The sequence below is a fragment of the Marinobacter confluentis genome, from assembly GCF_004785685.1.
Classification (GTDB): Bacteria; Pseudomonadota; Gammaproteobacteria; order Pseudomonadales; family Oleiphilaceae; genus Marinobacter; species Marinobacter confluentis.
In genome coordinates this window covers 1-115,343 of record NZ_SRPF01000002.1, presented here as the reverse complement: position 1 = coordinate 115,343, position 115,343 = coordinate 1, and the positions used below count along the sequence as shown (strand labels likewise).

The following is a 115,343-nucleotide window of genomic DNA, read 5'->3' as shown; positions in this document are numbered from 1 at the left end:
TACCAGTTCCTGCGCTTTCATGACGGCCTGGGTCCGGTTGGAGACCCTGAAATGCTCGTACAGTTTGGCGAGATGGTTCTTGATGGTATTGGCGGAAATATGAAGCGTATTCGCGATTTCCTTGTTCGACTTTCCCTGAGCCAGCAGTTCGAGAATCTGACGTTGTCGCGGGGTGACCGCTGACAGGGCCTGGTCTTCATTTTCGCGGAGGGGAGGCATGAACACACCTCCGGCCAGAACCATCTGTAATGCATGTTCCAGCACCCTGGTGCCCAGGGCTTTGTACACAAAGCCGGAGGCGCCGCACTCAATCGTCTTCAGGATAAGATGCCTGTCAGCCGATGCTGACAGAACCAGAACCGGCGCATCTGCCAGCAGTTCGCAAAGCTTCGACACCATTGGAAGGCCGCTGGTCCCCGGAAGCGAAAGATCAATAACCGCAAGATCCAGATCCTGATGTTCTGAGGCAATGGCAATGGCCTCATCACCGGTCGTCGCCAGCAAGATGTCTGCACCGGGCTCCAGCCTTCCCAGAAGGGCGGCGACGCCATCCCTAATCAACTCGTGATCGTCTGACACCAGTATTTTCAAAGTCTGAATCCATCCCTGTCGGCCTGCTAAACAGTATAGCGGAGCCAATACATGCAAAAACTACCCAAACGGACTATTACGGGTTTGTCATCATATTTCGCCACGACACTAGTCCATCTGGGCTACTGACGGCGGAAAGCCAATTACCTATGCTCATCCCAACGTTTCGAACATTAACGTTTCGTATTAATTTTCGCCTGACCTGTTGCCAATCATCATTGTGGTGAGCAGTGATAACCGGTTGCTCGGGTGATGATAACCAAACATACCGGGGGCACTATGGACAATCACAGGAAAGGCGGCCGTTGGCTGCAGATGTCGTCATTATGGTTTGCCACCCTGTTTCTCGCGGCCTGTGGCGGCGGTGGCAGTGGCGATGACAATCAAGGTACTGATGAATCGGTGCAAGTTTCTGCGGAACAGTTACCAAAGGTCAGTCGGGTAGAATCGCTGAGCCCGCGATTTGTCGAGCTCACTTTCGAGGAGAGTGCCGGGCAAGACCTGCTTGAGAAAGCAGAGCTTTTTACCTTTACCCTGTCGAACGGCAACAACGCCCCCGTTATGAATTCCTATCCCGCCCCCGATGGCAGGTCGGTCATCTTTGAACTCGATATCGCGTCAGAGGACGAACAACTGGTTCCGAATGGAACGTTAACGTTTGACGTTGCCGGTCTGGAAGATGAACCGATCATCTTCACCGGCAATGCCAGTGAAGAGCTGACGGTTCTCGACGTCAAACCCCTCAGTGATACTGTCACGCTTATCCGTTTCAGTGAGCCCGTGTCGGCTAATGCGGGATTCCTCGAAACCTATCGGATCAAGTCATCGGACGGCGCTACGCTGGCCGTGCAGGCCGCCACTCTGGGCGCCGATTCCGAGACCGTCGTGCTCAACACCGAACCACAGGCCGATGTCCGATATACCGTAGAGATGCCCGGGGTGGTATCCCTGATTAATGAAACGCCGCTTTATATTAACGGTGGCCCGCAGACCTTCGTGGGTCTATCCCGACAGTCTGCGGTGGCTGATCCGTTATCTGTAGTCAGTGCAGGATCCGTGGACAATACCCACGTTGTTGTCGCGTTCAGTAAACCAGTGACTGATAGCGCGCTGGATCCGGCCAGCTATGGCATTGTGCAGGCCAATGTGAATACCGAGGCGGGCTTTCTTCAGGTAGTGGACGTCGCATTTACCAGTCTGGATAGAACGGCCGTCAGGTTGACGACGCGATCCCAGAACGAGCTGACCTATCAGGTGTCGGTAGTCAATGTTACCGACCTGTACGGACAGCAGATCCAGGTCAGCCCCGGTACAACGGTGGTACTGACCGCCAACACAGCAGAGTTTGCAGGCACTCCACCTGGCAGCCTTGACCTGGTGGATACCGACGGCGACGGACTATACGACAATGAAGAGCAGGCGGGTTACACCGTGATTGTGGAACTGGCTAATGGCGATATCGTCACGCGCCAGATTACCAGTGATCCCGACAATGCAGACACCGACGGTGACGGACTTAACGATTCGATTGAGCTGCAGTACGGAATGAACCCGAGAGCCACCGATACCGACGGCGATGGGCTTGATGACAATTTTGAGCTCAATACCGTTTTCAGCAATCCGTTCGCCCAGGATTCGGATCAGGACGGCCTGCCGGATGGCTTCGAGCACTTTGACCTCAAGACATCGCCCTTGCTGGCCGATACCGACGGCGATCAGCTGTCTGATAATGCCGAGTTGTTTGAGTTAAATCGGGACCCACTGATTGCGGATCTGCCGGAGCTGCGCATTGACGTGGGCAACGTACGGCTGCAGATTGATGAGCGCTACAGTTTCACCGATGAGAACGGTGAAGTCATTTCCCAGGAGTCGAGTTCCAACACGACCCTGGCGACGGCGGAAAGTACCGCTTTTACGCGGTCAAACAGTGACACGACTGAATGGGGAGTGGAAGCATCACTCCGGGCTGGCATAGGAACCGGCACCTTTTTCGGTGCTGATAAACAAGCGCTTGGAGGTGGCGCTGAACTGACGGTCACTGGCGGCTACAGCGCATCCAACACCAAGGGAACGGAAGCTGAGTCGGCACGGGAAAGTCAGGAAGTTTACGAGAACTCCCTGACCAAAGGCGCAGAGCTGTCCACCACCAATACCGTCAACCGCGAGGTCATCGGTGCCCGGATTGACGTTGATCTTTCGATTCTCAATACCGGCAACGTACCCTTTAACGTCAGCGACATTGAAATTACCGTGCTTCAACAGGTCGGTGCCCGCAATAATTTTCTGCCGGTTGCAACCCTGGTTTCGAATTCCGAGCTGATTACCGGTACGCCGCTGAATGTCAGCCTCGGGGCCTTCAATGCGGAGCGTGGGCCCTTTCTTTTTGCCAGCCGGGAGGTGTTCCCGAACCTAGTTGAAGACATCATGCGCAAGCCTGCGGGCCTGGTCTTCCGGGTCGCCAATTACCGGGTGACTGACGAGCTGGGCCGGACCTATACCTTCATTAATCAGGTGGCCCGTGATCGCACGGCTCGTATTACTCTGGACTTTGGCGATGCCGACGCGGCGGAAGATTACCTGGTTGCCACCAGTGGCGTGCTGGATGATGGCGGGGTCGCCGGTGGCGGCTACCTTGGGGGCTTCGCATCCAACGGTGATCCGATCGGCTTGCCGGTGGGCTACGTTCTGTCCGAGATTATGGGCATTCCGCGACACGACACCTCGCTGGATTATATCGCTCCCGGCGTCAACGGTGTTCTGGACACCAGCAGCCTGGTAGCCCTGGGTGGTGACGACCGTGTCGCCGAAATTGATGGCGACACGGTTATTACTGCGGGCCCGAACGGTTGGCTGGACACCCGTCCCGCCGGCGATGATTTTATCACCAACCCTGACATTGCCAACGGCATTGTTGCGGGTTTGAACAAGCGTGCCGATAGCCTAGCAGAGGGGGATGATGTCCAGTTAGTGCCGAGAGGCACCACCGGGCTGAGTCTGGGAACCCTGGTTATTGGGCCTGGTGCAAACGGACGACTGGATACGGGCCGGTTTGATGATGATGCCGTTGAGTTTTTCAGTGGCTATGAAACCAGCCGCACCTGCTCGGTCACCTCTAATAAACCGGGCAATATTTGTAGGGTCGACAGCGACTGCGCCTGTGCGGTGGACGATTCCGACCTCCGGTGTCTGGTCCCGGCTGCTGAACCGGTCAATGCGTGTAGTGGCCCCGAGCAACTGGTGCGAATTAACACCTTGCGGGACGGTGATTTCAATCGTGGCTGGGTGGTTCTGAGTGCCGACAACCTGCCCGCAGCGGCCGACTTCAACGAGATTCTGGTTGAAGCGGGCAACGATCTGTTTCTGGCCTTCCTGCAGGATCTGGACGGTGACGGCCTGTTTGCCCGCAACGAGCTTCTGTCCGGGTCCACCGACAGCAGCGCTGACAACTACGTCAATACCAGTTTCGGGGAGAGTTTTGATCCAGATCTGGCCTCAGGCTGCACATTACCCGCACCCTTTTGCGACGGTATTCCGGATTCCCGGGACACCGACCGTGATGGACTCGGCGATTTTGCTGAAATCAACGTCGGCTGGCGGGTTGCGGTCGATGGCGGCAATCTGAGGCAGACGTTCTCCTCGCCCCGCTTCAGGGATACTGACGGCGATGGTTTGCTGGATCCGGTGGAGCAGGATCTGCGCCGCTACTGTGAACTGAACGACAGCCGCACCGACGCTCTCTGTGCGTTTTTACAGCGGGACGCTGTCGGTATTGATCAAGCCATCGGCATTATTGCCGGCCGGAACGGCATCGCTGAGAGCGAAGCCAGTGAAACCGACGAACAATTGGTACCACTTGGCACGGAGGTCGCCTATGGCACTGCGGTAGTGGGTCCCGGAGAGGATAATATTCTGTCGACCAGTCTGGCTGGGGACGATCTGTATGAATCGATCAACAGCATTCCGCCGGCGACGGACCCCACCCAGCGGGATACCGACAGGGACGGCGTTTCGGACTTTACCGAGCTTGACGGTTTCGAAGCCGGCCTGGCGATTGTGGATGGAGGCGCTTCGATCGTCACTGGATCGCCATCGATTTCTGGTAACGGGAACGTTGAGTCCGTCAAGAACGGCGATGATATTCAACGGGCGTTGATAGGCAGTCCCATTACACCCGGCGGTGTCATTATTCTTCCAGGCCCGAATGGCGTGATTGACAGCGTTCCCAATCAGGGTTTCCCCTCCATACCTTTAATCGATGTGGTTGATGGGCTAGCCGTTACTACTGGTTATTTGTTTGACGACGGGATTCGTCCTGCTACCCCGGGTCTGGTCAGTGACCCGCTGCGCCGGGATACCGACTCGGATACCTTCGCGGACGGTCAGGAGCTGAGAATAGGGTTAAATCCGACCGAGTTCGACGGTTCGGACTTCATCGACTCTGACCTTGATGGGTTGACCGACCGGGAGGAAGATTCCTTGGGATGGATGGTCAGTGTCAATGGAGCCGCGGGATATCCAGTCAAGTCCAGTCCGTCCCTGCCTGATACGGATTTCGACGGTCTGCCCGACGTGATTGAAAGGGACCTGCGAACCGATCCCAACAGACAGGACACGGATAATGACGGACTGTCAGATTTTGAGGAAGTCAACGACCTCAGGAAATACAGTGAATTGGCACAGCTTTATCCAGTACTGGATTTTCCGAGTTCGACTGGTGGCCTGGGAACCAACCCGCTGCTTTCTGATACCGATAATGACGACTTATCAGACAAAGACGAACAGGATGGTTTTCTCAGGCTGATCCCTGGCCGGTCGACGCCAGAAACCTTCTTTACCAACCCCTTGCTGGCCGACACTGATCTTGACGGAGTAAATGACGGTGACGAGGTAAATCGGCGTGGCGCGTTGAACCCGATGCCGACCGACCCGACTGATCCCGACACCGATGGCGATAATCGCAATGACCTCCAGGAGGAGACTGCCAACACGGATCCATTTGTTCCGGATGCGGCTGTCATCCTTCGCTATACCTATCTGCAACTGGATGGTGGAGCCGACAATGAATTTGACTGGACATTCAGGGCTCAGGGGCCGTCTGAGCGATATCCGGGTGACATTGTGGTGAATACCAGGGAGTTTGCCCAGAATAACCCTTCTTTCGATCTGGTTGAGGAAGCTTTCTGCGAATTCATAAGGCTTGCTAACTTTGCGACGCTTGCGTTCAATGGTAGCTATGCAGAGGAAAGGTTTGTGATGAAGGCAGGAGACGCCATCGTGTTAAGCGGGGAGGTGCGGGAGATCAATGGCCAAGGCGGGTTCTGTCCCACTGCTGCAGTAACGGTTGTTGATGAATTGGCAACGTTCGAGAAAGTCCTGACCTATGAAGATATCGTGGGTAGTGTTGCGGGCCGGACAGGAACGATTACTACCGTTCAGAGAGTTGGCGCCGCAACTCCGAGTGTCGGTTGGCAGGTCGTCGTTGAGTAACGGATAGGTTCCTGCAAAAAGGGCTGACCTGAAAAGTCAGCCCTTGATTCTCTTTGAGGGCAGAAGTCACTAAAAAGCCCGGGTCAGTGCGTTGACCAGACTGCGCTGGATGCTGCAGTATCGACGAGAAAAGGAGCAGGCGGATGGCGTTCAAGTACCGATTCAGTCTGGGCTCGCATACCTGGCATTTCAGCAGCCTGGCCGATCTCATGGCAAAGGCGACGCCCGCTCGGTCCGGTGACAGGCTTGCAGGCGTCATTGCCGAGTCGGCGGAACAGCGTGTCGTTGCCCAGATGTGTCTTGCAGAATTGCCACTGAGGGAATTTCTCTCAGAGGCACTGATTCCCTATGAGAGCGACGAGGTAACCCGCCTGATCCTGGACACTCATGATCAGAACGCATTTTCGCCCATTGCCCACCTTACAGTGGGCGACTTTCGAAACTGGCTGTTGAGCGACCTGGCCACCGCCCAAACCCTGGAGCAGATTCGCGCTGGCCTGACGCCCGAAATGGCGGCAGCGGTAAGCAAGCTGATGCGCAACCAGGATCTGATACTGGTGGCAAAGAAGTGCCAGGTTACCACCGCCTTCCGGAACACCATTGGCCTGCCTGGCCACCTTTCAACCCGTCTGCAGCCAAATCACCCTACGGACGACCCGTCAGGTATCGCCGCAAGCATTCTTGACGGCCTGCTATACGGCAGTGGTGATGCGGTCATCGGCATTAACCCCGGCTACGGACAACGTGAACCAGGCCATCAAGCTGATGAAGCTGATGGATGACGTGATCCAGAAATACGGGATTCCCACACAGTCCTGCGTGCTCACCCATGTAACCAACACGCTGGAAGCCATAGAGCAGGGTGCCCCGGTTGATCTGGTGTTTCAGTCCATCGGCGGTACCGAGGCGACCAACACCAGTTTCGGATTCACTCTGGCAACCCTGAAAGAGGCGCAGGATGCGCGGCCCTGTCCCTTAAGCGGGGCACGGTTGGCAATAACGTGATGTATTTCGAGACGGGGCAGGGGAGCTCGCTGTCCGCCAATGCCCACCACGGGCTCGATCAGCAGACCTGTGAAGCCCGTGCCTATGCAGTGGCCCGGCATTTTGACCCGTTGCTGGTTAACACGGTTGTCGGATTTATCGGGCCGGAGTATCTGTTTGATGGCAAGGAAATAACCCGGGCAGGGCTGGAAGATCACTTCTGCGGCAAGTTGCTTGGCCTGCCCATGGGTTGCGACATCTGCTACACCAACCACGCGGAAGCCGACCAGAACGACATGGACAACTTGCTTACTCTGTTAGGGGTGGCCGGCTGTAATTTCATCATGGGCATTCCGGGGTCGGACGACATCATGCTGAATTATCAGACCACCTCATTCCACGACGCCCTCTACGCCCGCCGTGTTCTGGACCTCAAGCCTGCGCCGGAATTTGCGGACTGGCTTGTCCGGATGAAGATCTTCGAGGATGCCCGGCGGTATGCGCCAAGCACGGAGCTACCGGATTCCTTTCGGTCACCGTTGAAAGGCCTCACCCGGGAGGCAGGCGATGAGTGAGAAAAAATCACTGGTTACCGAAAATGTCTGGCGGGTTCTCCGTCAGTTTACCGACGCCAGAATTGGTCTGGGCCGGGCGGGTGTCAGCCTGCCAACCCGGGAACTTCTGGAATTCCAGCTTGCCCACGCCAGGGCGATTGACGCTGTTCATTTCCCCCTCGATGTCCATCAGTTGACCCGGGACCTGCAGAATCTCCCGATGGCATTGCCGGATCAGTCGCCGGTTCGGCTGAAAAGCCAGGTCGAGGACCGCCTGAGCTACCTCCAACGCCCGGACTTGGGGCGCTGTCTGTCAGAGGACTCGCTGCAGAGTCTGAAACGTTTTGCCGAATCCAGTGGCAATAACGATTCGCACACTCTGGCTATGGTGATTGTGGATGGTCTGTCGTCTTCCGCTGTTCAGAACAATGCAGTGCCGATGGTTTCTCAGTTTCTGACGGACCTGGATCAGTCGCAGGAAGGCTGGAATTTGGCTCCGGTGACAATCGTAGAACAGGGCAGAGTGGCAATCGGTGACCAGATTGGCCAATGCCTGGGTGCTGACGTCGTGGTTGTGCTGATCGGCGAACGCCCCGGCCTCAGCTCGCCGGACAGCCTGGGGATCTATTTTACCTGGAAACCCGAAACCGGTCTGACCGATGCGCGCCGTAACTGTATTTCCAACGTGCGGCCAGATGGCCTGAGCTTTGCGCAGGCCAGTCAACGCCTGATCTATCTGATGGGGGAAGCAAAGCGGTTGGGAATATCAGGGGTGAGCCTTAAGGACCGAACGGACGAGGTTGCCATTGAAAAGTCCGCTGGCAGTAACTTCCTGACCGACTAGTCTGCGGCCTGAAAGCAAAACGGCCCGGGTCTTTCGACATCGAGCCGTTCTGTTCAAATCTGGTCGGGACGGTAGGATTTGAACCTACGACCCCTTGCACCCCATGCAAGTGCGCTACCAAGCTGCGCCACGCCCCGAAACGCTTTTCCAAAGAGAAACTTGAGAGAAATCTCAGTGGTTTAGCGGAAGCGAAGTCTACACCAGCCTTTGTGAAAAATAAACATCCGACGGCGATTTCAGCCAGTAAATCTAGTGCAGCTTTGTTTCCCTCAGCTTTCGAATAAAACCTGGTGGGTCAAAGCTGTCACTCCGGGCTTCTGGCCAGTAAAGATCGTAGGTGCGGTCCCCGGTTTCACCCTCTAGAAGTGCGCCCGGCTTCAGGAACGTGAACAGGTCCATATAGGAATGAATCTCGGTTTTCGAGGTTCTGCGAATGATGTGCTCCGGTCCAAGCTCGGATGGGTGTTGCAATCCAGATGCGGCTAGCAGGTTCCTCAATGCATCCAGAGTGTTTTTATGGAAGTTGTACACCCGATGGCTCTTGTCTTGCACATCCAGTTTGTTGCCGCGCCTGGGGTCCTGTGTCGCGACGCCGCTGGGGCATTTGCCGGTGTGGCAGTTCAGCGCCTGAATGCAGCCAAGCGCAAACATATAGCCCCGGGCGGCGTTACACCAGTCGGCACCTAGCGCCAGGGTGCGGGCAATATTGAACGCCGAGGTAATCTTGCCGGCTGCGCCAATGGCAATGTCTTCTCTCAGATTGGTGCTCACCAGGGTGTTGTGAACCAGCACCAGGGCCTCGGTCATGGGCATGCCAAGGCGATTGATAAACTCCAGGGGCGCTGCACCGGTGCCACCTTCGCCTCCGTCAACCACGATAAAATCAGGCTTTTTGCCGGTATCCAACATCGCCCTCACAAGGGCAAACCATTCCCAGGGGTGGCCGATGGCCAGCTTGAAGCCAACAGGCTTGCCGCCAGACAGTTCCCGCAGCCGCTCAATGAAATCCATCAGCTCAACCGGTGTGTCGAACGCAGAGTGGCTGGCCGGCGACACCACGTCTTCTCCGATTTGAACACCCCGGGCCTCAGCAATTTCCGGAGTCACTTTTTCACCGGGTAAAATTCCGCCATGGCCGGGTTTGGCGCCTTGTGACAGCTTGATCTCTATCATTTTGACCTGTTCGAGGCAGGCGTTTTTCTGAAACATCTCTTCACTAAAGGTGCCGTCCTGGTTGCGGCAGCCGAAGTATCCAGAGCCAATTTCCCAGACCAGGTCGCCGCCAGGCTTGCGATGGTATCGGGAAATCGAGCCTTCACCAGTATCGTGATAGAAATGACCGAGTCGTGCGCCTTCGTTGAGGCTGAGAATGGCATTGGCAGACAATGACCCGAAGCTCATGGCGGATATATTGAAAACACTTGCCTCATAGGGTTTGGCGCAGCCCTTCCCGATCTCGATCCGGAAGTCACTGTCGTTCAGAGCTCTCGGGCGCATGGAATGATTGATCCACTCAAAGCCCTCTTCATACATGCCCAACTGGGACCCGAACGGGCGTTTATCCAGAATATTCTTCGCCCGCTGATAGATAATGGTGCGCTGTTCCCGAGAAAAGGGCCTTTCTTCGGTGTCGGACTGAATAAAATACTGCCGAATTTCTGGCCCGATCGATTCAAAAAAATAGCGAAAATGGGCAAGAATCGGATAGTTCCGGCTGACCGTGCGCTTATTCTGGAGCAGATCCCAGGTGCCTAACAGGCTGAGCCCGGCAAACAGAGCTGGAAAAAAGTACCATCCTTTCAGGTAGATACTCATCGGAAGCGTCAGCATCAGTCCGGCAATGCTCGCGGCGTAGACGGTGTAGCGGAAGGGGAAGGTTGCTGTTCGAGACATTCTGACCTCAGTTTATGGTGACAAAGCGTTCGCGAGAGTGAAAACGGGTAGCGGGCGGTATTTGGTCTATTCTTTAAAATGTGCCGTAATTCAGCGCCACTTTGATGTTTTGAGCTCAAACCAATAAGATGTCAAATCTGTAAGGTACGATCCTAAGTAGTTATACGAATTCCGTATCCCAAAAGGAGGCTCCCATCGTGGGTGAAGTTGTCAAAGACGAATACTCGACGGATTACGTCGCGGGGCAGGACAACATCCAGAAATTTGGATTAGACCTGCACGCGCCGGTATTTCCGATCACAGCAGTACTGGTCGTACTGTTTGTGGTTGGCACGCTGATGTTTCCAGCGGCGGCAAAAGAGACGCTGGACGGACTGAAGTGGGACATCATTGGAAGCTTCGACTGGTTCTTCCTGCTTTCGGCGAACATTTTCGTGGTGGTCAGTCTCGCGCTCATCTTCATGCCTGTCGGCAAAATCAGGCTGGGCGGTATGGACGCCAAGCCGGAATTCTCGACTCTGTCGTGGTTTTCGATGCTTTTCGCAGCGGGCATGGGTATTGGCCTGATGTTCTGGGGCGTTGCCGAGCCAGTGGCCTACTACACTGGTTGGTACGAAACCCCCTTCAACGTTGAAGCCAACACGCCGGCCGCTGTCAATCTGGCCATGGGTGGCACCATGTTCCACTGGGGCCTTCATCCCTGGGCAATTTATGCCATCGTGGCGCTTTCCCTGGCGTTCTTCGCCTACAACAAGGGTATGCCCCTGACCATCCGGTCGGCGTTTTTCCCACTGTTGAAGGACAAGGTTTGGGGATGGCCTGGCCACATCATCGACGTACTGGCGGTAGTCGCGACCATTTTTGGTCTGGCAACATCGCTCGGTTTCGGTGCCCAGCAAGCCGCTTCAGGTATGAATTACCTGTTCGAGACCGGATCCGGCACCAACATCCAGATGGCAATCATTGTTGGCGTAACGGCGCTTGCGCTGATCTCTGTGCTTCGCGGCCTTGATGGCGGTGTCAAGATTCTGAGTAACGTCAACATGGCCATTGCCGGCATTCTGTTGTTCTTTGTGATTTTCGCCGGCCCCACCATGGCGATCCTGGAGACCATCTGGGTTACTTCCTCTTCCTACGTGGCTAACGTGGTTCCCCTGAGTAACCCCTTCGGTCGTGAAGACGAAGCCTGGATGCAAGGCTGGACGGTCTTCTACTGGGCATGGTGGATCTCCTGGTCACCGTTCGTAGGCATGTTCATCGCGCGCGTTTCGAAAGGCCGCACGGTTCGTGAGTTTATCACTGCGGTTCTGCTAATCCCCACACTGATCACCGTGGTATGGATGAGTGGTTTCGGTGGCGCAGCGCTGGAGCAGATCCAGCAGGGCGTTGGTGTGCTGGCGGAAGACGGCCTGGGTGAAGTATCCCTGGCGATGTTCCAGATGTTTGCCAACCTGCCGCTGACCGGCATTATCTCCTTCGTGGGCATCATTCTGGTGCTGGTGTTCTTTGTAACCTCATCGGATTCCGGTTCGCTGGTTATCGATAGCATCACGGCCGGTGGTAAGACTGATGCCCCGACTGCACAGCGCGTGTTCTGGGTTGTGATGGAAGGTGCGATTGCCGCAGCATTGATCTTCGGCGGTGGAGATGACGCCCTCGGCGCCATTCAGGCAGTGGCCATCAGTGCCGGCCTGCCGTTTACGGTGGTCATGCTGATCATGACCTGGGGTCTGCTGAAAGGCCTCACCCATGAGCGCAAACTGCTTGTGGCCAAGGGTGAGCTGTAGTTACACCCTGATATGAAAAACCGGAGCCTGAGGGCTCCGGTTTTTTTATGGGCGATTACTTTTCGTTTCTTTTCGACACCCTCGCAGCCTTTGATTCTTAGAGTTCAAACTTTTAGCATTGCGGGCCTGTGACGTCGCGGTAATCCTTTCTGAAGTGGATTACCACACTTTCCGGAAACAGGAGAGCTCGTAGTGGGTGAGGTCGTTAAAGATGAATATCAGACCGATTACGTGGCAGGTCAGGATAATATTGCCAAGTTCGGGTTTGATATCCACAACATCGTGTTCCCGTTCACTGCTCTGTTGATTGTTGTATTCGTGGTGGCAACGCTGATTTTTCCGGCGGGCGCCAAAGAGCTCCTTGAAAGCACCAAGGATGGCGCCATTGCCATCTTTGACTGGGGCTTCCTTCTGAGTGCCAATCTGTTTGTGCTTTTATGCCTGGCACTGATTTTTATGCCGGTGGGCAAGATTCGCATTGGCGGTGAAAACGCCAAGCCTGAGTTTTCAATGTTGTCGTGGTTCGCGATGTTGTTTGCCGCTGGTATGGGCACCGGGCTGATGTTCTGGTCTGTGGCCGAACCGGTTGCCTACTTTACGGACTGGTATGGAACGCCCCTGGGCGTTGCGCCCAATACACAAGAGGGTGCAAACCTTGCCATGGGCGCCACCATGTACCACTGGGGTCTTCACCCCTGGGCTATCTATGCCATCGTTGGGCTTTCACTGTCCTTCTTCGCCTTCAACAAGGGTTTGCCCCTGACCATACGCTCGGCGTTCTTCCCGCTGTTGGGAGATCGGGTCTGGGGCTGGCCCGGGAACCTGATTGATATCGTCTCTGTTCTGGCAACCATCTTCGGCCTTGCGACCTCGCTGGGTTTCGGTGCTCAGCAGGCGGCATCCGGGATTTCCTATCTGTTCGGTATCGAGGGCGGTCTGAACGTTCAGGTTGGTGTGATCGCGGGCGTGACCGCGGTTGCCACTCTTTCGGTCATTCGCGGTATTCATGGTGGTGTCCGGGTGCTCAGTAATGTCAATCTGATCATGGCAGGCCTGTTACTGCTGTTCGTGATGTTCGCAGGGCCTACTCTTGCGATCTTTAACTGGCTCTGGGACACCGCCTCCTCTTATGCGACCAATATGGTGGCATTGAGCAATCCCTTCGGTCGCGATGAGGATACGACCTGGTTCCATGGCTGGACGGTCTTCTACTGGGCCTGGTGGATTTCCTGGTCGCCGTTTGTCGGTATGTTTATTGCGCGGGTGTCGAAAGGCCGCACCGTTCGTGAATTTGTCACGGCCGTGCTGATCATACCGACGGTTATAACCCTGTTCTGGATGAGCACCTTTGGCGGGACCGCCCTTGACCAGGTGCAGAATGACGTTGGCGTACTGGCCAGCGAGGGCATCACCGAGGTCTCTCTCGCGATGTTCCAGGCGCTGGAGAATATCCCGCTTTCTGCGATTACCTCCTTGATCGGTATCACTCTGGTGCTGACCTTTTTTGTGACCTCGTCGGATTCCGGTTCACTGGTGATTGACAGCATCACGTCTGGCGGCAAAACCGATGCACCGAAAGGGCAGCGTATATTCTGGGCGATCACCGAGGGCACCATTGCGGGTGTGCTGTTGTTCGTAGGCGGTAAAGAGGCTCTTAATGCGTTGCAGGCTGGCGCCCTGAGCGTCGGGTTGCCTTTTACCATTGTGCTGCTGGTAATGAGCTACAGCCTGTTCAAGGGGCTGCATCATGAGCGCAGATTGCTGATTGCCGAGGGAAAGATGACCTGATTCGGCACTGGAGCCGGGGCCTATGGGCCCCTGTTTTCAAGCGCCGAAAGCGTCTTTGACGAACTTCACCCGTTCGTCCGGCGTGAAGTGCGGGCGACGGAGGGCTTCAATACTTTGAAGGCGAGGTAGCAGGCCGCAGCCGTTCGCCATCTGTATCGCCAGGCCGGGCCGCGCATTCAGTTCCAGTAGCAGTGGCCCGTGCTTGGCGTCGACCACCAGGTCTACCCCCATATAGCCAAGGCCCGTTGCCTCATAGCAGCGGGCCGCCATGGCCAACATCTTGTCCCAGTCTTCAATCACGATGTTTTCCAGAGCCAGGCCCATATCCGGGTGGTGGGTAACCGGCCGGTTGAACTGTACAGCGTTGAGGCCGTGACCGTTGGCGATGTTCAGACCGACGCCAATGGCGCCCTGGTGCAGGTTGGCTTTGCCGTCTGACGCTTTGGTGGCCAGGCGCAGCATGGCCATGACCGGGTAGCCCTGGAACACCACAATGCGGATATCAGGCACACCCTGAAACGAATAGCGCGCGAGGCCGGGAATGGATTCCACCAGGTCTTCGACGATGGCAACGTCCGGGCTGCCGCCCAGTGAATACAGGCCCGCCAGGATGTTGGAGAGGTGGCGCTCAAGATAGGACAGGGGAACGGCCGCGCCAGAGGCTTTCAGGAAGTGATCGCCTTCGCGCCCGGTAATAACGGTAATGCCTTTTCCGCCGGACCCTTTTGCCGGCTTCACTGCAAAGCAGTTCAGACCATCAGCCCTGGTCTTGAACCGGGAGATTTCATGTTGCTGGCGAACCACCTGTAACAGCTTCGGCGTGGGCACATCGTATTCTTCAACGACCAGCTTGGTTCTGAGCTTGTTATCCACCAGCGGGTAGGATGCACGGTTGTTGTACCGGGAAATGTAATCCACATTCCGCCGGTTCATGTTCAGCATGCCGAGCCGGTTGAGTTTGAAGGGCGATATCCAGCCCATCAGTCGTAGACCTTCATCGGGTTGAACCGCCGAAGCTCACTGAGTTTGTAGCCGGTGTACTGTCCCATCAGGAGGATCAGGCCAAGTACCACAAGGTGAAGTTCCGGGAAGTTGAACGTCAGGTGGCTGGCCACCGGGGCGCTCATGGCCAGAAACGCACAGACCGCGACAAACAGGCTGCCAGCACCCTGGACAAAGACCTCGTGAACGCCCTCTTCTTCCCACAGGATGGACATTCGCTCAATGGTCCAGGCGATGATCACCATGGGGAAGAAGGTGACGGTCATGCCGGTGTTGAAACCCATGTGGTAACCGGCAATGCTGAGACCGGCGGTGATGAAGATGACCAGAATGATCAGTGCCGATATCCGTGATACCAGCAGAAGGTTAAGGCTGGACAGATACCCGCGCATGAGCAGCCCGATAGACACCACCGACACGAAGGCAATCAGGCCCGGCACCAGAGTTGTCTGCACAAAGGCCACCGCAATCAGAATCGGCATGAAGGTGCCTGAAGTACGGATACCCACCACAATACGCATGAACGCTACGATTAATGCCCCCAGGGGCAACAGCAGAAGCATCCGGAACATGCCCTGTTCTTCAATAGGGAGCTGATAAAGGCTGAGAAAGCTGAGTCCGTTCTGGCTGGATTCGGCCTGGGCAAGTTGCAAGGCAGGGATGGTCTGGCGCAGCATGGAGAAACTGACCTCAGAATCATCACCACCGACAATGTCCAGCAGCGATACCGCTGCCTGCCGCCAGAGCACCACGTTGTCTGGCAGGCCCTGTTCCGCTGTGCGGGGGTTGAATGTCAGCCAGCTTTCGCCGTCGTAGATCTGCAGAAAGGGCCGCAGGTTCTGTCGGCGCCTTGCGTCTTCAAGGTAGAGCCCGTCCGCCGTTCTTGCTGGAATGCCAGCGTGGTTCAGCATCCGCGTCAGCAGGCCCATGTAATTGGTTTCTGACACCAGCAGTGTGGTGTTCTGGGCCCGGTTGCTGTCGGGCTGGAGCAGTTTGATCAGCTCCCGGGTCAGACTTTCGGGGGTGCTGGAGCGTGTTCTGGCCTGCTCCAGGATTTCTTCAACCGCGGTAGCTTCGGGCTCTTCCCAGAATATCGGTTCTGGCTTTGGTTTGCGCCTCGACGTCTGTCTCAGAACCGCTTCGTCTGCGACAAACTGAACCTTGAAGTAGAGAGTCTGGGGGCCGTTAACTTCCCGTTTGGACCATTCCGCGCGCCGGTCACCATTGTCCTCAACGATGGAAAAACCATAACCCGGCGATGCGGCCTGCTCCGACAGCACCCGGAAGCCCGGTGGCGACTCTGGAACATTCAGGCTGGCCATCACCGGGTCGCCGGTGCCCTCAAAATCGATCCTGGCCTCAACCATCCAGACCGGTTCCTGCTGGCCACTGATCCAGGGTATGCCGAGCTGGATGTGGCGCCAGGTCGCAAGCGAAATCCCTGCGGAGATCAGCAGGAAAATCGCGACGTAGAACGGAATTCTGGACCGGGGGGTCATGGCTACTCGCTGTCGTCCTGATGCGGGAGGGGGGATGGCAATTCAGTGGCGTATTCCTTGCCTACATCAATCAACATGACATCCCGTAAAATATTCCGGCCGACCAGCACCACGTGGGAAAGGTGCTCACGGTTGGTCAGAGTGAATTCAGCCTTCTGGTGATGGTTGCCTATCATGAACTGAAGTTCCACCACCACGCGCCTGTCGACGTCGTCTGTGCTGGACTGAATGATCTTGACCCGTCGGGACACCTCCCGCTCAAGGGTAACAAAGTCATCGGAGTCCGGCAGCGGCACGTCGAAGCGCACCCAGTTATTGCCGTCTCTTTCGAAGCGGGTGATGTTACGGGCGTCCAGCGACGAGGTTTCGGCGCCACTGTCGATTCTTGCCACGTGGACAATGCCCGGATCCGCCAGGTAGAAATTTTCCAGCTCACCAACCACCACTTTGCCCTTCAGGCGATCTGTACGGCCCTGATTGGCAGCCTGATTATTTTTCGGGGTGACTGTGCAGGCGGGTTTTTCGGGTACCGGTGGGCAGCTGAGTTGCTCTGCCTGTTCGCTGATGGCTTCCAGAATCGTCTCGGTATTTGCCTGGTTCATCATTGCCATTGAACCAAACTGGGTTAACGCTTCGTTCTCAAGGCTGGTGATGCGTTCGCTCTGCTCAGAAACCGACTGATCCAGCTGGTCGATGTCCTTTTTTTCCACCATGAAATAGCGATCGGATGCGCAACCGGCCAGAATCAATCCTGACGTAACAACGGCAAACCACTTCGGAAGCGTGACATTCCTAGACAAACCAGACATAAATACCTGTTATTTGAGGCCATAAATTGCGTCGCGAGAGTATACATCATCGTGAGCAGGCTGTCGGTTTACAGAACGGTAAGGCGTGGGTTTACCGCGTGCCAGAGGTCCGCGACAGAAAGTGATTGCCATCCAGGACTTCCTCAGACCGCAGGTACTCCTGGATGAAAGGCGAGCAGTTAAGATAGAACAACAGAAGTTCCCGCTGGATATCCTGATCCTGAATCCGGGACGCAAAATGAATCAATTCCCTTACCGATTCGTCGCCACGGTCCTTGAAGGTCTTGCCAAAGCGGGACTCCACAAGCGCCGTCAGCCGCTCAAGATGAAATTCGCCAGTGTGCGTCATATGAGGCAGGATTCTCGATACATCATTCTGGGAGAATTCTGATCCCAGTTTTTTCCAGAGCTCTTTCAGCATCTTTCCTGTCTCGCGCCCGGTTGGCAGTCCATAACTGGTGTTTTAGATGATATTACGGTTGGAGTCCAGAGCCGGATGCTCGAAGGGAGGGATTTTGCCAAGTAGTCGGGTTTAATATGGGATAAACTATTGATGCTTACCGCAATTCACATTCGTTCAAAAGGAGTTCCAGGTGCCGGAGCTGTCCACTGAATTTCTCCAGCATGAACCGTTGGTACTTGCCGCTCTCGCCTTTCTGCTACTACTGGTTTCTGTTCTGGCATTGTTGTTTGTCAGAGAGCGTAAAGCCTCTCGGAGTCTGTCTGCGGAATTGACCGGGCTGGAACATGCACGGGCCATGGACAAACAGCGTAGCGAACAGTCCGATGCGGCGCTGGCGGAGCAGCGAGAACTGCGAGAACAGGCGGAGGCTGACCGGGAGCACTGGCGCAGTGAAGCCACCCGCCTGGAAAATCGGGTGACCGGCCTGGAATCTGAAGGCCGCGGCCGGCAGCAGAAAATTACGGAGCTAGAGGACACCAGGGCAACCCTGCAGGCGAGGGCGGATGAGCTCGCGCGGGAATTGGCTGAAGCGCGAATGACTCTGCGCGAGCAGGAAGTAACGCTGGATAAGGAGCGCCGCGCAACCACTGAAAAACTGGAACTGCTGGAACGCAACCGCGACGCCCTGAAGCAGGAGTTCGAAAACCTGGCCAACAAGATCTTTGAACAGAAAAGCGAGCGGTTCAGTCAGCAGACCCGCACCAGCTTGGACACTCTGCTGAATCCGTTCCGCGACCAGCTGCAGGATTTCCGCAAGCGGGTTGAAGACGTATACACCAGCGAAACCCGTGACCGCCAGGCCCTGCGCAGCGAAATCAAATCCCTGCAGGAGCTGAACAAACAGATTACCGAAGAAGCGTCCAACCTGACCCGGGCCCTGAAGGGCGACAAGAAAATGCAGGGCAACTGGGGCGAAGTCATTCTGGAGCGGGTGCTTGAACGTTCGGGCCTGCGCAAAGGCATAGAGTACGACACCCAGGGCAGTTACCGGGATGAGAACAACCAGTTGCTTCGCCCGGACGTGGTGGTTCACCTGCCAGATAGCCGTAACCTGGTGATCGACTCCAAGGTATCGCTGATTGCCTACCAGCAGTTTGCCACTGAAGAAGACGAAACCGCCCGGGCAGAGGCGCTAAAGCAGCACGTCGAGGCTGTCAGAAGCCATATCCGTAGCTTGAGTGAAAAGGATTACAGCCAGCTGCACGGGCTGCATTCGCCGGATTTTGTGTTTCTGTTCATGCCCATTGAACCGGCCTTTGTCGCGGCATTTCAGCAGGACGAGAACCTGTTTGCAGAAGCATTTGAGAGAAAGATTATTGTGGTAACACCGTCTACGCTGCTGGCGACCCTGCGAACCGTTGAAAACATCTGGCGGTACGAGCGCCAGAGTCAGAACGCCAGGCTGATTGCAGACCGGGCAGGGGCGGTGTATGACAAGCTGAGGGTGTTTGTGGAGGCAATGGAGAAACTGGGCGGCCAGCTGCACACTGCCCAGGGCACCTACGATAACGCCATGAACACACTGACGCGGGGCCGTGGCAACCTGATATCCCAGGCCAACCGCTTTGTTGAGCTGGGTGTTCGTGTTAAAAAAGAATTGCCGAAAGGCATTCTGGATCAGGCCGAAGTGGACACTGACGGCGGTGACGACCTGGGGTCGGCCCGCGCTGATGATGCCATCGGTGACAACCAGCAGGAGTGAGATATGCTGAGAAAAGTCCGGGTAGTCTGTAATGTCGTGGGCGGCTGCTTGCTGTCAGCGGCGCTGTTTATGGGCGAAGCCTCAGCGCTTGAGCCGGAGCACGAGGTGCGCCGGCTGATGCTGGCAACCGAGGCCGCCGTTGGGGCTGAGAACTGGGGGGAAGCCAGCGAGTATCTGACCCGGCTTCAGCAGATGGAATCTGAAAAGCCAGCGGATTATCTGTATTTCCGGGGCCGGGTGATGCTTGAATCCGGCCATTTCAACGAAGCCCGGTCTGCCTTCGAAGGTTATGTTTCCCGTGCTGGGTCAGAAGGCGAGCACTACACCCGTGCGCTGGAGATGATTACCCGCGTGGAGAAAGCCCGCAAGAACGAACAGTCCGGAATCGAACAGGCCACGCAGCCAGGCTCTGAACCGGTGGCCGTGATCGAACCGGCGGGAGAGGGAACACTGCAGAACCTGCGGGAACTGTATCTTGCAGATTCCGATACCCAGGCACTGGTGATGCATCTGAACAGCCTGTTGGATAATGCGGGCTGGCGGCCTGATGAAAGGGTGAAGCGCCTCGACCGCCCAGCGGACATCACCTACCGGGTGAACCGCATGAACGACGCCCTGAACATTCAGGAAGCCCGCCGCGAAATCGGCGGCCGGGTAACCCGTTCGACCGAGTCCATGAACGTTTTCGGAATCAACCCCAGCATTGACTGGAACTGCGAGCCTGCGGCATCGGCGTGCTGGATCTATGACCCCAGGGACGGCTCCCGGTTGATGCAACTGGCGGAACGGAACGGCGATGCGGCAGAAATTGCACGCACCTTGGGTAAACTGATTCGCACAATGCAGAGCCGCAACTAGCCTGTCTGGCCCCGTTCCCCCTCGCGATAAGCGCCGGGGGTTACCCCCGTCCACTTCTTGAAAGCCCGATGGAACGTGGACGGTTCGGTAAATCCAACCCGGAAGGCAATGTCGTTAATGGCCAGGTCCGGCCGCGACAGGTAGTAGATTGCCATATCCCGCCGCAACAGATCCTTGATCTCCTGAAACGACGTATTTTCCTGCTTTAGCCGCCGCCTGAGGGTTTGCGGGCTGGTGTTCAGCTCGGCTGCAATCCACTCGAAATCCGGCAGTGACTGGGAAAAATCCCGACCGATCAGTGCCCGTATCTTGCCTGTGAAAGTGTTGCTCTCATCCGGGCGTGAAAGCAGGTCCGCCGGTGAGGTTTTCAGAAACTGGCGCATTTCCGGCCGGTCCCGGATCACCGGGGCTTCCAGAAAACGCCGGTCAAAGGTAAGAGCTGTTTCTTTTGCGGCGAACTGCAGGGGGCAATGGAAAATATGCCGGTATTCGTCGCCATGGGCCGGCTCCGGATAGCTGAACTCCGCCCGGGTGAGCTCAGCAGGCTGGCCAATCAGCCAACTGCCCAGCCGGTGCCAGATCACCAGAATGCTCTCCTGGAAAAAATGCAGGGGGTCGTCCACCTCACCTTCAATCACCGTGACCAGCCTGGCCTGGTCGCCGCTTTTTTCCAGTCGCATGCCGACCATGGGCTCGAACAGGCGGCAGAAATCAAACGCCTGCCGATAAACCGCCTCAAGGTTGGGGCAATCAATAATCAGCGCGCACATAGTGGCAAAAGTGCCAGTGCGGCAGCGGCGGGGCCCAAGTCCCATGAACTCGTCTTCCATCCGGTTCCACAGATTCTGAAGCAGCAGACTGTACTGGCTGCTACTGACCCGGGCCATCTCGATTCTCAACAGCTCCGGGGAAATACCGGCGCTGACCAGCAGACTGTCGACATCAACCCCCTTTTTGTGGGCGCCGGTCAGGGCTGCTTCAACAAAGTGCCTGGAGACAGTGAGTTCCGACATGGTTTCCCTGGTTCTTCAAAAGAGGTAATGAAACGATCCCCATCATAGAAGGCGTGGGCGGCATTGCAACAGTGTTGACTGGGCATGCTTTAACCGTGCCGTTGAATTCGCGCCATACTGGTAGAAAAGGCCAGTGGGATTGATGCATGTGGCAGTTGGCCTTTGCCAGAGAAGCGGGCAGCATCAGAGAAAGAATGATCATCAAAGGAGAGAGCGATGACCGGCCCCCTGAGCCACCTGAAAATACTGGACTTCAGCACACTGCTACCCGGGCCTTACGCCACCATGATGCTGGCGGACATGGGCGCAGAGGTTCTGAGGGTAGAGGCGCCAGACAGGGTAGACCTGGCCAAGATCATGCCGCCCTTCGACGGTAAATTCAGCACCACCTTTTCCTACCTTTCCCGTGGCAAGCAGACTCTGCAACTGAACCTCAAGGCTGAGGGCAGCGTTGAGAAGGTCAAAGAGCTGGTTCGCGAATACGACATCGTGATCGAACAGTTCCGCCCGGGCGTGATGGACCGTTTAGGCATTGGTTATGAAGTGCTTAAAGCGGAAAATCCGGCCCTGATTTACTGCGCCATCACCGGCTACGGCCAGACCGGCCCCTACCGCGACCGGGCCGGGCACGACATCAATTACCTGGCCCTTTCCGGCATCGCCAGCCACAGCGGCCGCCAGGACAGCGGCCCGCCGCCCATGGGCATACAGATAGCCGACGTCGCCGGCGGCAGCCACCACGCCGTGATGGGCGTCCTGGCCGCTGTGATCAAGCGCCAGCAGACCGGCGAGGGCAGCTTCGTCGACATCAGCATGACCGACGCTGCCTTTGCACTGAACGCCATGGCCGGCGCAGCAGCCCTTGCGGGCGGCCAGGAGCAGAAGCCGGAAGGCGGCATGCTCAACGGTGGGTCATTTTACGATTACTACCAGACAAGCGACGGCCGATGGCTGTCCATTGGCAGCCTGGAGCCGCAGTTCTCTGCAAGGTTGCTGGAAGCGCTGAGGCTGAGTGATCTGCAGAAGCTGACTATGAGCCACAAGCCGGAGCATCAGCGGGAATTGAAAGAGGCGATTAAGTGGAAGATTGGAGAAAACACGCTGGACCACTGGCAGCAGATATTTGCTGAGACAGACGCCTGTGTGGAGCCGGTGCTGAGAATCGAAGAGGCGGCAGAGCATCCACAACTCAAGGCGCGAAATATGGTTGTCGAGGCAGATCGTGGGGACGGCCATAATCAAAGCCAGATTGGCTACCCCATTAAATTCCATTAACGCGGAGGGTTTTTCCTGATTTTAATCAGGCATTTTTGGCAAGCACTTTTCGGCGCTTTTCAGAAGGCCTGAATACCGTTTCATCTGTTAGTTGGACGGTTTACACTCGAAAGCAGGGCGGGGTGACAGCCCCCGTATAATAACAAAACCAATGACAAAGAGGATTTCCTATGAATTCGCCCGCTCAACCTTCCAGCCGATTAGGGTGGCGCAAACTACGGTTTGTCGGCCTTGCGCTGACCGGCGCTATGCTTCTTACAGGTTGTCCAATAGACGACGATGATGACTCATCTGCTTCAGATGAGCGCTCCGCGCCATTGACGTCCTCGGACGGCCAGTTGCAGGCCAATATTCGCCGTACGACCAACGGCGTACCGCATATCAAAGCCGATGATCTATCCTCCGCAGCGTTCGGCCTGGGCTACGCTCAGGCTCAAGACAATGTGTGTTTGCTGGCGGAAGCAATCGTTAAAGCTCGTAGTGAGCGGTCAAAATACTTTGGGCCGCGTGGTTCACTCACTGATCCAAACGATCCACCACGCAACGTTATCAGTGATTTCTCATACAAGGCCCAGCGTATCCTGAGTGGTGCTGAGGAAGAGTATCCTGGCCTGTCTGATCAAAGCCTGGCCCTGATAAATGGTTTCACCGCGGGTTATAACAAATACGTCTTAGAGACAGATCCCAGTGACTTGCCGGCAGAATGTCGCGGTCAGCCCTGGGTTAAGGAAATTCGCCCCCAGGATTTGCTGGCCCACTATCGCGTCGTTGGGCAGTACGGTAGCGGTGACGCGTTTGCGACGGGCGCTGTGTTTGTTGCCGTGCCACCGGGCGAATCACCCAGCCCAACGCCAGTGATGCCGGTGGCTGCAACAGATCTGAATCTTGAGTCCATTGCAGCCTCCGCCATTAAACAGGCGGGCGAGCGTAAAGATTTCAACAATATTGGACTGGCTAGCAACGCCTGGGGCATTGGCCGCGAACTGACCGAACAGGGCCGCGGCGCGCTGCTGGCGAATCCTCATTTTCCGTATACTGGTCCTCGCCGTCTTTACCAGGCACAAATGACCGTGCCGGGTTATCTCAACATTAATGGCGCCGGTCTGCTGGGTACGGCTATCCCTCTCATTAATTACAATGAGAATTTGGGTTGGTCCCACACCGTGACTACGAGCAGTCAGTTCACCATCTATGAGCTAACGCTCAAGCAGGGCGACAACCTGACCTACATCAAGGACGGTGAGGAAAAAGCGATTACTTCGGAGACCTTCGAGATTGAAGTCAATGTCGGGGCTCCAAATCCAATAGTTCTGGAAAAAACTTTTTATTATTCCGAGTACGGCCCGATGGTGTCCCTCAATGCAGCGACAGGTGGTGGATTGCCTTCGTGGGGTGGCACGAATCAGGGTAATACCGTGGCCTACACCTACCGCGATGCCAATGCCAATACTGGCAACCTGCTGGATGGCTGGCTGGGCATGAGCCGGGCGAGCAACCTTGAGGAGTTTCAGGACGTTTTCCGCAACTGTGGCTCTACCTTCTGGACCAACTCCACCTATGCAGATGCCGATGGCAATGCGTTTTATATCGATAGTAGCTCAGTGCCAAACCTCTCACAGCAGGCGCAGTTGTCCATTGAGTTCAAACGTCGTGCTAGCGCCAGTTACGATGCACTGTTCAACGCGGGCTTGATACTGCTTGATGGCAGTACGTCCAGAGATGACTGGGTTGAAGGAGCATGTGGTGGACTGGTCCCGTATGAGCAAAAACCAAAACTGCTGCGGTCTGACTGGGTTCAGAACTCTAACGACAGTTACTGGTCAACCAATCCTGATGAGCTTCTGACTGGCTTCTCACCGTTGTACGGTAATGAGAGTTCTGCGCTCGGACCTCGTACCCGTATTGGTATCTCCATGCTGCAGAATCCGATGGACGCAGGCTTTGCAGACAAAGCTCCGGCGGGCCAGGATGGCAAGTTCAGTGCCCAGGATCTGATTGAGGTGATCTATAACAACCGCTCCTGGTATGCCGAAGAGTTTCTGGGTGAGCTTCGTGAGCGTTGCACTGCGATTGGTGCCGATCTGGTCAATCTGCCTGAGGGCGGAAGCCGCTCTGTAGAGCAGGCGTGTGACGTGCTTGCGAACTGGGACGGCGTATATGACATCGACAGCGTTGGTGCACACGTGTTCCGAGTGTTCATTGATAACTACAACGAAGTATTTGATGAAGATCTGACTGTGCGCTTCAAGCCTTCCGATCCCGTTGGCACGCCGACCGCGCCATCGACAGTCAACAAAGGCACGGCCGACGACGTCATGCTGCAGTCCCTGGCTGTTGGCCTGGATTCGCTGGACTCAGTCGGCATCGCTTACGATGCCGAGCTGGGCGATGTGCAGTACTTCCAGCCGTCCGGCGGTGTTTTGCCTGGTCCGGCGGGAGGCTCGCCGATGGTTCTGTCGCCCCGTATTCCGTGGCATGGCGGTGATGGTGGAATTGATGGCACGTTCAATGCGATTGGCGTTGTGTCTTCTGCCTTCGCCGAGGACACCGTAATCCCAAGACTGCCGGTCAACAGGATTGGCAACACAGGCGGGTTGTCCAACGTTAACGGAATCAATAACCAGCGCGCGGGCTGGCCAATGGAGCGTGGTACAAGCTGGCACTTCGGTCTGGAATTTACCGACGAAGGCCCGAAAGCCTTCGGCTTGGTTAGCTACTCCCAGTCGACCGATTCAATGTCTGAATTCTTCACGGATCAGAGCGTGCGTTACTCAATGAAGGATTATCGCGAATTTCCGTTCACCGAAGAGGAAATTCAGGCGAACCTGATTGATCAGGGGGAAATTAACATCAGCAACTAATGAGTGGTCCTGGGAAGGATAATTTCTTGGAACCAATAGAGCCCGGCGCCAGATAGGCCGCCGGGCTTTTTTATGGTCGATTGGTGACTGGTTTTCAGAACTGGAGGTGGGGATTTGCCCAGTCCGTTGGTGGCACGCGCCTATTCAGTGGCATCGGCTAATACAGTATCCGTGTGACTGTATTGCTCGGCTGGCTGGAACGGCAAATTGCGTTTCAAATAAATTCTTCGGTGAAGGTCTGAATCTTTTCGAGGCTCACGCATCAGCGCTTTGTTGGTGGGGTGATCTGGCAATCGATGGTTGGTGCTGTTCTTTTTTGGCTCTGGCTGTATGCACTGAGCGGTTGTTCATAGCCAGTACAGAACCAGATCTGTAAAGTGACCAAACACAAAAAAGCCCCAACCGACGGGTTGGGGCTCGGTTTTACGCTACCGCAGTTTAATTAGCTGCCGGCAGGTTTAGGTCGAAGAACTGATTAGTTCTGAGCGACATCTGACCAAACGCCGTTGGCGAAGTAATCGGATCAACGGGCGAGCCATGGTTCACGTTAGGGTAGGTCTCGCTATCGTAGTCTTCCCGCATAATTGTCGGATTACCAGCATCCAGCGGCAGGCTGCCCGCCAACGGAGCCGGGAAGCTGTTGATCGTGATGTTACTGATAGTTGCCGACAGCGGAGCATTTTCAACGCCCCAGATATCGGCGTCTGCACCATTCGGAATCACCTGATCACCGACAACCATTGACAGCAGTGTCGGAGTGCTGGAGCCCGCAAGATCATCAATGAAGTTGACAGGATCAGCTGAATCCACCGCAGTCTGGTTGATGTTCAGGAACGCCTCATAACTCGCCGTATTCTGGCTGAGTCCGAACGCCTGCAAGCCACCAATGATCCGCGGTGCGAAAGAGGGCGAGTTCTCGAGCAATCGTGCAATACCGCCACCTGGTGTCAGCAGGCTTGCCGCTGAGATGTCGTTTGCCGCTGAGAAAACCGGGATCGGGTTCGTAGGATCAGCCGAGTTCGGAACGAACGCGGTCACCGGAATCCGGTTGCTGTTCACAGTCGCCACAAACGGTGCGCCAGTGATCGTGCCCAGTGAGTGACCGGCGAAGAATACCGGTGTGTCAGCCTGAATCGCAATCGGGGTCGGACCGGGAATTACGACATTGCCATCGGTCAGACTGGCACGAAGGTTCATTTGATCCAGGACGCTCTGGCGGTTATTGTCCCGCGAGTTCAGGAAGTTCTGCAGGTTGATGTAGAAGCTGCCTGATCCACTGGTGCCAGCTGCGTTTGCTGGATCGAAAACCATCGGTTGCGGTTGGTTCTGGGCGTTCGCAAACACGTTAAAGTGTCTTGGATTCGTACCTGGCTCAAGCCCGGGAATCGAGCTTCCGGCGTTGGCAACGGTTCTTACAAGCGAGGCACGGGTTGGCCCGTCAATTGCCCCGTCAACTGGAGTTCCTGCAAGCGCATCGTCAAACGCTACAGCACCCTCTACCAGCGCAGTTGCAAGTCCGAGTCCTTCGACTGTCGAGGCTCCAATGCCAGCACCCACGAGAAGCTGGTTGGCGAGCTCGAGCCGCTCGGCTGTTGAAGACGGGTTTACGCCGTGAAGTGGCTGATCAATAGCCACTACAACATAGCCGTTCAGCGCAAGGTTAGTACCAATCGTCAAAGCGGAACTACGGTCACCCGTGATGCCATGCTGGAACAATACGATGCCCTTGGCGTCGCCGTCCCCCGGATAGATGGTAAGCAGAGGAACATCGACTGTACCCCGCTGCATGGGGAATGGGAAAACCGAGTTGACCGCAGTCGATCTGGTGGGTGTTGCCTGGGGCAGGGTCACTCCGAGGCCACCGAAGATATTTTCGTTGAGTCCTGTCGCGAGCGCAGCATCGGCCACCCAGCTCTGGGTCAAAGCACCGCTTGCGGTTGTGCCCATATATGTTGGCAGGCTTACCGTTCCTTCGGAGACGAATACGTCCATCGGGCCCGTTGAAGCGGGGTTAGACTCAAGCACACTGCCCGCTATTGCCGAGACAGCGCCGACGGGCAGGGGTGTGCCGGTGAATTCGATGTCGTCAGACGTACGGTTAAAGCCGGCGATGGGAGTCGGCAGGGCAGCCACGACTGAACTCGCGAGCGAAATGCCCACGCAGTTGATCGCAACTACACCGGAGTCGCCTTCACAGGGACCGTTGGTTGCGAATAACGCGCTGAGTGGTGATTCAGCAGGCAGTCCAAGCGATGTTGGGAAACCAGTGATGGCGTTGTTTGCTGCAGTATTCCGGGATGTAAAATCACCGCCTGCCGCAGTCGATGCGCCCAAGCGGACAAAAGTAGTCAACTGATCGGCAAACCATGTCGCCGGTTCAGCGATGTACTTCAAAACCTGCTCGTCGTTGGAAGTCGTGAAGCTGTAGCTTAGCGCGATGTTGCTCGCATCAAGCGGAGGTGCCTCAACCATCGCCCTTTGAGCATTGACGCTGCCTGGTGCATTGAAAAATCCGACTGTAACCGGCTCCCACAAAACGTTGATCAAACCCTGTACAGGAGCAAGCGCACCCGGGACTGGTGCTCCTTCGTCTGCTGTAAGGTATTCGTAGGTCGGTGATTGAACAATCGGGTCACCATTAATATCACGCACTTCGTTGGTCACCACTGCGATGTAACGGGTGTTGGGTTTCAGCGGGTCGACCGGCAAGATACGAATGGCGTCTGCTCCGCTTAGCGATTCAACGTCTGCACGGGCTATTGCTACGCCAACCGGTGTCGGTGCTTCCTGGGCGGAAAGACCTTGTACGGGGCTGCCACTTGGATAAGCGAGTTCGATCAAGAACACGGATTGCCCATAAATGACGGTCGATGCATCCAGTTGGCCGTTCGTTTGAATAACCGCGGGAGCGACGGTGGAATTACCGCTCAGTTCATTTAACGCAGTTGTGACGGGCGGAGAGGAGTCCGGCACACCGAAGGTTCCGTCAGCCTGCGTGGAATCGAAATTCAAATCACTGGGAATAGGCAGTGTTCCGGCCGCCGGATTAAAAATTGGCCAGGTCTCACCCGCAGCATTCGGGTTATTACCTGCGGGCTCATCGTCCCCACTCTCTGTACCACCAATACAGCCCGTCAAAGTCATTGAAGAGGCCACGGCAAGGCTTAGTAGCGTTTTCTTATACATGGGTGGAACCTTTTCCTGTTGTTGTGTCGTTATATTCCGCGGCTGACAGGGCCGGCTAGTGCGGTAAACCTTTTGTCAGTCGCTTTTCTGCTTGTTGATTGGTTTGTCTGAACATCTGGCCGTCACGTCAGGCCAATTTTCATTGCTATGACTATAGCGGCAGTAAAGCAACAGTTGATCGCTCTAAAGTGTGATTCTGGCCATCTGGCTCTGCCGATTATTTGTCTGTGAGTCTCAGTGGAAGTTAGTTGGCTGTTAGACGTTTGTCGAGTGTTTCATACTAGCAGAGCCTCTGGGGGGCGCCTGCCTCGTTGCGGTGTTTTCTGTTAAACTTTGGCAAATTTTGATGCCCTCCGAACAACCAACACTGATGAGACGCCTATGACCACTGTAATCCGTCAGGATGACCTGATTGAGAGTGTAGCGGATGCGCTGCAGTTCATTTCCTACTATCACCCCAAAGATTTCATTCAGGGGGTTCATGAAGCCTATTTAAGGGAAGAGTCCCAGGCGGCGAAAGACGCCATGGCGCAGATCCTGATCAACTCGCGTATGTGCGCTCAGGGCAAGCGGCCGCTGTGCCAGGACACCGGCATTGTGACGGTATTCGTGTCGGTGGGTATGGACGTGCAGTGGGATGCCGACATGGCGTTGGACGACATCATCAACGAGGGCGTGCGCCGTGCCTACATGCACCCGGATAACGTGCTTCGCGCCTCTATCCTTGCAGACCCGGACGGCAAGCGCACGAACACCAAGGACAACACCCCGGCGATCATCCATTACAAGATTGTGCCGGGCAACACCGTCGACGTTCACGTGGCGGCCAAGGGCGGTGGTTCGGAAGCCAAATCCAAGTTTGCGATGCTGAACCCGTCGGATTCGGTGGTGGACTGGGTGCTGAAGATGGTACCTCAGATGGGCGCCGGCTGGTGTCCGCCGGGGATGCTGGGTATTGGTGTTGGCGGTACGGCTGAAAAGGCGATGGAACTGGCAAAGGAATCCCTGCTGGACCCGATTGATATTCATGATCTTCAGGCCCGTGGCGCGTCCAATCGTGCGGAAGAGCTGCGCCTTGAGCTGTTCGAGAAGGTGAACGATCTGGGCATCGGCGCCCAGGGCCTGGGTGGCCTGACGACCGTTCTGGATGTGAAGGTCAAGGACTATCCCACTCACGCCGCCAACAAGCCGGTGGCGATCATCCCCAACTGCGCCGCCACCCGCCACGCGCACTTTGTGCTGGATGGCTCCGGCCCATCCCTGCAGACCCCGCCGAGCCTGGACGACTGGCCGGAAATCACCTGGGAAGTGGGTGACAGCGTGCGCCGGGTCAACCTGGATACGGTGACCCCGGAAGACGTGAAAGACTGGAAGCCGGGTGAAACCGTGCTGCTGTCTGGCAAGATGCTGACCGGCCGCGACGCTGCGCACAAAAAGATGGTGGATATGATCGAGCGCGGTGAAGAGCTGCCAGTGGATCTGAAAGGTCGCTTCATCTACTACGTGGGCCCGGTGGATCCGGTGCGTGAAGAAGTCGTTGGCCCCGCTGGCCCCACCACCGCCACGCGGATGGACAAGTTTACCCGCACCATGCTGGAAAAAACCGGCCTGACCGGGATGATCGGCAAGGCAGAGCGCGGTCAGGTGGCTATTGATGCGATTCGCGAATTCGGCGCTGTCTATCTGATGGCGGTGGGTGGCTCGGCTTACCTGGTGTCCAAAGCCATCAAGAAAGCCGACGTAGTGGCGTTCGAGGAACTGGGTATGGAGGCCATCTACGAATTCGAGGTGGAAGACATGCCGGTCACCGTGGCCGTGGACTCAAGAGGCTCGTCGGTTCACCAGACTGGACCGGTTGAGTGGCACGACAAGATCATTGCTGCCAAGGCGGTCTAAACCAGCTCAGGAAGAGCAACTGATGTTCAGGTGCTTCCCCCAATCCGGGGGAGGCGCTGCGAATTCCTCGTTTTCCGGCTGTTCGTCGAATGGCCGTGTCAGCACCGCCAGCAGTCTCTCCATGGGCTCATAGTCGCCATTCTGGGCTTCCATAATTACCTTTTGGGCCAGGTAGTTTCTCAGGATGTACTTGGGGTTTACGGCCCGCATCCCGGCTTCACGTTTTTCATCGGAGACTTCTTCTTCCTCTAACCGTTCCTGATAACGGGACAGCCATTCGTCTGCCACGCTGCGGTCCACGAACAGATTCCGCACGGATGCCCTGCCGTTTGCAGAAAGGCTGGAAAGCCCCCGGAAAAACAGGGTGTAGTCGATACTGTGTTCATGGAGCATGCTGAAGGTGTCCATGATCAAACTGAGATCTGTTTCGGATTCTTTCGCCAGACCCAACTTGTTACGCATAGTCTGCAGAAAGCGCTGGTTGTAGGCGATTTCATAGTTGCGCAGGCCGCGGCGCACGTCGTCCTCATTCATGACCGGCACCAGAGCGTTGGCCAGGTACTGGCAGTTCACAAAGCCGACGTTGGGTTGGCGGTTGTAGGCGTAGCGCCCGCCCTGGTCGGTGTGGTTGCAGATGTAACCGGCGTCGAAATCGTCCAGGAAGGCGAAGGGGCCATAGTCAAAGGTTTCGCCAATGATGGACATGTTGTCGCTGTTCATTACCCCGTGGCAGAAGCCCACGGCCTGCCAGTCGGCAATCAGGCGGGCGGTGCGTTCCACGGTTTCCTGGTACCAGCGCTGGTAGCGTTCCTGCTCTGGCAATTCCGCCAGTTCCGGGTAGTGCAACCCAATAACATGTTCCAGCAGTGAGCGCAGCGCCTTCTCACCGTGATGATGGGCGGCAAATTCGAAGTGCCCGAAGCGGATATGGCTCTGGGTCACGCGCAACAGGGTGGCGGCGGTTTCGATGGATTCCCGGCGCACCGGGTCTCTGGCACTCACCATAAAGAGTGCGCGGGTAGTGGGAATGCCCAGGCCTGCCATGGCTTCGCTGCACAGGTATTCGCGAATGGTGGAACGCAATACCGCCCGTCCGTCGCCGAAGCGGGAATAGGGGGTCATGCCCGCGCCTTTCAGGTGCCAGTCCCAGCGGCGGCCATCCGGGCCGACGGTTTCCCAAAGCAGAAGGCCGCGGCCGTCACCCAGTTCCGGGTTGTACACTCCGAACTGATGGCCGGTGTATTTCATGGCCACCGGATCCATACCTTCCAGAAGCTCGGTTCCTGAACCAACGCCTGCCCAGTCGGAGGGGTCGGTTGCCTGGAAGCCCATCGCTTGTGCCAGGGGCGCGTTGAAACACACGATCCGGCCTTCTTTCAGTGGCGACGGTTTTACCCGGGTGTAAAAGCTGTCGGGCAGCTCAAGGTATCGGTGTTCAATTTCTATCTTCTGGTCAGTCATATCTGGCTCAGGGCAAGGCGAATAGGCCTTTAGTCTCCCAGATTTGCAGCGGGTGCGACAAACGCCAAATCAGCAACCTATACTGCTATTGGTATAGAACCTGCAGCCTCAGTGATTATGTCCTGAGGCCAGCAAACACTAAAAACCGGGGAAACCGACGTGGCAACGCCCGATCTCACCAGCATTATTCACCGATTAATTGAGCAGGAATCCCTGCCGGCGTCCTACGGGGACATTGTTCGCAAGGTTATTCTGCCCTTGGCGCAGCACATCCAGAGCCTTCGGGGGGACCGTCAGCGGCCGGTCATTGTCGGCGTCAACGGCGCCCAGGGTACTGGCAAGTCTACGCTGACCCTGTTTCTGAAGGAGCTGCTGACGGTTCTGTATAACGTGCCGACAGCCAGCTTTTCCATTGACGATCTGTATCTCACCCGAGCCGAGCGTGAAACCCTGGCGGCGGAACAGCATCCCCTGTTGCTGACCCGTGGCGTGCCCGGCACCCATGATCTGGCTTTGGGTCAGCAGCTGATCGACCGGCTCATTTCTGCCAGCGCGGATTCCGACACACCGATTCCCGCTTTTGAAAAAGCCCGGGACGACCGCGCGCCCCGGGCAAGCTGGCCTGTATTCAAAGGCCGGGCAGAGGTGGTGCTGCTTGAAGGCTGGTGCGTTGGCGCCCTGCCGGAGGCCAGCGGGGAATCCCTTGCTGAACCGATCAACGTTCTGGAACAACAGGAAGACACCGATGGTGCCTGGCGGCGTTACGTCAACCAGTGTCTTAAAGGCGAGTATTCGACATTCTTCGGGCAGATTGACTGTCTGATCATGCTGAAGGCTCCGTCCATGGAGTCCGTTCTGGAGTGGCGCACGCTCCAGGAACAGAAACTGAAACAGAAAACCAGCGTTGCACCAGAACAGGGCGGCCCACAGTCCAGCCGTTTGATGTCCAATGATCAGATTGCCCGTTTCATCATGCATTACGAGCGGATTACCCGCGCCTGCCTCGCCGAAATGCCCGCCCGTGCGGATGCGGTGGTTTATGTTGGTGATGATCACAGTTATAGCGAACCGCTGATCCGTCAGCGTCAATAGAGGATACGGTTATGCCCAAGCCCCGTCTGATCATATTTTCCGATTTGGATGGCACGCTTCTGGACCACGACAACTACGACTGGTCCCCCGCCAGATCGGCGATGGAGAGGCTTGCGGCATCAGAGATTCCGGTGGTGCTGAATTCCAGTAAAACCATCAGCGAAATCCGCAAGGTGCGTGAACAGATGGGGAATCAGGCACCGTTCATTGTCGAAAATGGTGCAGCGGTGGTGATACCGGCGAACTGTTTTGGGGCGTCGGATGAGCAGGTGAAACGTTTTGGGGCACCCAGAGCCGATGTGCTGGCGTTGCTGGCCAGGCTACGGGAGGAGGGCTTTGAGTTCTCCGGATTTGCGGATATGTCTCCTGCTGAGATTTCAAAGCACTCCCGCCTGTCTGAAGCAGAAGCGGAACTGGCACGGGACAGAGTCGCGACCGAGCCGCTGCTGTGGCACGGGGATGAAGAATCGCTGGCCGCATTCCGTCAGAAACTGGAAGCGGAAAACTGCCGTCTGGTCCAGGGCGGGCGCTTTCTTCACGCCATGGGAAATTTCGATAAAGCCGATGGGGTCCGGTTTTTGCTGAAGAAATACAAGGAGCAGGATCCGGCAGGCCGAATGATTGCGATTGCGCTGGGCGACAGCCCTAACGACCAGCACATGCTGGAAGAGGCGGATATCGCGGTGATTGTTCGGGGTGTGCACTCAGACAGCGTGGTGCTGCCGTCCCAGAGCCGCGCCATCCGGTCGCTCAAGCCGGGGCCGGCGGGCTGGAATGAATGCGTGCTGAACCTGCTGATCGAATACGGCTACTGATCAGGCCTTAACCCAACAGGAGCGCCACCATGGGCGACTTTTACCAGAACGGAATAATCACGACCCTTCACAACCTGGTTCGCCGGCCTGTGGAAGATCTGGAAAAGGAATTGATGGGCTTTCGCAAGGAGCGGCCCATGTCGCTGGTGCTGCCTTCCCTCTACTCTGAACTGGAAGGGCCGGCGCTTAAAAATATTGTCAGCGAACTGGCCAAGGTGCCCTACCTGGAGCAGATCGTGATCGGTCTGGACCGGGCCGATGAAGCTCAGTACCGCCATGCCCTGGAATATTTCTCGGAGCTGCCCCAGCACGTGCGGGTGCTCTGGAACGACGGGCCAAGGCTTCGGGCGCTGGACAAACAGTTGCGGGATCAGAACCTGGCTCCCACGGAAATGGGGAAGGGGCGCAACGTCTGGTACTGCTTCGGTTATATCCTGGCCAGTGGCCGCAGCAAAGCCGTGGCCTTGCACGACTGTGACATCCTGACCTATAGCCGGGACCTGGTCGCCAGGCTGATCTACCCGGTGGCCAACCCCGGTTTCAATTACATGTTCTGCAAGGGGTATTACGCCCGGGTAGCAGAAGGCAACATGAACGGGCGGGTCAGCCGGTTATTGGTCACCCCGCTGATTCGCGCGCTCAAAAAAGTCGCCGGCCCCAACGATTATCTGGATTACCTGGACAGCTTCCGCTACCCACTGGCCGGCGAATTCTCGTTTCGCACCGATGTGATCAACGATCTGCGTATTCCCAGCGACTGGGGGCTGGAAGTCGGGGTGCTGTCGGAAATGAAGCGCAACTACGCCACCAACCGCCTGTGCCAGGTGGACATTGCCGACACCTACGATCACAAGCACCAGGACCTGTCTGAGGAGGACGCCAGCAAAGGCCTTTCGAAGATGAGCACGGACATCAGCAAGGCACTGTTCCGAAAGCTGGCCACTAATGGCGAGATTTTTTCCAACGAGAAGTTCCGCACCATCAAGGCCACGTATTACCGGATTGCCCTGGATTTCATCGAGACCTATCAGAGCGATGCCGTCATCAACGGTCTGGATTTTGATCGCCATAAGGAAGAGAAAGCGGTGGAACTGTTTGCCCAGAACGTGATGCTGGCCGGGGCCTATTTTCTGGATAACCCCATGGACACACCGTTCATTCCCAGCTGGAACCGGGTGACCAGTGCCATTCCGGATATCAAGGAACAGTTGATGGAAGCGGTGGAACTGGATAACGAGGAGTTTTCCCGCCCGTGACCCGCCCCCTTCATCACAAGCTGGCGACCATGCTGGGCGTGGTTTATCCCGAGCTGGATGCCCCGGCACTGGCGGCCCGCCTGCTGGAGACCATGGGGCTGGCGGATGATGCCGCTGCGCCACCGGCGCACCAGAACAACTGGGACGAATCGGACGTCATGCTGATCACCTACGCGGATACGGTGCAGTCAGCGGGCGAGAAGCCACTGAAAACCCTGCTGCGGTTCCTGGACGACTGCCTGAGCGATACCGTGTCTGTGGTCCATCTGCTGCCGTTTTTCCCCTACAGCTCCGATGATGGCTTTTCGGTGATGGACTACCTCGCGGTGAATGAATCCCACGGCGACTGGGAAGACGTTGAGGCCATCGCCAGGCGTTACAAGGTGATGTCCGATCTGGTGATCAATCATATGTCGGCGCGGAGCCGCTGGTTCGAGAATTTCAAAAAGCGGATCGATCCGGGTAAAGACTATTTCTTTGAAGCCAGGCCAGGCGATGATCTGAGCGCGGTGGTCAGACCCAGAACCTCGCCGCTGCTGAATGCGGTGCAGACGGAAGACGGCGAGCGGTATGTCTGGTGTACCTTCAGCGAAGATCAGGTAGACCTGAACTTTGCCAACCCGGAGGTGCTGAATGAGTTTGTCGGCATTATCCGCTATTACCTGGAACGGGGGATCACCTATTTCCGGATGGACGCAGTGGCGTTCCTCTGGAAGGAAGTGGGCACGCCCTCGATCCACCTGCAGCAGACCCACGAGCTGATCAAGATTCTGCGGTTGCTGATTGAACACCACACGCCCGAGTGCGTTGTCATTACCGAAACCAACGTGCCCAATCGGGAGAACCTGACCTACCTGGGCAACGCCAATGAAGCCCACGTTATCTATAATTTTTCTCTGCCGCCGCTGCTGATCAATACTCTGGTCACCGGCAACTGCCGACATCTGAAAACCTGGCTCATGAGCATGCCGCCGGCGCAGATGGGCACCACCTACCTGAATTTCATTGCCTCCCACGACGGGGTGGGGTTGCGGCCGACCGACGGCCTGCTGGATGAGGACGAAAAACAGCGGCTGATCAACACCATGGAATCTTTCGGCGGCAAGGTGTCTTACCGCCGTACCCCGGATGGCAAGGATCAGCCCTATGAAATGAACATCGCGCTGTTTGATGCGCTAAAAGGCACCGCCGAAAAAGGTGCTGACCATTGGCAAATGCAACGCTTCATCTGCGCTCACACAGTGATGCTGGCGCTTGAGGGTATTCCGGCCTTCTACATTCACAGCCTGCTGGGCACTGAAAACGATTACGACCGGATGGAAAACACTGGGCGTTTCCGCTCCATCAACCGGGCCCAGTGCCAGATAGATCGCCTGGAAACCCAGCTGGCGGACCCGCAGAATCATCATCACAGGGTGTTCAATGAACTCAAGCGGTTGATTGCCATTCGCCGCAGGCAGCCGGCTTTTCATCCAAACGCTACCCAGTTCACCCTGCATCTCGGGTTGCAGCTGTTCGGGTTCTGGCGCCAGAGCATGCGACGTGACCAGTCCATTTTCTGTATTCACAACATCACCAGCGAAACCCAGGAGGTGTCGCTGGCGGAGATCAACCTGATTGGCACGGACCACTGGCAGGATCTGATTTCCGGCATGGCAGTCAACGACCTTTCCGGCAGCATTACCCTGAAACCTTACCAAAGTGTGTGGTTGTCCAACCGGGATTAGTGTCAGAATGCGGCCATGCCCGATTCAGACAAGCCCCGAATTCTGCTGTTATCCGCCTACGACGCTGGCAGTCACCAGCGCTGGCGGAAGCAACTGGTGGCCAGTCAGCCGGATTTCAGGTGGGAGGTGCTGGCGCTGCCGCCCCGGTTCTTCCGCTGGCGCATTCGCGGCAACGCGCTGACCTGGTTGAATGAACCCGCACTGCAGGAACCTTCGGATCTGTTGGTTGCCACTTCCATGGTGGATCTGGCGACCCTGAAAAGCTTTCAACCCCATCTTTGCCACACGCCCTCGCTGCTGTACATGCACGAAAACCAGTTTGCCTACCCGGACTCCGGGAAGCAGCATGCCAGCGTTGATCCGCAGATGGTGAACCTTTACAGCGCCATTGCCGCAGACCGGGTGGCGTTTAACAGCGCCTGGAACCGGGACAGTTTCCTCGAAGGCGCGCGGGCGTTTCTTGACCGGATGCCGGATGGCCTGCCGGACGGTCTGATTGCAAGGCTGGCTGACAAATCTACGGTCTTGCCCGTGCCCATCGAAGACCGGCTTTTTGAACCGGGTTGCCGGCAACTGAACACCGATTGCCCGCACCTTTTGTGGAACCACCGCTGGGAATACGATAAATCACCGGACCGTCTCCTATTGCTGCTGGACGCGCTGGGGGATATGGGGCAGGATTTCCGGCTGAGCGTGGTGGGGGAGCAGTTCCGTCAATCGCCGGGTGCCTTTGATCAAATCCGCCAGCGTTATCATGGGCAGATTCAGAACTGGGGTTTCCTGCAGGATCGGGCAGATTACGACCGCCTGCTGGCCCAGGCCGATGTGGTGGTTTCGACGGCATTGCATGATTTTCAGGGCCTGTCGGTGCTGGAAGCCATGGCTTCCGGCTGTGTGGCCCTGGCGCCGGATCGCCTGGCGTACCGGGAATACGTGCCGGCTAATCAGTGTTATGCCAGCCTAGAGGATGATCCAGCGGCAGAATCCCGGGCTGCAGCGCATACACTGATACGGATGCTGAAATCATCACCGGCAGTTGAAAGCTCAGCGCCGGAAAAGTGGCGCCTGAGCTATCTGAAGAAACTCTATCACCAAGAAATTCAGACATTACTGAATCATGATCAAGACATCTAAACGCGGGGGAAATGTGCAGATGCCAAAAGCCATCAGGGTCAAGGGGCAATCACTGATCTGGGAAGACTGCGAGCCAGTCACGGAAGTGCCGGAAAATCATGTGGCCATTGATATCGCCTGGACGGCCGTCAACCGCGCCGACCTGATGCAAAGGGCTGGCGTGTACCCACCGCCGCCCGGTGCGTCTGACATTCTTGGCCTTGAGGTCAGCGGCACTGTCGCCAGCGTGGGCAAAGGCGTGACCAGCTTCAGCCCCGGCGATGAAGTCTGCGCGCTTCTAACGGGTGGTGGCTATGCCACGCAGGTGGTGGTTCCTGCGGTTCAGGTGCTGCCTGTTCCAAAGGGCTATGGCCTGCGGGAAGCGGCGGCGATTCCGGAGGTTTTCGCTACCGCCTGGCTGAATCTGTATCACGAAGCCCAGTTGAAACCAGGCGAGAAAGTACTGGTGCACGCCGCGGCCAGCGGCCTGGGCACCGCGGTCATTCAGTTGGCTACGGCGCTGGGCAACCCAGTGTTTGCGACAGCCGGGGACGACGACAAGCTGGAAATCTGCAAGCGCCTGGGCGCGTCAGGCAGCTGGACCCGCAGCAAGGGTTCTTTCGTGGAAGCGGTTACCGGCTGGGGCGGCGTAGACATGGTGCTGGACCCGGTAGGCGGTAGCTACATTGCCGATGATCAGAAAGTGCTGAACGTGGATGGGCGGATCGTTCTGATTGGTATTCTGGGCGGCCGGATGGCAGAAGTGGATCTGGGTATCATGCTGGTCAAACGCCAGCGCCTGATTGGTTCAACCCTGCGTTCGCGCACGGTCGCAGACAAGGGGGCAGTCATGACGGCCCTGTTCAAACACGTATGGCCCCTGCTGAGTGCCCGCCAGATCGAACCGGTGATTGACCAGTCCTGGCCCATTGAAGAAGCAGACGCCGCCATGGCACACGTCGCCGACAACAAGAACATCGGCAAGGTTCTGCTGCAAATCCCCTGATGGGGTCAGACCCCAGTGCATTCTGTCAGGCAAAATGTCGCGGGGTCTGACCCCATGGTTGGTCCGGGCGCTACCGGCTATGGCCCCGCAGATCCTTGACCCGTATTTCCAGCATGGCCGCATTGGCATCTTCTGGCGGCACGGGCGGTTCAGCCAGCAGCTCGATGCGTGACCAAAAGCGCTTCGGGAAGTGCCTCATCGCCGGGCCGCCGCAATGGCTGAAGAAGCTTCCCCACAGGCCGCGCAGGGCCATGGGCACCACCGGCACGGGCCGCCTTTCAAGAATAATGTCGACACCCGCTCGGAATGCTGCAATCTCGCCGTCGCTGGTGAGCCGGCCTTCAGGGAAGATGCACACCACGTTTCCAGCCTTGAGCTCCTCATCGATTCGTTCAAAGGCGGCATTGTAGATGTCAGGCACGGTGTTTTTTGAACCAATGGGAATGGCGCGGGCCATTCTGAAGAGTCCGCCCAGCAAAGGCGTTCTGAAGATATGATGGTCCATGACGAACCGTATCGGCCGGCGTACCGCCCCGGCAATGATCAGCGCATCCATGTAGGTCACGTGGTTGCAAACCAGCAGTACTGGGCCCTCATCCGGAATTTGGCGCAACCCCTGATGTTTCACGCGGTAAATGGTATGGGACAGAATCCATACGATAAAGCGCAGGGCGAACTCCGGCAGTTGCTGGTATACAAATCCGGCGACGATCAGATTCATGATCGACAGCACCAGGAAAAACTCCGGAATGCTGAGGCCGATCACGCCCAGCATGATCACGCCCATAATGGCACTGACTACCATGAACAGGGCGTTGAAAACGTTCAGTGCGGCAATAACCCGAGCCCGGTGCTCTTCCGGCGTTTCTTTCTGCACGAAGGCATAGAGTGGAACGATAAACAGCCCGCCGAAGAAGCCGATGCCCAGCAGGTCGATGGCAACACGCCGGTATTCTGCGTCCTGGAGGATGGACAGCCAGTTGGAAGGTGAGGGGTTGGCAGGCATGCTCAGATACAGGTCCAGACCAAACAGGCTGAGTCCGATTGAGCCAATAGGAACGATGCCCAGTTCAATGCGGTGCCCTGAAAGCCGCTCGCAGGCCATGGAGCCCAGGGCAATGCCGATGGTGAAAATGGCCAGCAGCAGGGTGACAACGGTTTCGTCGCCCATCAGGTCAGTCTTTGCGAAATTGGGGAACTGCGTCAGGTAGGCGGCGCCCAGGAACCAGAACCAGGAAATGGCCATGATGCACAGCAGCACCGAGTAATTCTCGGCTGCCAGCCTCATTAGCTTCCAGGTTTCCCTGAAAGGGTTCAGGCCGATCCTGACGCCGGCATGGGTGGTACCGGTTTTCGGAATCCTGCGGGCGGCCAGGTAACCAAGAATGGCGATACCTAATGCGCCAAAAGCGGCCAGTTTGTGGGGTTCGTTCAGTCCCATCAACAAGCCGGCCGCTATGGTGCCCACCAGAATGGCAACGAAGGTGCCCATTTCCACCAGGGCGTTGCCGCCCACCAGTTCGTCGTCTTCCAGCACCTGGGGCAGGATGGCGTATTTCACCGGGCCAAAAAAGGTGGATTGCGTGCCCATCAGGAACAGCAGCAAAAGCAGCAGTTCGTACCATTGATGCCAGAGCCCCACGGCAGCGACGGCCATGATCACGATTTCCGCCAGTTTCACCCAACGGATAAAACCGGATTTCTCGTACTTGTCGGCCATCTGCCCGGCAAGTCCGGAAAACAGGAAAAATGGCAGGATGAACAGAAAGGCAGCTATGTTAACGACAATGTCGATGGACAGGCCTGCAAGGCTACCGGCCGTGTAGGTAATCAAAAGCAGCAGGGTCTGCTTGAACAGATTGTCGTTGAACGCCCCGGAGAACTGGGTCAGAAAGAAGGGCAGAAAGCGCCGCTGGGTCAATAGTCGGAATTGGCTCTGGTCATCCATGATTGAAAACCTGTCGCAGTTTTATAAGGTGGCTACATTCTGCCACAACTCCGGTAACAAATTGGGACACAGAGTTTTCATCATTTTACGTTTCTGGCAGGCAAGTTCTCGTTTTTCAGCGTATTTTCAGTAGTGTTTCATCGAAGAGTAACCGTTGTATGAGTCAGGCTGGAAGTGAATCCGCCAGGGAAACTGCCAGGGACCGCAAGCCCCGCTTCTGGCAGGTGGCAAAACGCTGTTGTCAGATAGCCGCCTCGGTGGATGTGGCCTTCTTTTTCATTTTTCATTACCTGGGTTCGCCGATTCTGGCCTGGGTTAATGTGGTCAGCATCACCATGTATGCCGTGGCTTACTGGGCACTGGGGCGCAAGCTCAATGTGCTGGCGGTGGGTCTGATCTGGGCAGAAGTCATACTTCATGCCGCTATCGGTATTTCTATGATCGGCTGGGATGCCGGTTTCCATTACTACCTGATGCTGTTCATTCCTGCGCTGTTTGTCAGTATGCCTTTAAAGCATTCTGTGCCGGCGTTTACGGTGTTGTGGGGCTACTATGTTGGCCTGTACCTGATGACCTGGTTCTTTGAGCCGCTGCAGCCCATAGCGTCCGAGGCGCTGTTGGCGCTGAACCTGTTCAATCTGACGGTGGTGTTCTCGATGTTCGCCTATCTGTCGTTCTTCTATCTGCGCAATGTGTCATCGGCGCATCGGAAACTTCAGCAGATGGCGACCACCGACCCACTGACCCGGCTGTTTAACCGCCGGCACATGACCTATCTGGCCAAGAAAGAACTGGCGCGCTTTGAGCGAAGCGGCCATCCGGTATCGTTCATCGTGCTGGACATTGACCACTTCAAGACGATCAACGACCAGTATGGTCATGAGGCCGGGGACTTCGTGCTACAGGAGGTGGCCAGGGTAATCCAGGAACAGCTGCGGGCGCAGGATCTTGTAGCTCGTTGGGGTGGGGAGGAGTTTCTTGCGATTCTGCCGGATACCACGATTGATGAAGCCAGTGTCGGCGCGGAGCGAATCCGCAAAGGATTGCTGGGCAATCAGTGGACGACCCCGGGTGGTGACGTCCTTGAGCTTACGGTCAGTGCTGGAGTCAGCGAATACCGCCCTGACGACGACCTGAATGCGGCCATTAACCGTGCAGATCGTGCGCTTTACCGGGGCAAGGAAGGTGGCCGTAACCGGGTGGAACTGGAAGCTGCGGAAGACGGCGCTTGAAACGGCTGTCAGTCGATTGGCCAACTGTCGGGTACCACGAAAAACCGGCAGGTCTCCCTCCAGACGTGCTCTCCTGAAACAGGTTCAAGCACCGCAAACAGCCGTGGAATTGCCTTCGAACGCACCATCTCCAGGGCGTTTTCAACGGACTGCTGTTCTGGCTCGATGTCCTGCTGCCACAACCCCAGCCAGTGTGGTTTCATCAGTGGAGCCCACTGCCCCCTAAGGGCGTCCGGTAAGCTGGCCGAAGCCGTCATACGGTCGAGCTCGCTGATGTAAAGCCATTCGCCCCGCAGATGCTCCGCCGGCATCGTTGCGGGCGGCGGAAGCGCCTGGCCCGCCGGGTAGAACAGATATCCCGGCATGAAGATCCTGGAACGGGATGGCGTCGGAATCGCCATCGAGTGAAGAAGCGCTCTGGTTTGCGGCTTTTCCGTCAGCCGACTCTGTTGTTCGGTCAGTTTTGCCGACTTGAGATCCAGCCGGTCCCTGGCGTTCGGGCCATACCACAATGGTGGTGTCTGCTCTGCGCCGGCAAAGCCAAGATAGAATTTCACAGCGACCTCGTGGTGTTCCACCTGCTGATTGGCGGGATTGCGCACTATGAAATCCAGTTCGCCCAGAGTGAGGCCGTCAGCCCTGACGGCCTGATTCCTCAGCAGGATCTCCCAGCCCAGCAGGTCTTTCAGCAGGCACTCGTAGAGGCTTTCAAAATATTGCCCCAGGCGCCGCGGGGGCGTCTCAGTGAGCAGGTCCGGTCCTTTTTCCGGGTCTGCATCCCAGGCGCTGAGCCGTGTGGCCAGGTCAGCGGGCAGGTGTGGCGCCAGGATAAACCTATGGGACGGTGACATAAGCTGCGGCGCCTGGCACATCCAGGCCAGATGGCGAACAGCGGGTACCCGGTACTGGCTATGGTTGAGGTCATCAGAATACTGGTTCATTGCCCTAGCATACGGGATTTAATCAGCCCTGGCGGGACATTACCGCGGGCTTTAAGGTAAAATTCCGACAAATTCAGACCAAGGATGATTCATGCTGGCAGTGATTCTCTCAGGTGGCTCAGGCACACGACTGTGGCCGCTTTCCCGTGAAGCTTTCCCGAAGCAGTTTTTGCCGGTTGTGTCAGACGACTCGCTGCTGGCAGAGACCATTGATCGTGGCCTCCAGCTTGATGAGCAGGTGCGGGTACTGGCGATTACCAACGAGGAGCACCGTTTTGTTGTTGCCGCCCACTTGCAGGCCCAGGCTCCGGAGCGCACAGCGGGAATCATCCTTGAGCCGGTGGGCCGCAACACCGCCCCGGCCATTGCCCTGGCGGCGCTGGCAGCCGCGGAAGAGAATCCGGAAGAACTGTTGCTGGTCATGCCCTCTGACCACGTGCTTAAAAACAACGACGCATTTCGCCAGGCCACCGCTGAGGGTTCCAAAGCTGCGCGGGCGGGCAAACTGGTGACCTTTGGCATTATTCCTGATGCACCTCATACCGGCTATGGCTATATCAAATCCGGTGAATCCCATGGCACCTATCAGGATGTGGCGGCGTTTGTGGAAAAGCCGGATCAGGCCACCGCCGAGCGTTACCTCAGCGAGGGTGGTTACCTGTGGAACAGCGGTATGTTCCTGTTCCGCGCCGATCGTTACATTGAAGAACTGGAGCGCCAGCAGCCCGCAATGATGGCTGCATGCCGCGAAGCCTGGAGCCAGCGCAAGGCGGACATGGACTTCACCCGCGTCGGTGCCGATGCCTTCAAACAGTGCCCGGATGACTCCATCGACTACGCAGTCATGGAAAAAACCCGTGATGCCGTGGTGGTGCCGCTCGATGCCGGCTGGTCAGATGTCGGGTCCTGGTCTGCGCTCTGGGACATCCAGCCGCACGATGAAAACGACAATGTCTGCCGAGGGGATGTGATCACCGAAGACGTTTCCGGCTCCTACATTCATTCCGAAGGTCGTCTGATTGCGGCTCTGGGCCTGACCGATCATGTGATTGTGGAAACTGACGATGTGGTGCTGGTCGCCGACCGGTCCCGGGTTCAGGATGTGAAAAAGCTGGTGTCCCAGGTGAAAGCCCAGGGCCGTTCCGAGCACCGTTTCCACAAAAAGGTCCATCGTCCCTGGGGGACCTATGAGGGTGTCGCAACCGGAGAGCGTTTCCAGGTCAAGCGGATTACGGTCAAGCCGGGGGCTTCCTTGTCGCTGCAGAAGCACCATCATCGCGCCGAGCACTGGGTGGTCGTGAAGGGCACCGCCACCGTGAACCGGGGCGACGAAGTTCTGCTGCTGACGGAAGACCAGTCCACGTACATTCCTCTTGGTGTGACCCATCGCCTGACCAATCCAGGCGTTATTCCGCTGGAACTGATTGAAGTCCAGACCGGAAGTTATCTGGGCGAGGACGACATTGTGCGCTTCGAGGACACCTACAACCGGGTCTGACCCAGACCCCGAAACGAACAGGGAGATGTTCATGGAAGACTGGCAAGGATGCCTCAGTCCCGACTGTCAGACTGCTCTGCAGAATGCCCGTGCCCGGGTAACCCGCCGCGGAGGGCATGCAGTTACCCTGGAAGACCTGCTGTTGGCCATGCTCGACGACATTCCCGAGCTGTGCCGTTTTCTTCAGCGCCAGGGCGTTGACCTGGACGAACTGACCCGGACCATCCAGTGCGAACAACCCATTGTGACTGAGGTGGCCAGCGACAATCTGCTGTCTTCCCAGCTGGTGTACTGGTTGGATAGGGCCCGGGAAGTGACCGGCGCAGTGTGGCTGGAATGGCCCGAACTTCTGCAGACACTGATTCAAAGCTCAGACCGGCTGCAGGAAAAAGCCTACGTTGCCGTTCTGGAAGCGGTCAGCCATTGGCCCGTGGCCATGACAGATCCGATGGGCGACGGCCACGCGGGTAGCTCTGATGACGACCGTCCGGTGGTCATGGCCGATGCCCGCTGGTTGCAACTGGTTGATGACCTCAGCGTTCGGCTGTCGGCAAATCCACCGGCCCTGGTATGGATCCGGGGTGAGCGTGGCAGCGGCAAAAGCAGCCTGCTCAGGTCCCTGGTCTCTGCACTTCCGGGAGGTGCCGTTGAGGTTAATCTCCGCCGCGAGGCAGAGGTGCTGGCCAGTGAACAGTCAGTCATGCCCACATTGGTGCTGGATAATGTCTCGCCGGCAGATCTGATCACGTTCATGTCCTCGGAATTCAGTGTCGCGCGTGAATTGGTGACCGGTTTTACCGGGTCTGTGCTGCTGGTCGGCCCGGATTCACCAGCCAGCGACAAAGCCGTTGAGCAGTTGCAGCAGATACTTGGCCGGTCTCTTCAGGCATTCAATATGCCGCCGTGCAGCATCAGCCAGAAGCAGGCAATTCTGACGGCTCATCAGCCAATCATTGAAAAGCGCTGGCGTATTGAACTGGCACCGGGGCTGGTGGAATACGCAGCTGCAAACCGGCAACCATCGGTTGCGTCACCGGGGGCCATGCTGAACTGGCTGGAATCTGCTGCCGCCCGTCTGCATCTGTTCGCCGAGCGTGGCCCGATGGAGGCCGCAGCGCTTGCCGGGCAGGCGGACTCGTTGCGCCGGCAATCGTTACTGGCGCTCGCCCGGCACCAGGCCATTGACGGATTTGAGTGTTCCGTTGAGGTGATAGACGCCCGGCAGCATGCCTGTGAGGCGCGCTGGCGTGAACGGGAACGCCAGGGCTCGCTGAGGATTCTTAAAACCGCCGACCTTCAGGCAGAGCTGGATCGCCGGGTTGCAGCCAGTAGCCGGTCAGGCCAATATAGGATCGATAAAAATCAGACCGGAGAGTTTGGGCTTGCGTGACCTTGAAATCTATATTCGTGATCTTGATCTTCTGGCTGTCAGGCAGTGGCTTGGCAGCCATCTTGATCAGCTGGATCTGCCCGGCGAGGAGTTGGTCCAGGGCGTGAGGCCAATCAGGGCGCGGGCAGCCTATAACGGGTGTGATATCAGGGCGACCATCTACCCGCAGGCGGGCGGTAAACGCTATGCATCTCTCATCATTGAAGGGGCGGAATTGCCCTGGGATTCGGATCTGGAGTGTGGTCGCAGTGCCTGGCAGGCCCTGGCCACTGAGATTCGTTGCAGCCCCGGCGATTGGAAAGAAGGTGAGCCGGTGGAAGATGAACGCTGGTGGCGCATTGATCAGCGCGGTGAGCAACTGGCGGTCTGGAACTGAAAAAGGCAGCTGTTCGCTGCCTCTTTCAGTGTGTTCCGATGGTTCAGAACGATCGCTATCAGTCTTCCAGAATAGACACGTTGTCTGCCTGAAGGCCTTTATCGGCATCCACTACGTCAAACCGTACGAGCTGGCCCTGGCGTAGAACGCGGCGTCCCTGGCCACGAATAGCCCGGAAATGCACGAAAATTTCGTCGCCGCTGTCACGAACGATAAAGCCAAAACCTTTCTTCACATTGAACCACTTGACAGTGCCTTCTTCATTGCCTTCGGGGCCGGTATCGTCATGGCCCTGGTCGTCAAAGTCCTGCTGGCGGGGCTTCGATTGACGCGGCGCGGCTTTGGCGGGCGCCCGTTTTGCACTGGCGCCGGTATTACCGGTATTCATCTTGGAGGGTGGCTTGGCAGCCAGAGCAACGGTACAGAAGCCCGCGAGAGCAAACAGGATGACGGACAGAATATAGGCTGCAATGCCCTGGCCACTGCCAAGAACGAACGTGGTGTTATTGGCCAGTTCGCTGGTTCCGGATGCTGACAGAATCTGGAAAAGTTCCGGGGTGAAGGTCACCAACAGAAAGCCAAGGATAAACGGTGACGGGATAGCGACCAAAAGGGCGAGAACGATCGCTTTTGCTGGATTTCGCATGGACTACTTTTTCTCCATTCTTGTAACACTGACGATAAAGAACCGGATCTCGGGTAAACTCGTGTATCCGGTGGTGAAATTCGCCCGAAGCGAATACCGGGGGCGAATAAAGGCGGAATGATACCAGATAACGGGAGGCGCTGACCAAGCATGGTGAGCATGAGCACAGCGAATAACGCAAACAGCCGCCGCGATAGTTCCGGTGAACTGGCCCGGCGGCTGGACGAGCTTGAAACACGGGTTGCCTTTCAGGATGACCTGATCAATACCCTGAGCGAACAGGTGGCTCGGCAGGAGCTGGATATCCGTGAGCTCTGGGAAGCCAAAAAGCACCTGAACAACCAGCTCAAGGAAGTGTCATCCTCAAATATCCGCAAGGAAGAAGACGAGGCGCCTCCGCCTCATTATTGATATCAGGCCAGCAGTTCCACCAGAATCTGCTCGTACATCTCAGACAGGATATCCAGGTCAGCGGCTCTCACGCATTCGTTGACCTTGTGGATGGTGGCATTGCGCGGGCCCAGTTCCAGAACCTGGGCGCCGGTGGGCGCAATAAAGCGGCCGTCCGACGTTCCGCCTGACGTGGAAAGCTCGGTTTCCTCGCCGGTTATGGTGCGAATGGCGTTCTGGGCCGCAGACACCAGGGCGCCGCTGTCGGTCAGAAACGGCCGCCCGCTGAGATTCCATTGCAGATCGTATTTCAGCTTGTGTCGGTCTAGGATGGCGACTACCCGCTCTTCCAGGCTTTCGGCGGTGTTTTCGGTGCAATAACGGAAATTGAAATGCACCAGGCATTCCCCCGGGATCACGTTACTGCCGGTGCCGGCCTCGATCTTTGTGATCTGGAAGGTGGTGGGCGGGAAGAAGTCGTTGCCATGATCCCAGAACTCGTTCGCCAGCGCGTCCAGCGCCGGTGCCACGGTATGAACCGGATTCTCTGCCAGGTGCGGATAGGCGACATGGCCCTGAATGCCGTGCACGGTCAGGTAGCCATGCAGTGAACCCCGCCGACCGTTCTTGATCACGTCGCCAACGCGGTCAGTGCTGGAGGGCTCGCCGATCAGGCACCAGTCGATTTTCTCGTTCCTGGCTTCCAGGGTCTCAACCACTTTCACCGTGCCGTTTTTGGCCGGGCCCTCCTCGTCGCTGGTAATCAGCAGGGCAATGGAACCCCGGTGATTCGGGTGCTGCTTCACGAACCGCTCGCAGGCGGTGACGAAGGCGGCCAGGCTGCCTTTCATGTCTGCTGCGCCACGACCGTGCAGGTAGCCGTCCTGATCAATCTCGCCGGAAAAAGGCGGGTGCACCCAGTTTTTCTCCGGCCCGGTCGGCACTACATCGGTATGTCCGGCAAACGCCAGCACCGGGCCGTCCGAGCCCTTGCGGGCCCAGAGGTTATCGGTGTCGTCAAAGCGCATGGACTCACCCTTGAAGCCCAGGGCTTCAAGGCGTGACATCATCAACTGCTGACAGCCGGCATCGTCAGGGGTGACCGAAGGACGCCGAATCAGATCGACGGCCAGGTCCAGTGTGGCAGAGCGCTGGGCTGAATCAGTTGTTGGCATGGAGTTCTTCATTCAGCTCGATGGCGGTCTTGTGGGATTTGCATTCTACCGCGCCGGTCTGGCTGTTGCGGCGGAACAGCAGGTCGGTTTTGCTGGCCAGGTCCCGGGCTTTCACAACTTCTACCAGTTCGTTGTTTTCGTCCAGCAGCGCGACTTTGGTGCCAGCGGTAATGTAAAGGCCGGCTTCCACCTTGCAGCGATCACCCAGCGGAATGCCGATACCGGCATTGGCGCCGATCAGGCAGTTCTCACCCACCGAAATAATGATATTGCCGCCACCAGACAAGGTGCCCATGGTGGAGCAACCGCCGCCAAGATCAGAGCCTTCACCAATCATTACACCGGCTGAAATCCGGCCTTCGATCATGCTCTTGCCTTCGGTGCCGGCGTTGAAGTTGATAAAGCCTTCATGCATGACGGTGGTGCCTTCGCCGACATAGGCGCCCAGTCGAACGCGAGCGGTATCGGCAATGCGGACGCCTTTGGGAACCACGTAGTCCGTCATCTGCGGGAACTTGTCCACTGACTTGACTTCAAGGGTGCGGCCTTCAATGCGGGCCTTGAGCTGGCGGTCCGGCAGTTCGTTCAGATCCACCGCGCCTTCGTTGGTCCAGGCCAGATTCGGCAACAGGCCGAAGATCCCGTCTAGCTTGAGTTCGTGGGGCCGTGCCTGGCGGCTGGAGATCAGGTGCAGCTTCAGGTACACCTCTGGTGTGCTCGATGCGGTGTCGTCGGTGTCCAGCAGGGTGACCACGACCGGTCGTTTGCTGTCCGCCGCTTTGGCAGCCAGCGTGGACTGCTCCATCTGACCGATCTGCCGCAGGCCGTCGGCCAGGGATTTGAGCTGTTCAGGCTTTACTGCAATCGCCTGGTTGCCGCCCTGGTAGCCCAGAACGTTGCGAGCCACTTCGATGAGGCCATTATCCGGGGTAATCACCGGCAGCTGATAGAAGACTTCCAGCCACTCGCCCTTGTTATTCTGGGTGCCGATACCGATGCCGAATGCAAAACTCATTGATGTGCTCCTGAATGATTAATGTTGAAAGTTAGTGTTTGAACTGGCTGGCCCAGTCATCTGCGTTGAAACCGACGCTGACGCCGCCGCTGGTCTCGACCACCGGCCGCTTGATCAGCGATGGGTTGTCCAGCATCAGTTCATGGGCCGTGCTGGCGCTGATATTATCACGAACCTGCTCGGGCAGTTTTCTCCAGGTAGTGCCGCGCCTGTTCACCAGGGCTTCCCAGCCCAGGGATTTCTCCCACTGCGTCAGGGTGTCCGGGCTCAGGCCATCCTTCTTGAAATCATGAAACTGGTAATCGATGCCGGCGTCGTCGAGCCATTTACGGGCTTTCTTGACGGTATCGCAGTTGCGGATGCCAAAGATTTTCACGGTTGGTAATTCCTCACAAAAGTAACGATTCGCTTTGCCGCCTCAACGCACTCGTCAACCGGGGCAACCAGTGCCATGCGCACCCGGTTCTCACCGGGGTTGTGGCCATCTACTGTGCGGGACAGGTAGCGGCCGGGCAAAACGTGAACGTTTTGCTGCGCGGACAATTCCCGGGCGAAGGTTTCGTCGTCAAACGGCGTTTCCGGCCAGAGGTAGAAACCGGCATCGGGAAAATCCACGTCCATGACTTCGCGCAGAATGGGCACAACGGCCTCGAATTTGGCCCGGTAGGCCGCACGGTTTTCCCGAACGTGATCTTCATCCTGCCAGGCAGCGATACTGGCCAGCTGGTTGTGAATCGGCATGGCGCAGCCGTGGTAGGTGCGGTATTTCAGGAACCCCGCCAGAACGCTTGCATCCCCGGCCACGAATCCTGACCGCAGGCCCGGCAGATTGCTGCGTTTGGACAGGCTGTGGAACACGATGCACCGGGCGAAATCATCTCGACCGATGGCGGCGCAGGTCTGTAGCAGACCTTCAGGCGGGTTGTTTTCATCGGGGTAGAGCTCGGAATAGCACTCGTCAGAGGCCACGATGAAATCGTATCGGTCAGCCAGTTCAATCACTCGTGCCAGGGTTTTCCGGGGCATCACCGATCCACTGGGGTTGCCAGGGGAGCAGAGGAACAGCACCTGGCAATCCTCCCACACGGAGGTTGGCACCCGGTCAAAGTCCGGAATGAAATCGTGGGCGGCATCGCAGGCCAGGTAGTGGGGTGTTGCGCCTGCCAGAAACGCGGCGCCTTCGTAAACCTGATAGAACGGATTGGGACTCACCACCGTTGCCGGCCTGCTGCTGTCCACTACGGACTGTACCAGTGAGAAAATGCCTTCGCGGGTGCCGTTGACCGGCACGATGTGATGTTCCGGCGTCAGTGTTCCGGGCGTCAGTGAAAATCGCCGCGTGGCCCAGTCGGCAATGGCCTGGCGCAATTCATCGATGCCTCGGGTGCTGGGGTAATTGGCCAGCTTGTCGAGGTTGTCTGCGATTACCTGTTTCACAAAATCCGGTGACGGATGCTTGGGTTCGCCAATCCCCAGGGAAATGGAGCGCAAATGCCCGGGCACCCGGATGCCTGCTTTCAGGCTGCTTAGTTTCTCGAACGGGTAGGGGTGCAGTCGGTCCAGATCAGGGTTCATGTCAGGTCGTCCAGGGTTGTGCACAGATCCCGCTGCAGGGAACGGCAGGCTTCAGGGTCATGGATTGGTTCGCCGTACTCATCCGTAACGAAGAACACGTCCTCCACCCGTTCACCAAGCGTTGCGATCTTGGCGTTGGTCAGTCTTACCCGGTGTTCCAGCAAAACCTGGCCGACCCTTGCCAACAGGCCGGGGCGGTCCGGGGTGATCACTTCCATCACCGTGCGCTGGTTTACCGTGTCGTTATAGAACGTCACCTCCGTCGGGAAGGCGAAATGCTTCAGTTGGCGCGGTGTGCGGCGATGGATGATGTCCGGGTAATCATCGGGATCGTCCAGTTCCTCGATCAGCCGCTGGCGGACGCGGTCTTTTCGGGCCGGGTCAATGCCCAGGGGTTTGTGTTTTTCATCCAGAACAATATAGGAGCTGACAGAGTAGGGGCCGTCGCTGGAGCTGATGCGGGCGTCGACGATGTTCAGATTGAGCTGTTCCAGCACCGCAGTGGTCGCTGCAAACAGGTCTATGCGGTCGTGCATGTAGATGATGATCTGGGAATAGCCATCAGTCGGTCCGCCACGGGTATCCCGGATCATCACCAGCGGGTCGGGGTCGCCGCCATGGCGGATGATCGCAGCGGTCTGCCAGGCGATATCCACGGTGGAATCCTGGAGGAAGTAGTCTTCGTCCATGGTTTCCCAGATGCCGTCGATCTGCTCGTCGGTCATGTTCTGCGCGTGCAGGATTTCCCGCGCTTCAGACTGGGTAGCGCGTACCCATTCGTGGCGGTCCACCGGAGTCTGGGAATTGCGGCGCAGCGCCCGCTTGGCCTCGATATACAGCTGGCGCAACAGCGAAGCCCGCCAGGTGTTCCAGAGTTTCGGGTTGGTGGCGCTGATGTCGCATACCGTCAGTACATACAGGTAGTCCAGGTGCACCTGGCTGGGTACGGACTGGGCAAAAGCAAAAATGATATCCGGGTCGGATATGTCCTTGCGCTGGGCGGTCATCGACATCAACAGGTGATTTTCCACCAGCCAGGACGCCAGCTGGGTGTCCCGGTCGCTGAGGTGATGGCGCTGGCAGAAAGCTTCCACATCAATAGCGCCCAGTTCCGAGTGGTCACCACCGCGGCCTTTGGCGATGTCGTGGTAAAGGCCGGCGATGTAAAGGGTTTCCAGCTTCGGAAGATGATGAATCAGGCGGGACGCGAGCGGGTAATCGTTCCGCAGTTCGATGCTGTCCAGTTGTACCATGTTGCGGATGACCCGCATGGTGTGGGCGTCAACGGTATAGATGTGAAACAGGTCGTGCTGCATCTGGCCGATGATCTGGCCGAACTCGGGCAGGTAGCGGCCAAGCACGTTGTATTTCTTCATCGCCGACAGGGTCTGGTCCAGTTCATGGGGGGTTCGCAACAGTTCCATGAACAGAGAGGTCACCGCCAGGTCGGACCGGAAGGCATCATCAATCAGGTGGCGATGGGCCCGCAGAGAGCGGATGGTGGTCGCCCTTATGCCTTTGATTTCCGGATGCTGCGCCATCAGCACGAAAATTTCCATGATGGCGTAGGGAGAGTAGGCGAAGACCTGATTATTGACGGCTTCTATATAGAAGTTGCGGATCTGGAAACGTTTGTTCAGGGGCAGGACGTCATCCTCATCACCGGCGCCAATGATCGCTTCATCGTAATACTGCAGGATCACGTCGGTGAGCTCGGCCAGTGCCAGAACCGTACGATAGTAGGACTGCATCATCAGCTCGACGCCCAGGCGCTTGCCCTGATCCTTGTAGCCGAGCATCTGTGCCAGGGCCCGCTGGTGGTCAAACAGCAGCCGGTTCTCGTTGCGGTCGGCAATCAACTGCAGGCCATACCGGATCTGCCAGAGAAAGGTTTCTCCCTGCAGCAGAATCTGGTGTTCTTCCTCGGTCAGGATGCTGAAGCGGGTCAGGTCGGCGATGTTCTGCAGGCCAAAATGCCGTTTGGTAATCCAGCCGATGGTCTGGATGTCTCGCAGCGCGCCCGGTGAGCCCTTGACGTTGGGCTCCAGGTTGTACTCGGTATCGCCGTATTTTTTGTGTCGACGCTTCTGCTCTTCGCGCTTGGCCACGAAATAATCGATGTCGCTGCTGACTTCGTCCGAGTAGACTTTTTCGCTGAGCTCGGCTCTCAGATCGTCGGGGCCAGCAATAGTGCGGGTTTCTAGCAGGTTGGTCAGAATGGTGACGTCCTCTCGGGCTGACGCCATGCTTTCTTCAATGCTGCGAACGCTGTGGCCGATGTCCAGTTTCAGGTCCCACAGCAGCGTGACGAAACCACCGAGATCCTCTTGCCAGGATTCTTCTATGCCATTGCGGGTGAGAATCAGCAGGTCAATATCGGAGTGGGGATGTAGCTCGCCACGGCCATAACCGCCTACGGCAACCAGGGAAATGTCCGGAGAGCTGGCAAAGCTGTAGCGGTTCCAGATCAGCGACAGAACCCGATCAACCGTATGGGAACGGGAGCGGACCAGAGCGCGGATGTCCAGCTCTTCGGTGGCAATCTTCCGGAACGCTTCGGCGTCTTCCGTATACCGTGCTTTGAGAAGTTCGCGGGCAGCGGGTACCGGAGATGTGTCCTGGCTGATTCGGGTTTCGAGGGCGCTCAGGTCCACCTAGAAAGACTCATCCGGGCGGCGCGTCAGCACTTCGTGCCCGTCCGCAGTGACCAGAATGGTGTGTTCCCACTGGGCCGAGAGCTTGTGGTCCTTGGTAACAACGGTCCAGCCGTCGGGCAGCAGCTTGGTGTGGTACTTACCCTGGTTGATCATGGGCTCAATGGTGAAAATCATACCTTCCTTTAGCTCCATACCGGTCCCTGGTTTGCCGTAATGCATCACCTGGGGCTCTTCGTGGAATACCTTGCCGATACCGTGGCCGCAATAATCACGCACCACAGAGTAGCGGTGCTTCTCGGCGTGCTGCTGGATAACGTGCCCGATATCCCCCAATTGGGCGCCGGGCCGTACTAGCTCGATGCCTTTATATAGGCATTCCTGGGTAATCTGGATCAGCCGTTCTGAGCCGGGTTTGGGCTTGCCTACGATAAACATCTTGCTGGTGTCGCCGTGGTAGCCATCCTTGATGACAGTGACATCAATATTAAGGATGTCGCCCTCTTTCAGGATTTTCTTTTCGGTGGGGATGCCGTGGCACACCACATGGTTGACCGAGGTGCAGACGGATTTAGGGAAACCTTTGTAGTTAAGGGGCGCCGGAATACATTTCTGCTCGTTCACAATGTAATCGTGGCAGATGGCATCCAGCTTCTCGGTGCTGACGCCGGGCTGAACGTGCTCGCCGATCATTTCGAGTACATCGGCCGCCAGCTTGCCGGCAACACGCATCTTTTCGATTTCTTCCGGAGTCTTGATCGTTACCGTCATTGGGTTTCCCGTTGATTAAAACCAGAGCGCCATTTTAAGGGGGAGTGGGGCGGGGTACAAGGAAGGGCCCGGTAAACAGGCGGTCGGGGCCGATAAATTAATGGAACCCGGTGTCTGATTTATGGTATAAACGCGCCCGCTGGAAACGATTCCGGCAAATTCGCACACGCGTCAGCACGTTGTCCCAGGGTGCCTGCTTCTGTTGCTCTCCAGAGTTTAAACGAAGCCTGGTTGGGTCAATCGGACGCGTGGAGGACTAACCCGAAGCTAAAAAGGTAACTATCATGGCTCAGGTAAATATGCGTGACCTGCTAAAGGCAGGCGCTCACTTCGGTCACCAGACACGCTACTGGAACCCGAAAATGTCGAAGTTCATCTTCGGCGCCCGTAACAAGATTCATATCATCAACCTTGAACAGACTGTTCCTGCGATGAACGATGCACTGAACTTTGTGCATAATCTCGCCAGCAGCAAGAACAAGATCCTGTTCGTCGGCACCAAGCGCGCCGCCGCCAAGATCATCAAGGAAGAAGCTATTCGTTCGAACCAGCCTTATGTGAACCATCGCTGGCTTGGCGGCATGCTGACCAACTACAAGACCATCCGTCAGTCGATCCGTCGCTACCGTGATCTGGAAGTGCAGAGTCAGGACGGCACCTTTGACAAGCTGACCAAGAAAGAAGCCCTGGACCGCACCCGTGAAATGGACCGCCTTGAGCGATCCATCGGCGGTATCAAGGATATGGGCGGCCTGCCTGACGCAATGTTCGTTATCGACGTTGATCACGAGCGGATCGCCATCAAGGAAGCCAACAAGCTTGGTATTCCGGTTATTGGCGTTGTTGATACCAACAGCGACCCGGACGGCGTCGATTACGTGATTCCCGGTAACGACGACGCTATTCGCGCTATCCAGATTTACGTTAAGGCGATTGCTGACACCTGTCTTGAAGCTTCACAGACAGCCGGCGGCGCTGACGAGTTTGTTGAAGTCAGCGAAGACGCGGAAGGTGCTGCCCCGGCAGCTGAGTAATCGACCTATTCGAATGTGTAACAGTTAAGAGGAATGAACATGGCTGCAATTACTGCTGCAATGGTCAAAGAACTGCGTGAGCGTACCGGCCTTGGCATGATGGAGTGCAAGAAAGCACTGGTTGAAGCTGAAGGAAGTGTTGACGCGGCAATTGAAGAGCTGCGCAAGTCATCCGGCCTGAAGGCAGCCAAGAAAGCAGGCCGTACGGCTGCGGAAGGCGTTTCACTGATTCGTGTGTCTGACGACAACACCGTCGCCTACATTCTGGAAGTGAACTCCGAAACCGACTTCGTCGCCCGTGACGACAACTTCATGAACTTTGCCAACGAACTGCTTGATGTTGCTTTCAGCAAAGGCGTGACGGATGTTGAAAGCCTGATGGCCGGCGAACTGGAAGGCAAGCGTGAAGCGCTGGTTCAGAAGATCGGTGAGAACATCACCGTTCGTCGTATCATCCGCGTAGAAGGCCCTGTGGTTGGCGGATATGTTCACAGCAACAACAAGATTGCTTCCGTTGTCGCGTTGAGCGCCGGCGATGCGGAAACCGCCCGTGACGTTGCCATGCACGTTGCTGCGGTTAACCCGCGCGTAGGCAAGCCAGAAGACATGCCTGCTGAAGAGCTTGAAAAAGAAAAGAATGTGATCAAGGCCCAGCCGGACATGGAAGGCAAGCCCGCCGAAATCGTCGAGAAGATGATGGGTGGTCGCATCAAGAAGTTCCTGGCTGAGAACAGCCTGGTTGAGCAGCCGTTCGTCAAGAACCCTGAGCAGACCGTAGGTCAGCTCATCAAGGGTCAGGGCGGCGATCTGGTCAGCTTTGTGCGTCTGGAAGTCGGCGAAGGTATCGAGAGGGAAGCAGTGGACTTCGCTGCCGAGGTTGCTGCGGCAGCCGGCACCAGCAAGGCCTGATCCTTTCGAGCGGGCGTCCGGGCCCTGTCCCGGGTGCCAATAAAGTCTGCCACGTCAGTTGGAGCATTCCGGCTTTCGTGGCGGGCTTGTATCTGAGATACCCCTTTTGCGAGGAGTATGTCAGATACAAGCCTGAAATGTCCGGCCTGCCGGGCTTATAAAAGCCAGACTTAAAAGAAAGAGGGGATCGCCATGCCGAAGTCGTCCAACACCCAGCCCAGATACAAGCGAGTGCTGCTGAAGCTCAGCGGTGAAGCCCTGATGGGGGACCACGATTTCGGTATCGACCCGAAAGTGCTCGATCGCATGGCGCTGGATATTGGTTCACTGATCGGTATTGGTGTACAGGTTGGCCTGGTGGTCGGCGGCGGAAACCTGTTCCGTGGCGCCGCCCTGAATGCGGCCGGAATGGACCGGGTAACCGGCGACCATATGGGCATGCTGGCCACCGTGATGAACGGTCTGGCGATGCGCGACGCACTCGAGCGTTCGAATATTCGCACCCGCGTTATGTCTGCTATTCCCATGAGTGGTATTGTTGAGCACTACGATCGCCGCCGTGCGGTACGCGATCTGAAAGATGGCGATGTGGTGATTTTCTGTGCGGGCACTGGCAACCCGTTCTTTACCACGGATTCAGCAGCCTGCCTGCGGGGCATCGAAATTGAAGCGGACGCGGTGCTCAAGGCCACCAAGGTAGACGGCGTATATTCAGCCGACCCTTACAAGGATCCGACGGCGGTGAAGTACGAGCGCCTGACCTACGATGAAGTGCTGGACAAGAAACTGGGCGTGATGGATCTGACGGCCATTTGTCTGGCCCGGGACCACAGCATGCCATTGCGGGTTTTCGACATGAACCGGCCGGGCGCTCTGACCCGGATCGTAACCGGCGAGACCGAAGGCACGCTGATTGAATAGTACCCGGGAATGGGTAATTTCTGACCAATGAATTTGAGGATACTGAAGTGATTGACGACATCAAATCCGAAGCAGAAAAGAAAATGAAAAAGAGCCTTGAGTCTCTGAATTCGGCTTTTAACAAGATTCGTACCGGCCGCGCCCATCCTTCCATTCTGGATAGCGTGCTCGTGGACTACTACGGCCAGGATACTCCGTTGAAGCAGGTGGCCAGCGTGAACGTGGAAGACAACCGCACACTGGCCGTTGCCCCCTGGGAAAAGCCGCTGCTGCCGAAAATCGAGAAAGCCATCATGATGGCGGACCTGGGCCTGAACCCGTCCAACAACGGTGAGGTGATCCGCATCCCGATGCCGATGCTGACCGAGGAAACCCGCAAGGAAATGGTCAAGCAGGCCAAGGCTGATGCCGAGCATGGCCGGGTTTCGGTTCGCAATGCACGCCGGGATGCCAACAGCATGCTGAAAGAGCTGCTGAAAGAAAAAGAAATCAATGAAGACGAAGAACGCAACGGCGAGGAAGCGATCCAGAAGCTGACGGACCGCTACATTGCCGAAGTCGAAAAGCTGCTGAAGGCCAAGGAAGAGGACCTGATGGCTGTTTGATCAGCCCTCTTTACAAGTCAATAATCCAGCGCAGGGGATTGCATGACCGCAAGCGTTTCCGCAGAGATTCCGTTATCGGCAGGAAGCCAGCCCAGACATGTGGCCATCATCATGGACGGCAACAACCGATGGGCGAAATCTCACAAGCTGGCGGGTGTGTCCGGCCATAAAGCCGGCGTCAAAGCAGTCAGGTCGGTGGTTGAGACCTGTGCCCGTCAGGGGGTAGAGGTGCTGACGCTGTTCGCCTTTTCCAGTGAGAACTGGCGGCGGCCGGAAGACGAAGTGACTGCCCTGATGCGGCTGTTCCTGTTTGCGTTGGAGCGTGAAGTCAAGAAACTTCATCGCAACAACATCCGCCTGAAAATAATCGGTGACCGGACGGCATTCAGCGACAACCTTCAGTCGCACATGTTCAAGGCCGAAGAGCTGACCCGGCATAATACCCAGATGACCCTGGTGATTGCCGCCAACTATGGCGGCCACTGGGACATCACCCAGGCCAGCCAGGCGGTCGCCCGAAAGGTCCAGGCCGGAGAGCTGGAACCCTCTGATATCACTGACGATCTGATCCAGCAGCACTTGTCTATCGGTGATCTTCCCATGCCCGACCTGATGATCCGCACCGCTGGGGAACAGCGCATCAGTAACTTCATGCTCTGGCACCTTGCCTATACCGAGCTGTATTTTTCGCCGGTGTTCTGGCCGGATTTCCAGGAGTCTGAAATGGAGCTGGCGTTAAAGGCCTACGCTGGTCGCAAACGGCGTTTCGGGCAGACGGATGATCAAATTGCTGCCCCGGCCTCCGAACAATAACGACAACAAAGCGATCAAGACTGTGCTTAAAACTCGAATCATCACTGCGCTGATCCTGGCGCCCATTGTCATTGGCGGTATTTTCTTTCTGCCGCCGCTGGGCTTTGCCCTGTTTACCGGCGTGATTATTACCATCGGTGCCTGGGAGTGGGCGAACATGGCTGGTGTTACCCAGCCACTGGGGCGCATTGGTTTTGCCCTGGCAACGGCGGCGATTCTGTTTGGCATGCTGGAAGTGCCGGCAACCGTTGTACTCTGGGCGGCGCTACTGTGGTGGGTTGTGTGTTTTCTGCTGATTCGCGGTTACCCGGCTGGTTCAGGCCGCTGGGGCAGTTGCACTGCAAGGGCCATCATGGGTCTGTTTGTTCTGGTGCCGGCGTGGGTGGGCCTGAATCATCTCCGAACCGGGGGGTTCCAGTTTGGTGACAGCGCGAACAACCTGCTACTGATCCTGTACGTATTCTGTATTGTCTGGGTAGCGGATATTGGCGCCTACTTCGCCGGCCGGGCCTTTGGCAAGGCCAAGCTGGCGCCACGGGTCAGCCCGGGCAAATCCTGGGCGGGCGTCTGGGGCGGGCTGGTTGCGGTGGCAGTGTTTGCGCTGTTGATCGGATTTCTTGCCCAGGCCAGCGCCGGGGACATTGTGCTACTCATTCTCGCGAGCCTGATTACGGGTGGCATCTCTGTGGTGGGTGATCTGATGGAAAGCATGCTGAAACGGTTCCGGGGCATAAAAGACAGCAGCCATCTTCTGCCGGGCCACGGTGGTATCATGGACCGAATTGACAGCCTGACCGCGGCGATACCGGTTTTCGCGCTGATTATCACCCAACTGGGATGGCTGACAGCCGGGCACTGGTAATTTCATGAAGCGTAGCGTCACTATTCTCGGAGCCACTGGCTCAATTGGCCTGAACACCCTCGATGTGATTCGTCGTCATCCCGACCGCTTTGGTGTTCATGCTCTTACTGCCAGCACCAGCGTGGACAGTATGGCGGGCCTTTGCCGGGAATTCAGGCCGCTCTATGCGGTAATGGCTGACCAGGCCAGCGCCGATGCGCTGTCAGACCAGCTCTCCGATCTGCCTGCCATTCAGGTTTTGTCTGGTGAAGAAGGTCTTTGCGGGGTCGCCAGCGACCCTGAAAGCGACACGGTCATGGCCGCGATTGTTGGCGCTGCCGGTCTGCTGCCAACCCTGGCGGCGGTTCGGGCGGGTAAACGGGTATTGCTGGCCAACAAGGAAGCGCTGGTCATGTCAGGGCAGCTGTTCATGGATGCCGTTGCCCAGGCGGGTGCTGAACTTTTGCCCATCGACAGTGAGCACAATGCCATCTTCCAGTGCATGCCCCCGGAGCGGATTCGCGACACCCGTGGCGCTGGCATTACCCGTATCCTGCTCACGGCCTCTGGCGGGCCTTTCAGAACCTTTTCTGCCGAATCGCTGCGCGATGTTCTGCCGGCTGAAGCCTGCTCGCACCCTAACTGGACCATGGGCCAGAAAATTTCGGTGGACTCTGCAACGCTGATGAACAAAGGACTGGAGTTGATCGAAGCCTGCTGGCTGTTCAATACCACCCCGGACGCCATCGAAGTGCACGTGCATCCTGAAAGCATCATTCACTCGATGGTGGAGTATGCCGATGGATCCGTTCTGGCGCAGCTGGGAAGCCCTGACATGCGCACGCCCATCGCTAATGGTCTGGCCTGGCCCGAGCGCATCGATGCAGGCGTCGCCCCGCTGGATCTGTTCCAGATTGGCTCTTTCCATTTTGAGCGACCGGATCTTGAACGGTTCCCCTGTCTGCGGCTGGCGGCCGAAGCTTTCCGTTCAGGCGGGACGGCGCCGGCGGTCCTGAATGCGGCCAATGAAGAAGCCGTTTCGGCCTTTCTGGATGGTAAGCTGTGCTTCGCGGATATCGCCGTTATCATTGAGCAGACCCTTGCAAGGGTTGCCACGGTAAACGCTGACAGCTTTGATACCATCTTTGAAAAAGACGCTGAAGCCCGCCGGGTCGCGCGGGAACGGATGTCGCTGATTAATCGGAATCGAGATCACTATGCAGATAGTTGAAACCGTCCTGGCCCTGCTGTTGACCCTCGGCATATTGGTGACACTGCACGAATACGGCCATTTCTGGGTTGCCCGCCGTTGCGGTGTAAAGGTACTGCGATTTTCCGTGGGTTTCGGTAAACCACTGTTTTCCTGGTATGACCGCCACGGCACCGAGTTTGCGGTCGCGGCGATTCCTCTCGGCGGTTACGTCAAGATGCTGGACGAGCGGGAAGGGCCCGTCCCGGAAGAGCTTAAAAACCAGTCGTTCAATGCCAAGTCGCCGTCGAAACGCATTGCTATTGCGTCGGCGGGGCCGATTGCCAATTTCCTATTTGCCATTTTCGCCTACTGGTTGCTCAGTGTGGTTGGCTTCACCACAGTGGCGCCCATTGTGGGTGACGTAGAGCAGGGCAGCGTTGCCCAGAGGGTGGGTCTGGAATCAGGCATGGAGATTCATTCCGTCGACGGGCATCAGGTGGCGTCATGGCGTGATATCAACATGCGAATACTCGAGCGCACCGGCGAGTACGGCTCCATTGCGTTCGGTGTGTCTGCCAGCGGTAACCGGGGGCAGGTTTCCGGCACCCTGGACGGCTGGGGCCTGAGCGACGACACGCCCAACCCTCTGGCGGAATTCGGGCTGTCTCCCTGGCGGCCCGATGTGCCGCCGGTTCTCGGTGAAATAGTCGCCGATGGCCGTGCGCAGGCCGCCGGCCTGAAGGTGGGTGACCGGGTGGAGGCTGTCAACGGCGAACCTGTGTCGAACTGGTTTACGCTGGTTGAGGCGATTCAGCAGGCGCCTGAAGAAACCATCACCCTGGGCATCGTCCGTGATGGTCAGGCTATGAACATTGAGGTAAGGCCGGCTGCCCGCGAGGGCGAAAACGGAACCGTCACCGGGTTTATTGGTGCGGGTGTCAAGGAAGTGACCTGGCCCGACGAGTTCCTACGCGATACCCGCTACGGGCCTTTCGCGGCCGTTCCCCAGGCGATTTCGGAAACCTGGGCCGATACCCGTCTGACCCTGGTTGCCATCAAGAAGATGGTGACAGGGCTGCTGTCGCCCACGAATCTCAGCGGCCCCATCACCATCGCCCGTATTGCCGAGGCCAGCGTCAGCTCCGGGTTTGAGGATTTTATCCGGTTCCTGGCCTATCTGAGCGTTAGCCTTGGCGTGCTCAACCTGCTGCCCGTTCCGGTTCTGGATGGTGGGCACATCGTTTATTACACCATCGAAGCCATTCGCAGAAAGCCGCTGTCTGAGCAGGCTCAGGCCTTCGGATTACGGATTGGAATGGCAATGATCCTCACTTTAATGGTGTTTGCACTTTACAATGACCTGATGCGGTTGTGAGAATTGCGGACCCTTTATGCGCATCAACAGGCGAATTGATTGAATGAGACCTTCTCTTCAGAGTTTAGCAGTCGGCCTATTGGCAGCCCTCATAACCGTAACACCGGCACTGGCAGAAGAATTCACCGTTTCGGATATCGAGGTGGAGGGTTTGCAGCGGGTATCTGCCGGTACTGTGTTTTCTGCGTTTCCTGTCTCCATCGGCGAGCGTGTTGATCAACTGCAACTAGCCGGTGCCATCAAGGACCTTTTTCGCACCGGCCTTTTTACCGATATTGAAGCCAGCCGCGATAACAGTGTGTTGATCCTGACCGTCACCGAACGCCCTTCCATCACCTCGATTGAGATCGAAGGCAACAAGAACATTGAAACCCCCATGTTGATGGATGCACTTTCGAGCGCAGGTCTCGAAGAAGGGCAGGTGTTCCGGCGGGCAACCCTGGAACGGCTTGAACTCGAAATCCTGCGGTCCTACATCGGCCAGGGCCGCTACAACGCCCGGGTGGAAGCCGAGGCAGAGACTCTGCCCCGGAACCGGGTCGCCATCAGCCTTGAGATCAATGAAGGCGAAGTGGCAGCGATCCAGCACCTCAATATTGTGGGCAACGAAGCATTTGACGATGACACGCTGCTGGACCTGTTCGAGTTGAAAACCACCAGCTTCTGGCATTCGCTCACCAGCGCTGACAAATACGCCCGTGAGCGCCTCAGCGGCGACCTGGAAACCCTTCGCTCCTATTACCTGGACCGTGGTTATATCGACTTCAATGTGGAATCCAGCCAGGTGTCCATTTCGCCGGATAAAAAGCAGGTCTTCATTGCAATTTCCCTTAATGAGGGACCTGAATATACGGTTTCTGAAGTGAACCTGCGGGGCGACCTGATTGTTGAGGAGTCAGAGCTACGCGAACTGATTTTCATTGATGAGGGAGACGTGTTCTCCCAGTCCCGGGTAACAGCAATTTCAGAGCTGCTGTCACGCCGCCTTGGTCGCGAGGGCTACGCCTTCGCCACTGTAAACGGCGTGCCGGAACCCGGAGATGACAACACCGCGTCGGTTACTTTCTTTGTCGAGCCGGGTAAGCGGGCTTACGTTCGCCGAATCAATTTCGAGGGCAATGTGTCCACCCGTGACGACGTTCTTCGCCAGGAAATGACCCAGATGGAATCTGCCGTTGCCTCCACAGACCGGATTGAGTATTCCAAAACCCAGCTCGAGCGGCTGGGCTTTTTCGAAACCGTTGACGTCGAAACCGTGCCTGTCCCCGGCACAGACGACCTGGTCGATGTGAACTATTCGGTGGTTGAGCAGGCAACCGGCAGCCTGTCTGCTTCAGTGGGCTTTTCTCAGGCGTCCGGTGTGATTCTCGGGGCCAATATTTCCGAGAACAACTTCTTCGGCAGCGGTAAGCGGGTGTCCATTGGTGTCAATGTCAGCGACTCGATCAAGAGCGCAAATTTCTCCTACCAGGACCCCTATTACACCGTGGATGGCGTCAGCCGTGGTTTCAGTGTGTTCGCCAGGGAAACCGACTTCGAGGAGCAGGATATTACCTCCTTCCTGCTGGATGAATACGGCGGCAGGGTTAATTTCGGTTACCCCACAGACAGCATTACCCGGCTAAACTTCGGCGCAGGCTATACCTTGTCGAAGGTCAAGGAGGGCGCATTTACCGCACAGGAAGTCCGGGACTTCATTCGGGAAGAAGGCAACAACTTCAATAATTATTTCCTGTTCGGTTCCTGGCGCAGAAGCACACTTAACCGCGGTATCCTGCCTACCGACGGATACAGTATTTCGGTGTCAGCAGACGTTGCCGTGCCCGGCAGTGATCTGACCTTCTACAAACTGAGCCAGAAAAATGATTTCTTCCAGCCGCTGAACGACAATAACACCTGGGTGGTGCGTGCCCGCTCGGAGATCGGCTACGGCGATGGCTATGATGGTCGCACCATCATGCCGTTCTACGAGCATTTCTTTGCCGGCGGATATGGATCGGTTCGTGGCTTTGAGGCCAACTCTCTGGGCCCTAGAGCCACCAACGCCCCGAACGATTTCTCAGATCCCGACCCGTTCGGTGGTAGCTTCCTGACCGAGGCCAGTCTGGAACTGATTTTCCCGACGCCCTTTGCCGGGGATAGCCGCTCCATGAGGTCCGCGTTCTTTGTGGATGCGGGGCAGGTATTTGATGCGGACCGGAAATTCTCGTGGACGCTGGATGACGTGCGGGCCTCCGCTGGTATCGGATTCCAGTGGATAACCGCGGTCGGCCCGCTGGCCTTCAGTGTTGCCCGGCCGTTGAACGATGTAAGTGGTGATGATACCCAGGTATTCCAGTTCTCACTGGGACAGACCTTTTAAAGGGGCTGGTTAAGAGTTCTGGCCAATACCGTCTAGTATGATTTCAGGAGAGTAGATATGTTGCGTTTACCCATAATGGCCACCCTGGTTGCCCTGCTGATGTCAACCCCGGTTGTTGCAGAGACCAGAATCGGCGTTGTTGACCTTCGTCAGGCGCTTTTCTCATCCAAGGAAGCCCAGGCGTTCAGTGCAAAACTGCAACAGGATTTTTCCGGCGAAGAAGCCAAAGTGCGGGAAACCCAGGAGGAAGCCAGGGCGCTGAAGGAGCGGCTGGAACAGGACGGCGCCATGATGAATGAATCAGAGCGCAACAGGCTGGCGGCGCAGTTCCAGGAGAAAGTGCAGCAGTTCAACGCGCTTAAACAGAGGCTCGATTCAACCGTCGCCAACCGCAAACAGAGCTTTCTGGAAGAGGCCCGTCCGGACGTGGATGCGGCGGTTCAGGAACTGGTCGACGAGCATGACCTGGATATGATCCTGCCAAGCGAAGCCGTGGTGTACGTCAAGCCGGACATGAATCTGACAGCACAGCTACTGGAAAAGCTGGACCGTTAATCTTCCGGGACCCGGTTCCAGGGTTCCGCTTGATCCATCTTCGGGGAGTAGGTGATGGTGAAGTCTTCCATGCGACTGGGCGATATTGCCGCTGAGCTTGGTGCGCAATTGCGCGGTGAACCAGACATCGAGATAACCGGCCTGGCAACGCTCCAAGCCGCCACTCCAGGACAGATCGCCTTTCTGGCGAACCCTTCCTATGCCCGTCACCTGGCTGACACCAGGGCTTCAGCTGTAATTATCTCGCCTTCGGTGGCAGACAAGTTCACCGGCGCTGCAGTGCTCATGGACAACCCCTATTTTGGTTACGCAACCCTGAGCCATCGGTTTGACCCCGCGCCGGTGGCGGCAGCCGGGATTCACCCCTCGGCGGTAGTATCTGCATCTGCCCGGATTCCGGACAGTGCCAGTATTGGCCCCCAGGCGGTGATCGAAGATGATGTCGTGATCGGTGAGGGCGTGGTTGTTGGCGCCGGCTCGGTGATCGGTGCCCGTTGCCAGTTGGGGGATTACTCTCTATTACGGCCGAGAGTGACCTTTGCTCACGATGTGGTGATCGGTAGACGTTGCCATATCCTTAGTGGTGCGGTGCTGGGGTCTGACGGCTTCGGCTTTGCCAATGAGAAAGGTGCCTGGCACCGAATTGCCCAGATTGGCCGGGTGATACTGGGAGATGACGTTGAGGTAGGCGCAAATACCACCATAGATCGGGGTGCGCTTGATGATACCGTGATCGGCAACGGCGTTAAGCTGGACAACCTTGTCCAGATTGCCCACAACGTCAATATCGGCGACCACTGTGCCATGGCTGGCATGGTAGGTATCGCCGGCAGCACGCGCATTGGCAGTCATTGCGTGTTCGGCGGTGCGTCGGTCGTATCCGGCCATCTGACCCTGACCGATCAGGTTCACCTGACCGGCATGACCATGGTGACCGGCGATATCACCGAGCCTGGCGTATACTCTTCAGGCACCGGGGCGGACACCAATCGGCAGTGGCGCAAGAATGCAGTCAGATTCCGGCAGCTCGATAGCCTGGCGCGGCGAATCAAAGAACTGGAAAAGAAACTGGAAGGCTGAGACCCAAAGTGATGATGTACATCGATGAAATCCAGGAGTATTTGCCTCACCGATACCCCTTTTTGCTGGTAGACCGGGTAACCGATATTGAGAAAGGTGAATTCATCAAGGGGTTTAAGAACATCTCCCTGAATGAGCCCTACTTTGCCGGCCACTTTCCGAATAACCCGATCATGCCCGGCGTACTGATTCTTGAGGCGATGGCGCAACTTTCGGGTATTCTGGTTTTCATGACCGGCGGGCGCAAGCCGTCAGACGGGCTGGTGCAATATCTGGCCGGTTCCAGTAAGGTGCGCTTCAAGCGTCCTGTTGTGCCCGGAGACAGGCTCCTCATGGAGTCTCGTATTCTCACGGGTAAGCGTGGAATCTGGAAGTTTGAATGCCGTGCCCTGGTAGATGATGAAGTTGTCTGTGTGGCAGAAATACTGACCGCTGAGAGAGAAGGCTGATGACAACAAACGACTGGTCGGGAATTCATCCCCAGGCTATCGTGGATCCTTCCGCAAAGCTGGCTGAAGGAGTCACGGTTGGCCCCTGGAGTTACGTTGGCCCCGGCGTGGAAATCGGTGAGGGCACCGAAGTTCTCTCCCACGTTGTGATTAAAGGCCCGACCACCATCGGCCGGAACAATCGTATTTTCCAGTTCTCGAGCATCGGCGAAGAATGCCAGGACAAGAAGTACGCGGGCGAGCCCACTACACTGCTCATCGGTGACGACAACGTTATCCGCGAAAACTGCACTATTCACCGGGGTACCGTTCAGGATCGTGGTGAAACCGTGATTGGTAATGGCAACCTGTTCATGGCCTATGTTCACGTGGCCCATGATTGTGTGATTGGCAACAACACGATCCTGGCAAACACCACAACACTGGCCGGCCACGTGTCGATTGGCGATTACGCCATTCTTGGCGGCGGTACCATGGTGCACCAGTTCTGCAATATCGGCGTTCACAGCATGGCCGCCGGTGGCAGCATTGTTCTCAAAGACATCCCCGCCTACGTCATGGCCAGCGGCCAGTCAGCCAAGCCGTTTGGCATGAATGTGGAAGGGCTGCGACGCCGGGGTTTCAGCAAGGACGCACTGATGTCCCTGCGCCGGGCCTACAAAACCATTTACCGCCAGGGCCTGACCACGGCACAGGCGGTGGAAGAGTTGGAAAAAACCTGTCAGGACATCCCCGAGATCCGGCCATTGATTGATTCACTGCGTGGTGCCGACCGCGGCATTATCCGCTAGCCACTGATGACCCAGAACCGACATCGAGCGCCCGTTTTTGGCATTGTCGCCGGAGAAGCCTCAGGGGACATTCTGGGCGCAGGGCTGATTCGTGCCCTTCGCCGCAAATACCCGGGGGCGCGGTTTGTGGGTATTGGCGGTGACGAGATGGTCGCCGAGGGCTTTCATTCGCTGGTGCCCATGGAACGTCTTTCCGTGATGGGGCTGGTTGAAGTGCTGGGCCGGCTGCGGGAACTGTTCAGCATTCGTGCCCGCCTGATGAGCTATTTCCTGCAGAATCCCCCGGATGTGGTGATCGGTATCGACTCACCGGATTTCACCCTGGGCGTTGAGCGCCGCTGCCGTGATGCCGGCATGCTGACCGCCCACTATGTCAGCCCGTCAGTCTGGGCCTGGCGCCAGAACCGGATTTTCAAGATTGCCAAATCCGTCGACCTGATGCTCACCCTGTTTCCTTTTGAGGCAAGGTTCTATGAAGAGCACAAGGTGCCGGTAGCCTTTGTCGGCCACCCGCTGGCGGACATGATTCCGATGGAGCCAGACACACTTGCCGCGCGTCGCAACCTGGGCCTGGATGAGCAGGCGCCGGTACTGGCAATCCTGCCCGGCAGCCGCGGCGGCGAAGTTGAGCGGCTGGGCGGTCTGTTCCTGGAGGCGGCGCGGTGGATCCAGTCACGCCGGCCAGACCTTCAGCTCGCCATTCCCTGTGTCAATCGTGAGCGCGAGCAACAGGTCAGGGCGCTGGTTGATGCGCTGGATGTAAAACTTGCGGTCACCATTGTCCGGGGTCGTTCCCGTGAAGTCATGGCCGCAGCGGATGTCGTGCTGCTGGCCTCCGGCACGGCAACGCTTGAGGCCATGCTGCTCAAAAAGCCGATGGTGGTCGGGTATCGCCTAAGCAACCTCAGTTTCAAAATAGTGTCGCGCATGGTCAAGTCGCCCTATATAGCGCTGCCCAATCTGTTAGCCCGGCAGCCGCTGGTGCCGGAACTGATTCAGGACGACGCAACGCCTGAGGCCCTGGGCGAAGCGGTGCTGGAGCGCCTTGAGAACACGGGCGAACGGCAGCGTCTGACGGAAGCATTCTCGGAGATTCACAATAGCCTGCGACAGAATGCAGACGAGCAGGCCGCCTCAGCAATAGCCAACCTGATCGGGGGCAACCGCTGATGGCCAGGCCGCCATTGCCACCTTTTGTCTGCAGGTACCGGGGCCGTCTGCTTGCCGGCGTAGATGAGGTCGGGCGGGGTCCTCTGGTCGGCGCGGTTGTGACTGCTGCCGTGATTCTTGATCCGGACAGGCCCGTAGCCGGGCTGGCTGACTCCAAGAAGCTGACAGAAAAGCGTCGGGAAGCACTTTATGACCAGATTCTGGAAAATGCGACTGCCTGGTGTCTTGGTCGATGCGAGGCCGATGAAATCGACCGGCTGAACATTTACTGGGCCACAATGCTCGCCATGAAGCGGGCAGTGGAAGGGCTGTCGGTTTCGCCCGAGTACGTGTTGGTAGATGGAAACCGATGTCCGGACTGGCACTGGCCGTCGGAGCCGGTGATCAAGGGTGACAGCCGCGTTGAGGCCATCAGTGCCGCCTCCATACTGGCAAAAGTAACCCGGGACCGGGAAATGAAACTGCTTGACGAGCGCTTCCCCGAGTACGGATTCGCCGGTAATAAAGGCTATCCCGCACCTGCGCATCTGGCTGCGCTCAATCAGTACGGTGTAACGCCTGAACATCGTCGGTCGTTCCGGCCGGTCCAGGAAGCCATTGAAACGGTTGGGCTCTATGCCGGGAAACCGGCAGAACCTCTCTCCTTTGCCACTGACCTGTTTGAAAATATCGATTGACAGCCTGCACGTGAATCCTTAGTATACGCGCACGTTGATCGGAGCCACTCCGTTTAACCACCAGTTTGATGCGGGGTAGAGCAGTCTGGTAGCTCGTCGGGCTCATAACCCGGAGGTCGTTGGTTCGAATCCAGCCCCCGCTACCATTATTGAAAAGCCAGTCGGAAACGATTGGCTTTTTTTTGTCTGCGCGAAAGCCCCCGGTCTTTTTGAAACGCCGATCATTTCAGGTTTTCCTGGATTCAGCGCTGGAATAAAAACAACACTTCGCACGTTATCGCTCCAGGTAGTCGCCAAGCGAAGCCGCCGCGCCGTCAAAAAAATGGCGAAAAGGCAGCTATTGAAATGACAGAGATCACGGCTTCGTTTGCGTCAATTTTATAGAATTTCACAAATTCGACGGAAACCTGGTGTAAAGCTGCTATGAAACGCGTCATTAAAGTGTCTAAGGCATGGATCGCCGCGTTTATCATTGGAATCGTTTTGACTGGTTGTGGAGGCGGTGGTTCTTCCAGCGGCTCTGATTCCCAGGCCGCATCCGGCACCGTTGGTTCATCGGGTACGTCTGGCCAGAGCGTTGACGGGCAGACCCCGGATCGGCAGGCAGCATTAAGCTGGAATGCGCCGCTACAGCGCCAGAACAACGAGTCCCTGAATATGGCCGAGCTGGCAGGGTACGTCATCAGTTACGGTCAGAATCCGGAAAATCTGGATCAGAAAATCTACGTTAACGATGCCTACGTGATGGAATACACCGTGGACGGTCTTTCTGAGGGCACGTGGTACTTCAGCGTTCAGGCGGAAGACGATAACGGCCTGATGAGCCCACCATCTGATCTGGTGAGTAAAACTTTTCAGAGTTGAGTTTCAGAATTGAGTTTCAGAGTTGAGCACAGGCAGAACGAGAACGTTTACAGCCACTGGCAGCGCCGGTGGTTTTTTTTGGCTTTTCAACGTGGAGGCGGCATCATCGGCAGCTTCAGCTGAAATGATGAGCCCACCCCAAGCCGGGAGTCCACCGAGATGCTGCCCCGGTGCTTTTCAACCACCACGTTAACGAACGAAAGGCCCAGGCCGGTGCCGTGGTTCCCCGAAAGCTCGCTGCTTTTCTGGCGCCGGTAGCGGCTGAACAGGTGCGGCATTTCCTCGTCAGCGATGCCTTCGCCCTCATCGTTTACGGTCAGGCAGGCCTCATGGCCGGCGCTGAACACCAGTATCGTGACTGTGGAACCGCTAGGGCTGTACTGAACCGCATTGGTCATCAGGTTGATCACGGCACGCTCCAGCAGTTCTGCATTACCTTTCAGCCAGAGGTCTTCCTGGCCATTCAGTACCAGTTGAATGCCTTTCCCCGTAGCCTGCTCGCTGACGCTGTCCCGCGCGTTTTCGACAATATTCAGGAGCTCGCACTCATAGAAGCGGGTTTCGGTAAGCTGCTCTGCCCGCGCTAACTGTACAAACTCCTCCGCCAGATGGTAACTGCGACGGGCCAGCATGCCCAACTGGTCCAGTTGCGCGGTGTCGATCTGGCCATGATTCCGCTTGAGCTGTTCGATCAGGGCTAGCTGAGACACCAGGGGCGAGCGAACATCGTGGGAGATGAAGTCGATAGCCTCCCGGTGCTGGCGCTGCTGCTCCCGAAGTTCTGAAATGTCCGACACGTTGGCAATGATCCCATTCTGTTCGCTGCCGGGCAGGGCGAAGGGGGCAAAGTGAATCAGGAATGATTTCTCTGAAAGGCGAAGGTCAACGGTTCTGGCCTGGGCCAGGGTCAGGGTTTCGGAGACGGTTTCGTGCCAGGGCGTCGTCTCGCGGGGGTCGTGGCCATCAAGCAGCCGGGCCAATGGCAGGCCGCTCAGGCTGGGCGTAGGCTCGCCGAACCATTCCTCAATATGCCCGTTGGCAAATCGTATCACCCCGAGTTCGTCGGTCACGATGATGCCATCGGGCATGCTTTCAAAACTGCGCTGGATGAACTGTTGCATCTGGTTCATCTGGTGCGTTGCTTTGCGCACCCGTTCAATCCTGGCGGAGACGTTTTCGCGGGGGGACCGGTGAGGCTCGTCCGTGCTGGCTTCCATCAGTGGAAGACGCTGCAGATATCGCTGTATTGCTTCCCGGCTCAGATCGTTGGGTAATTTGAGGCCGATGGTGTAAATGGTTCCGTTTCGGACCAGGCGGATCCAGCTTTCATTGTTCCGGTGAAGCCAGCGGCCGTTTTCCGTCAGTTCCGGTACATCTGCCAGGCTGAGGCCTTCGGCATCGATCACCTCTTCGTCCTTGGCGACCAGCCAGCCCCGTGGCTGCAGCAGGGCGCGGAAGTGGGAAAGCAGCTGGGCCGGGTGACGGACGGAAGGTTTGGGAAGACTCATGGCCGGACCCATGGCCAGGTCATCCAGCTGCCGGTTCAGGAAGCGGTTGGTCATGGCCAGGCGCAGTGCGCTTGATACCGGGATCGCCAGGGTGGCCACAATCAGCGCAGGGGCAACGGAAAACCAGACACTGCCGATCAACAACAACGCAACCTGGGTGATTAGCAGCGTCAGAGCGATGGACAGGCATAGCCCCAGGGCACGTGCCGGCCGCATTCTGGGCAGGGCAACCGCCAGAAATACCAGGATGATGATTGCCAGCACCAACGACAGGCTCTCTGGCAGGCGGCTGATGAGGCGGTTCTCAACCAGCGCCGAATACGCCTGTGCATGGAATTCGACCCCGGACAGAGGCTGCCGCAGCCCCGAGAAAGGCGTCGGGAGAATGTCGCCGAAACCTGCGGCCGTTGCCCCTACAAAAACCGTTTTGTTCCGGAACCGCTCAGGGGAAGGTGGGCTGGAAACCACATTACTGTAGGAATAAGCCGTGATGGTGCCGGCGCCTCCCGCCAGAGGAACGGCGCGATACTGCTGGCGAACGTTGGTGTAGGGCGCCGCTTCCGGATCTGGCCCCGGTGATTGCCCCACACCGGCGGCCGCCAGCGCCAGGCTTGGCCATAACCGGTCGCCCAGACCATTGCGCAGATAGGTGCCACGGGCAATGCCGTCCTCGTCCAGTTCGACATGGGCGTGGCCCAGCCCGGCAGCCGCCGTTGCCAGGTCCGGCGCTGGCAGGTGCGTGGTGATCAGCTGGTTGCTGGACAGCGGGGACAGGTGCAGCGGAAGAATGACTTGGCCATGGGCGGCCATGGCAGAGGCTAGGTCGGGATCGTCCGGGGTGGCTTCCGAAAACAGGACATCAAAGACAATGGTTTCAGCACCAGCCGCTGCCAGTTTTTCAACCAGTCGGGCGTGGACGGCTCTGGGCCAGGGCCATTGCCCGAGATCATCCAGGCTTCGCTCGTCTATGCCCACGAGTACCACATCCGGTGCGATATCAGCCGGGTAGGCGGTGATCAGGGTGTCGTAAATCCAGAAATTCAGCCGCTGTGGTGCGTCAAAGATGTGAAGCAGCCACAGCATGGCGATCAGCGGCAGGCCCAGGGTCCATGGGTTTGTTTTAATGGGCAACCAGTTCCGTGTCATGGGGCCTGCAGTTGGCTCAGGGCTGGCCCTGGCCAGCGTTATTCAAGGAAGAGTTCGCGCCCTGGCCCCCATCGACTTTCGAGAGGGCCATCCGACAGTGCCTTCAGGCGAACAAAGTACCGCCGGCCGGGAATCAGGCGCAAAGCGGCGGTGGTGTCCGGAAGTTCGGCTTCCTTGATGATGTTGCGGAAGCCCGGCTCTTCAGACAGTTGCAACCGGTATTCGGAGGCCGTATCGACCTTTTCCCAGAACACCCGCACCTGTTTGTCAACATAGTTCACACTGATGATGCGTACCGGTGGCAGTGTGCCATTAACCACCATGGTGCGCACCTCGCTGGTTGCTACCGAATTGCCACCGGCTTCTGTCACCACGCGCCAGTAATATTTGCCGGGGGACAGCGGCCGTGATGGCAGCGCCTGCTGGTCCGGCGCCCATTCACTGGTGGCTATGACATTGCTGAAGCTTTCATCTTCAGCGATTTCTATACGGGCCACTTCGTTCTGGCCCAGTAACTGCCAGCGGAATTCCGGCATATCGTCGTTTACGGCTTCACCAGGTGCGGGGGCCGAGAGTTCAGCTGCCCGGGCCTGAAGGTCGACCTCAAAGTCGACAATACCGGGCATGCCGGCAATGCCCCGACTGTCCAGCGCAGCAAGCTGAACTTCATATTTGCCGTTGTCCAGCATGTCCAGCTGGTATTCAGTGTTGTCCAGGGTGGCACTCTGCAACCAGCGGCCGGTGTCGGCCTCGAACAGGTTGACCCGGTAGCGTGAAGCGCCATTGGATTTCCAGTTCAGGGATTCCGGCAGTCGCGTGAGCATGGTCGGTATCGGGTTGATTTCCGGCGCGGGGGGTAGCCTGCGGATATTCATTCCGCCGCTGCTGCTGGTGGAGACACTGGCGCTGTAACCTTCGGGTATCACCCGGGTTTTGCCCCGGGGGCCAAAGGCAACCCGGCCGTCGGTGACTCTCAGGTCAGTGCCCATGGCGCTGGTTTTCAGGGTAAACATGGTGCCGCGCACCGCGGCCACGGCCGAGGGAGTTTCGATTTCAAACCGCGATCCGTCTTCAACGAAAGGTTCGACCTGGGTTTCAAGTTCACCATCGTTCAGGCGCAGGCGGGTGTCCACCATGCCGGATTTGCCGTAGCGAGTCAGGCGATTGAAAGCCAGTCGGGAATTCGGTGACAGGCGAACAATTGAGCCATCCGCCAGTTCAATCGTGGTACTGCCCGCATGAGAGATTACCTCATCACCCACGCGGATCAGGGTTCCGGAGGTCAAGGGCCGCTTGCGGCTGTCGCGACCGGATAGCAGCATGACCTGGCCGGATACCGACGATACCCTGGCCGGGTCTGGTTGTTGCTGCAGCCACGACAGGGGGATTCGGACCGTGTCGCCGCTTTTTAGCTGCGCGGAGCTGGCCAGGTTGTTGTGTTGCAGTATCCGCGACGCCGAAATGCCGCTGGCCAGAAACTGGGCGGCGATGGTCTGAACCGTCTGGTTGGCCTCTACGGTGTAGCTCCATTCAGGCACACTGGCGCCGGCAAAACCCCCACTGCCAGCATCAGAACCACGGCTGACGGACAGCTCTGCCTGGGCAAAAAAACTCAGCAACAGACCGGCCGATACCAGGCAGCTCGCGAGGGCTAATCGAATCGTGCTTTTAATCATTTAAAGCCTGGTTAACCTCTGAATTCCCGGCGCCCGGGTTGTGCTGGCTATCGGTGGTTCCTTCAGCGGTCATCGCCTCCAGACGATAACCGCGCTGGTAGATGGTTTTTATCCTGAAGCCGTTTTCCGGATTCAGGCCAAGACGGCGCCTAAGACGGCTCATGTGGGTATCCACGGTTCGGGTATTGATGTCGCTGGCCAGGCCCCACACCCGTTCAAGCAATACTTCACGGGTCAATAACCGCCCCTGGTTCTGAAACAGAAACAGGCTGAGATCGAAATCCTTGTCGGTCAGGGTCAGGGTCTCGTCGTGCAGTTGAATCGTGCGCTGCTGGGTATTGACCCTGAAGGGCCCGTAAACCAGAACTTCTTTATCGTTGTCCGGGTTGGTGCGTCTGGCCAGTGCGTTAATGCGCGCCACCAGCTCAGCTTCCCGTGCCGGTTTGGACAGGTAATCGTCGGCACCCGCATCCAGTGCCCGCACGATATCGGCTTCGCTGTCCCGCTGGGTCAGAAACACCACGGGTATCTGCCAGTTCAGATGGGCGCGTACATGCTCCAGCACCTCGATGCCGGTGGTGTCCGGAATCTGCCAGTCCAGGATCAGAAGATCGTAGCTGCGGTGCAGCACCGCGCTGATGAAGGCCTGGCCCGTGGGAAAATGTTCGCACTGATGCCCGCGTTCAGACAGAACCGACTGTATGTGCTGCGCCTGTTCCCGTTCATCTTCCAGAAGTGCAATGCGCATGTGGCACCCTCGCCGAAGTTTTTGCCTGTAAAACAATAGTATTACAAAAAATGAAACCGCCTTCAGTATCGTTATGTAGTATTCGGTAAACGTACCGCCGGCTTTCCATCAAGGTCGTTAAGGGTTTGTCGGCAGGCGGGGAAATTACTGCAGCCCCAGAACCAGCCTTTAGTGCCTTTTCGGCGAACAAGCGGTGAAAAACAGTGGGGGCAGGGAACCGGCGCGTCACCGGTGCCGTCGCCGGGGCGGGTGTCCTCAATGGGGCGGGTGCCGTTGCAGTCCGGGAAACGGGTGCAGGCCTGGAATATCCCGAATTTGCCCTCACGCTCGCGCATGGGGGCACGGCATTTGGGACAGTGCACGCCGCCGGATGGCTGGCCGGACTCGAGCCCGTGGCCGGGTTCAGGCGCGGCCATCAGCTGGCGGATCTGGGATTGCAGATCGGTCAGGAACTGTTTCGGGTCGCCTTCGCCGCTGCGAATCTGTTCAAGGGTTGCCTCCCAGACGGCAGTCATGTCCGGGGTGCTGACCGATTCGGGCAGGGACTCAATCAACGCCTGGCCTTTAGCGGTGGACCGGATGTGGCGCTTGTCGCGCACCAGATAGTCGCGCCGGAACAGAGTGTCGATGATGGCGGCGCGGGTGGCCTCGGTGCCCAGACCGTCGGTTTCCCGCAATGTTTTGCGAAGTTCCGGGTCACTGACGAAGCGGGCGATGTTGGTCATCGCTGACAACAGCGTTGCATCGGTGAAAGGCTGGGGCGGCTGGGTTTTACGCTCCTTGATGTCCGTGGACTCGCAGAGGATCGCGTCCGTGACCGAAAGCCGTGGCAATGGGGTTCTGGCCGCTTCCTGACGCTCCTCCCGCTGGCGGATTTCCAGTTGTTTCCAGCCCGGTTCGGCAATGGCCGTTTCAGTAGCGCGGAAATCGTACTCACCGATCTTGAGCGCCAGGCGCCCTTCCCGATGGATGGCATCAGCGGCGAACTGCATCAGATAGAAACGGCTGATCAGGTCATAGATCCTCTGCTCGGCCTCGCTGAGCCTGCCGGAACCACGTTGCCGGGCGGTGGGAATGATGGCGTGGTGGGCATCGACTTTCTTGTCATTCCAGGCGGAAGAGCGACGGGACAGGTCCGCCGATGCGCAGGCCTGCTCAAGGTCCGGCGCCACCTTGCCAATGGCCTGTACCACTGTGTTGCGCTGCTCATAATGACCTTCTGGCAGGTATCGGCAATCAGAGCGCGGGTAGGTGATCAACTGGTGTCGTTCATACAGGTTCTGGGCCACATCCAGAACATCTTTTGCGCCCATCCTGAACAGTCGGCCGGCCTCGATCTGCAGCGCTGACAGCGACAGGGGCAGTGGCGCTGGCTCTTTGCGGTCCCGGAATCGGGCCTCGGTAATCCGGCCGGGCCTGCCTTGCACGGCGGTCGCAATCTGGTCTGCAAGGTCGCGGTTCAGCAGGCGACCTTCCTCGTCAAGGTGGTCCTGGTCGGCATCAGTGGGCACCCAGCGCGCGGTGAATGGCTCGGTCTGGCCTGTTTCTTCGGTCCCATGGCAAAGGGCTTCCACGCGGTAGAAGGGTTTGGGCTCAAAGTGCTCGATGGTTTTATCGCGGGTGACCACCAGGCCAAGCACCGGGGTCTGAACACGCCCTACCGAAAAGACGCCCTGTTCGCCCTGCTGTTGCCAGGACAGGGTGTAAAAACGGGTCAGGTTGATGCCGTAAAGCCAGTCCGCCCTTTGCCGGGCCAATGCGGAGTGAGACAGCCTGCGGAACCGGCGGTTATCCTGAGGTGCGGCAATGGCTCTGGCGACGGCGCTGGGCGTCAGATCATTGATCAGAATGCGCTCTACCGGGCAGGTTACACGGGCATAGCGGATGACTTCGTCGACCAGCAATTGGCCTTCGCGGTCGGGATCGCCGGCGTGGATGATCAACTCGGCTTTTCGCATCAGTGATTGTAGGGTGTTCAACTGCTGGGCAACGCTGGGTTTGGGGGCGACTTCCCAGCGGCCCGGTAACAGCGGCAGGTCTTCCCGGCGCCATTTTTTCCAGCGGGGGTCGTACTGGGCCGGTTCCGCTGGTTCCAGCAGGTGGCCTATGCACCAGCTGACGGTGCAGGCATCAGCGCCCTGGCCGCAGCGAATCCAGCCTTGCCCTTTCTGGTGTGGGGTGGGCAGTGCGGCGGCAATAGCGCGGCCCAGGCTGGGTTTCTCGGCGATATACAGGCGCATAGGTTTCAGTAGGTCAAAAAGGGCATTGGAAGATGGCGTTTTGCCGCAATCCTGTCAAGCAAACCGGGCGCCGGCTGTAGTAGACTGGCCGCATATGCACTGAACCAGGAGTCACCTCGGTCATGACCATCCAGAATACGATTGAACAGAAGCTGGGCCAGGCTTTCAACAGCGATTTTCTTGCGGTTGAGAATGAAAGTCACAAGCACAACGTGCCTGCCAATTCGGAAACCCATTTCAAGGTGACACTGGTGTCTGCCGCCTTTGACGGGCAGGGCAGGGTCAAGCGCCACCAGGCAATCTATGGGCTCTTGGCCGAGGAGCTGGCAGGTGGCGTTCATGCCCTGGCGCTCCACCTGTTCACCCCCGCTGAATGGGCAGCATCTGGCCAGGCATCGCCGGAATCGCCCAACTGCCTGGGCGGCTCGAAAAACGACCCCGCTTTTGCCGCTGGTGGCAGCCAATGAGCCAGTTTTTCCAGATTCATCCGGTTACGCCACAGAAGCGGCTGGTTCATCAGGCAGTGGGTATTCTGCGCAAGGGTGGCGTTATTGTGGTCCCTACGGATTCAGGCTACGCCATTGGCTGCCAGCTTGACGACAAGCAGGCGCTGGATCGCATCAAGCGCATTCGCCGGCTGGACGACAAGCACAATTTCACGCTGATGTGTCGTGATCTCTCGGACGTGGGCGTGTTTGCCAAGGTCGGAAACACCCAGTATCGCCTGCTGAAACAGTTTACCCCCGGTGCCTACACCTTCATTCTGGACGCAACCAGCGAGGTGCCCCGGCGCCTGCTGCACCCGAAGCGTAAAACCATCGGGATTCGCGTGCCGGATAATGCCATTGTTCAGGAGCTGCTTGCTGAGCTTGGTGAACCGATCATGAGCAGCACGCTGATTCTGCCTGGCGAAGAAGACCCGATGACAGACCCGGAAGACATCCGCGACAGGCTGGAACACGACCTGGATCTGATTATTGACGGCGGTTTCTGCGGCCTTGAGGCCACCACCGTGGTCAATATGACCGGGCCAGTGCCAGAGGTGACACGAGAAGGTAAGGGTGATCCGGCGCCGTTTCAGCTTTAAGTAGCCCCGGGTTGCTCGTCCCCGGCGCAAAGCTCCGAACCTCAGGCCCTGGCGTTCAGACTGAAAGCGTATTCCCTGGCTGAACTGAACGTCTCGGCGTTGCCTGCGGCCGCCGAACGGCGAAGCGTGTCGTAGCGGTGGACCAGGTCCTGCAGCCCATTGAACTGCTGATTTTCGCTGGTGATGGTGTCCAGCAGTGAATTGCTAACGCCATAGGCCTTGTTCAGCTTCAGCGCATTGTCCATAAAGTGCAGGGTTGGCTCGCTGGCGCTCAGCCTGCTGAACGCCTCGCGGAAGGGCTTGCTGTTATTAAGGTCTTTTTCGATGCGCGCACCGATGTCTGGCGGCAGATTTCCGCCCAGCCGAACTCCACCATTATCGCTTTTGGAAACGTCCATCTTACTTGCCGGGCTGAGCTGGTATTCGGCAAGTTTATGCCGCAGGGTTTCCCGCACAAAGGCAAGATCCTGCCCCACGGTCTGTTTGTAATCGGCCATGGCCAGCCTGCGGGCCTTGATCTGAAACGGATCAGTCTCGTTGTTGCCAGAAGGCGTAAAACGGTCATCTGTCGCCGACGGTGCCGGTTCAGCAGATGGCTTCTGGGCCTTGCCAGTGGCGGTTTTGCCGTCTGTTGCCGTGTTCCGGTCGCCGGATGCGGTGGCCGGGCGTTTTTCCATGGCCTGCTGGAACTGGGCGCCGGCCTGGATCAGCGAAGTCAGTAGGGACATGGATGTTTCCTCCAATCAGCCTGAAAAGCGATGCTTCATTACCGCTAATCAGTGCAGATTTCGGGCCAACGCTTCAATCTCCCGGGCTGAACGTCGCTGCCCACTCCAGGGCTTCCTTGCGGGGTATGGGTCGGGTGTAATAGAACCCCTGTCCAATCTCGCAGCCCATGACCATCAGCCGATCCTGGACCGCCTGGGTTTCAATACCTTCGGCGACGATTCGCCGGCCGAAATTATGGGAAAGCCCGATGATGGCGCCAACAATCAGCTCGTCGTCCGGGCTTTCCAGCATTTCCGAGACAAACGACCGGTCGACCTTGATTTCATCCACATTCAGCCGCCTGAAATAGTCCAGCGACGAATAGCCGGTTCCAAAATCGTCCAGCGAGATCTGAACGCCCAGTGCTTTGCAGCCGGCGAGATTGGCAATGACCTTTTCGGTATTGTCCAGGGTGGTGGTTTCCAGGATTTCCAGGATCAAGCGGGATTTCAACTGGGGATCTTTGCCTGCCAGTGCCGACTCCAGATCTGCCATGAAGCGGTCGCTGAGAAAGTGCGATGGGCTCAGATTAATGCTCAGGGAATAGGGCAGGCCATCCAGGGCCCACTGGTCAAGCATGGCCACGGCATCGGCTAGCACAAACCGGCCGACATCTGCCCCGAACTCGGTGTATTCCAGGTGGGGCAGGAAGGCGCCCGGTGGCAGCAGGCCTTCGGTCGGGTGGTTCCAGCGAATAAGCGCTTCGAAGCCCTCCACAAGCTGCCTGCCGAGGTTGATTTTGGGCTGTAGATAAAGTTCGAACTGGCCTTCTTTCAGCGCTCCGGGCGTCTGTTCAAGCACCCGATCCCGCTCTTTCCTCAGTACATGGGACTCCAGGTCAAAATGCCGGAACTGGTTCTTTCCGGACTCTTTTGCCGCATACATCGCCTGGTCAGCGTGTCGAAGCAGCAGGTCAATATCCACCTTGTCGTCTGGATAGACCGTAACGCCCATGCTGCCAGACAGTTGAAAGTTGTGTTTCCCGAAGCTCAGTGGCTGGCGAATCGCCTCGAGTATACGGTCGTAGACGGTATCGCTTTCTACATCGCGAAGGATGGCAACGAACTCATCTCCGCCCAGCCTGGCAATGACGTCATGGTCCCTGAGTGAATCTTTCAGGCGGCTCGCAACTTCCTTGAGCACATCGTCGCCGGTGGAATGGCCGTAGCGATCATTGATTTCCTTGAAGCCGTCGAGATCGATAAAACACACTGATACAAGCCCCTTGCGCCGGTCAGCTTCTACAATTTCCTGCTGGAACAGTTCGGTCAGCCGGCGGCGATTGGGCAGGCCCGTTAATGAATCGTAGTTTGCTGCCCGCTCCAGGCTCTGTTTGTGCTCGGTTTTCTCCCGGTAAAGGCGTTTGCGCTCGATGAGCTGGCCAACGGTCTGTAGCAATGGTTCCAGTTCGCCTTCAAGGCTTGCAGAGTATCCATCAGCTCGGTTGGCCAGGCCGATCAGTCCGACCTTGTCGCTGCCGGCGTAAATGTGGGCGCCGAAGAACGAATTGATGGCTGGGTGCCCCTCTGGCAGGCCTCCGCGCCGCGGGTCTGTGGGGAAATCATTGGCGATTATCGCCTGATCAGCGTTTAGCGCTGCACCGATGAGGTTGTTGTTCTGCTCGAATATCATGCCCCGCCTGCGCACCTGTTGGTAAAGCGCTTCTGTCGCAGGATCCCAGGCAATGTTGGTGATCGCGCCAACTTTCAGATAGGGCGTATTGTCTGAGTGGTGGAGAATCTCCCCAATAAATCCGAACTGGCTGGCGGTTAGAGCAAGCAGATCATTGAGCACGAATTCGAATGACGCATCCAGGCTGTCATGGGTCAGAAAAATGTTCTGGGCCCGGTGGATCGAACGGGTCAGGTGCGATACTTCAATAAAATCCTTGTGATCCCCGGTCAGGTAGGCGCGTTCGATCTCATCTTCTACCAGGCTGGCAATATTGCGCAGCAGGTCCAGGTCCATCTCCTGAACCCGGCGCGGCACCCGGTCGATAATGCACAGGCTGCCGATCTTGAAGCCACTTGGCTCGCGGATTGGCATGCCCGCGTAAAAACGCACATAGGGTGGGCCGGTTACCAGGGGGTTGTCTTTGAAACGCACATCATTGGCCGCATCCTCTACGATGAACATTTTGTCCTGGCGGATAGTATGGTCACAGAAGGCGTGTTCCCGGGGTGTCTCGGCCAGGTCCACCCCGTGGCTGGATTTGAACCACTGCCGGTCGTCGTCAATCAGCGAAATCAGGGTGATGGGAACCTGATAAATGCGGCGCACAATATTGGTCAGACGGTCGAAACGCTCTTCCGGGGCGGTATCAAGAATCCCCAGGCGTTTGAGTGCCGTCAGTCTTCGCTTTTCCATCCAGCTTGAAGTCATTAAGGCGAGCCTTGTTGGTGTTCAGCCCCAGTGTTGTCTGCTTTCCGGTGATAGTCCAGCAATGTTTGCGGCCAGTGCGAACAGTGTGAGCCCTGGATCTGCCGGGATGAATGCCGCAAAGTCACAGGTTGTCCTTAGCCTTACTTTTGATGGGTTGCTCTGATAAACTTCGCGCCCGTTTTAGCGGGTCACGCCACTGATACCAGCGAACCTGAAACCAGACTGTGACGATTTTTCCGACATGGTGTTCAAGCAATAGCCTTCCTTTTTACAGGCAGCGCCTCATCCAGTTTCTTTTATCTCTAGCCGGACTTACTGAATATGCTCAGTCGTATACGAAACAGCTGGTTTTCAAACGTTCGTGGTGATCTGCTCGCCGGTCTAGTGGTCGCACTGGCGCTGATTCCCGAAGCCATTGCCTTTTCCATCATCGCGGGGGTTGATCCGAAGGTTGGCCTTTACGCGTCTTTCTGCATTGCCGTGGTGATTGCTTTTGTCGGCGGCCGCCCCGGCATGATATCCGCGGCAACTGGCGCCATGGCGCTGCTTATGGTGACGCTGGTGAAAGAGCACGGTCTGGAGTATCTGCTGGCGGCAACCCTTCTCACCGGTGTTTTGCAGATTATCTCAGGTTATATACAGCTGGGTTCGCTGATGCGGTTCGTATCCCGTTCGGTGGTCACCGGCTTCGTCAACGCCCTGGCGATTCTGATCTTCATGGCCCAACTGCCGGAACTCACGAACGTGACCTGGCATGTCTACGCCATGACCGCCGCCGGGCTGGGTATCATCTACCTTTTTCCGCTGATTCCGGTGATCGGGAAAATTCTGCCGTCGCCGCTGATCTGTATCGTGTCGCTGACGGCTGTCGCCATGGTCTACAACATTGATATCCGTACCGTCGGCGATATGGGCGAACTGCCGGATACGTTGCCGATTTTCCTGTGGCCGGATGTACCGCTGAATCTTGAAACGCTGATGATCATTCTGCCTTATTCCGTCGGACTGACGGTTGTCGGCCTGCTGGAATCGATGATGACGGCAACCATTGTGGACGACCTGACGGATACCACCAGCGACCGTAACAGGGAATGTAAAGGGCAGGGCATTGCTAATATCGGTTCCGGTCTGCTTGGTGGCATGGCCGGTTGCGCGATGATTGGTCAGTCCATTATCAACATCAAGTCTGGCGGCCGCACCAGGCTCTCGACACTGTCGGCCGGTATCTTCCTGCTGATCATGGTGCTGGTTCTGGATCAGTGGCTGGTGCAGATTCCCATGGCGGCCCTGGTGGCCGTCATGATCATGGTGTCCATTGGTACGTTCAGCTGGGGTTCGATCAGGAATCTGCGGGACCACCCGCTGTCTACGAATATTGTGATGGTGGTAACTGTGGTCGTGGTTGTTGCCACCCACAACCTGGCGTTTGGTGTACTGGCCGGCGTCCTTCTGGCGGCGCTGTTCTTCGCCAACAAGGTGGGGCAGTTCATGCTGGTGCGTTCTGCATATGACGATGAGACTGATACCCGCCGCTATACCGTTATTGGGCAGGTGTTTTTCAGTTCCTCGGAAAAGTTTATCGAGTCTTTTGATTTCAAGGAGGCAACCGATAACGTGGTCATTGACCTTAGCCGCGCGCATTTCTGGGATATAACGGCGGTAGCCGCTCTGGACAAAGTGGTGGTCAAATTCCGTCGGGAGGGCGCCGACGTTGAAGTGATCGGCCTGAATGAGGCGAGTGCAACCATTGTGGACCGCTTTGGCGTCCACGATAAACCCGATGCCGTAGAAAAATTGATGGCCCATTGACGGAGTGAACAGCATGACCGATAAAAAACACGACGCGGCCGGGCAGCAATCTCATCATGTGGTCGCCTGTATCGACGGCTCGGAAGCCGCACTGGCGGTGTGCGATTATTCAGGCTGGGCCAGCCAGCGCATGGGGGCACCCCTGATGCTGCTTCACGTGCTGGATGAGGAAAAATACCCCGCCCGCACAGATATGACCGGCAACATTGGCCTCGGCAGCCGTGAACAGCTGCAGGAAGAACTGGTCAGCCTGGATCAGGAACGCAGCAAGCTGGCCCTGAAACATGGGCATGTGTTGCTCGACGAAGCAGAGAAGCGGGTGCTTGCCTCTGGAATTGATAAGGCAACCAAGCGCCAGCGTCATGGCGAGCTGGCCGCCTCATTGGCGGAGCTTGAGCCGCAATCCCAGCTGTTCGTCATGGGGCTGCACGGTGAAAGTAGCGCAGCCGCCGGCCGTCTTGTAGGTAGTCAGCTGGAAACGGTGATCCGCAGTGTTCATCGCCCCATTCTGATGGTGCCAGATGATTACGTGCAGCCTCGCAGCGCGATGCTGGCCTTTGATGGCAGCGCTACTGCGTTCCGCAGTATTGAACTGCTGTCGGCGACACCGGTATTCCAGGGTATGCCGTTGCATCTCGTGCTGGTGGGTTCCGATACCGCGCACCACCAGGACCAGCTCCGTCGCGCTGAGCGCTTACTGTCAGATCAGGGCTCGGACATCCACACGGCAATTCGTGACGGTGACGTAGAGCAGACCCTGCATGCCTACCAGGAAGCACACGACATTGATGTGCTGGTCATGGGCGCTTATGGCCATTCCCGCATCCGCCAGTTCCTGGTGGGCAGCACGACCACAAGAATGCTGGAAACCGCCAGAAAGCCCCTGGTGATTCTGCGCTAGCATTCCCCGTATTGGCTCAGTTGATTTTTTCGTGGCGATCTGGCGCGAGATCAAAAACAGCCTTACCTACGCTCTGGACAATAAAGACCATGGGCTTTAGCAATGGCCCTTGGGCGGTCTGATCACCGATAGCCTGCGTAATCGTGTCCAGTCATTTGCAATACAAGGAGATATAAGTGATGGCAGACCAACCCGTAATGCTGATCACCGGTGCTTCTTCCGGCATTGGCGCCGAAACTGCCCGTGCTGCGGCGAAGCAGGGCTACCGACTGGTGCTGGCGGCCCGTTCAGAAGACAAGCTTGCAGGTTTGCAGAAGGAGCTTGGCGGTGCCGACAAGGTGCTGACGGTTCAGTGTGATGTGCAAAGCAGCACCGATCAGCAGCGAATGGTCGACCAGGCCCTGGATACCTTCGGCCGCATCGACGCAGTGTTTGCCAATGCCGGTCGCGGTGGCGAGCCGGGCGGCTTCAGCAAGGCGGATCCGGATGTATGGAAAGACATGATTCTTACCAACATTCTGGGTGTGGGGCTGACCATTCAACACTGCCTGCCAGCGCTTCGTGAAAGCAAAGGCCAGCTGTTGCTGACCGGCTCGGCCGCAGGCCGAACCACCATACCCGGCTCAATGTACAGCGCCACCAAATGGGCTGTGTCTGCCATTGGTTATGGTGTGCGCGAGGAGCTTCGCGGTTCCGGTATCCGCGTGACACTGATTGAACCCGGCATGGTCGACACGCCGTTTTTCGACAAACCGCCGGCCCACGCCCTGAAGCCAGAAGACGTGGCGAATGCGGTTATGTACGCGGTGGTGCAGCCGGCCCATGTGGACGTGAACGAAATTCTGGTCAGGCCCACACCCCTGGTGGAATAACGTTACCAGGCCAGCCAGATCACGTGGTAAGCGCCCTTGCCGGGGCGCAGGCCGCGCACCGTTACAGCCTCTGCGGAAAATCCCGCGCCACGAAGTTTTTCGGTAAAGGCGTGTTCCTGGCTGGCGGACCAGTAAGCCAGAATGCCGTCCGGGCGCAGGGCTTTCTGGGCCGCGGCAATGCCGGCGGGGGAATAGATCCAGTTGTTTTCCTTCCGGGTCAGTCCCTCCGGGCCATTGTCCACGTCCAGAAGTATGGCATCCCACTGGCCATCACTGGTTTTCAGTAGATCTGCTACATCCCCGATATACGCGCTGGCTCTCGGGTCATCGAGTGGATTGCCCGCCGCTGCGCCCAACGGGCCCCGGTTCCATTGCTCCACCTCCGGCACCAGCTCCGCTACCGTTATTCGCGCATCCTTGCCTGTAGCCGATAACGCCGCGGCCAATGTAAAGCCCATCCCCAACCCGCCAATCAGTATTCGGGGCGCGGGCTGGCCAGCAATGCGCTCACAAGCCAGGGTGGCGAGTGCATCCTCGGATCCATGCACGCGGCTGTTCATCAACTCGCCGGTGGTACCGGCAATCTTGATGGAAAACTCATCATTGCGCTGAAGCAAGCGCAGTTCAGTACCCTTGCCGGGGATCTTTGCGGTTCCGATTTCGGTAAAACGGGCCATGTCAGGTCATCACTCTTTTGCTTTAGGTTCCCGGCCTATGGTTATCTGGATTATCTCTTCATGGGAAAGGCCACGGTATAGCGCAAATATCATGGTGAAGACCAGAATGAACATCGGTAGTCCGGTTACGGTGATCACTTCCTGCAGCGCCGTCAACTCTGCCTCTGCGGCCGGCACCAAAGGCCTCACTTTTTGACAACGTAGGAGCCATAGAAACTACACGCCAGATTATTTACGACACTTCGTTTTTGAAGGCTGGCATTAGGCGAGCTGAAACAGGAAAAGAGTTGCTTTATTGATTCCTGGCCTCTTCTAATAGATTTATAAAAAATGTATGTTTTAGGCGAAGTGCTTGGAATTTTCCCTATAGGAGAGAACAGCGAACGATGGCCAGCGAATCAGAACCGTTCAACGACAAAGTCTGGGATCAGCATCTCAAGTGGCTTGATCTTGTCAGTAACGAATGTAAAGCCAATAAACTCAAACGGGAACGTGAAAACCGGTCCGATAAATCCCGAATCCAGAATTCCGAAGACGTCGCTCGGCCGCCGGGGTGATTTTGGGGTTGGGGTTCGGGTTGAAGTTGGGGAGGTGGTACCCCCGGCAGGACTCGAATAAGTCGCCAGTATGTTGATAATAAAGTATAAGAATTATAAAAGTTTAAAATATGCCCCCTTTTATGCCCCCTAATGGCTTGCTCAATTACGCAATGAGTGAATGCCTATTAAACTAGCTGGCTATTCTGTAGGGTGCTTATTGAGTTTTATTCGTAACCTCCATTGCAGTACCACTCGTTATCAGCCAAAGCTTGCAACATAGCTGTTTGCCAGGAGTTTTTATGCTGCAGGTTGTAAGCTTCGGCCTCTTTTTCCAAATGTCTTTTTATTGCACGGGCGTTGCCATCGGGGAGATGAAGTTTTAGTGATTCTCTCAGGTTGCCCAGATGATGACTTGCTTCCAGTGCGTAGCGATCACCAAGGCCGAAATCGTCAAAATGACGAGAAGCTTGGGCCGCCATTACATCATTCCAATCAGCCGGAACGCGCACAAAGTAGGAAACTGAAGGGGGAGTGGTCTCTTTGACTTCCGCAAATATCCACTGCTCATCCACGAATCGCGGATTTAAAAAGTAGGGATGGAGTGTTTGTTTCTCCTGCAGAGTTGCATGCGCGGTACTTTTCCCGCTATTGCAGTCCCTGCATGAGGGCACGAGGTTTACCGGAGCGACACAGTACTGAGGGAACTTCGATTTTGGAAGGTAGTGATCTAACGTCGCAACATGACCATGTCCGCAAAAAGGACATCGACCGTTGGGCGCGTTATGTCGAAGAGCGTCGTATATTGCTCTGGCTGGCTTGCCTGGTCCGACTAAGTATTGGTTGTAGACCTTTTTTAGTTCTTCCTTAGTAACCTGGCCATATACGATGCTCGAATTCGGGAATTCATTAGCAGGAACTTGATAAAGAGAATCTATTTTGGCTTTGGCCTTATACTCGTATTCAGATGTCTCGATTGCGGAGGATATCGAGGCTAATTTAAGTCTGAGAGTTGGGTTGGAGACACCTTTTATGCAAATTTTGTAAACGTCTAGTGCAGAATAATGAGGCAGTGATAAGGATCTCATTAATTGGCACCTTCTCGTCTATCGCGAGAGGATATAAGAGCTCGTAGCAAAGCCCTGCCTTCAAATCCTATTTTCTGGCTATAGATAGCCTCAATCTCCTCATAACTCATGCCTTTCTCGACGTCTGTTGCGAGCAAATCATAAAATCCAGACTTCGATACCTCCAGACCAAAGACCTCTCTAGTCAGAGTGCCCACGTTTTCCGCAAAGGTTTCTTGTTCAGGTTTTTCCACTTTGGACTGGAGACGCGCCCTCCTAAGAATCGAAACGCAATCTCTGGGAACCTCTTGCAAAACCACTGGAGAGTGCGTCGCAATTATCGCTAACCCATTACGGTTGACCAATAAGTCTGAAAGCGCACGAGTAAAAGCTGAAATCAAAGGTGGATGGAGATGGCTCTCAGGCTCATCAATAAGAACGAGAGTCTTTTCTTCCACTGTTTCGACAAGCTTTGTGATGGTTAATAAAACAACTGCGTGGCCGGAGCTCATCCGATAGAAGAGCTTGGCTGCCTGTTCCACGAAGGTTCTTTTGTTGTCGCTATCGTCTTTTTTATACAGATCATTAAGTGCACGGAGTCTCATGTCTGCAAAATTTATATCAGATTCCAGCCTTCTTACTGCATCTAACCAGCGATTCCGCTTTGCGCCTAAGTTAAAGCAAATGCGCAAGCTTTTTGTGAAATCAGCAGATAAGTCAGCTTTATCCTTTATCGACCACGTGTCATCTTTAGATCTTTTCTTCAGGCCAATGTAGTTATATTTGATGCCCGAAGTATCACCAACCTTGTCCTTTGGTGGAACAAAAGGGTCGAATGCACTAAAAGAAACCGATACTATTCCGGCAAAATAATCGTCAGGCAAAGCGGTGGTGCCGATCCACGACTCTTCTTTTGCAAAAAATCCGTTGTCTTTAGGATTGTTAGTGTCGGGCAGCAGCGCATGAACCATGTTATTCAAAAGTGTGGTTTTACCGACGCCGTTTCTTCCGATTAATACATGGATGTTTGAAGAGGGTTTGCTTTCAGGTTTAACTTTGAAGTCAATCCTGATGCCAGAAAAGTTTTCTGCCGGCTCTTTTTCATAAAAAAAGTCGTATTGAGTTAAAGGCGCTTCGTGGTTCAAGATTCTTTTGAACTGATTTGATATCGATTCCTCGTTAACTGTTCTCAACAATGACGTCTGGAATGAGCCTTGAGGCTTCGCTATTTCTAGACGCTTTGGGTCGTGAACTACATCACCCAGCGCCAGCAGTAATTCTTCAGCGAGCTCTTCACCAAGCTTCTCGACAATATTTCGATAATAATCGGCGTCTTGCCCCAGAGAAAAAAAGTGCGTGTCGAGGTTCGTAAATTGTTCGTCAATGCTTGTTGCTGTCCAACCGCCCTCATGCCCGACATAAGCGATCTTTAAGTTCCCTATGTCTATCCGCTCACCACTTTCGTTAAACACGATAAGGTCAAAAAGAGTTTTGTGCCCAAAGTCGTCCCAGTTATCCAGAACGAGAATGCCCGTTAGGGAGCACTTGGTAGGTATGTTTTTGTGGTTGGATTCTTTGCGAAACGTTATAGACATTGTAGTTCCAAAGCTAAGTGGAGTTGCTGCGCTAATGAGCTCTTAACTGGACTGATGATTTTATCACGTGAATACAATAGACAGGCCTTTCGGTGCTTCGTTGCTAGCCTACCGTTTTCGCTTCGAAATGTTTAGTGCTTTCCAGAGGTTAGGCAAAGAATATCCCTGGGTTCCGTAGAGATATCGATTCCAGATATTTTCAACCCTATATCACCTCTATGAATAGGAACACTGACAGTGCCTTCCGTCCCCAGTCACAGAGGAATTTTCCAATGCATGAAAAATGCCCCAACTGCCTGTCCGTCCGGATTGGCAAGAACAACTACGGCAAGAAAACCGCTGGGATGGTCGGCTCGTCTGCAGGCGCCTATGGCGGGTTTTCTGCTGCGACAGCCGGTGCTCGAGCAGGTGCCGCGCTGGGTATAGTTGCCGGACCCGTCGGCGCAACGGTCGGCGGTATCGGTGGTGCCGTCATCGGTGCACTGCTGGGAGGCGCCACCGGCGCTTCCGCTGGCGTGATTCTGGGCGATGTCCTAGATGATCGTGTGCTCGACAATTACCGCTGCCTCGATTGCGGCTATTTCTTCAGTGTCGACTCTGATTCCCCAGACGACATCCGCTAATTCCCCTCGAGCACTTCAAAGGAGAACAACCATGGCTCACCTCATCGAGCAAATGGCCTACGTTGGCCGAACCCCTTGGCATGGCCTGGGGAATGAACTGACCACGAACCAGCCGCTGGAAGTCTGGGCAAAACAAGCCGGTCTGGACTGGCAGATTCAGGAAAGCCCGGTCCGCTATGTCACTAATTCTGGCGGCACTCTGGGCGAGATCTTGTCCTACCCAGATTCCAAAGTGCTTTACCGCTCGGATACACGGGCACCGCTGTCGGTGGTTGGTAACCGCTTCAAGGTGGTTCAGCCCGAAGAGATCCTGGAATTCTATAGGGACCTGACCGAGGTATCTGGTTTCGAGCTTGAAACTGCAGGTGTTCTGAAAGGTGGCCGAAAAGTGTGGGCACTGGCTCGTACCGGTCAGTCCGGCATGCTCAAGGGTAACGATCAGACTAATGCCTATGTGCTACTGGCCACCGCGTGTGACGGCACTATGGCAACCACTGCTCAGTTCACCAGTATCCGCGTGGTGTGCAACAACACCCTCGCGGTTGCGTTGAAAGGCTCCACCGCCAATGCCGTCAAGGTGAAGCACAACACAGCCTTTGATGCGGACCTGGTGAAGAAGCAACTGGGTATCTCCGTATCCGCCTGGGATGACTTCATGTACCGCCTGAAGACCCTGAGCGAACGGAAGGTGAAAACCACCGAAGCCAGGAACTACTTCCTCAAGGTGTTCACTGACGATTCCGGCACTGGCGTAGGCAAAACCAACGAGCGCTCCATGGCGAAGGCTCTGGGTCTGTTCGAAAGTGAGGGCATAGGTGCCAACCTGGCATCCTCAGAAGGCACGGCCTACGGCCTGCTGAATGCCGTTACTGAATTCATAGATCACCAACGCCGGGCGAAAACCGTGGATCACCGACTGGATTCCGCCTGGTTCGGAACCGGTGCCGCTGTAAAGAACCGTGCGTTAGAGCAGGCCATGTCACTGGTGGCCTGAGCCGATCCCACAAATCTCAAAACCGTCATAAAGCCCGCCGGAGCCTGATGCTCTGGCGGGCTTTTTTATGTCTGGAGGAAAACACTATGGGCATGAATGCAAACACAATTCAGAAACAACGGCCAGCATTACGCCTTGTCTCCACCAAGGGCCTCAGCCAAGACGAATGGTTGAAGGTACGGAAGCAGGGCATTGGCAGTAGCGATGCGGCTGCAGCCGTGGGCATGAACCCTTACCAGTCCCAGTTGGAGCTCTGGATGGTCAAGACCGGCAGAGATGCTGGCTTACCAAAACCGGATTCATACGATCCCGCTTCACCGGTCTACTGGGGGCATATCCTGGAACCGATTGTGGCGGAACAGTACAGCCAGCAGACGGGCCGGAAGGTACGCCGGGTCAATGCAGTCCTGCAGCACCCAGATCCGGAAAAGCACTGGATGTTGGCCAACCTGGATTATTCGGTTGTGGCCGATGACGACGTTCAGATCCTGGAATGCAAAACGGCAGGGGAGTTCGGATCACATCTCTGGAAAGAGGGTGTGCCGGACTACATCCAGTGCCAGGTGCAGCACCAGTTAGCTGTCACCGGCAAACAGGCAGCGGGAGTGTGCGTTCTGCTGTGCGGCCAGGAGCTGAAGATCTACCGCATTGAACGGAATGAGGAGCTCATCGAGGCACTGTATTTGCTGGAGCGCCAATTCTGGGATTTCGTGGAAACGGATACTCCACCACCGGTCGATGGAACCGATTCTGCTGAACGTGCCTTGCGCCACCTGTACCCAGTGGACAGAGGGGAGACCCTGGACTTCAGCCAAAGCAAGGAGCTGTCCGATGCCTTCGACGAATTGTTGGCAATCCGCAAGGAAATGGAAGTCCTCAGCTCTACCGAATCCCACCTGAAACAGCGAATCGAGAGCCAGATGGGCGAAGCCTCAAAGGCAACCTTTCTAAGTGGCAGCGTGAGCTGGAAACGCAGCAAGGATTCCGTGGGGCTCAACGTAAAGCAGCTCCTGAAGGATCAGCCAGACCTACTGGATCAATACCCACTGACGAAGCCAGGAAGCCGTCGATTCCTCATTCAAGCATAAACCCCATTGGCCAAGCGGGCGTGACGAGTGCCCCGTGGTCCTTTTTACAGGAGATTGATCATGATTAAAGGTTTAGCCATCACGCCTCCCGTGTTGGGGCGTATCAGCATAGGTCGGGTCGTTGAAAAGAATGGCGTCCGGCTACCGCAGAAAGACGATCAATTCACCATCACCTCCCAGATCCAGGAAAAGGATGGCTGGGTACCTCACCCCATAGACGAGGAACTGAGAAAGGACGCGCCAAACGGCAAATTGCGAACCATCCCGGTGCGCATGCTGTTCAACGACGCGGAACTGAATCTGCGGGCTGAGTACACCATGTTCGACCGCAAAAGCGGGCGGCCTATGTGTGTAGGCAATGGCGACACCTGTAAGCGCCTGACGCAATCAGGAGTGCAGTCTTTGCCATGCCCGGGGCCAACTCTGTGTGAATTCGGCAAAGGTGGTCTGTGCAAGCCCTATGGCCGCCTGAACGTGAAGGTTGGTGACGACGACGATCTCGGCACTTTCATCTTTCGCACGACTGGTTACAACAGCATCCGGACGCTTGCGGCCAGGCTGAGCTATTACCAGGCAGTCTCTGGCGGTCTATTGGCATACATGCCGTTGGAATTGAAGCTGAGAGGGAAAAGCACGACGCAGAGTCATCGGACGCCGATCTACTATGTAGATTTGGTGATCCAGGAAGGGGTTTCACTGCAGGAAGCGGTGGCTGAGGCAAGGGAAAAGGCCTGGAAGGTAAAAGAGGAGGGCGTTGATCAGGCGGCGTTGGATGCTGCGGCTACAAAGGGATTCGGTAATGCGTTATTTGAGTATGAGGAAGATGAGATGAGTCAGGTGGTTGAGGAGTTTTATCCTGCTCGAGCAGGTGAAGGCACGTCGGATAATTCTTCGATCATATCAAAAATGCGGAAAGATCTAAGCTTCACCAAGCTGGCTTCTGGTTAGATTTTGACGGAGTGGCTCTATATGGGCCACTGACCGGGGCCTTTGTATGTTTATTTTTTGGATGGAAAGCGCTGGCTTGGTAATAAAGCGGGTACGGTTTATGGCCCTGAGGCGCAATTGGGGTAATAGAGAATTCCGGCGATTTGATGGTAGAGCCAACATAATTGGTCTAAGCTATTGTTAAATATGACACTTGGCCCTGCGCAGAGTGACAGAAAGCAGTATCGATGGAGAGCGTACTTTTTGCAAAATCGTGGAATGCGGTAGTTAGTATTAAGGTAGAGCCAGCTATAAAGCCGTCAATTGCCGGAAGCAAAATAAATCCATCCTTCTACAAATGACTTTCTTGAATGCAACCGCTGCAAAAGGATTTGAAATGCGATCTTTGAGTACGACGAGGATGAGATGAGCCAGTACCTTTTGAGCTTTGCCAGAGGTCATCTTGACGGCAAGTCCGACGCCTACTTGGCGCTCTTTTGGTGCCTCTATAAAGCGAATCAGAGTAAGGGCCGTTACTCTGATCACATAAAAGATCACTTGACCAAGGCCGCTGATGAACTTCTTGAGAAGGACTATCAGCTTATCGCCTCACGCTTCAAGAAGGTGCTTGATGCAAAGCCCGAGCTTGATTGGGTCGCCCCGTCTGGGCTGAGTCCCTTGTCATACATGCAGCTGAAGAACTTCAGGGGATTTGGTGAGCTTGCACCTGATGACAAAGGAAGCTTCCTGAGGTTTAGCAAGACCAAGAATATCTTTTATGCCCCTAACGGAGGCGGGAAGTCTTCGTTGTGTGAGGCTCTGGAATATGGCACCACAGGACATATCAAAGAGGCGGATCGACGCAAGACCAAGGTTAAACAATACATTGCTAGAGGGGATTCCAAGATGTCCCTCTCCCTGGTGGGAATGGATAATGCTCCCGTCACACGCAGCCTCTCTTGGGCAAGCTGCTTCATTGATCGCAATCGCCTGCAAGAGTTCTCCTTGCTTGGGTCCAAAGATACTGGTAGCCCTGAACATGACGTTATTGCTACGTTGTTTGGTCTTGAGGAATTCCAAGAAGTCCTAGCACGATTTGTAAAGCCAGAAAGCTTCAGCCTCAATACGTTCCTTAAACAAGACCAAACGCAGGCCCTGACTAACATCGCCAGGGCGAGAGAAGAGTTGATTGATGAGAGGCTAAGCCTTACCGAAAAGGTCACCGAAATCAATAATCAGGTATGTGGCCATCTTGGCTTGTCTTCCGCGCAGCAAGGCGCTGTGCGTGTCAGGTTTCTGCGACTAACGAAACTGGGTGAACTAAAGATCCGCAAGGCCGAGCGACTAAAGGTTGCTGAGGCTCCCAGCGCTATTTTGATGGATCGAATTCGCCGTGCGGGCCGCATCGCTAGCCGCTTACTTTTGAGAAGATCGAAGATTGGAGCTTCGTTTCTCAACAACGCGGCAGCTGTTAACTATAGTGCTGTTTATGAAGCCTTGGTAGCTATCGAGAGCACGAGAGAGGACGACGTCTGTCCCGCGTGCTCCACGCCCTTGAGTAGTGTTGCCGAAAACCCATTCGAGAAAGCGCGGCGTGAGCTTCAGTCCCTAGGTATCTTGAAAGAACTAAGAAGTGCCCAGCAACGCAACGACCAACGAATCGTCCGGCTGTCCGCTAAAATTTCCAATGCCATCGCAGGTGTCGATAGGAATACTCGCCTAGGCGTGTCTTGTTCCCTGAGTTTGGGTGAACTCGAATCAGCCGTTGCTGATTTAGACGCAGCGACAGACAGAGCCGAGGGCGCGGCGCAAGTGCTTCATCACTTTAACCAGCTGCTTACCATTGATTCTGCAGGCGTCGAAACCTATGTGAATGCTTGCAGACGAAAAAGTGAAGAGGTTAAGCGTGCAGAGTCGCAGGTCAAGCGTCTCGAAGAGCAGGCACAAACTCTCAAGGAAACGGAAGGAACCGTCAGGGCGCTGTTTGCTGACAAGAGAGCCTCGCAAAGCGCTCACACTGTCGCAGGTGAAAAAATTTCGGCCTTGCTGATCCAGCGAGACGGCCTTCGAGATCAAGATGCGGGTAATGTGAGATTCAATTCGTTCATTAAGCAGTTGCAACTGGAATACGCTAACCTATACCGCGACTTGCTTAACTATAAGCTTGCTTTGGAAAAAGAACGCATCACTGGTATTGAGGAAAAAGCTGCCGATTACTACAAAGCGATCAATGACCATGATGATGAGCATGAAAGTATCGAAGCCATTCGTTTTGAAAAAACTGGTGATGGGTACCGAATAAAGATCTCGAACATTGATGGCACGTCCCTTGATGCCTTTTCTACTCTGAGTGAGGGCCATCTGCGAGCATTGGGGCTTTCGCTACTTCTAGCGATGGCCGAGAAAAACAAATTCCCGGTAATCGTTTTCGATGATGTGGTGAACGCGATTGACAGTGATCACCGATCCAACATCATCGACTTATTTTTTTCAGATCCGTACCTAAGGCGCACTCAGATGGTTGTCACGACGCATGACCGACTCTTCTGGGAGCGTTTCTGCATGATCGCAGAAAGGCATCCGCAAGCCGATCAACACTCCAGCTGCATACTCAGCTATACCAATAAAGGTATCGTGGTTGTCGACTACGCAGGTGGGTTTAAGGCGAAGATTCAGGAAGCCTTAGCGGTGTATGACGTAAGGCAGGCGTTGATCTACTGCCGTATTTGGTTTGAGTCGATGGTGGTTGAGTATTGCTTAGAGAACGAGGTCTTGATCACTGCTAAGTTTGGAAAATCCAACCTTAAGAAAAACATTTACCTGCAGATCAGTCTGGAAAAAACCTTTGCGCTTGTTGAGCCTCGTATCGCCTACGATCTCACGCATTTCAGTTTGATCAAGAAGGACCTCGTTAACTGGGGTGGTCAGAATCAAGAGCATCATGCGTTCGATGAGGCCAGCTTGAATTTTGTACACTCTAAAACCAGCGCTGAAGTCATCAAAATCTACGATGCAATCCGCTTGCTCGAGTGCCAGCTTTTCCCAACTGAAAAACAAGCCTCGTGCCAGAGGCTGCTTCGCGACGTGAACGAGAGAATCGGCGTACAGGCTGGAAAGATCGAACAACTTACCAGGGCTCCTGCTGAGGTTCAGCAGGATGCTCGGCAGAAATTGAACCATCTGCGTAATCATGCAGGTGAGCTCTCCCAAGAGCTAGATTATGTTGAGGCTTGTCTAGCTCAAATGTGACGGCACTTAAGCATGCGACGTGAGGTGATTCTAGAGCAAGAATTTGCCGTCGATTTTGCCGAGCTTTTGGCATGAAGCTGAAAGAGGTTGAACCCCAATCCTCCTCCGGCTAATGGCGTAAGCTGCTCGAATGACAGCAACGGTTTTAACGTATGCCTTCCTCAACCAACGTCTGTTTCCAGTCCTTCTCCATCACCATCCGGAAGCTCAGGGGCTCGTCCTGCCCCTCAAGTGCAAGCTGCCCGATGGATGCTGTCACGTCCGCGTATCGAGTGAAAAGATCGAACAGTTTTTGCTTGTACTCGGTATCGTCATTGCCCTTTAGGTGGTCGCCCTTGGTCTCAAGAACCGAGAACCGAAACTTGCCGTTTTCGACGCCATGCACGCAGGCGAGGAGGTCCGGGTATACGCGATGGCGCTGCCAGCCTTGCAGTCCGTAGGAGCGTTGGTTAACGGCAATGCGGTGCCACCAATAAATGCGCTTGCTCTCGTCCAGGTACCAGGCGGTGCTTTTTTCCAGATCGTTAAGCTCACTTTGATAGACCTTCTCGAACAGGCTCTTTTCAAGTGGGTCACCATTTTTGCGATACAGCAAAGGGTCCACGTCAGAGACGTTGATTTCAAGAGTCTCGGCAATTTTCCAGTTAAGGGCTGGGTCATTCGACGATACCAGGCGCAGGCTGATCTCCCCGCTATCGAGTTTGTCTCGGAATAGGTTTTCAGCCATTGCGTTGACTTGTTCTCGCAAGTCGACCTTCATTGCCTGAATCAAGTCGAGCCGGTTTGCGTATATCTGAGCCTCGGTCACGTCTTTGTTTCTCAGGGCCGTGAGTGTTTCCTCCAGCAGGCGCATGCCTTGCCATGGGTTTGGTACTACATCCAGGAGCTGGCGCACCAAGTAGGGGATATCCAATCCCTCCTCTGGCACGGAGTAAACGGCTTCTTGTTCAAGCGCGAATGAGGTTTGCCCGTCCGGCTTTGCGTTTCGATCAAGTGTTACCCTGGCCACAGTGCGTTCGAGCTTGTCGGTATTCATAGTGGCTTTATCGGCGCCGAGAAACTGCAAGGCTTCCCAATCCAAAGCACCGAGCACATCCCTTTCATAATCCAAAGGCCGGTAGCAATCAGGCGAATTAATGTCTCGATGTAGCACGCGGGGCAGAAAGATCGGCGGCAAACCGGCAAACTCATTTCGCCTCTGAATGGTCTCACGGCGCATATTCCGTGTTTTTCCGGTACCAGGGTCCACTGAGGTTACGCTGGCGGCCAGGTCTGACATGCCCTCATCTTCCAGGCCTTTGCGCACACCATTAATTGCCGCCGTTACATCCTGATCGAACGTGAATACGTAACACTCGTCCAGTGCGGAGACCCCTGTAGCTTTGGCATGAGGCTGGCGCAGCACCCGTCCGATCATTTGTGTCAGTGCGGTGGTCGCGGTCGTGCGTGACAGCACCGCCAGCGCGTAGGCGAATGGGCAATCCCACCCTTCACGCAGTGCGTCCTTGGTGATGATGAATCGCACGGAAGAGGTCGGCGAAAGGAGGTCCTCGTCTGCCAACTCATCATCGCTAGAGGTTTTGAGGCGTATGTGTTCTTCCTTTACTCCCAACTGATCCCGCAGGTACTCCCGGGCATCCTCTGCGTGAACCATCCCGGAATCACGTTGCTCTTTACCGGTGCGTTCCACCCGCACCAGAACAATAGGCCGTATATAGCGCCCTGACTCATTCTGAAAGGCGAGCGCCGCTTGCTCCAATTCTTGCTGTTTCGAATGGGCGAGAGTCAGAGTGTGCTTCCAACCACCTTTCCCCTCGTTGATCACGTTGATGGGCAGCTTGATCATTTCTTCATCTTTGAGATCCGCCCCGGGCACGTTCACCAGGACATTGGACTGGTGTTTGCTATTGGTGTTCGGTGTGGCGGATAGCTCCAGAATGAAGCGGGGATTGAATCCGGCGATGGTATCGCGGGCGGTGTCGGAGTAGGCCTTGTGGCCCTCATCGATCACGACAACCGGGCGCGCCAGTCGCAGCACATTACCCAAGCTTTGCTTAATTGAAACGGAATCTGGCACGACCCCTTCCGCAAACCCAAGGTCAGCCAGATCGTTCTGGTCCAGGTTTGGCACTTTATTAAGAAGGGCGCGGTTAGCCTCGCTGTCATCCTCGATAGGAAAGAAAGAGGTAAAACGGCCACTGTCGCGGAACAGGCGTAGCGTTTCTTTGGACTTGCGAGCGGCAGAGGGAAGCATCAGTAGCATCACACACAACTGGCCTTCCACATCGCGGCGAGTGAAAGCGTCGCCTTTTTCTAACAGCTTTACCCGTCCACCAGATGCGCGTTCCAGCATTTGTCGGTAGGGATGTTCGCGGTTTGCTAGTTGCTTCCAGGTTTGTCGATAGATGGCTTCAGATGGCACCACCCATAGAACCAGTCCAAGCTGACGCTTGAAGTAGTCCGTTTGCACACGTTCTAAAGCGGCGGTGGCCAGCAGCGTTTTACCGCCGCCAGTCGGCACCTTGAAGCAAATGTTAGGTATTGATAGACCCAAACCATCATGGCGAGACAGGTGTGGCGCTACTACCGGTTGGTCGCCATGGTAAAGATAAGGCAGTAACCGCTCAGCATTTAGCTGATCCCATGTTTCGCGGCAGTAATCGCCAAGGGTCCCCGTTTTGCCTTTGCTTTGCTGGAACTCAACAAATTCTTCGGCCTCCTCGCGCTGCTCTTGAAGCCCTGTCAGGTAACGGTCCAGCTTGCTCAATACACCTTGTTGGTACTCCTTCAATTCCATGCTTAATCCCCCAGAATTCTGTGGACAGCATAGGGCAGTTGGCAGAACTCGATGCGGCGGGCAGTCAGTTCTTTCTGGCTCATGAACTTGGCAACGGCGAATACAATTGCGCGTTTGCCGCTTTTGCTACTCTGTTCTATCGCTGACACTCTTTCGGCATTCAGTGCAGCTTCATTGGAGCGCAACCATTCACGGTCTGGCTGGTAGAACAGGTGTACCCGGAATAGATCTGTCTCACCAATAAAGCCATCGGGTGCCGGTTCGCCGACTTTGGCCAGTGATTGGCCTGTGGCAGTGTAGAAAACATAACGGGCCAGGGCCTCGAAGGTGGGCAACCCCGTTCCGGTAAGCAGGCTTTCAATGTCTATAGGTTCGCCGAGTGTGCAATAGGTGAAGCTTCCCCCTAGTCCTGGCGCGGTTCCTTTCACCTTGCGCTCACCGGTGACAGTGAGAACACCATCTTTTATCTGTTTACTGATCTTGTCGTATTCGTGGCCTTGCAGATTCTCTATAGACGCAACATGTTCCAGCACCTTGGAGTGCTTTTTCTCAAATGTACTCCAGGTGATGTTTTCTCGGTGTAGTTCGTCACGTTGGGTACCGGTGTAAGGGTAGCCATTGATTACCCTGCGCATGCGCTCAGCAGTGAGGGTGTCGGCATAATCTTCGCACTCGACAAGAATGAAGCGGCGGTTTCCGTCGTCCTTCTTGTTGGCTTCCAGGACGGCGTGAGCTGTGGTTGCGCTGCCTGCGAAAGAGTCGAGGACTACTGAGTCATTGGCAGTGAAAAGCTGTAAAACGCGCTCAACTAAGCGAGTCGGTTTCGGAGTAACGAAGACATCAGCTGTTGTTTCGAAATCCAAAATCTGCTTAATTTCTTTCTTTGCTTCATCAGTATGTCCAACGTCTGAATAGAACCACAATGTTTGTGGAACCCGTCCGGCGCGGATGTCACTCAGAAAGCGCTTTATTTGGGGGATACTACTACCATCTTTGCCCCACCAGATTCGGCCGTCACTGTCTAGCTCGTCAAATTTCGCTTTTGAGACCCGCCAGTAATTTCCTCGCGGAGGACCGTCTATCTTTCTGCCGCTGGGTGTTTCAAGCGGATATGTGCCTTCACTGTATGGGTTCCGTGCGGACAAATCGCTGGTCTTCCACGGCCCGCGAGGATCATTGTCGAGATTCTTGTATCGGCCCTCTTGCGCTTCTGTCCGATCGAGAGATCCCATCTCAAGTGTGCTTTTGTTTTTTGCGTAGATCAGTACATAGTCGTGATCACTGGAGAAAAATTCAGCCGTGTTCTTTGGGGAGTAATTTTTCTGCCACAAGCTTGTCGCAACGAAATTGTCCTCGCCAAAGACTTCGTCCATCACCCCGCGCAGCCGGTGAATTTCATTGTCATCGAGAGTAATAACAATGGCCCCTTTTTCAGAAAGCAATTCTCTCAGCAAATTGAGCCGGGGCCACATCATGCACAACCATTTGTCATGCCGTTCCAGGTCTTCCTTATCCACCGGATTGGCGGACTTCTTCAACCACTCCCTCATTAGAGGAGAGCGCACGTTGTCGTTGTAGCACCAACCCTCATTACCGGTGTTATAGGGCGGGTCAATGAAGATGCAGTCGACCTTTCCGGCGTGAGTGGGCAGCAGGGCCTTGAGAGCTTCAAGGTTGTCGCCGTGGATGATCAGGTTGTCGTCCAACGAGGGTTCTTGACCCTTAGCAGGAAAGGATTTGTCCGAGATTACCTTCAACTCGCGAAATGGCACCCCAAGGTGATGGGAGTAAACAAATTGCTTGCCCTTGAACTCAAGCGTTGGCATTAAATGCTCCTGATCCAGTCAAAGCACGCCCTGAAGACGGGCATTTGTTGTTCAATCTCGGCTGCGCTGAGCGCTCGAAGAGTATCTTCTTGTTCTGCAACGGCGTCTTCACCCTTCTGGTCAGCTTTTGTGACTTGTTCGATAAAGCCCTCCAGCCAGACCCACACGCCGCTGTACTTTAATGTTTCATGGCTACTCAGAGCAATTGGTCATTCTCCATCATCGGCAGCATTACTCTCCCAGGCACCGGTAGTCCCCGCCTGGCTTCAATGTAGCTGGAAAGGTTGGTTGAGATCTGCACATTACCACTCCTGGCGCTAATGCCGGGCTACACTCTGTATCTCCCGTTCTTGGGTGCCATCCGGATTGTTCCATCCTATTGAGATCTGATAGGTACGCTGGCGAATCTTGATTGGAATGTGAGCAAGTAGGTGATAGCTTTCATTCGGAGCCGGCGCAGGGAGCGGTGTTTTCTGCTCGGAATCTCATCCCACAAGCAGGTTGTGCTCGTTATCTTGCTCCATTCCGAAGTAAATGTTCAATGCGGTTGATTAGCCCTGGTTGGTGATGACGAACCTATTGTCCGCCTCAGCCTTTTTAAGGCGCATGGTCAGTTTCGCTTCAAGGGCTTCGCGTTTGCAGTGGCATGGTAATAAAGTCGGTAACAACATAATAGAGTTGGTAGCTTTCATGTGGCTAAGGTGCCTGATTAGAATATTCCCATAAATTAAGGTCTGGCATATCAGCAAACTTCGCAGGGGTAAAAATGGTGGCACGTCGCATTTCGCGGAGCCAGTTATTGGGCTACCTCGATAAACTATCTCGAGAAGAAGCCCTGCCTGAGCCTAGATTGCATCAGGCCGCAGACCAGTTCGCGCTGGACATCGACCAACTGCTTGCCAACGCCACTCGGTTGCATGTCCGTCGCGACCTGGTCAGATACCTGGGGGTGAATCAAGACCTCCTGGTACAGTGGCAACGTATGGCGGAGGAACGCCACGAAGTTCCCCGGATTGACCAGTCCAGCCTGGGCAACAGCCACGGCGCTCGCGTCAGCGGCGCCATGGTCACTGTCCGTAGTGCCCGCCAGCCACACCCTCAGGTTGTCATGGTGAACGATCAAGGCGAGATCAGCGCGCCGTTGGGGAGCAGCCCTGCCGCCCGGCTGGTCATCGTAGAGAACCTTGAGAACTTCCTGAGCCTTGACGGCACGTTGTCACTTCTTCCAGCCTGTGGGCTAAGTCCGGCCTGGCAGGACGCTGATATCCTCTACGGCAGTGGTAACAGCATCACGAACATTCTGCTTACCCCTTTTTTCCAGCAGTACCAGGAAATCGGCTGCCTGTTCGATCCGGACCCTGGTGGCATCCGCATGTGTGACACGCTTCACCAGCGCGGAGACCTCCCTCCGCTCTATTTTCTGGCACCAGCGGATCTTCGGGAGCGCCTGAGTGCTTCCACGCGAGAACTCACCATGAAACAGCGCCAGCAGTTAGCCACTCACATACGCCGTTCACCGCCCTGCGCTCATGTAGCTGGCCTGATCCGCACTACGGGTAAGCACCTCGAACAGGAAACCTACCTTCTACCCCTGCCAACTACGGAGGCCACCCGATGAATCTGGGCTTTGATACCTTTGATACCTTCCGCTTCAAGCAACTGGTCTTCGTCAACAGTGCGGCCTATGCCTACACCCAGATCCGTATCGATCAGCACACCGCGCTTTTCGGCGAGAACAACCTGGGCAAGACCTCCATGCTCAACGCCCTGAAGCTGTTCCTCCTGCCGGAGGTTAACTTCCGAAACTGCGGCAGCAAGTTCAACTTTCGGGGTACCAACGGCAATCTCTATGACGGGATGTCGAGCTTTCGCTACTACTTCCCGGAAGACCGCGCCTTCATCATACTTGAAGCCGAGAACCCCCACGGTGACTTCTGTATTGTCCTGCATCGTGGCGGTGCCACCGACAAGATGGAGTACGCCCGCCTGGTGGTGCCTTGTCCTTATGCGAGGCTCGAAGCGCTATTCTGGGATGTCGATGCTGGCGGGGACGGCGGAATCGGCGCTCCGGTCGAGAGCATGACCCTGCAGGGGGTGAAGACGGTACTGCGTGAGATGGACGGTGAGCCGCTGAGTGACCCGAAGACCATTCTAGAGCGCCTGTTCACCAATCAGCCCTATGACAAGAAGGCCGGACGTTACAGCCTGCTCCCCCTGCGCAATGGCGCCGGCAAGCGGGAGATGGATGCATGGCGCAAGCTCGTGCACCTCGCATTCGATATCTCCGCGTCGGACGAGCGCACCTTGCCGGATACCCTGGCTACCATCATCGAGGGCCAGAAGAGCCGGAAAGAAGAAGAATTGCAGCTCGACCTCAATGCTATCGTAGAAGAGGCACACCAGCTTCGTGAGGAAGGCGACCGCATCACTCGCATCCGCAACGCCTCCGACAGCTGGGAGAAGTTTGACGAGACGTTCCAGGATGAGACACAACTGCGCGGCCAGGCGGCCAAGGCCTATGCGGATCTTAATGAGAGCGTTGAGGTCGAGGAGGGACGCCTGCAGGAGGCGCTGGAGGAAGCCTCTCGGGCTCTCAACGAGGCCGAAAACCGCGCAGAGACCCTTGGTGGCATCAAGCGAGACACCAATAATTCGGTTACCAATACCGCTGCCGAGGTGAAGGCCACCGGCAAGCAGGTAGAGCGCCTACGCAAGGAAATTAATGCTGCGCACGCTACCCTGAACGAGTTCCCGGGCATGCCTCGCCAGGAAATTATAGAAAGCCTCGATGAGCACATCGCCGAACAGGCGAAAGACGTCAAGGGCTACAACGATAAGGCTGTGGCCCAACAGCAACACGCCGAAATCTGTGATCGGCTGGCCAGCAATGAACGCCAAGCCAAATGGCTGGATGAACAGCTCACCAATCGCACCCCAACCCTGCTGGACGACCTCACCGTAAGTGATGCCAGTATCCTGAACTCCCTGAACCGCTCACTGGGCACCACCCATGGAGTGCTCACCCGCGAGCAGAAACAAGCATTCGCTCAGTTCAGCCAGCAGTTCCGGTCGGAAGATGGCCACTTGGTGTTGGGCCACCACCAGGAGCCTATCGCACTACGTGATATTTCACACCAGGAATATGACGCCGAGAAGACCCGCCAGCATATGCAGGTCCAACTGGACGAACTGAAAGCGAGAAATGCCCAAGACAAAAAATATCGCGACAGGCTTCTTGAAGAGGCGACTATGGGCGCCGATGAAATAGCTCGGCGCCGCCAGCAGGCAGAGAAGGAAATCGACAAGGCTCAGAAGGACAAGAACGCGCTCAACGCCCTCGATGCCAATCTCCAGACGGAAGAGAGCCTGGATGGCGAGCTGCGCGAGAATGAAGAAAAACTGGAAGAGCAAAAGCGCCAGCACGACAAGGCTGATGAACAGTGGCGGGAAGCCGATGAGAACCGCAATAAAGCCCGGCAGGGCCATAAAACCCTTCAAGGCCAGGCACAGCAGGTACGCTTGATCCGGCAGCGCCTCGACCGCATCGGCAGGGATGCCAACAACGTCCTCGAAGGGCGCCACAAGGTGATCGAACCGACCCCTTGCGAGGTCAGCGAGGCCAATATCGAGGCCCTTGAGAAGAGTGTCGATGAGCTGAGTGCCCAGCGCAACAAGGTTCACGAACAGCTCCGTAAGCTGCTCACCATGAACATCCTGCCCAACGCCGACAGCCAGGCCCATCTCAGCTCTTTCACCAGTGATCAGGTGGCCGAGTTCCACGAGCAGCTCAAGGCGGTGTTCGACAACCTCGACACCCAAGAGGCGAACTACCGCCATCAGGTCGATCGCCACAACAAGACCACACACTCCCAGGTCGAGATCCTGCGCAGCGCCAAACAACTGGTGGCCGCCTTCATCAGCGGGATCAACGCTGAAATGGGACAGTTCTCGATCTCTGATCTGGAAGAGGTGCGGGTGGACTACAAGCTTCACCCACGCTTCGAACAGCTCCTTGCCGACCTTGAGAAGGCCGACCTCCTCAGCGACGAACTGCAGGACAACAAGGTCTACGAGCAGCTAAAGGCCTTCCAGGCCGACTTCTTTAACGCGGACGCCCGGCGCACAGGCATCCTGCTCAGTCTCGACAAGATCCTGGCCGGCGTGCATTACAAGTACCGCAAACGCGGCGAGGAAGGCTGGACGACGAATGCCCAGTCTAACGGCACGACCATGATGATCACGACCAACCTGCTCTCGGTGCTGATGTCGCGTCTGATGGACGGTGACGCCCAGGTGACCATGCCACTCGTCATGGACGAATTCGGCTCTCTGGCCACCCAAAACATGCGCACCGCTCGCCAGATAGCCGAGCAGCACGGCTACTGCCTGTTCGTGGCCAATCCCAACCGAGACTCGAAGATTACTCAGGTGCTCGGCAACTACGTCCACCTCGGCCTGTTCCACGCCACCCAGGCCTATGCAGAGAATCGCACTGTTGTGCACCATGGCCTCTGCGAGTCACTCTCCCGCAAAGGGACGCTCACCAGACGGGCGGCAGACACCCAGATTGAAGGAGCGCCCCTTTCGAAGGAGGAGGCTGATCTGTGAACATCAAGTCGCCATTCGTGCTCAAGCAGATCATCGAGCACCGTCAACTCTTTACACAGCTGGTGGCCTACATAGAAGAGCACGACGGGGATGTAGAGATCCCCTCCAGGCTCTACCGATCCATTGTGCGCCAGGCTATCCAGACGGAAGCAAACCAGGGCAATGACCGCGAACGTGAGCGCATCCGCTACACCCTCTCGGAAGACAACCTGTTGCGTGAGCGGCTGATCATCAGGAAAGATCCTGCTCGCGGCACACTGGTGTTGGCACCCTTCGTCGTCGACATGCTGCGCCACTTTGATATCGGGCGCATGCGAGGGTTGAGCCAGGCGGGGCTTGAGGATCTACGTGACGGCCTCAACCAGAGCCTGGCGGCCTTCCAGGAGCTGCCCATCGACCGGGAGAACGACGACTTCACAGATGAACTGCGCCTGCTCCGGCGTCGGATACAGGACACTCTCGGCAAGATGCAGGAAAGCATCGCGGCACTCGAAGCTCAAGGGAATCACTTGGCAGATCAAGTGGAGCAACAGGATGTAGGCAGCCTCGAAGGTGCGGCGGAAACCCGCAGGGCCTTAGAGAACATCAACCGCATCTACCAGCGATATATCCTGCCAGCCCTCGAATTCCTCGATCCCAAGACACGTTTCAAGAAAGGCGTCCCGGCGATCACTGCCATACGCCGCATTGCCAAGCTGGCGGGAGAAAGCGACCAACCAGCGCTTAATGAGGAGATGCAGCTCTCAGCCAACGCCATCCAGAGCTACGTTAAGGACATCGACTCTCTGCGCCTTTCACTTGAACGCTATGTCCGCCAGGACCGGCAGCAGCGCCAGCAATACGACGCCGTTGAGCGAGCCTTCAATGCTATCCGGCTCGCCACAGAGGAACGCCACGATGATAGCTTCCGCAATCTGTACATTCCCGTTCGTCACGTCGCCATCCAGTCACCTGGCACCTTCGCGGGAATTAAGCGGATGCGCTTTGCACGCCTGGAATGGCACGACATCGACCACCGGGCCGATATTGAGGAGTTCACAGATCGACGCATTGAGGAACTACGCAGCCAGCTCGATAAAGCCGGCTCTGTTGCGGTAGACCCGGCGCGAGCGAGGCGCTCAGAGGCCGAGCTGCAAGAACAGTTACGCCAACACGAGATCCAGGCGCTACTCGAAACGTGGACGATCCCGGATGATTGCCAAGACCTTCATGCCTCTCTTCACGAATACTTAGGGAGTCACCTTGATGACTACACCCTCAACGACCTTCTCGAAGCCCTGGACTGGATAATGGCTCTCCCGGATTTCAAGTTCCATGCCCGCTTCCAACACCTCGAAATTGCCCACGGCGAGTTGGCATTGTCATACCACCCCCTTATTCCCCGGGAAGCCCCCGCCATGGAGATTACCGCATGAACGACACCCCCCTAATCCAAGAAATACATCCTGGCCGCCCGGTTGTCAATCGTCGCTTAAGTCAGGAGGCTTTCCGAAAACTGACTGCGGGCCAGGTCATCAACCAGACCCAGTATGTGAATGGGCAGGTAGAGCCCAACCCTCTGTTCGGCGAACTCTTTAAGGAGCGGGATCGCTACTACGTCGAGGCTTACGCCAACATGGGAATGGAACTGGTGCAGCGCCCCGGCTTCTTCTACGTTCGCTCTCTCTCTGAGACCCAGAACGATGATGACACCAGGGATCATGAAAGTACTGGCGCCATCCGCCAGGTTCAGGGGGTGCTACTGGTGCTGGGTCGCGGCGTGCTTGAGAAGGGGTTCATGTTCGAAGCCCTGACGCTACCTGATGCCGGCATCTCTCGGGAAATCCTCGAAAACATCGGTAACGATCCGATCTTTAACCAGATTCTCAAGGCATGCAAGATGGATCAACCGCTCCCAGAGGCAGTAAAGGTGGCTCTGGTGGATCGAGACATCGCCTACTTCAATGTAAAAGGGAATCTGGTGCTTGCCGAATCCGGGAAGGCGTTCTTCGATGACCTCTTCATCGAATATCAGTCTGGTGAATAGGCATCAGAGGGATGCTCTCCGGATGAATGCAGCTGAATCGACGATGGCTCGGCAGCGTAATTACTCCGAGCATTTAAGGTCTGGATTGCGGATTAGGGCGAAATTTATACCTGGCCGATGGGTTTTAACCGGCCAGGTATGGTTTCGTTGGAAGCAGTGGTTCAATTAATCACAGGGGCGTTTTCCAGAGAGCTAATGAGCCCCTGCAAGTCCTTTGCATAAACCGGTCTTCGCTTCTGGTTCTCCAGTTCTTGGTTGAGATAGGCGAGGGCATCTGGTTCTTCACACAACTTTTCGGCGAGCTCCAAGGGGGTCATGTCATGCGAGTCTCGTCGCCATGCAAGTTGCGGTGATAGCTCAATAAGCCGATCAATTGCATAGCCATTTCCTGACCAAGCTGCAGTATGCATGGGTGAGCGCCCGTCCACAGTTTTTAAATCCGTAGTGCATGGGTGGTTCAATAATGCATCGATGGTTTCTTTGTCGTGCGATTTCACGGCAGCATGCAGTGCAGATCTACCTTCAAAATCCTTAAGATCAGGGTCCGCACCAGCGTCGAGGAAGGATTGAACCAATTCTGCATCACCCGCCTCAGCAACCAGCATCAGGGGAGTCTGCCCCTTGAAATCAGCGTAATTCAACTGCTTTTCAACCTTGCTCGCGAGCAATTTGATTGCCTGTCTCCAGGTTGTTGTTACCGTTTCCACTCGTTGCAGCTCTGATTCGAACTCTGCCGGGGCGATACGCCGTAATTTGGGGAGTTGATCAGTGAAATGGGATCGGAGCTTGATCCACAGCATCAGAACCGAATCTCCGGTAACGCATTTCAAGCTATTGCTGAATTTGCGGGAGTTATCCTTAATCCAGTTTTCCAGTCCGGGTAAGTCGCCAGACATGATGAGACCAAAGGAGTCCTTCAAGGCTTGCTCGGAGACGGGCTTCATGGGTTCAATGCCGGGATAGGGGCTGTATAGCTGATGCCAGAAATAATCGGCGGCTTCCCGTGCTGAATCATAGATGTCTAACACCTGACGATTGTTGAAGACGCCCCAACCAAGCATAGCCCGATAGTATCTTTCGTGGTTATTTGGGAATAGCTTTTGGTTCGCGACTTCAGTGGCGAGGCAATCCAAGGCGATCTCACCCTTGAGAGTTCCGAACGCCTTCTCGTTCGACGCCTCAAAAGCTTGGTGGAAGCTCTTTGACGCATTGTTGATGTCGTTCATGGCCAGATGGTGTTTGGCCTCAAAGTGAAGCAACAGTGCCCGCCAATTCTCATAGGCAGAATTTTGCTTTGCTTCATCCAAAAGTGATTCGACCCGGGTAGACGAATCGTTTGGCAACCTAATCTTGCCCTGGCCACCGAGGTAGTTGCTAAGCTCAAGCAATATCGGCTGAATCTTCTGTTCGGGAGTGTCTGCTAGTTCCTTCATTCTCGAGGTCGCAGCCCATCTCGCCTCTGGTGAAAGTCCCGCGAAGTTTGCTACTTGCGCCATGACAGCGAAACGGTTTTCCTTTTGAAAAGTCCGCCAGGGTGAGGCAGTTCTAGCCCTCTTTATGAGGCCTCGAGCTGCTTTTGCTTCCTCTGCGTGGTTCCTCAGCAGCTCTTCACGCGAACGAACTATCTGCGCGTGAGTCGACGCGTCACTGCCAACGATGTCTGTCAGTTCATCGCCAGGCCTTGATAAAGAGAACAGCTGGGTCAGCAATCCCGCCAATTCGAGATTCCCGGTCTTACGTTTTGACGGAAGGATGGACAGGTAAAGAGTGTTTGCGTCCCCGGGTTCAAGCTGCCTTTCGAACCAGGCATTTTCTGCCGCCTCGCCAGAACTTCGGAAGTTGCGCCAAGCCTCGATCGTGAGATTGTAGATATGCTTGTAGCTCGCAAGAATTTGCAGCAGTTTGTTCTGCTCGAAGTCAGAACATAACTTATCGACACCGGGGCAGAGCTTTTTCAAGAGTCTGTCGTAACCGTCTTGCATCAACCTAGCGAAAAGCAGGCGTTGGCGGATGATCTTAGCAGTTGGTTTCTGGTAGCGGTCTGCGACCAGACGTACCAAAAGTTCCTTTTCAGATTCCGTTGCTTGACCATCGATTATTCGCTTTACATCGTTATCGTTGCCCATTGCAAGCTCTCGCCTGAGAGAATCCTTGTTATCATCCAATTCTCTACTCTTCAAAAAGGCCACTGCGGCGTCGAACTGGTGCGCAGCAGGCTGGGCTTCGTCGATTTCAAATGTGCCTTCGAAGGGAATGGCCAAGTCGTCAGGAAAAAACTGATAAATCTTGTCGTGGTAGGGAAGGGTGCCGTTTCGCCAGTTGTACAAGGTTCTGGTGAAGGTGTCGAAATCATCTTGACCTTTACCGCTTTTAGCCCCAGCTCTCGCCAGGGAAAGGCGCTCAATCGAACCACCAGCTAAATCCGCCAGCCAATCGACAACCTGCTTTACAGGAAGATCTATTTCCATTCCCTCAGACGTTGTGCGCGGTTCTGGGAGATACCAAAAGCTTCCCCGAGGCATGCCCTGATCTAAATTGCCGTGTAGGTTCCAGAAGGCTGTGTGGCGGGCAATACCGGGCATAAAGAAGTGTCCCAACAATACCCAGAGGACCTGTTCTTCATCGGCCTGAAATGTCCATGTATTGCATTCCAGCCCCTTGAGGGCATTGCCGAGTTCCGTCAGGTTGGTCATGAAATCTGCGCGCGCTTGCCCGTCAAGTTCGAGCTCATCGAATATCTCACGAAGGATCCGCTCGCCCATTACCGTGTGCTCTGCAAGGCGCATGCTTCCGGTACTAAATTTTCTTTTGATCTTCGTCTGATCCTGCTTGAGCCCCAAGCTTTGATGGATTTCCATCAATGCGGTCTCAATCGAAGGGAAGGTAGCCATATATTTCTCCTTGGTTAGTGATGGCCCCATCCTTGTCGAAATTGGTAGCGCTTTCACTGAAAAGTGGCGTACCCCCCCCGTTATTTATTTGACCTCGGTTCAGTGAGAAGAGGGGGGTACGGCGGATTTCATACTGGGAAGATCTGATGCCTGACACTCTGGCTCCTCGATCAACCGATAGGAGCTTTTATGAGTCTAACCTCACATCCCGTGCCCGTTGTCGTCAATTGGCATCTAACAGAGGCCTGCAACTTTTCATGCCGATATTGTTATGCCCATTGGGAGCGCGCTGAAAGCGTAAAGGACTTGATCAGAGAGGAACACAAGGTTCGTGCCTTGGTGACAGAGCTTGGACGATTCTTCCGTTCTGATGGCGCCGCCAGAAAGTTTGGGTTCCAAGGTGTCAATCCACGTTTGAACATCGCAGGTGGGGAGCCCTTGCTCTTCCCTTCAGCAGTCCAGACAGCTGTGCATCAGGCGCGCCGGCTTGGTATTCGGGCATCTTTGATTACTAACGGCTCCTTTTTGACCGAGGAGCTATGCGAATTACTAGCGCCCGGCCTCGATATGCTCGGGGTTAGTATCGACTCTGGGAACGTCGACACCAACAACCTAATCGGGAGAGTTGATAGTCACGGCCGGCTCCTGAACCTGGACTCCCTCAGCAGCTCCTTTGCGCTTCTCAGGCGTTGCAATCCTGTATTAGCGGTGAAACTGAATACCGTGGTTAATCGACTGAACTGGAAGGATGACCTATCGAGTGTTGTTGACTTAATACAGCCCGAGAAATGGAAAATTCTCAGGGCGCTGCCGGTAGTTGATCAATCAACTAGCGTTACCGATGTCCAGTTCCAGGCCTTCGTTGCGCGGCATTCGGCTTATCGATCAATCGCAGTGGTTGAGGACAACCAGGACATGCAGGAGTCCTACATCATGGTTGATCCTCAGGGCCGCTTTTTCCAGAACTCCCCATGTTCCGAGGGGTATCAGTACAGTCAGCCTATTCTGGAGGTTGGCGCTGAAAAAGCGTTTGAGCAGGTTAACTTCAATCCTGAGCGGTTTCTCTCACGGTATTCGAAGGAAGCCCGGGGCATCGAATGAAGTTCTCTTCGGATAAGGATATTAATCGGTATGCGAAACACCTGGTTCGTGATGGATGGAGATTCAAGCAGGGTAAAAAGCATGGCAAGTTGCTTGCACCGGGATCTCAGGCGATGGTGGTGGTTCCTTCTACGCCCAGTAAAAGAAGGTCTCTGCAGGAGATGGTGTCCACTGTGAGCAGAATAAAGCGCCGAAGCTAGAGGTGCTCAGGAGTCCGGATCCACATTCTTGTTATTGGCGTTGTCAGCTGGGTGGAAGGTGGTACCGTTTGCACGTTGACTCCGACTGCAAACAACTAAGAGGGAATCAAGCCGCCGGCTTAAAACCGGCGGCTTTGGGTTCCACCAGGATCCACCGAGGTCTATGGTAGACACTTAATAATATCAGAGGCTCCAGCCTCTGGTTGTTCCATGGGTCATATCACGTTCGATTTGCCTTTCCAGCAGCCATTCGTGTACCTCAGAATCAATCCAGCCTACGGCTTTGCCGCCAAGGTAGATGGGCCGTGGAAACGTGCCTGCATCAACATATTTGTACAGCGTGGACCTGGCCAGTCCGGTTTTATCTTGCACGTCCGCCAGTCTGAGCACTCTCATAGATCTTCCTCCTGCAATTGCTCAGAGTATTTGTCGGAGAGTTTAAACAGTCATGCCGGGCGTCGGCTCAGTGTCCACATTAGGCTGGGCGTTATCGACGTTGAATCAGAGATCAGTATCGCCGTAATTGAAAGGCGTGCTCTGATACAGGCGAGGCCGCCCACGACGCGGTCCGTCATGACTGCTCGGTTTATGGCTAGTCTGAAAGGTCCTGTCTTTAACCAACATGGCTGCGTACTCGTCGACCTTTGTCAGATACTTCGCTATCTCGAAAAGCCCACGCTTTTTCTGGAATTGGTGGTAGTCAATACATCCCATGGCGTTGTAGTGGTAGCGGCGCTCAGCATCGAGGTTGCAGTTGTAGTAAAGACCCTGATTACCGGTGATGGTTTGCTGCCATAGCTCCCCGATGAGGCGGGCTTGAGTAACGTCCTCTCGGCACTGATGACCGTCAAAGAAAAATATGAAATGGTAGTGGAACCCCTTCTTAGGTTGCCACTCCAGCTTCCAGGCGTGGCCCAGCAGGCATCTGAACAGGTCGTGAGTGTAAAAATTACGGCAGAATTGCTCCCGGTGGTGCCGTGCCGTCTCGTAGTCAATGTAGGGGCTGTCGAATTCTCTATACCCCAGGTCTACCCGAACAACCATAAGGCGGCTGTGGCACTCAAAAAGCGCCTCCATCAGATCACATAGACGCTGGTAATTGTTTCGGCTGTTCCGGCGATTCCGATTACACTCGCGGGTAAAGTCCTGCCGAATCATGCTCTGATACCAGGCTTCCAGTCGTTGGTTGAGATCGCTTACAACTTGTTCTGCAGCCTGAGAGTTCAATGATGGTGGTTGGTAGAATCCTGCCTCGTGGAGGTACGCACTCTGGCCAAAGGCTCTAAGAAAGCAGGTCGCGTGGGGACTGGGTCGATAATAGCGACCAATATTTTCCTCATGAAACATAACCACTAACACGGTGAAAACAGCAGTCAGCGTCTCTAACAGCGGATCTGGGGCCAATACAACTGTCTCTGCACCGAAGGCCTCTGGCTGAATCAGTCGCTGGTGATCAAGGAAATGGCGCGCATTGGCCATAGCTTTTAGCTGTTGGTCGACCCAAATCAGATCGTTGCGCCAGTGGTAATCTGAGGGCATCGTGATTGGCTGGCCTGCTGGATTCGTCATGATTTCACCGCAGTGTAATCCGCCCAACCAATCCATCATCTCTTCGTCGGTTGGGGTATCGTGGTATGTGTGATGGTCCATTGTCATTCTCCAGGTTAGATGGTCTGAGCTTTGCGCTCGTACCATTACCCCGGCATGTAAAAAGTGATCTGTCCTCCTGAATGTAATTCGGTCAAGTCCCTTTTGATGCTCATTTGAATTGCTGAATGCGGTTCATTGCCACCTGGATGTAAAGCATTGCTTTAAGGTGATGATTCTCTCGATATCTCTGTAATCACTCCCAGTACCGCAATGGGCTTTCACTGGGTGAGCCCATCTCCTCTTTGCTACTGTATCCACTGATAAGGCGTACTGCTGTTAGTCAATAACATACAAACCCAAAAGCGGATGTTTTCCTTCGTAAGGAAAGTTGCGAGCGCTGGATGCGGAATGTCGGCCACAGCTGGAGGATAGATAGATCGGTTGCAAAAAGAATTAGTGTTGGTAGCGGGGCTAGTCAGAGGCGTTACTGATACTGGTATATTGCGTATGGGTCAGGCAGCTTCGGATTGCGCTTCAGGTTCATCGAGGGACTCATCGCTACTCTCTTCAGCACAGCAAGCCAGCCAATACTCGATTTCGGCCCGCAGCCAGCCGACCGAGGCACCTACCAGTGATACCGGAAGCGGAAACTCTCTTTCGTGAATGTATTTGTACACCGTCGCCCGGGCCAAGCCCGTTAACTCAATAACTTGCTTGATTCTGAGGATCTGTAGGTCCGTTTGACAGATATTGCCTTTTCCAATGGTGACGGCCCATGAGGTAGTGTGCTCTGCGTTGTCAGGGACGGAATCACGTTCGCGCACTCGTTCAACGATCCATTGGTCTATTCGTTTTGTTGTCCAGCCAACTGACATACCACCAAGCGTTATGGGACGGGGAAATAGGCCTTGGCCTGAAAACTTATAAATTGATGAGCGGCCAAGGCCTGTCGTTTGAATAACGTCTCTGAGCCTGAGGATTTGCATGATTGATCTCCTGACCTGTTGGTTCAGAAGATCTGTTGAGCACTGTACAAACTAACAGAGCGACTCTAGCTGGATGCGAGCCTTTAGCTTTCAGAGCCGGCCTCGGGGGTAAGTTCATTGGTGTTAACATTCGATTGCTTACTCTCGTTGCTACGGGACTCAGGAGGGTAGACTACTGCGATCAGAACACGAAAGTTCGATCCACGGGGCGCTGGCACCAGTTCGAATGAGACTACCGGGGAAAATTTACCTCCCATTGTTGGCAGGTTCGCCAGTATGTCACTTGCCAAAAAGCTCGCAATCCTAAAAACAGCTCTCAGAAGCATTTGCCGGTTCTCTTTTAGAGGGAAGCCTGGAGATCTAAACGGCTGAAAGCGAGCAGGCAACAATTCTCGATATAATGTCCTTAGCTGACCGATGGTCGGCGATTTTCTAGATTCTCCCGGAATTGCAGCCATACGTGAAAAGGCTATTTCGCGAGCAACTCGATCCACTACTGTCTGAAATGCTAACAGCAGTCCGGGATTCGTGACTTCCTTAAAAAAGTCTTTCACCAATGCGAGATCGAAATTCGGCATGTCCACTAAATGCTCAACATGCAATTTGACTGTTGCGAGTTTGAGGGCTTTTTGATCGCTCAATTGCTTCCCAGATTTCCTGGCGTGTTCACGTCTTACGACCCTTGATTGCCTTTTGATGTTGAAAAGCGCACGGGCGGCATCGCCAGAATCGAGAGTCACTAGAGTCTTTTGGATGATCGTTGAAGGAATCGGCAGCTTGAACAACCCATGACTCAGGTCTAGCCAATAAGACGTAGTCGTTCTCCCCAATATTTGCCTCCCCGTGACGCCGGGTACTGTAGCAAGTATCAACCCCATTTTTTTCAGCTTGCTGATCTGGAGGTTTATCCTTTGGGCTGTCATCCCGGTGTAGGTCATCAGCTTAGTCGAGCCAAGGCCGTGGACTGCTCCACACTCATTGGCTGAACTGAGCAGAGCGATAAGAAACACAATGTTTGACGGAGAGAGGATAGGAGCATCAGCGCCGAGGTTTGAGGTGCGGTGCGATAGGAGGGCCCGGATCGATACAATATTGTAACCATCCCCTAAAATCGGTGCATGCGTAATTAGAGTTCTCCGGCCTACAATGAGACAAACGGAGAGCGACATGAAAAAGTCACGGTACAGCGAGTCCCAGATCGTCAAGATCCTGAA

Annotated in this window: 86 protein-coding genes, 2 tRNA genes and 1 pseudogene (1 of these 89 running past the window's edge); 54 read left to right on the top strand and 35 right to left on the bottom strand. The window is 56.0% G+C overall.

Going from position 1 to position 115,343, the window contains the following annotated elements; all coding sequences use genetic code 11:
• Window positions 1–591: the 5' portion of a response regulator transcription factor gene (locus E5Q11_RS06045; RefSeq protein ID WP_168215621.1), read on the bottom strand. Its footprint begins 12 nt before the window's first position; the window shows 591 of its 603 coding nt (coding positions 1–591); the start codon lies at window positions 589–591; its stop codon lies beyond the left edge, outside the window.
• 279 nt (window positions 592–870) lie between these two features.
• On the opposite strand from E5Q11_RS06045, the gene E5Q11_RS06040 reads away from it, so the two are divergent.
• From E5Q11_RS06040 to eutC, 3 genes and pseudogenes are all read left to right on the top strand, one after another.
• On the top strand, window positions 871–6,078 hold the full coding sequence (locus E5Q11_RS06040) for a hypothetical protein (RefSeq protein WP_135802526.1): 5,208 nt from the start codon (window positions 871–873) through the stop codon (window positions 6,076–6,078).
• A 143-nt stretch (window positions 6,079–6,221) separates the two neighbouring features.
• Window positions 6,222–7,637: pseudogene (locus tag E5Q11_RS06035) on the top strand (ethanolamine ammonia-lyase subunit EutB).
• Window positions 7,630–8,460 (top strand): ethanolamine ammonia-lyase subunit EutC, encoded by an 831-nt coding sequence (gene eutC, locus E5Q11_RS06030; protein ID WP_135802525.1) that lies wholly within the window; start codon window positions 7,630–7,632, stop codon window positions 8,458–8,460. The pseudogene E5Q11_RS06035 and the gene eutC overlap by 8 nt, the downstream one beginning before the upstream one ends.
• A gap of 60 nt (window positions 8,461–8,520) precedes the next feature.
• Here eutC and E5Q11_RS06025 read toward each other — a convergent pair.
• A tRNA-Pro gene (locus E5Q11_RS06025) sits at window positions 8,521–8,597 on the bottom strand.
• A 112-nt stretch (window positions 8,598–8,709) separates the two neighbouring features.
• Window positions 8,710–10,353, bottom strand: a complete 1,644-nt coding sequence (locus E5Q11_RS06020) for an FMN-binding glutamate synthase family protein (RefSeq protein ID WP_135802524.1) — start codon at window positions 10,351–10,353, stop codon at window positions 8,710–8,712.
• A gap of 197 nt (window positions 10,354–10,550) precedes the next feature.
• Between E5Q11_RS06020 and E5Q11_RS06015 the strand changes: the two genes are divergently transcribed.
• Both E5Q11_RS06015 and E5Q11_RS06010 read left to right on the top strand, forming a co-directional pair.
• Complete coding sequence (locus tag E5Q11_RS06015) at window positions 10,551–12,140, top strand: BCCT family transporter (protein ID WP_135802523.1); 1,590 nt, start codon at window positions 10,551–10,553, stop codon at window positions 12,138–12,140.
• A gap of 192 nt (window positions 12,141–12,332) precedes the next feature.
• Window positions 12,333–13,928, top strand: coding sequence for a BCCT family transporter (locus tag E5Q11_RS06010; protein ID WP_135802522.1), 1,596 nt, complete (start codon window positions 12,333–12,335; stop codon window positions 13,926–13,928).
• A 36-nt stretch (window positions 13,929–13,964) separates the two neighbouring features.
• Here E5Q11_RS06010 and E5Q11_RS06005 read toward each other — a convergent pair whose 3' ends face one another.
• From E5Q11_RS06005 to E5Q11_RS05990, 4 genes are all read right to left on the bottom strand, one after another.
• Window positions 13,965–14,909, bottom strand: coding sequence for an alpha-L-glutamate ligase-like protein (locus E5Q11_RS06005; RefSeq protein ID WP_135802521.1), 945 nt, complete (start codon window positions 14,907–14,909; stop codon window positions 13,965–13,967).
• Complete coding sequence (locus E5Q11_RS06000) at window positions 14,909–16,429, bottom strand: inactive transglutaminase family protein (RefSeq protein ID WP_135802520.1); 1,521 nt, start codon at window positions 16,427–16,429, stop codon at window positions 14,909–14,911. Before E5Q11_RS06000 ends, E5Q11_RS06005 begins: the two co-directional genes overlap by 1 nt.
• 2 nt (window positions 16,430–16,431) lie before the next feature.
• Window positions 16,432–17,238, bottom strand: a complete 807-nt coding sequence (locus tag E5Q11_RS05995) for a putative ATP-dependent zinc protease (RefSeq protein WP_225314854.1) — start codon at window positions 17,236–17,238, stop codon at window positions 16,432–16,434.
• 91 nt (window positions 17,239–17,329) lie between these two features.
• Window positions 17,330–17,659: a hypothetical protein gene (locus E5Q11_RS05990; RefSeq protein WP_135802519.1), complete on the bottom strand. Its 330-nt coding sequence runs from the start codon at window positions 17,657–17,659 to the stop codon at window positions 17,330–17,332.
• A 172-nt stretch (window positions 17,660–17,831) separates the two neighbouring features.
• Between E5Q11_RS05990 and rmuC the strand changes: the two genes are divergently transcribed.
• Window positions 17,832–19,403, top strand: coding sequence for a DNA recombination protein RmuC (gene rmuC / locus E5Q11_RS05985; protein ID WP_404802740.1), 1,572 nt, complete (start codon window positions 17,832–17,834; stop codon window positions 19,401–19,403).
• A gap of 3 nt (window positions 19,404–19,406) precedes the next feature.
• On the top strand, window positions 19,407–20,261 hold the full coding sequence (locus E5Q11_RS05980) for a tetratricopeptide repeat protein (RefSeq protein WP_135802518.1): 855 nt from the start codon (window positions 19,407–19,409) through the stop codon (window positions 20,259–20,261).
• Here E5Q11_RS05980 and E5Q11_RS05975 read toward each other — a convergent pair.
• Window positions 20,258–21,274: an AraC family transcriptional regulator gene (locus E5Q11_RS05975; protein ID WP_135802517.1), complete on the bottom strand. Its 1,017-nt coding sequence runs from the start codon at window positions 21,272–21,274 to the stop codon at window positions 20,258–20,260. The two genes, E5Q11_RS05980 and E5Q11_RS05975, sit on opposite strands and share 4 nt — an antisense overlap.
• A gap of 216 nt (window positions 21,275–21,490) precedes the next feature.
• Here E5Q11_RS05975 and E5Q11_RS05970 point away from each other — a divergent pair, with 216 nt between their 5' ends.
• Both E5Q11_RS05970 and E5Q11_RS05965 read left to right on the top strand, forming a co-directional pair.
• Window positions 21,491–22,549 (top strand): CaiB/BaiF CoA transferase family protein, encoded by a 1,059-nt coding sequence (locus tag E5Q11_RS05970; RefSeq protein WP_135802516.1) that lies wholly within the window; start codon window positions 21,491–21,493, stop codon window positions 22,547–22,549.
• 170 nt (window positions 22,550–22,719) lie between these two features.
• Window positions 22,720–25,410: a penicillin acylase family protein gene (locus E5Q11_RS05965; protein WP_135802515.1), complete on the top strand. Its 2,691-nt coding sequence runs from the start codon at window positions 22,720–22,722 to the stop codon at window positions 25,408–25,410.
• A 438-nt stretch (window positions 25,411–25,848) separates the two neighbouring features.
• Here the strand turns inward: E5Q11_RS05965 and E5Q11_RS05960 are convergent, their stop codons facing one another.
• The gene (locus E5Q11_RS05960; protein ID WP_135802514.1) at window positions 25,849–28,596 is read right to left on the bottom strand and encodes a hypothetical protein; all 2,748 of its coding nucleotides are present in this window, start codon (window positions 28,594–28,596) and stop codon (window positions 25,849–25,851) included.
• Between the two features lie 381 nt (window positions 28,597–28,977).
• On the opposite strand from E5Q11_RS05960, the gene E5Q11_RS05955 reads away from it, so the two are divergent.
• A complete protein-coding gene (locus E5Q11_RS05955; protein ID WP_135802513.1) occupies window positions 28,978–30,492 on the top strand; it encodes a fumarate hydratase in 1,515 nt (504 codons plus the stop codon).
• Window positions 30,493–30,498: 6 nt separating this feature from the next.
• Here the strand turns inward: E5Q11_RS05955 and E5Q11_RS05950 are convergent, their stop codons facing one another.
• Entirely contained in the window at window positions 30,499–31,953 is a 1,455-nt protein-coding gene (locus tag E5Q11_RS05950) for a protein adenylyltransferase SelO (protein ID WP_135802512.1), read from the bottom strand.
• Window positions 31,954–32,112: 159 nt separating this feature from the next.
• On the opposite strand from E5Q11_RS05950, the gene E5Q11_RS05945 reads away from it, so the two are divergent.
• Genes E5Q11_RS05945 through E5Q11_RS05920 form a run of 6 tightly spaced genes read left to right on the top strand, consistent with a single transcriptional unit; the run spans window position 32,113 to window position 38,962 of the window.
• Window positions 32,113–33,045 carry a hypothetical protein gene (locus E5Q11_RS05945; RefSeq protein WP_135802511.1) on the top strand — a complete coding sequence of 311 codons (933 nt, stop codon included), beginning with the start codon at window positions 32,113–32,115 and terminating at the stop codon, window positions 33,043–33,045.
• Between the two features lie 11 nt (window positions 33,046–33,056).
• A complete protein-coding gene (locus E5Q11_RS05940) occupies window positions 33,057–33,860 on the top strand; it encodes an HAD-IIB family hydrolase (RefSeq protein WP_135802510.1) in 804 nt (267 codons plus the stop codon).
• Window positions 33,861–33,889: 29 nt separating this feature from the next.
• Entirely contained in the window at window positions 33,890–35,116 is a 1,227-nt protein-coding gene (locus E5Q11_RS05935; protein WP_135802509.1) for a glycosyltransferase family protein, read from the top strand.
• Window positions 35,113–36,843 carry a sugar phosphorylase gene (locus E5Q11_RS05930; protein WP_135802508.1) on the top strand — a complete coding sequence of 577 codons (1,731 nt, stop codon included), beginning with the start codon at window positions 35,113–35,115 and terminating at the stop codon, window positions 36,841–36,843. The genes E5Q11_RS05935 and E5Q11_RS05930 overlap by 4 nt, the downstream gene beginning before the upstream one ends.
• Window positions 36,844–36,858: 15 nt before the next feature.
• Window positions 36,859–37,977 carry a tRNA-queuosine alpha-mannosyltransferase domain-containing protein gene (locus E5Q11_RS05925; protein WP_135802507.1) on the top strand — a complete coding sequence of 373 codons (1,119 nt, stop codon included), beginning with the start codon at window positions 36,859–36,861 and terminating at the stop codon, window positions 37,975–37,977.
• Between the two features lie 19 nt (window positions 37,978–37,996).
• Entirely contained in the window at window positions 37,997–38,962 is a 966-nt protein-coding gene (locus tag E5Q11_RS05920) for an NAD(P)H-quinone oxidoreductase (protein ID WP_135802506.1), read from the top strand.
• Between the two features lie 70 nt (window positions 38,963–39,032).
• Here the strand turns inward: E5Q11_RS05920 and E5Q11_RS05915 are convergent, their stop codons facing one another.
• Window positions 39,033–40,910, bottom strand: coding sequence for an MFS transporter (locus E5Q11_RS05915; RefSeq protein WP_135802505.1), 1,878 nt, complete (start codon window positions 40,908–40,910; stop codon window positions 39,033–39,035).
• Window positions 40,911–41,068: 158 nt separating this feature from the next.
• Here E5Q11_RS05915 and E5Q11_RS05910 point away from each other — a divergent pair, with 158 nt between their 5' ends.
• The gene (locus tag E5Q11_RS05910) at window positions 41,069–42,142 is read left to right on the top strand and encodes a GGDEF domain-containing protein (RefSeq protein ID WP_135802504.1); all 1,074 of its coding nucleotides are present in this window, start codon (window positions 41,069–41,071) and stop codon (window positions 42,140–42,142) included.
• 8 nt (window positions 42,143–42,150) lie between these two features.
• Here the strand turns inward: E5Q11_RS05910 and E5Q11_RS05905 are convergent, their stop codons facing one another.
• A complete protein-coding gene (locus tag E5Q11_RS05905) occupies window positions 42,151–43,083 on the bottom strand; it encodes a DUF1853 family protein (protein ID WP_135802503.1) in 933 nt (310 codons plus the stop codon).
• A gap of 91 nt (window positions 43,084–43,174) precedes the next feature.
• Between E5Q11_RS05905 and E5Q11_RS05900 the strand changes: the two genes are divergently transcribed.
• Genes E5Q11_RS05900 through E5Q11_RS05890 form a run of 3 tightly spaced genes read left to right on the top strand, consistent with a single transcriptional unit; the run spans window position 43,175 to window position 46,347 of the window.
• A complete protein-coding gene (locus E5Q11_RS05900; protein WP_135802502.1) occupies window positions 43,175–44,581 on the top strand; it encodes a mannose-1-phosphate guanylyltransferase/mannose-6-phosphate isomerase in 1,407 nt (468 codons plus the stop codon).
• A 31-nt stretch (window positions 44,582–44,612) separates the two neighbouring features.
• Entirely contained in the window at window positions 44,613–45,971 is a 1,359-nt protein-coding gene (locus E5Q11_RS05895) for a hypothetical protein (RefSeq protein WP_135802501.1), read from the top strand.
• Entirely contained in the window at window positions 45,964–46,347 is a 384-nt protein-coding gene (locus E5Q11_RS05890) for a hypothetical protein (protein ID WP_135802500.1), read from the top strand. Before E5Q11_RS05895 ends, E5Q11_RS05890 begins: the two co-directional genes overlap by 8 nt.
• Before the next feature lie 58 nt (window positions 46,348–46,405).
• Here E5Q11_RS05890 and E5Q11_RS18105 read toward each other — a convergent pair whose 3' ends face one another.
• Complete coding sequence (locus E5Q11_RS18105; RefSeq protein WP_135802499.1) at window positions 46,406–46,993, bottom strand: cold-shock protein; 588 nt, start codon at window positions 46,991–46,993, stop codon at window positions 46,406–46,408.
• Between the two features lie 159 nt (window positions 46,994–47,152).
• Here E5Q11_RS18105 and E5Q11_RS05880 point away from each other — a divergent pair, with 159 nt between their 5' ends.
• Window positions 47,153–47,404, top strand: a complete 252-nt coding sequence (locus E5Q11_RS05880; RefSeq protein ID WP_135802498.1) for a SlyX family protein — start codon at window positions 47,153–47,155, stop codon at window positions 47,402–47,404.
• A 2-nt stretch (window positions 47,405–47,406) separates the two neighbouring features.
• Here the strand turns inward: E5Q11_RS05880 and dapE are convergent, their stop codons facing one another.
• The 6 genes from dapE to map are packed head-to-tail and all read right to left on the bottom strand — an operon-like array spanning window position 47,407 to window position 54,573.
• On the bottom strand, window positions 47,407–48,558 hold the full coding sequence (dapE, locus tag E5Q11_RS05875; RefSeq protein ID WP_135802497.1) for a succinyl-diaminopimelate desuccinylase: 1,152 nt from the start codon (window positions 48,556–48,558) through the stop codon (window positions 47,407–47,409).
• Window positions 48,545–49,573 (bottom strand): 2,3,4,5-tetrahydropyridine-2,6-dicarboxylate N-succinyltransferase, encoded by a 1,029-nt coding sequence (gene dapD / locus E5Q11_RS05870; RefSeq protein ID WP_135802496.1) that lies wholly within the window; start codon window positions 49,571–49,573, stop codon window positions 48,545–48,547. Before dapD ends, dapE begins: the two co-directional genes overlap by 14 nt.
• Before the next feature lie 31 nt (window positions 49,574–49,604).
• Complete coding sequence (locus E5Q11_RS05865) at window positions 49,605–49,949, bottom strand: ArsC family reductase (protein ID WP_135802495.1); 345 nt, start codon at window positions 49,947–49,949, stop codon at window positions 49,605–49,607.
• Entirely contained in the window at window positions 49,946–51,148 is a 1,203-nt protein-coding gene (dapC, locus tag E5Q11_RS05860) for a succinyldiaminopimelate transaminase (protein WP_135802494.1), read from the bottom strand. The genes E5Q11_RS05865 and dapC overlap by 4 nt, the downstream gene beginning before the upstream one ends.
• A complete protein-coding gene (locus tag E5Q11_RS05855; protein WP_135802493.1) occupies window positions 51,145–53,802 on the bottom strand; it encodes a [protein-PII] uridylyltransferase in 2,658 nt (885 codons plus the stop codon). Before E5Q11_RS05855 ends, dapC begins: the two co-directional genes overlap by 4 nt.
• Window positions 53,803–54,573, bottom strand: a complete 771-nt coding sequence (map, locus tag E5Q11_RS05850) for a type I methionyl aminopeptidase (RefSeq protein ID WP_135802492.1) — start codon at window positions 54,571–54,573, stop codon at window positions 53,803–53,805.
• A 284-nt stretch (window positions 54,574–54,857) separates the two neighbouring features.
• On the opposite strand from map, the gene rpsB reads away from it, so the two are divergent.
• The 17 genes from rpsB (at window position 54,858) to E5Q11_RS17945 (ending at window position 70,211) form a co-directional block, all read left to right on the top strand.
• Window positions 54,858–55,607 (top strand): 30S ribosomal protein S2, encoded by a 750-nt coding sequence (gene rpsB / locus E5Q11_RS05845; protein ID WP_135802491.1) that lies wholly within the window; start codon window positions 54,858–54,860, stop codon window positions 55,605–55,607.
• 39 nt (window positions 55,608–55,646) lie between these two features.
• Complete coding sequence (gene tsf / locus E5Q11_RS05840) at window positions 55,647–56,516, top strand: translation elongation factor Ts (protein WP_135802490.1); 870 nt, start codon at window positions 55,647–55,649, stop codon at window positions 56,514–56,516.
• Window positions 56,517–56,708: 192 nt separating this feature from the next.
• Window positions 56,709–57,437, top strand: a complete 729-nt coding sequence (gene pyrH, locus E5Q11_RS05835; RefSeq protein ID WP_135802489.1) for a UMP kinase — start codon at window positions 56,709–56,711, stop codon at window positions 57,435–57,437.
• A 47-nt stretch (window positions 57,438–57,484) separates the two neighbouring features.
• Window positions 57,485–58,042, top strand: coding sequence for a ribosome recycling factor (gene frr, locus E5Q11_RS05830; protein WP_135802488.1), 558 nt, complete (start codon window positions 57,485–57,487; stop codon window positions 58,040–58,042).
• Window positions 58,043–58,084: 42 nt separating this feature from the next.
• The gene (gene uppS / locus E5Q11_RS05825; RefSeq protein WP_135802487.1) at window positions 58,085–58,855 is read left to right on the top strand and encodes a polyprenyl diphosphate synthase; all 771 of its coding nucleotides are present in this window, start codon (window positions 58,085–58,087) and stop codon (window positions 58,853–58,855) included.
• A gap of 22 nt (window positions 58,856–58,877) precedes the next feature.
• Complete coding sequence (locus tag E5Q11_RS05820) at window positions 58,878–59,717, top strand: phosphatidate cytidylyltransferase (protein ID WP_135803346.1); 840 nt, start codon at window positions 58,878–58,880, stop codon at window positions 59,715–59,717.
• A 4-nt stretch (window positions 59,718–59,721) separates the two neighbouring features.
• A complete protein-coding gene (gene ispC, locus E5Q11_RS05815) occupies window positions 59,722–60,927 on the top strand; it encodes a 1-deoxy-D-xylulose-5-phosphate reductoisomerase (RefSeq protein ID WP_135802486.1) in 1,206 nt (401 codons plus the stop codon).
• Window positions 60,914–62,263: an RIP metalloprotease RseP gene (gene rseP / locus E5Q11_RS05810; protein WP_135802485.1), complete on the top strand. Its 1,350-nt coding sequence runs from the start codon at window positions 60,914–60,916 to the stop codon at window positions 62,261–62,263. The genes ispC and rseP overlap by 14 nt, the downstream gene beginning before the upstream one ends.
• Window positions 62,264–62,306: 43 nt before the next feature.
• Window positions 62,307–64,625, top strand: coding sequence for an outer membrane protein assembly factor BamA (gene bamA / locus E5Q11_RS05805; protein WP_135802484.1), 2,319 nt, complete (start codon window positions 62,307–62,309; stop codon window positions 64,623–64,625).
• 57 nt (window positions 64,626–64,682) lie between these two features.
• Window positions 64,683–65,180, top strand: coding sequence for an OmpH/Skp family outer membrane protein (locus E5Q11_RS05800; protein ID WP_135802483.1), 498 nt, complete (start codon window positions 64,683–64,685; stop codon window positions 65,178–65,180).
• Between the two features lie 54 nt (window positions 65,181–65,234).
• A complete protein-coding gene (gene lpxD / locus E5Q11_RS05795) occupies window positions 65,235–66,260 on the top strand; it encodes a UDP-3-O-(3-hydroxymyristoyl)glucosamine N-acyltransferase (RefSeq protein ID WP_135802482.1) in 1,026 nt (341 codons plus the stop codon).
• Between the two features lie 11 nt (window positions 66,261–66,271).
• Window positions 66,272–66,709, top strand: coding sequence for a 3-hydroxyacyl-ACP dehydratase FabZ (gene fabZ / locus E5Q11_RS05790; RefSeq protein WP_135802481.1), 438 nt, complete (start codon window positions 66,272–66,274; stop codon window positions 66,707–66,709).
• Window positions 66,709–67,500: an acyl-ACP--UDP-N-acetylglucosamine O-acyltransferase gene (gene lpxA, locus E5Q11_RS05785; protein ID WP_135802480.1), complete on the top strand. Its 792-nt coding sequence runs from the start codon at window positions 66,709–66,711 to the stop codon at window positions 67,498–67,500. The genes fabZ and lpxA overlap by 1 nt, the downstream gene beginning before the upstream one ends.
• A gap of 6 nt (window positions 67,501–67,506) precedes the next feature.
• Window positions 67,507–68,670: a lipid-A-disaccharide synthase gene (gene lpxB / locus E5Q11_RS05780; RefSeq protein ID WP_135802479.1), complete on the top strand. Its 1,164-nt coding sequence runs from the start codon at window positions 67,507–67,509 to the stop codon at window positions 68,668–68,670.
• Window positions 68,670–69,347 (top strand): ribonuclease HII, encoded by a 678-nt coding sequence (gene rnhB, locus E5Q11_RS05775; RefSeq protein ID WP_135802478.1) that lies wholly within the window; start codon window positions 68,670–68,672, stop codon window positions 69,345–69,347. The genes lpxB and rnhB overlap by 1 nt, the downstream gene beginning before the upstream one ends.
• Before the next feature lie 69 nt (window positions 69,348–69,416).
• Window positions 69,417–69,493 (top strand) — tRNA-Met (locus E5Q11_RS05770).
• Window positions 69,494–69,770: 277 nt separating this feature from the next.
• A complete protein-coding gene (locus tag E5Q11_RS17945; RefSeq protein ID WP_225314853.1) occupies window positions 69,771–70,211 on the top strand; it encodes a fibronectin type III domain-containing protein in 441 nt (146 codons plus the stop codon).
• Between the two features lie 86 nt (window positions 70,212–70,297).
• On the opposite strand, the gene E5Q11_RS05760 is transcribed toward E5Q11_RS17945, so the two are convergent.
• The 4 genes from E5Q11_RS05760 to E5Q11_RS05745 all read right to left on the bottom strand — a co-directional run bounded on the left by E5Q11_RS05760 (window position 70,298) and on the right by E5Q11_RS05745 (window position 77,529).
• Window positions 70,298–72,850, bottom strand: a complete 2,553-nt coding sequence (locus tag E5Q11_RS05760; protein ID WP_318527248.1) for a CHASE2 domain-containing protein — start codon at window positions 72,848–72,850, stop codon at window positions 70,298–70,300.
• A 53-nt stretch (window positions 72,851–72,903) separates the two neighbouring features.
• Complete coding sequence (locus E5Q11_RS05755) at window positions 72,904–74,541, bottom strand: FecR domain-containing protein (protein ID WP_135802476.1); 1,638 nt, start codon at window positions 74,539–74,541, stop codon at window positions 72,904–72,906.
• On the bottom strand, window positions 74,534–75,289 hold the full coding sequence (locus E5Q11_RS05750; RefSeq protein WP_135802475.1) for a response regulator transcription factor: 756 nt from the start codon (window positions 75,287–75,289) through the stop codon (window positions 74,534–74,536). Before E5Q11_RS05750 ends, E5Q11_RS05755 begins: the two co-directional genes overlap by 8 nt.
• A gap of 71 nt (window positions 75,290–75,360) precedes the next feature.
• Window positions 75,361–77,529, bottom strand: a complete 2,169-nt coding sequence (locus E5Q11_RS05745; protein WP_135802474.1) for a DNA topoisomerase III — start codon at window positions 77,527–77,529, stop codon at window positions 75,361–75,363.
• 122 nt (window positions 77,530–77,651) lie between these two features.
• Here E5Q11_RS05745 and E5Q11_RS05740 point away from each other — a divergent pair, with 122 nt between their 5' ends.
• Window positions 77,652–77,996: a BolA family protein gene (locus E5Q11_RS05740; protein WP_135802473.1), complete on the top strand. Its 345-nt coding sequence runs from the start codon at window positions 77,652–77,654 to the stop codon at window positions 77,994–77,996.
• Window positions 77,993–78,616, top strand: a complete 624-nt coding sequence (locus tag E5Q11_RS05735) for an L-threonylcarbamoyladenylate synthase (protein ID WP_135802472.1) — start codon at window positions 77,993–77,995, stop codon at window positions 78,614–78,616. The genes E5Q11_RS05740 and E5Q11_RS05735 overlap by 4 nt, the downstream gene beginning before the upstream one ends.
• A gap of 41 nt (window positions 78,617–78,657) precedes the next feature.
• On the opposite strand, the gene E5Q11_RS05730 is transcribed toward E5Q11_RS05735, so the two are convergent.
• Entirely contained in the window at window positions 78,658–79,344 is a 687-nt protein-coding gene (locus tag E5Q11_RS05730; RefSeq protein ID WP_135802471.1) for a hypothetical protein, read from the bottom strand.
• 73 nt (window positions 79,345–79,417) lie between these two features.
• The gene (locus tag E5Q11_RS05725) at window positions 79,418–81,766 is read right to left on the bottom strand and encodes a sensor domain-containing phosphodiesterase (protein WP_135802470.1); all 2,349 of its coding nucleotides are present in this window, start codon (window positions 81,764–81,766) and stop codon (window positions 79,418–79,420) included.
• Window positions 81,767–82,087: 321 nt separating this feature from the next.
• Here E5Q11_RS05725 and E5Q11_RS05720 point away from each other — a divergent pair, with 321 nt between their 5' ends.
• The 3 genes from E5Q11_RS05720 to E5Q11_RS05710 all read left to right on the top strand — a co-directional run bounded on the left by E5Q11_RS05720 (window position 82,088) and on the right by E5Q11_RS05710 (window position 85,348).
• Entirely contained in the window at window positions 82,088–83,575 is a 1,488-nt protein-coding gene (locus E5Q11_RS05720; protein ID WP_135802469.1) for a SulP family inorganic anion transporter, read from the top strand.
• A 13-nt stretch (window positions 83,576–83,588) separates the two neighbouring features.
• Window positions 83,589–84,476, top strand: coding sequence for a universal stress protein (locus tag E5Q11_RS05715; protein WP_135802468.1), 888 nt, complete (start codon window positions 83,589–83,591; stop codon window positions 84,474–84,476).
• Between the two features lie 179 nt (window positions 84,477–84,655).
• Window positions 84,656–85,348 (top strand): SDR family oxidoreductase, encoded by a 693-nt coding sequence (locus E5Q11_RS05710; protein ID WP_135802467.1) that lies wholly within the window; start codon window positions 84,656–84,658, stop codon window positions 85,346–85,348.
• A 2-nt stretch (window positions 85,349–85,350) separates the two neighbouring features.
• On the opposite strand, the gene E5Q11_RS05705 is transcribed toward E5Q11_RS05710, so the two are convergent.
• Window positions 85,351–86,025 (bottom strand): spermidine synthase, encoded by a 675-nt coding sequence (locus E5Q11_RS05705; RefSeq protein WP_135802466.1) that lies wholly within the window; start codon window positions 86,023–86,025, stop codon window positions 85,351–85,353.
• A gap of 386 nt (window positions 86,026–86,411) precedes the next feature.
• Here E5Q11_RS05705 and E5Q11_RS17770 point away from each other — a divergent pair, with 386 nt between their 5' ends.
• Window positions 86,412–86,582 (top strand): hypothetical protein, encoded by a 171-nt coding sequence (locus E5Q11_RS17770; RefSeq protein ID WP_168215620.1) that lies wholly within the window; start codon window positions 86,412–86,414, stop codon window positions 86,580–86,582.
• Window positions 86,583–86,788: 206 nt separating this feature from the next.
• Here the strand turns inward: E5Q11_RS17770 and E5Q11_RS05700 are convergent, their stop codons facing one another.
• Together E5Q11_RS05700 and E5Q11_RS05695 are read right to left on the bottom strand one after the other, a co-directional pair.
• Window positions 86,789–87,649: an HNH endonuclease gene (locus E5Q11_RS05700; protein WP_135802465.1), complete on the bottom strand. Its 861-nt coding sequence runs from the start codon at window positions 87,647–87,649 to the stop codon at window positions 86,789–86,791.
• On the bottom strand, window positions 87,649–89,223 hold the full coding sequence (locus tag E5Q11_RS05695; RefSeq protein ID WP_135802464.1) for an AAA family ATPase: 1,575 nt from the start codon (window positions 89,221–89,223) through the stop codon (window positions 87,649–87,651). Before E5Q11_RS05695 ends, E5Q11_RS05700 begins: the two co-directional genes overlap by 1 nt.
• A 272-nt stretch (window positions 89,224–89,495) precedes the next feature.
• Between E5Q11_RS05695 and E5Q11_RS05690 the strand changes: the two genes are divergently transcribed.
• From E5Q11_RS05690 to E5Q11_RS05670, 5 genes are all read left to right on the top strand, one after another.
• Window positions 89,496–89,846 carry a hypothetical protein gene (locus E5Q11_RS05690; RefSeq protein ID WP_135802463.1) on the top strand — a complete coding sequence of 117 codons (351 nt, stop codon included), beginning with the start codon at window positions 89,496–89,498 and terminating at the stop codon, window positions 89,844–89,846.
• A 31-nt stretch (window positions 89,847–89,877) separates the two neighbouring features.
• Entirely contained in the window at window positions 89,878–90,840 is a 963-nt protein-coding gene (locus tag E5Q11_RS05685; RefSeq protein ID WP_135802462.1) for a DUF932 domain-containing protein, read from the top strand.
• 86 nt (window positions 90,841–90,926) lie between these two features.
• On the top strand, window positions 90,927–91,928 hold the full coding sequence (locus E5Q11_RS05680; protein ID WP_191964419.1) for a YqaJ viral recombinase family nuclease: 1,002 nt from the start codon (window positions 90,927–90,929) through the stop codon (window positions 91,926–91,928).
• A gap of 60 nt (window positions 91,929–91,988) precedes the next feature.
• Complete coding sequence (locus E5Q11_RS05675) at window positions 91,989–92,876, top strand: recombination directionality factor (protein WP_135802460.1); 888 nt, start codon at window positions 91,989–91,991, stop codon at window positions 92,874–92,876.
• 405 nt (window positions 92,877–93,281) lie between these two features.
• Window positions 93,282–96,104, top strand: a complete 2,823-nt coding sequence (locus E5Q11_RS05670; RefSeq protein ID WP_135802459.1) for an ATP-binding protein — start codon at window positions 93,282–93,284, stop codon at window positions 96,102–96,104.
• Between the two features lie 145 nt (window positions 96,105–96,249).
• On the opposite strand, the gene E5Q11_RS05665 is transcribed toward E5Q11_RS05670, so the two are convergent.
• Together E5Q11_RS05665 and E5Q11_RS05660 are read right to left on the bottom strand one after the other, a co-directional pair.
• Window positions 96,250–98,901: a DEAD/DEAH box helicase gene (locus E5Q11_RS05665; RefSeq protein ID WP_135802458.1), complete on the bottom strand. Its 2,652-nt coding sequence runs from the start codon at window positions 98,899–98,901 to the stop codon at window positions 96,250–96,252.
• A 2-nt stretch (window positions 98,902–98,903) separates the two neighbouring features.
• Window positions 98,904–100,727, bottom strand: coding sequence for a site-specific DNA-methyltransferase (locus tag E5Q11_RS05660; protein WP_135802457.1), 1,824 nt, complete (start codon window positions 100,725–100,727; stop codon window positions 98,904–98,906).
• Between the two features lie 766 nt (window positions 100,728–101,493).
• Between E5Q11_RS05660 and E5Q11_RS05650 the strand changes: the two genes are divergently transcribed.
• From E5Q11_RS05650 to E5Q11_RS05635, 4 genes are read left to right on the top strand one after another with little or no spacing between them, the layout of a single operon-like run.
• Window positions 101,494–102,345 carry a hypothetical protein gene (locus E5Q11_RS05650; protein WP_135802456.1) on the top strand — a complete coding sequence of 284 codons (852 nt, stop codon included), beginning with the start codon at window positions 101,494–101,496 and terminating at the stop codon, window positions 102,343–102,345.
• Window positions 102,342–105,335 carry a hypothetical protein gene (locus E5Q11_RS05645; protein ID WP_135802455.1) on the top strand — a complete coding sequence of 998 codons (2,994 nt, stop codon included), beginning with the start codon at window positions 102,342–102,344 and terminating at the stop codon, window positions 105,333–105,335. Before E5Q11_RS05650 ends, E5Q11_RS05645 begins: the two co-directional genes overlap by 4 nt.
• Window positions 105,332–106,750, top strand: a complete 1,419-nt coding sequence (locus E5Q11_RS05640) for a hypothetical protein (protein WP_135802454.1) — start codon at window positions 105,332–105,334, stop codon at window positions 106,748–106,750. The genes E5Q11_RS05645 and E5Q11_RS05640 overlap by 4 nt, the downstream gene beginning before the upstream one ends.
• Window positions 106,747–107,361, top strand: a complete 615-nt coding sequence (locus tag E5Q11_RS05635; RefSeq protein ID WP_135802453.1) for a condensin complex protein MksE — start codon at window positions 106,747–106,749, stop codon at window positions 107,359–107,361. The genes E5Q11_RS05640 and E5Q11_RS05635 overlap by 4 nt, the downstream gene beginning before the upstream one ends.
• Before the next feature lie 161 nt (window positions 107,362–107,522).
• On the opposite strand, the gene E5Q11_RS17765 is transcribed toward E5Q11_RS05635, so the two are convergent.
• Complete coding sequence (locus E5Q11_RS17765; RefSeq protein WP_168215619.1) at window positions 107,523–110,252, bottom strand: ankyrin repeat domain-containing protein; 2,730 nt, start codon at window positions 110,250–110,252, stop codon at window positions 107,523–107,525.
• Between the two features lie 189 nt (window positions 110,253–110,441).
• Between E5Q11_RS17765 and E5Q11_RS05625 the strand changes: the two genes are divergently transcribed.
• On the top strand, window positions 110,442–111,353 hold the full coding sequence (locus tag E5Q11_RS05625) for a viperin family antiviral radical SAM protein (protein ID WP_135802452.1): 912 nt from the start codon (window positions 110,442–110,444) through the stop codon (window positions 111,351–111,353).
• Window positions 111,354–111,736: 383 nt separating this feature from the next.
• On the opposite strand, the gene E5Q11_RS05620 is transcribed toward E5Q11_RS05625, so the two are convergent.
• The 4 genes from E5Q11_RS05620 to E5Q11_RS05605 form a co-directional block, all read right to left on the bottom strand.
• Window positions 111,737–111,949 (bottom strand): helix-turn-helix transcriptional regulator, encoded by a 213-nt coding sequence (locus E5Q11_RS05620; RefSeq protein ID WP_135802451.1) that lies wholly within the window; start codon window positions 111,947–111,949, stop codon window positions 111,737–111,739.
• Window positions 111,950–112,054: 105 nt separating this feature from the next.
• Window positions 112,055–113,203: a YagK/YfjJ domain-containing protein gene (locus tag E5Q11_RS05615; protein ID WP_135802450.1), complete on the bottom strand. Its 1,149-nt coding sequence runs from the start codon at window positions 113,201–113,203 to the stop codon at window positions 112,055–112,057.
• A gap of 452 nt (window positions 113,204–113,655) precedes the next feature.
• Entirely contained in the window at window positions 113,656–114,129 is a 474-nt protein-coding gene (locus tag E5Q11_RS05610; protein ID WP_210426292.1) for an AlpA family phage regulatory protein, read from the bottom strand.
• Between the two features lie 83 nt (window positions 114,130–114,212).
• Window positions 114,213–115,343: hypothetical protein (locus E5Q11_RS05605; RefSeq protein WP_210426291.1), on the bottom strand; the 1,131-nt coding region annotated here is incomplete at its 5' end.

Coding starts and splice junctions, on each gene's coding strand:
- E5Q11_RS06000 (WP_135802520.1), bottom strand. CDS start 16,429: ATGACCCCCCGGTCCAGAATTCCGTTCTACGTCGCGATTTTCCTGCTG.
- E5Q11_RS05700 (WP_135802465.1), bottom strand. CDS start 87,649: ATGAGATCCTTATCACTGCCTCATTATTCTGCACTAGACGTTTACAAA.
- E5Q11_RS05705 (WP_135802466.1), bottom strand. CDS start 86,025: ATGGCCCGTTTTACCGAAATCGGAACCGCAAAGATCCCCGGCAAGGGT.
- tsf (WP_135802490.1), top strand. CDS start 55,647: ATGGCTGCAATTACTGCTGCAATGGTCAAAGAACTGCGTGAGCGTACC.
- E5Q11_RS05990 (WP_135802519.1), bottom strand. CDS start 17,659: ATGCTGAAAGAGCTCTGGAAAAAACTGGGATCAGAATTCTCCCAGAAT.
- E5Q11_RS05975 (WP_135802517.1), bottom strand. CDS start 21,274: ATGTCGGAACTCACTGTCTCCAGGCACTTTGTTGAAGCAGCCCTGACC.
- lpxB (WP_135802479.1), top strand. CDS start 67,507: ATGACCCAGAACCGACATCGAGCGCCCGTTTTTGGCATTGTCGCCGGA.
- E5Q11_RS05755 (WP_135802476.1), bottom strand. CDS start 74,541: ATGATTAAAAGCACGATTCGATTAGCCCTCGCGAGCTGCCTGGTATCG.
- E5Q11_RS05980 (WP_135802518.1), top strand. CDS start 19,407: ATGCTGAGAAAAGTCCGGGTAGTCTGTAATGTCGTGGGCGGCTGCTTG.
- E5Q11_RS05910 (WP_135802504.1), top strand. CDS start 41,069: ATGAGTCAGGCTGGAAGTGAATCCGCCAGGGAAACTGCCAGGGACCGC.
- E5Q11_RS05725 (WP_135802470.1), bottom strand. CDS start 81,766: ATGACTTCAAGCTGGATGGAAAAGCGAAGACTGACGGCACTCAAACGC.
- fabZ (WP_135802481.1), top strand. CDS start 66,272: ATGATGTACATCGATGAAATCCAGGAGTATTTGCCTCACCGATACCCC.
- rpsB (WP_135802491.1), top strand. CDS start 54,858: ATGGCTCAGGTAAATATGCGTGACCTGCTAAAGGCAGGCGCTCACTTC.
- E5Q11_RS05950 (WP_135802512.1), bottom strand. CDS start 31,953: ATGACTGACCAGAAGATAGAAATTGAACACCGATACCTTGAGCTGCCC.
- E5Q11_RS05635 (WP_135802453.1), top strand. CDS start 106,747: ATGAACGACACCCCCCTAATCCAAGAAATACATCCTGGCCGCCCGGTT.
- E5Q11_RS05665 (WP_135802458.1), bottom strand. CDS start 98,901: ATGGAATTGAAGGAGTACCAACAAGGTGTATTGAGCAAGCTGGACCGT.
- E5Q11_RS05690 (WP_135802463.1), top strand. CDS start 89,496: ATGCATGAAAAATGCCCCAACTGCCTGTCCGTCCGGATTGGCAAGAAC.
- E5Q11_RS17770 (WP_168215620.1), top strand. CDS start 86,412: ATGGCCAGCGAATCAGAACCGTTCAACGACAAAGTCTGGGATCAGCAT.
- lpxD (WP_135802482.1), top strand. CDS start 65,235: ATGGTGAAGTCTTCCATGCGACTGGGCGATATTGCCGCTGAGCTTGGT.
- uppS (WP_135802487.1), top strand. CDS start 58,085: ATGACCGCAAGCGTTTCCGCAGAGATTCCGTTATCGGCAGGAAGCCAG.
- E5Q11_RS05620 (WP_135802451.1), bottom strand. CDS start 111,949: ATGAGAGTGCTCAGACTGGCGGACGTGCAAGATAAAACCGGACTGGCC.
- E5Q11_RS05965 (WP_135802515.1), top strand. CDS start 22,720: ATGAATTCGCCCGCTCAACCTTCCAGCCGATTAGGGTGGCGCAAACTA.
- E5Q11_RS05745 (WP_135802474.1), bottom strand. CDS start 77,529: ATGCGCCTGTATATCGCCGAGAAACCCAGCCTGGGCCGCGCTATTGCC.
- lpxA (WP_135802480.1), top strand. CDS start 66,709: ATGACAACAAACGACTGGTCGGGAATTCATCCCCAGGCTATCGTGGAT.
- E5Q11_RS05710 (WP_135802467.1), top strand. CDS start 84,656: ATGGCAGACCAACCCGTAATGCTGATCACCGGTGCTTCTTCCGGCATT.
- E5Q11_RS18105 (WP_135802499.1), bottom strand. CDS start 46,993: ATGCGAAATCCAGCAAAAGCGATCGTTCTCGCCCTTTTGGTCGCTATC.
- E5Q11_RS05925 (WP_135802507.1), top strand. CDS start 36,859: ATGCCCGATTCAGACAAGCCCCGAATTCTGCTGTTATCCGCCTACGAC.
- E5Q11_RS05955 (WP_135802513.1), top strand. CDS start 28,978: ATGACCACTGTAATCCGTCAGGATGACCTGATTGAGAGTGTAGCGGAT.
- E5Q11_RS05935 (WP_135802509.1), top strand. CDS start 33,890: ATGGGCGACTTTTACCAGAACGGAATAATCACGACCCTTCACAACCTG.
- E5Q11_RS17765 (WP_168215619.1), bottom strand. CDS start 110,252: ATGGCTACCTTCCCTTCGATTGAGACCGCATTGATGGAAATCCATCAA.
- E5Q11_RS05695 (WP_135802464.1), bottom strand. CDS start 89,223: ATGTCTATAACGTTTCGCAAAGAATCCAACCACAAAAACATACCTACC.
- E5Q11_RS05740 (WP_135802473.1), top strand. CDS start 77,652: ATGACCATCCAGAATACGATTGAACAGAAGCTGGGCCAGGCTTTCAAC.
- E5Q11_RS05720 (WP_135802469.1), top strand. CDS start 82,088: ATGCTCAGTCGTATACGAAACAGCTGGTTTTCAAACGTTCGTGGTGAT.
- E5Q11_RS05670 (WP_135802459.1), top strand. CDS start 93,282: ATGAGCCAGTACCTTTTGAGCTTTGCCAGAGGTCATCTTGACGGCAAG.
- eutC (WP_135802525.1), top strand. CDS start 7,630: ATGAGTGAGAAAAAATCACTGGTTACCGAAAATGTCTGGCGGGTTCTC.
- E5Q11_RS05685 (WP_135802462.1), top strand. CDS start 89,878: ATGGCTCACCTCATCGAGCAAATGGCCTACGTTGGCCGAACCCCTTGG.
- E5Q11_RS05715 (WP_135802468.1), top strand. CDS start 83,589: ATGACCGATAAAAAACACGACGCGGCCGGGCAGCAATCTCATCATGTG.
- E5Q11_RS05645 (WP_135802455.1), top strand. CDS start 102,342: ATGAATCTGGGCTTTGATACCTTTGATACCTTCCGCTTCAAGCAACTG.
- E5Q11_RS05900 (WP_135802502.1), top strand. CDS start 43,175: ATGCTGGCAGTGATTCTCTCAGGTGGCTCAGGCACACGACTGTGGCCG.
- E5Q11_RS05735 (WP_135802472.1), top strand. CDS start 77,993: ATGAGCCAGTTTTTCCAGATTCATCCGGTTACGCCACAGAAGCGGCTG.
- E5Q11_RS05880 (WP_135802498.1), top strand. CDS start 47,153: ATGAGCACAGCGAATAACGCAAACAGCCGCCGCGATAGTTCCGGTGAA.
- E5Q11_RS05920 (WP_135802506.1), top strand. CDS start 37,997: ATGCCAAAAGCCATCAGGGTCAAGGGGCAATCACTGATCTGGGAAGAC.
- E5Q11_RS05970 (WP_135802516.1), top strand. CDS start 21,491: ATGACCGGCCCCCTGAGCCACCTGAAAATACTGGACTTCAGCACACTG.
- E5Q11_RS05610 (WP_210426292.1), bottom strand. CDS start 114,129: ATGCAAATCCTCAGGCTCAGAGACGTTATTCAAACGACAGGCCTTGGC.
- E5Q11_RS05895 (WP_135802501.1), top strand. CDS start 44,613: ATGGAAGACTGGCAAGGATGCCTCAGTCCCGACTGTCAGACTGCTCTG.
- E5Q11_RS05960 (WP_135802514.1), bottom strand. CDS start 28,596: ATGTATAAGAAAACGCTACTAAGCCTTGCCGTGGCCTCTTCAATGACT.
- E5Q11_RS05730 (WP_135802471.1), bottom strand. CDS start 79,344: ATGTCCCTACTGACTTCGCTGATCCAGGCCGGCGCCCAGTTCCAGCAG.
- dapC (WP_135802494.1), bottom strand. CDS start 51,148: ATGAACCCTGATCTGGACCGACTGCACCCCTACCCGTTCGAGAAACTA.
- E5Q11_RS05650 (WP_135802456.1), top strand. CDS start 101,494: ATGGTGGCACGTCGCATTTCGCGGAGCCAGTTATTGGGCTACCTCGAT.
- ispC (WP_135802486.1), top strand. CDS start 59,722: ATGAAGCGTAGCGTCACTATTCTCGGAGCCACTGGCTCAATTGGCCTG.
- E5Q11_RS17945 (WP_225314853.1), top strand. CDS start 69,771: ATGAAACGCGTCATTAAAGTGTCTAAGGCATGGATCGCCGCGTTTATC.
- E5Q11_RS06040 (WP_135802526.1), top strand. CDS start 871: ATGGACAATCACAGGAAAGGCGGCCGTTGGCTGCAGATGTCGTCATTA.
- E5Q11_RS05675 (WP_135802460.1), top strand. CDS start 91,989: ATGATTAAAGGTTTAGCCATCACGCCTCCCGTGTTGGGGCGTATCAGC.
- E5Q11_RS05660 (WP_135802457.1), bottom strand. CDS start 100,727: ATGCCAACGCTTGAGTTCAAGGGCAAGCAATTTGTTTACTCCCATCAC.
- E5Q11_RS05750 (WP_135802475.1), bottom strand. CDS start 75,289: ATGCGCATTGCACTTCTGGAAGATGAACGGGAACAGGCGCAGCACATA.
- E5Q11_RS05905 (WP_135802503.1), bottom strand. CDS start 43,083: ATGAACCAGTATTCTGATGACCTCAACCATAGCCAGTACCGGGTACCC.
- E5Q11_RS05625 (WP_135802452.1), top strand. CDS start 110,442: ATGAGTCTAACCTCACATCCCGTGCCCGTTGTCGTCAATTGGCATCTA.
- rseP (WP_135802485.1), top strand. CDS start 60,914: ATGCAGATAGTTGAAACCGTCCTGGCCCTGCTGTTGACCCTCGGCATA.
- E5Q11_RS06020 (WP_135802524.1), bottom strand. CDS start 10,353: ATGTCTCGAACAGCAACCTTCCCCTTCCGCTACACCGTCTACGCCGCG.
- dapE (WP_135802497.1), bottom strand. CDS start 48,558: ATGCCAACAACTGATTCAGCCCAGCGCTCTGCCACACTGGACCTGGCC.
- bamA (WP_135802484.1), top strand. CDS start 62,307: ATGAGACCTTCTCTTCAGAGTTTAGCAGTCGGCCTATTGGCAGCCCTC.
- E5Q11_RS05680 (WP_191964419.1), top strand. CDS start 90,927: ATGGGCATGAATGCAAACACAATTCAGAAACAACGGCCAGCATTACGC.
- map (WP_135802492.1), bottom strand. CDS start 54,573: ATGACGGTAACGATCAAGACTCCGGAAGAAATCGAAAAGATGCGTGTT.
- E5Q11_RS05995 (WP_225314854.1), bottom strand. CDS start 17,238: ATGTCTGGTTTGTCTAGGAATGTCACGCTTCCGAAGTGGTTTGCCGTT.
- rnhB (WP_135802478.1), top strand. CDS start 68,670: ATGGCCAGGCCGCCATTGCCACCTTTTGTCTGCAGGTACCGGGGCCGT.
- E5Q11_RS05800 (WP_135802483.1), top strand. CDS start 64,683: ATGTTGCGTTTACCCATAATGGCCACCCTGGTTGCCCTGCTGATGTCA.
- dapD (WP_135802496.1), bottom strand. CDS start 49,573: ATGAGTTTTGCATTCGGCATCGGTATCGGCACCCAGAATAACAAGGGC.
- E5Q11_RS06005 (WP_135802521.1), bottom strand. CDS start 14,909: ATGGGCTGGATATCGCCCTTCAAACTCAACCGGCTCGGCATGCTGAAC.
- E5Q11_RS05940 (WP_135802510.1), top strand. CDS start 33,057: ATGCCCAAGCCCCGTCTGATCATATTTTCCGATTTGGATGGCACGCTT.
- E5Q11_RS05915 (WP_135802505.1), bottom strand. CDS start 40,910: ATGGATGACCAGAGCCAATTCCGACTATTGACCCAGCGGCGCTTTCTG.
- E5Q11_RS05615 (WP_135802450.1), bottom strand. CDS start 113,203: ATGGACCATCACACATACCACGATACCCCAACCGACGAAGAGATGATG.
- pyrH (WP_135802489.1), top strand. CDS start 56,709: ATGCCGAAGTCGTCCAACACCCAGCCCAGATACAAGCGAGTGCTGCTG.